We start from the raw sequence: 113,704 nt of genomic DNA, 5'->3' as shown, positions 1-113,704 counted from the left end.
CCCCAGGAGACCCGCGCCACCGAAGAGCTGGTCTTCGCCATCCGCGACAAGGGCATCGCCGTCCTCGTCATCGAGCACGACATGCGCTTCATCTTCAACCTGTGCGACCGCGTCGCCTGCCTTGTACAAGGCGAAAAGCTCGTCGAAGGCACCTCCGACGTCGTCCAGGGCGACGAACGCGTCGTCGCCGCCTACCTCGGCACCCCCTTCGAAGGCGCCCCCGGCGCCGAAGAAGCCGCCGAAGTCGAAGCGGCCGAGGCCACCGGAGCGCAGAGCACCACCAGCACGGAAGGAAGCGCCCAGTGACCGCACTCCTGGAGGTCGAAGACCTCAAGGTCGCCTACGGCAAGATCGAAGCCGTCAAGGGCATCTCCTTCACCGTCGAAGCCGGCCAGATCGTCACCCTCATCGGCACCAACGGCGCCGGCAAGACCACCACACTGCGCACCCTCTCGGGGCTCCTCAAGCCCCGCTCCGGCAAGATCATGTTCGACGGCCAACCCCTCAACGGCATAGCCGCCCACAAGATCGTCGCCCTCGGCCTCGCCCACTCCCCAGAAGGCCGACACATCTTCCCGCGCCTGACAATCACAGAAAACCTCCAGCTCGGCGCCTTCCTCCGCAAAGACAAAGAAGGCATCGAAAAGGACATCCAGCGCGCCTACGACCTCTTCCCCATCCTCGGAGAACGCCGCAAGCAAGCCGCAGGCACCCTCTCCGGCGGTGAACAGCAAATGCTGGCAATGGGCCGCGCCCTCATGTCCCAGCCCAAACTGCTCATGCTCGACGAACCTTCCATGGGCCTCTCCCCGATCATGATGCAGAAGATCATGTCCACGATCGTGGAACTGAAGTCCCAGGGCACAACAATTCTCCTCGTCGAACAGAACGCCCAGGCGGCTCTGTCGCTCGCCGACCAGGGACACGTCATGGAGGTCGGCAACATCGTCCTCTCCGGCACCGGCCAGGACCTACTGCACGACGAATCCGTACGCAAGGCATACCTCGGCGAAGACTGAGGCTGACCCTCCCGGCTGTACGACGAGGCCCGCGCCCCTGACTTCCCAGGGACGCGGGCCTCGGTCTGTGTGCGGGTGCCGGAGGTCAGCCCTTCGCGGACTTCTTCTCGTCCGCGTCCTGAATGACCGCCTCCGCAACCTGCTGCATCGACATCCGACGATCCATCGACGTCTTCTGGATCCACCGGAAAGCAGCGGGTTCGGTCAGCCCGTACTCCGTCTGGAGGATGGACTTCGCACGGTCGACGAGCTTGCGGGTCTCCAGGCGGAGGGTGAGGTCGGCGACCTCCTTCTCCAGCTCCTTGAGCTCGGTGAACCGGGAGACGGCCATCTCGATCGCGGGCACGACATCACTCTTGCTGAACGGCTTCACCAGGTACGCCATCGCACCGGCATCGCGAGCCCGCTCCACGAGGTCGCGCTGCGAGAAGGCAGTGAGCATCAGCACGGGTGCAATGCCCTCCTCGGCGATCTTCTCGGCCGCCGAGATACCGTCCAGCTTGGGCATCTTCACGTCGAGGATCACGAGGTCCGGCTGGTGCTCACGGGCGAGCTCGATGGCCTGCTCGCCATCACCGGCCTCACCGACAACGCTGTAGCCCTCCTCCTCCAGCATCTCTTTGAGGTCGAGCCGGATCAGGGCCTCGTCCTCGGCGATGACGACACGGGTCGTCAGCGGAGGCACGTGCGACTTGTCGTCGTCGGGCGCGTCTACGGGCTGGGGCGACTCGGGGGCGGTCACGGGGGGCTCCTCGTTCAGGGGCAGGGGTGCTGCTGACAAGAGCCTACCTAGCTGCGATAAGGTAGGAGCACAGCGGGTGACCGCTGATCTTTGTTTTAGAGGAAGCCCCGGTAGTCCAGCGGAAGAGACACGGTGCTCAAACCACCGACAGCGTGGGTTCGAATCCCACCCGGGGCACTTTTCCTTCGATTCGAAGGCGACACCTGAAAGCGGATGTCCACGTTCTCGCGAACATCCGCTTTTTGCTGCGTGTCGTCGCGATCACTCTCGCAGGGTGATCACATGTACGACATCAGCACGCGCAAGCTGGCGCTGGCATTAGTCGCCCAAGGGCGCAGCCTGAACTCGGTAAGCAAGGAGACGGGTCGCGTGCGCTGACGCGTGGCCCGGCCTCCTCCAAGAGTGCCGCGAGGCCATCCTGAAAGTGGTCCCGGGCGTCGGCGTTTACACGCTCCAGAGGCAGGGCTGCGCAGCGGTGACGAGCTACCACCGGCAGTGGCCCCACCTCTTTCCACAGCACGGCCCCGGCAAGAAGCACGAGCGCACCATCGCGCTCCAGCCCTGGCAACAGGAAATTGTCGACGCCCACCCGTGGGATTTCATCCGCGGCCTCATCCACTCCGACGGCTGTCGCATCACCAACTGGACCACCCGACTCGTACGCGGTGAGCGCAAGCGTTACGAGTACCCCCGGTACTTCTTCACCAATGTCTCCGTCGACATCCGTCGGCTCTACACCGACACCCTCGACAAACTCGGCATCGAGTGGACCCAATGCATGCGCAACGGGATCCCGTTCAACATCTCCGTCGCCAAGAAAGCCTCAGTCGCCCTCCTCGACGCCCACGTGGGCCCCAAGTACTAACCCCTGCCCCCTACTTGGGACTGTCGTCCTCCCCAATGTGATGCACCCGCACCATGTTCGTCGACCCCGACACCCCCGGAGGCGACCCCGCCGTAATCACCACGACGTCACCCTTCTCGCAGCGGCCGTACTTCAACAGCAACTCGTCCACCTGGTCGACCATCGCATCCGTCGAGTCCACGTGCGGGCCCAGGAACGTCTCCGCCCCCCACGTCAGACTCAACTGCGACCGCGTCGCAGGCTCCGGTGTGAACGCCAGCAGCGGGATCGGCGAGCGATAACGCGAAAGCCGGCGGGCCGTGTCTCCCGACTGGGTGAAGGCGACCAGGAACTTCGCGCCCAGGAAGTCGCCCATTTCCGCCGCCGCCCGGGCGACAGCGCCGCCCTGTGTGCGGGGCTTGTTCCGTTCCGTCAGAGGCGGGAGGCCCTTCGCGAGGATGTCCTCCTCCGCCGCTTCGACGATCTTGGCCATCGTACGGACCGTCTCGATGGGGTATTTGCCGACGCTCGTCTCGCCGGACAGCATCACCGCGTCCGTGCCGTCGATGACGGCGTTCGCGACGTCGCTTGCCTCCGCCCTCGTCGGGCGCGAGTTGTCGATCATCGACTCCAGCATCTGCGTTGCCACAATCACCGGCTTGGCGTTGCGCTTCGCCAGTTTGATCGCGCGCTTCTGGACGATCGGGACCTGTTCCAGGGGCATTTCCACGCCGAGGTCTCCGCGGGCGACCATGATGCCGTCGAAGGCGGCGACGATGTCGTCGATCGCGTCCACCGCCTGGGGTTTCTCCACCTTGGCGATGACGGGCAGCCGGCGTGCCTCCTCGTCCATGATGCGGTGGACGTCTTCGATGTCGCGACCGCTGCGGACGAAGGACAGTGCGATGACGTCGAAGCCGGTGCGCAGGGCCCAGCGCAGGTCTGCTTCGTCCTTGTCGGAGAGGGCGGGTACGGAGACCGCGACACCCGGGAGGTTCAGTCCCTTGTGGTCGGAGACCATGCCGCCTTCCACGACTGTGGTGTGGACGCGGGGGCCGTCGACGGAGGTGACTTCGAGGCAGACCTTGCCGTCGTCGACGAGGATGCGTTCGCCGGGGGTGACGTCGGTGGCGAGGCCGGGGTATGTGGTGCCGCAGGTGTGGCCGTCGCCTTGGGCGCCTTCCTCCACGGTGATGGTGAAGGTGTCGCCGCGTTCAAGGAGTACGGGGCCTTCGGTGAAGTGGCCGAGTCGGATCTTCGGGCCTTGAAGGTCGGCGAGGATTCCGACGCTGCGGCCGGTTTCGTCGGAGGCCTTTCGTACGTGCTGGTAGCGCTCCTCGTGTTCGGCGTGGGTGCCGTGGCTGAGGTTGAATCGGGCGACGTCCATTCCGGCTTCGACCAGGGCCTTGATCTGGTCGTACGAGTCGGTGGCGGGGCCCAGAGTGCAGACGATCTTTGCTCGGCGCATGGTTTTGAGCCTAGGCCTTACCGGCGGGTAGAGAATTTGGCGTGCGTGACTACTCAACAACCTTTAGATGAAGGGTCGTTGACAAGTATTGAATTGTGCAGACGCATGCTCCGATGAGCATTCGAACGGCCCCGGACGTGAGTTCTAGAGCTGTGGTGGCGCCATGGTGAATCGGGCGTTGACGGCGGCGTATACGCGTTGCCGTTGGGGTTCGAGGTCGAGTGCTGCGGCGGTGTCCTCGGCGACTGGGGCGCCGTAGGCCATGGAGCGCATGCGGGCGCCGGGGGCCGGGGGGTAGGGCTGTGCGTCTTCTGCTCCGATGTCGGCGAGTTCCACGAGTGCGGCCAGTGTGGTGCCGAGTGCGTCTGCGTATTCCCTCGCTCGTTGGACGGCTTCCTTCACCGCTTGCTGTCGGGCTTTCCGGTACGCCGGTGAATCGGGGCGTAGTGCCCACCAGGGGCCGTCGACTCGTGTGAGTTCCAGGTCGGCGAGGCGGGTGGTGAGTTCGCCGAGGGCGGTGAAGTCGGTGAGTTCGGCGGTGATGTGGACGCGTCCGTGGTAGGCGTGGATGCGTTCGCCGCGGCCTTTGTCCTTGAGTTCGGGGCTGATGGAGAAGGCGCCGGTTTCCAGGTGTTCCACCGCCTCCCCGTAGGTCTTGATCAGGTCGAGGGTTGTGGTGTTGCGGCGGGTGAGGTCGTCGAGGGCGGTGCGGCGGTCTTTGCCGCGGGAGGCGACGGTGACGCCGATGCGGGCGATTTCGGGGTCGACTTCGAGGCGGGCTTCGCCGCGGACGGCGATGCGGGGGGCGTCGGGGGTGCCGTAGGGGACGGCGGGGTGTGGGTCGTCCGGCGTGGGGGTGGTCATACGCCCCACTCTGTCAGGTCTTGGCCGTCCGTAGCTCGGCGGTTGACCGCTTCGGTCATCCAATCGCAACCTGCGGGACCTGTTGCCGTCGGTCATGCGCAGGTCAGAATCTACGCGCGTTGTTGACCATTCCTCTAGGAGATCTGGACATGCCCTTGAATCGCCGGAAGTTCCTGCAGAAGTCCGCCGCGACCGGAGCGGGGGTGGCGGTGGCAAATGCTGTCGCGGCTCCGGCGGCGCAGGCGGCCGAGGTCACGGCGGCGAAGAGGCCCGCCAAGCGGTACGCGCTGACCGTCATGGGCACGACCGACCTGCACGGGCACGTCTTCAACTGGGACTACTTCAAGGACGCGGAGTACACGGACAAGGCGGGCAACGCGCAGGGCCTGTCCCGGATCTCGACGCTGGTGAACCGGCTGCGTGAGGAGAAGGGGCGGTGCAACACGCTGCTCCTCGACGCGGGCGACACGATCCAGGGCACCCCGCTGACGTACTACTACGCGAAGGTCGACCCGATCACCGCCGAGGGTGGTCCGGTGCATCCGATGGCGCAGGCGATGAATGCGATCGGGTATGACGCTGCGGCGCTGGGCAACCACGAGTTCAACTACGGCCTTGAGACGCTGCGGAAGTTCGAGGAGCAGCTGCACTTCCCGCTGCTTGGCACGAACGCGGTGGACGCGAAGACGCAGAGGCCCGCGTTTCCGCCGTACTTCATCAAGAAGTTCCATGTGCCGGGTCTGCCGCCGGTCAGGGTCGCGGTGCTCGGGCTGACGAACCCGGGTATCGCGATCTGGGACAAGGCGTATGTGCAGGGGAAGTTGGAGTTCCCGGGGCTTGAGGAGCAGGCGGCGAAGTGGGTGCCGAAGCTGAAGTCGATGGGTGCGGATGTCGTCATCGTCTCCGCGCACAGCGGTTCCTCGGGCACTTCTTCGTACGGTGACCAGTTGCCGTATGTGGAGAACTCGGCGGCGCTGGTGGCGCAGCAGGTGCCGGACATCGACGCGATCCTGGTCGGTCACGCGCACGTGGAGATCCCGGAGTTGAAGGTCGTCAACGCCAAGACGGGGAAGACGGTGGTGTTGTCGGAGCCGTTGGCGTATGCGGAGCGGCTGTCGGTCTTCGATGTCGAGCTGGTCTTCGTGAAGGGCCGCTGGACGGTGGAGTCGGTGTCGTCGAAGGTGCTGAACTCGAACACGGTCGCCGACGATCCGAAGATCACCAAGCTGCTCTCGGACGAGCATGCGAAGGTCGTGAAGTACGTCAACCAGGTCGTGGGTACGGCGACCGAGACGCTGACGACGGTCGAGGCGCGCTACAAGGACGCCCCGATCATCGACTTGATCACCAAGGTCCAGGAGGATGTGGTCAAGGCGGCCCTGGCGGGGACCTCGTATGCCTCGCTGCCGGTGATCGCACAGGCCTCCCCCTTCTCGCGTACCTCGGAGATCCCGGCCGGCAAGGTGACGATCCGGGATCTGTCGAGCCTGTACGTGTACGACAACACGCTGGTTGCGAAGCTGATGACGGGCGCGCAGCTGCGGGCGTACCTGGAGTACTCGGCGGAGTACTTCGTGCAGACCGCGGCGGACGCCACCGTCGACGTGGAGAAGCTGACGAACGCGAACAACCGCCCGGACTACAACTACGACTATGTGTCGGGGCTGTCGTACGACGTCGACATCGCCCAGGCGGCCGGTTCGCGGATCAAGAACCTCACTTACAACGGGGCTGCGCTGGATGATGCGCAGCAGTTCGTGTTCGCGGTGAACAACTACCGTGCGAACGGTGGTGGTGCGTTCCCGCATGTGGCCTCGGCGACGGAGCTGTGGTCGGAGTCGACGGAGATCCGGACGCGTATTGCGGAGTGGGTGACGGCGAAGGGCGTGCTGGATCCGAAGGAGTTCGCGTCGGTGGACTGGCGGCTGACGCGGGGTGGTGTGCCGGTTTTCCAGAGCTTCTAGAGCTTGAGCAGTGACAGGTCCACGGCGTCGGCGATGGCTTTTGCGCCGGCGTCGTTGACGTGGAGGCCGTCGCCGGCGTTGAACTCGGGGCGGATCCTGTCGGGTTGGGCGGGGTCGGCGACGGCGGCGGCGATGTCGATGACGGCGTCGAAGGGGTGGTCGGTGCCGAGGAGCCAGGCGTTGATGTCCCGGCGTACGGTCTGGCCGGTGTCGGTGTCGTAGCCCTCGTGGACGGTGCCGCGGTAGGGCCGATCGTGGAGCCGATGACGGTGAGTCCGGCGGTGTGCAGTCGGTCGGCGAGGGTGGTCAGGCCTGCGATGAATTCGGCGGCGGTGGGGCCTTCGGCGGGTTCGGGGTGGGCGATGAGGCCGGGGAGTCCGAGGTCGTTGAGGCCGATGTGGATGAGGGCGTGGCTGGCGCCGGGCACGGCGAGGACGTCGTGGTCGATGCGGGAGAGCAGGTGGTCGCCGATCTCGTCGGTGAGGAGGCGGTTGCCGGAGATGCCCTGGTTGACGATCCAGCCGCGGGTGAGTCGGCGGTTGAGTTGTGCGGGGAAGCTGTTGTCGGTGCCGGGGGTGGTGAAGGCGCCTTCGATCCAGGAGTCGCCGAAGGCGACGGCGATGCGGGTGTCGGCGAGGGCGAGGACGTCGACGCCGGTGAGGAAGTGGCCGGTGGGTAGTTCCTCGGTGTTGTGGAGGAGTTCGGCGGAGAGTTGGTTGCCGGGGACGGCGTGTCCGATGTCGTAGGGGACTGCGCTGTAGGTGCTGAGGCCTGTGTCGCCGGGCAGGTAGAGGCTGACGGGGAGTTCTTCGCCGGCGCTGACGGGGAGTTCGACCGGGTCGCTGGTGATGTCCTCGCCGACGGGGATGGTGGCGGTGTCGCTGCCGGAGAAGTGCAGGGGTGTGTCGCTGGTGGGGTCGATGCCGCTGCCGTGGGTGCGTACGGCGAGGTGGGCGCCGCCGATGTCGAGGGGTTCCTTGCCGTAGCGGTTGCTGAGGCGTAGGCGTAGTGCTTCGCCGCCGCCGGCGGGGCGGATGGACTGCCTGATGGTCTGGTCGGAGAAGCTGCGGGGTTCGAAGAGGTGGAAGGCCTCGTGCGGGTTGATGACGGCGATGCGGTGGGCTGCGATCCAGGTCGTGGTCATGGCTTGCTCCAACGTCACCGCCGCCGGAGTTCTTCATGCCTTTTTGTGGCTCATTGCCTGTCGTCGACGAGTGGGGTGAGGACGGGTGCCTGGCGGGCGCGTGGGATGTGCGGGTGCTGTTGCTGGTCGAGTCCGAAGGTGGTGAAGGCGGTTCGGGTGGGGAGGGGGTAAGTCTCCTTGCCCGTGAGGGAGTTGAGGATGGTGGCGGAGCGCCAGGCGGCGAGGCCGAGGTCGGGGGTGCCGACTCCGTGGGTGTGGCGTTCGGCGTTCTGTACGTAGATGTGGCAGTTGGAGGCGCTGATGGAGGGGTCGAGGGCGAGGCGGAAGTGTTCGTCGATGCGGGGGCGGTCGCTGCTGTCGCGGCGCAGGTAGGGGTCGAGGCCGGCGAGGAGGCGGTCGAGGGGGCGTTCGCGGTAGCCGGTGGCGAGGACGACGGCGTCGGTGGTGAGGCGGGAGCGGGTGTCCTGCTGGGTGTGTTCGAGGTGGAGTTCGACTTTGGTGGTGGCGAGGCGGCCTGCGGTGCGGACGCGGACGCCGGGGGTGAGGACGACGTCGGGCCAGCCGCCGTTCAGGGTGCGGTTGTAGAGCTCGTCGTGGATGGCGGCGATGGTGTCGGTGTCGATGCCTTTGTGGAGTTGCCACTGGCTGGTGACGAGGCGGTCGCGGACGGCTTCGGGGAGGGCGTGGAAGTAGCGGGTGTAGTCGGGGGTGAAGTGTTCGAGGCCGAGTTTGGAGTACTCCATGGGGGCGAAGGCCTCGGTGCGGCCGAGCCAGTGGAGTTTTTCGCGGCCGGCGGGGCGGGCGCGGAGCAGGTCGAGGAAGATTTCGGCGCCGGACTGTCCTGATCCGATGACGGTGACGTGGTCGGCGGTGAGGATCGTGTCGCGGTGGGCGAGGTAGTCGGCGGAGTGGACGACGGGTACGCCGGGCGCTTCGACGAGGGTTTTGAGGGGCTCGGGGACGTGGGGTTCGGTGCCGATGCCGAGGGCGATGTTGCGGGTGTGGGTGCGGCCGAGGGCTTCGGCTTCTCCGTCGGGGCCGAGTTGGGTGTAGTCGACTTCGAAGACGTCGCGTTCGGGGTTCCAGCGGACGGCGTCGATCTGGTGGCCGAAGTGGAGTCCGGGCAGGCCCGCTGCGACCCAGCGGCAGTAGGTGTCGTACTCGGCGCGCTGGATGTGGAAGCGCTCGGCGAAGTAGAAGGGGAAGAGGCGGTCGCGGGATTTGAGGTGGTTGAGGAAGGTCCAGGGACTGGTGGGGTCGGCGAGGGTCACCAGGTCGGCGAGGAAGGGGACTTGGATGCGGGAGCCGTCGATGAGGAGGCCGGGGTGCCAGGCGAAGGAGGGGCGCTGGTCGTAGAAGGCGGCGTCGAGTTCGGTGAGGGGGTGGGCGAGGGCGGCGAGGGAGAGGTTGAAGGGGCCGATGCCGATGCCGACGAGGTCGCGGGGCGCGTCGGGCTCGTGGTGTGGGGGGTGTGGGTGGGGGGGCGTGCTCATCGGGGTGGTTCCTTCCACGGGTCTTCGGCGGAGTCTTCTGTGGGTCCTTCGACTTCGCGGGCGGTTCGTCTCGGGGCGGGTCCCTCGCGGGCTGGTCGGTCTTGGGCCGGCCCCTCTCGGGCGGGTCCGTCGCAGGCGGGTCCGTCGCGGGTGGCTTCGCTCAGGCGGGTTCGTCGGCGGCCTTTTCGACGAGGGTGAGGAGGGTGGCGAGGTCGTCGGGGCGGGTGTGGGGGTTGAGCAGGGTGGCTTTGAGCCAGAGGCGGCCGTCGAGGCGGGCGCGGCCGAGGACGGCGCGGCCCTGGTGGAGGAGTTTTCGGCGTACGGCGGCGACGGCGGCGTCGGTGGTGTGTGCGGGCCGGAACAGGACCGTGCTGATGGTGGGGCGGTCGTAGAGCTCGAAGCCCGGGTGGTCGTGGACGAGGGCGGCGAACTCCTGTGCCCGGTCGCAGACTTGGTCGACGAGTGCGCCGAGGCCGGTGCGGCCGAGGGTTTTGAGGGTGACGGCGATCTTGAGGATGTCGGGGCGGCGGGTGGTGCGCAGGGATCGGCCGAGGAGGTCGGGGAGGCCGGCTTCGGTGTCGTCGTCGGCGTTGAGGTAGTCGGCGTGCTGGTTCAGGGCGGTGAGGTCGTGGGGGTCGCGTACGGCGAGGAGGCCGGCTGCGACCGGCTGCCAGCCGAGTTTGTGCAGGTCGAGGGTGACGGTGTGGGCGTGGTTCAGGCCCGTGAGTTTTTCGCGGTGGCGGTCACTGAGGAGGAGGCCTCCGCCGTAGGCGGCGTCGATGTGCAGGCGGGCGTGGTGGGCGCCGCACACGGCTGCGATCTCGGGGAGGGGGTCGATGAGTCCGGCGTCGGTGGTGCCGGCGGTGGCGGCGACGAGGTGGGGGCCGGGGAGGGCGGTGAGGGCCTGGTCGAGGGCGGCGGGGTCGAGGGTGCCGGTGGGGGCGGGGATGGTCACGGGGTCGGGCAGGCCGAGGAGCCAGGCGGCCCGGGGCAGTGAGTGGTGGGCGCCGACGCCGCAGATCAGGCGGAGCCGGGGGCCGTGTGTCTCGCGGGCGAGGAGGAGGGCGAGTTGGTTGGATTCCGTGCCGCCGGTGGTGATCAGGGCGTCGGGCTGGGGTTTTTCGCCGTGGTGTGGTGATGGCCGGTGCGGGCCTGCGGGGGTGGCGGGTTCTGCGTAGACCTCGGCGGCGAGGGCGCGGGCGACGAGTGTCTCCAGCTCGGATGCCGCCGGGGCCTGGTCCCAGGAGTCGAGGGAGGGGTTGAGGACGCTTGCGGCGAGGTCGGCGGCGGTGGCGACGGCGAGGGGCGGGCAGTGCAGGTGGGCGGCGCACAGTGGGTCGGCGGGGTCGGCGGCGCCTTCGGCGAGGGCGTGCACGAGGGTGCGCAGGGCGTCGGGGTCGCCGTGCTCGGGCAGTACGTCGCCGAGGGCGGCCCGTAGGCGTGCGGCGACGGCGGCGGGTCCGCCGGCGGGCAGGGGTCCTCCGCGTGCGTGTGCGCCCTCGTCGAGTGCGTGGAGCACGGTGTCGAGCAACGGCCGCAGGGCGTGAGGGCCTTGGGGGCCGGAGGCGAGGCTCGGTGTGCTCATGGGGTTCCTCCCGGGCGCGCGGCAGAGGGAGTTCCAGCTTGTCGGTGGATGCGTGCGCGTGCCCGGGAGGTTCAACGATCGGAACCCGAAAGGGTGGCCCCCCAGACCCCCGCTTCCGGCCCTGAAGGGGACTCGTCCTCAACCGCCGGACGGGCTGAGAATACCTACGCCTCCCTCACTCGCAACGCCCGTGCCAGGTCGTCGAGTTCGTCGGCCAGGGTGCGGCGCAGGGCGGGGATCGGGTCGGAGGTGTTGAGGCACTCCTCGCCGAGGTGCAGGTTCTCGGTGTCGACGGCGTGGGCGGGGAAGGCCCAGCGGCCGACGGCGGTGGCGATGGCGGGGCCGCGGCGGGCGGCGACGGTGACGGCGTCCTCGTAGTAGCGGGGCACGTACTCGCGTACCAGGTCGGCCTGTTCGGGCTGCCAGAAGCCGCGGGCGGTGGCGGTGAAGAGGTAGTTGGACAGGTCGGTGTGGTCGTCTCTGCCGAACATTGCCTGCCAGGCCCTGGCCTTGGCGTCGGCGTCGGGCAGGGCGGCGCGGCAGCGGGCGGCGCCTTCCTGACCGGTGGCGGAGGGGTCGCGGTCGAGTTCGGCGGCGATGGCCTGCTCGTCGGTGGCGCCGAGGACGGCGAGGCGGGCGAGGACGCGCCAGCGCAGTTCGGGGTCGAGTTCGGGGCCGCCGGGGACGGTGCCGTCGGCGAGCCAGGCGGCGATGGTGTCGGGGTGGGCGGCGACGTCGATGAGGTGGCGTACGGCGATCAGGCGCAGGCCGGGGTTGTCGCCGTCCTCGGTGCGGCGGATGAGGTCGCGGCACAGGGAGGTGAGGGTGGTCAGGGCTGCCGGGCGCTGTTCGGGGGTGAGGTAGCGGTCGGCGACCTTGGTGGTGGCGAAGGCGAGGACGCCCTGGACGAGGGCGAGGTCGGTTTCGTGCGGGAGGTGGGTGCGGGCGGTGTCGAGGTAGGCGGTGGGCGGGAGGGCGCCGTCGCGGACGGCGTCACGCAGGGCGTTCCAGACGACGGCGCGGGTGAGGGGGTCGGGCAGGCCGGAGAGGCTGGTGCGGACGGCGTCGAAGGACTCGGGGTCGAAGCGGATCTTGGCGTAGGTGAGGTCGCCGTCGTTGAGGAGGAGCAGGGTGGGGCGTTTGCCGAGGGGCTCGGATGTGGTGTGCGGGATGTCGAGGTCGAGGCGGTCGCGCAGGATGAGGTGGCGGCTCTCGTCGGCGACGTCCAGGTCGTAGAGGCCGACGGCAATGCGGTGCGGGCGGCTGCCGGTGTGGTCGACGGTGAGGGTGCAGGTGCCGTCCTCGCCGGGGGTCACCACGGGGGTGAGGGTGTCGACGCCGGTGGTGCGCAGCCAGGCGTCGGCCCAGGCGTGGACGTCGCGTTCGGTGGCGGAGGCGAGGGAGTCGATGAAGTCGGCGAGGGTGGCGTTGGCGAACTTGTGGCGGGTGAAGTGGGTGTTGATGCCGGCGAGGAAGTCCTTCTCGCCGAGCCAGGCGACGAGCTGTCGTAGTGCGGAGGCGCCCTTGGCGTAGGAGATGCCGTCGAAGTTGAGGAGGGCGGAGGCCGTGTCGTTGACGTTTTCGGGGGCTACGGGGTGGGTGGACGGGCGTTGATCGGCGTCGTAGCCCCAGGCCTTGCGGGCGACTCCGAAGTCGGTCCAGGTGTCGGTGAAGCGGGTCGCTTCGGTGAGGGTCTGGTAGCCCATGTACTCGGCGAAGGACTCGTTCAGCCAGATGTCGTCCCACCAGCGGAGGGTGACGAGGTCGCCGAACCACATGTGGGCCATTTCGTGGGCGATGACCATGGCGCGGGTCTGGCGCTCGGTGTCGGTGACCGCGGAGCGGTAGACGAATTCGTCACGGAAGGTGACCAGTCCGGGGTTCTCCATCGCGCCGGCGTTGAACTCGGGGACGAACGCCTGGTCGTAGGAGTCGAAGGGGTAGGGCTCTTCGAACTTCTCGTGGTAGCGGTCGTAGCACTGCTTGGTGATCTGGAACAGTTCCTCGGCGTCCGCGTCCAGGTACGGGGCGAGGGAGCGGCGGCAGTGCAGGCCGAAGGGCAGGTCGCGGTGTTCGGTGCGCACGGAGTGCCAGGGGCCGGCAGCGACGGCGACGAGGTAGGTGGAGATCAGGGGGGTGGTGGCGGCCTGCCAGCGGCCGTGGCCGAGGTGTTCGGTGATGCCGTTGGCGAGGACGCTCCAGCCGTCGGGGGCGGTGACGGTCAGGTCGAAGACGGCCTTGAGGTCGGGCTGGTCGAAGGCGGCGAAGACGCGCTGGACGTCCTCCATGAACAGCTGGGTGTAGAGGTAGGTCTCGCCGTCGGTGGGGTCGGTGAAGCGGTGCATGCCCTCGCCGGTGCGGGAGTAGCGCATGCTCGCGTCGAGGTGCAGTTCGTGGTCGCCGGCGGTGAGGTTCTTCAGGGGCAGGCGGTTGCCGTCGAGGGTTTCCGGGTCGAGGGGCCGGCCGTCGAGGGTGGCGGAGCGCAGTTGGGCGGGCTTGAGCTCGACGAAGGTGTCAGCGTCCGTGCGCGCGGTGAAGCGGATGACGGTGCGGGAGTCGAAGGTCTCGTCGCCGGTGGTCAGATCGAGGTCGATCGTGTAGCGGTGGACGTCGAGGAGCTTGGCACGGGTCTGCGCTTCGTCGCGCGTCAGAACGGACATGCAGGTAATGCTGCCCGATGGCACTGACAAGGCACAGAGGCGGACCGGTACGCGGTCTATGTCCGCTCCCCTTCGAGCTCCCCGTTGTGCGCCTGGCCGATGCGCTGGGTGGGGAGGCGGGCGTCGGGGTGGGGCAGGGCGTCCGGGCGGTGGGCGGCGTCGTCGGCGTCGGTGTGGTCCTTGACGAGGGCGCGCAGTTCGCGGACCTCCTGCTCCAGGGCGAGCTGGCGGCGGTGGGCGTCGTAGAGGTAGCGGACCTTGGTCCGCAGCGACCAGGGGTCTATGGGTTTCATGACGAGGTCGGCGACGCCGAGGGCGAAGGCGGTGGAGGTCAGTAACTGGTCGGGGCCGAAGCCGGTGAGGAGGATGACCGGGATGTGCTGGGTCTGTTCCACGCGGCGCATGTAGCGGACCACGTCCAGGCCGCTGACGCCGGGCATGCGGACGTCGAGCAGGAGGAGGCCGACCTGTCCGCGGAGGACCTGCTTGAGGGCCTCGTCGCCGTTGGTGGCGCGGCCCAGCTGATAGCCCAGCGGGGCCAGGGCGCTCTCCAGGGCGTACAGGGTGTCCTCGTGGTCGTCCACGATGAGGATCTTGGCTTCCGGCATGGCCCGTCGTCCCTCCCGCGAGACAACCAGCTTATGTCCGAGGTACTGACGGGCCGTGGCCGTCAGCTGACAAGGAGTGCACAGCGCAGCATGCCCCGTGCGGGCCCTTCTGTCACGTCCTCTGCGGCATCGACCGAGGTCAATTCGCCGTTTTTGCAGAGCCGTTCACGGCGTCGTCCGCGATGCGTTCGTGGTGGCGGATCACTTCGGCGATGATGAAATTCAGGAACTTCTCAGCGAAGGCCGGGTCCAGTTTGGCGCTTTCGGCGAGGGCGCGCAGGCGCTCGATCTGGCGGGCCTCGCGGGCCGGGTCGGCGGGCGGCAGCTTGTGTGCGGCCTTGAGGTGGCCGACCTGCTGGGTTGCCTTGAAGCGTTCGGCGAGCATGTGGATGACGGCTGCGTCGATGTTGTCGATGCTGTCGCGCAGCCGGGCGAGTTCCTCGCGGACGGCGGGGTCGACGTCGCGGGTGCCGGTGTTGCTGGTGGTCATGGGCGCCCAGCCTACGTGGCGTGCGTGGGTTCGATCATCGGTGGATCGTCGGGGTCGGGGATGCGGTTGCTCCAGCCGCCGGGGACGGCGCGGTACTGCTGGGCGCGGAAGCGGACGGGCGGCATGCCGACGCGGCGGGTGAACAGGCGGGAGAAGTAGGCGGGATCGTCGTAGCCGACGCGGCGGGCGACGGCAGCGACGGGGAGTTCGGTGGCGGCGAGGAGTTCCTTGGCGCGGCCGAGGCGGATGCCGAGCAGGTAGTCCTTGGGGCTGCAGCCGGCGCCGCGGCGTACGGCGGTGCGCAGTTCGGCGGGGGTCATGCCGTGCCGGGCGGCGTGGTCGGCGACGGACAGGGGCAGGCAGGCGTCGCGGGCGAGGGCCTTGAGGACGAGGTCGCCGTCGGGGGCGAGGTCGGCTCGGGCGCGGCGCAGGGCGACGAGGAGTTCGTGGACGGCGGCGCCGGTCTCCACCTCCAGGAGAGGGTTGCCGTGGCGGGCGGCGCGGGAGATGCGGCCGATGACGGCGCGCGGGCCGGTGGCGTCGGAGAGGGGGACGACGGGGCGGCCGGGTTCGATGTAGCCGAGTTCGGTGTACGTGGTGGTGGCGGGCCCGGTGAAGACGGCGAAGCCCTCGTCCCAGCCGGTGTCGGGGTCGGGTCCGTAGTGGTGCGGTGTGCCGGGGGTGAGCCACAGCAGGGCGGGGGCGGTGACGGTGGTGCGGCGGCCGTCGGGGTGCCGGTACCAGCCGCTGCCGGTGTTGATGACGACGGCGACGTGGTGGTCGAGGGTGCGGGGGCCGACGGTGGGCAGGGCGCCGTACTGCAGGCCGACGCCGAGGCAGACCAGGCCGAGGCGGTGGTGGGCCGGTCCGGGCGTGAAGAACCGCATCCAGGTGTGGTACATCGCCTGCGCTCCTCCCGGCGTCGTTCGGACCGGTGCCCGGGACCTGTTCGGGCCGTCTCCCGGCGGTCGTGTTTTCGTCCAAGCAGCGCTGATCTTTGTCCATGGACGGCGATCGATGCCAGGGGTGAGGCTGGGGTGCATGAGCGAGTTCACGGTGGGCGAGGCGGACTTCCTGCTGGACGGGCGGCCGGTGCGGCTGCTGTCCGGTGCGCTGCACTATTTCCGGGTGCACGAGGAGCACTGGGGGCACCGGCTGGCGATGCTGCGGGCGATGGGCCTGAACTGCGTGGAGACGTATGTGCCGTGGAACCTGCACGAGCCGCGGCCGGGGCGCTTCGAGGACGTGCAGGCGCTGGGCCGTTTCCTGGACGCGGCCCAGGAGGCGGGGCTGTGGGCGATCGTGCGGCCGGGGCCGTACATCTGCGCCGAGTGGGAGAACGGCGGGCTGCCGCAGTGGCTGACGGGCGAGCTGGGCACGCGCGTGCGTACCCGTGACGAGCGGTTCCTGGAACACCTGGAGCGCTGGTTCGGTGTGCTGCTGCCCCAGATCGTGGAGCGGCAGATCGACCGCGGCGGCCCGGTGATCATGGTGCAGGTGGAGAACGAGTACGGCAGCTACGGCTCGGACGCCGTGTATCTGCGCCGCCTGGCCGACGTGCTGCGGGATGCGGGGGTCACGGTGCCGCTGTGCACGTCGGACGGCCCGGAGGACCACATGCTCAGCGGCGGCTGCATCCCGGGGGTGCTCGCCACGGTGAATTTCGGCTCCCGCGCGCATGAGGGTTTCGAGACGCTGCGCCGGCACCATCCCGAAGGGCCGCTGATGTGCATGGAGTTCTGGTGCGGCTGGTTCGACCACTGGGGCGGCGAGCACATCACCCGTGGCGCCGACGACGCCGCGGCCGCCCTGCGGGAGATCCTGGAGTGCGGGGCCTCGGTCAACCTGTACATGGCGCACGGCGGGACCAGCTTCGCCGGCTGGGCGGGCGCCAACAGGGGCGGCGGCGCGCTGCACGAGGGGCCGCTGGAGCCGGATGTGACGTCGTACGACTACGACGCCCCGATCGACGAGTTCGGCCGTCCGACGGAGAAGTTCTGGCGGCTGCGTGAGGTCCTCGCCGAGTACGCCGACGGGCCGCTGCCCGAACTGCCGCCCGCGCCCGCGCGGTTGGGGGCGCCGGCCGAGGTGCGCCTGGACGGGTGGGCGCCGCTCGACGTCGTACTGGAGGCGCGGGGAGGACCGGAGACCTCGGCTCCCGTGCCGCCGACCTTCGAGGAACTGGACGTGGACCGGGGGCTCGTACGGTACGCGGTAACGGTGCCCGGGCCGCGGCAGCCGTATCCGCTGACCGCGCGCGGTCTGCGGGATCTGGCCGTGGTGTACGTCGACGGTGAGCGGGCCGGTGTGCTCGCCGAGGGCGACGAGCAGCTCAAGGAGCCCGTCGCCGGGCACGCGCGCGTGGAGCTGTGGGTGGAGTCCCTGGGGCGCGTCAACTACGGGCCGCGCAGCGGTGAGCCCAAGGGGATCACCGGGGGTCTGCTGCACGAGCGGCAGTTTCTGCACGGGGTACGCGCGCGTGGGCTGCGTCTGGACGCGCTGGACGACATCGGGGACGTCCCCTTCCAGCCGCTTGCCGGGGATGGTGCCCCGGGGCTGTACCGGGGGACCGTCACGGTGCAGGGCGCCGGGGACGCGCGGCTGGAACTGCCGGGCTGGACCCGTGGATTCGCCTGGGTCAACGGGTTCAACCTGGGCCGCTACTGGTCGGCGGGCCCCCAGCGCTCCCTGTACGTGCCCGGACCGGTGCTGCGCGAGGGCGAAAACGAGGTGTGGCTGCTGGAGTTCGAGGAGGCGGCAGCGGGGGGTGCGCTCCTGCAGGCCCTCTAGAGAGCGGCGGCGATCTTCAGGGGCCGGGTCGACGGGGCGGGCGAGCGGCCCACAGCAGGAAGATCAGGTGGCGGGCATGACAAGGGCGAGGGGTCATGCCCGCGCCCTGGAACCCGGCCAGGGAAATTCCGCCCACCTCCCCGTAGAGTGGAATCGGGTTCAGGGCGTCTTGGGGGTTCAGGCGTGGCGAACGGCGGACCGGTCGAGCACGGCTACCCACACCTGGAGACGGTGCGGGCCGCCATCACCGCGCTCTACAAACGGTTGTCGTACGACACCATCCAGACCTTCCCCAGCAGCGTCCTGCCCGCCGATGTGGCCTTCTGCGACACCGACGACCTCTATCTGGGCGCTCAGCGGGTGGCCCGCGAGCTGGTGCGCCACTACCGGCTGCCGGACGCCCGGCTGATCGTCAGCTTCCGCGAGATGCAGCACGCGGCGAACGTCGAACTCGCCGCGGGCCCCGAGTACTTCGTCGAGCTGAACGACCGCTTCCGCACCCACCGCCGCGACATCGGCGCCGCCCTGGCCCACGAGATCATGCATGTGTATCTGCACCGCCTGGACCTGTCCTTCCCCGGCACCCGCGACAACGAGATCCTCACGGACACGGCGACGACCTACCTGGGCGCGGGCTGGCTGCTGCTGGACGCCTACCGGGAGGACTCGGCCTCCTCCCAGAAGCTCGGCTATCTGACCCCCGAGGAGTTCGGCTACGTCCTGGCGAAACGCGCACTGGTCTTCCACGAGGACCCGTCGATCTGGTTCACCAGCCCCCAGGCCTACGAGGCGTACACCAGGGGCATGGCGCAGGCCCGTCACGACGAGCAGCAGCCCCCGCTGACGGCCGCCGGCTGGGCGGGCCGCCGCCGCTACGCCCGCGACCGCCGCCACGCCCCCGGGCCCCAGCTCGGTGTGCCGTACACCTTCACCCCCGACGGCGGCGGTCGCCTGCGTGTCTCGTTCCCCTGCCCGACCTGCCACCAGAAGATCCGGGTGCCGGTACGGGGGCGCGTCCGCGCGCGGTGTGCGCTGTGCCGGACGGTGCTGGAATGTGACACCTAGGGGTGCTGTTCTGCTCCCGGCGCTGCAGCGAGGTCTGGGGGCTGCCGCCCCCCAGACCCCCGCTTTCGGCCTGAACGGCCTCGTCCTCAAACGCCGGACGGGCTGAGAGTGCCTGCTCGGCGTGGGAGTGCGGCGCACAGGGCCGCGCATGCCACGAAGGTCACGGTCACCCACGGCATTGCCGCCGTCAGTGCGTCCGTCAGACCGTTGCCTGCGTGGTTGAAGAAGACCGTGCCGACCGTGGCCGCCCCCAGCGCGCCCCCGAACTGCTGCGCCGTGGAGAAGATCCCGGACGCCCCGCCCGCCAGCTCCGCAGGCACCGCGGACAGCACCACGTTGACCAGCGGTACCACCAGGAAGCCCAGCCCCGCCCCCGCGATGACCAGCCCCGGCACGAGCGGCCAGGCGCCGGTGTGTGCGGCGGACGCTCCGGTGACCGCCGCCCACACCCAGCCGACACCGGCCGCCATCAGCAGCGCACCGGCCCCGAGCACCAGGCGCCCGAACCGCGTCGCGAGTGCGTCCGCGGCAGGCGCCGTAAGGAAGCTGCCGACCGAGAAGGCCACGCTCACCACTCCGGCCTGCATCGGCGTGTACCGCTCGCTCCCCTGCAGCCAGAGCGCGAAGACCAGGAAGAACCCCTGCATGCCGACCGAGAACAGCAGCTGCACCAGCACGCCCACCGAGAACGCGGGCAGCCGGAACGCCCGCGCCGGCAGCAGCGGCACCGTCGCTGCACCACGTCGGCGCGCCTCGAACACCCCGAGCCCGGCGACGGCGCAGACACCCGCGGCCATGCAGACCCAGCCCCACACCGGCCATCCGTTCTCCCGGCCCTGCACCAGCGGCAGCACGATCGCCACCAGTCCGGCCGCCAGCACCGCGCTCCCGAGCAGATCCGGCCGCCGGGCCGACCGCTCCTTCGTGGACGGCACCAGCACCAGCCCGGCGACCAGCGTTCCCACCGCGACCGGCACGTTCACCAGGAACACCGAGCGCCAGCCCCAGCCGAACAGATCGGCATCGGTCAGCAGGCCGCCGAGCAGCAGCCCCACCGCCGAGGCGAACCCGGCGACGGCCCCGTACATCCCGAACGCGGCCCCGCGCTCCTTGCCCGCGAACAGTGTGCGGAACGAGCCGAGCACCTGCGGTATCAGCACCGCCGCGAGCACGCCCTGGACGGCTCGCGCGGCGATCAGCTGTCCGGGCGTCTGTGCGAGGCCGCAGCCGAGGCTCGCCAGGCCGAAGCCGGCGGTGCCGGCGAGGAACAGTCTGCGGCGCCCGAAGCGGTCCCCGAGGTGCCCGGAGACGATCAGTGTGGCGGCGAAGCCCAGCAAATAGGCGGAGACCAGCCACTGCAGGTCGCTCTGCGAGGCGTGCAGGTCACGGCCGATGGACGGGATCGCCACGTTCACGATCGTCACGTCCAGCAGGTCCATCAGCGCCGCGATCATCATCACTGCGGCGGCGGCCCAGCGGCGCGGATACGGATCCGCCTCGGTGGGCGGGGACATGGCGAGGGTTGTGGTCATGGCGTCTCCCGTTGGGTCCGGATGTCGTCGAGTCCGCAGATTTATTTCGTTCGGACGAACGAAATACTTGCACCGACACTTCCGTGATCGCAAGTACTTAGTTCGGACGAACGAAATATTTGCTAGGCTGACGCCATGAGCGGCAGCGAGACGGGACCCGAACGGCGCCTGGTGCCGAACCTGGAGGCGGCCGTCCCCACGGACGACAAGCGGCGGGCCGAGACACTGTTGCGGCTGTTCGCCGTGGGCCGGGAGAACAGTGGGGCCACCGTGATGTTCCATTCCGCGGTGTCCGCCAGGCAAGGCCTGATCCCGAGCGAGGAGAAGGCCCTCGACCTCCTGGAGCGGCACGGCCCGCTCACCGCGAAGGAGCTCGCCGAGCGCACCGGCCTGGCTCCCGCATCCGTCACCGGTCTGGTCGACCGCCTCGAAGCCAAGGGATTCGTACGCCGGGTCAAGCATCCGACGGACAAGCGGCGGGTGCTCGTCGAGCTGAACCGGGAGAAGGTCGCCCATCTCTTCGCGTTCTTCGAGGACTGGGCGCGCGACATCGCCGCGGCGTGCGAGGAGTTCAGCACGGACGAGCTGGACACCGTGATCCGCTTCCTGCAGGTGATGACGGAGGAGCAGCGCAAGGCCGCCGCCCGTCTCACCGGCTGAGCCCGCTCAGGCCCCGTACACCGCGCCCGGCTCCGCCGCCTCCGCCAGCAGCTTCAGCGCCGCCTCGCCGGCCTCGCCGGGACTCCAGCGCGCACCCTTGTCGGCGCTCGGACCCGGCCGCCAGCCCTCCATGACCGTGATCCGGCCACCCTCCGCCTCGAACACGCGCCCGCTCACACCGGCGCTCGCGGCGGAGCCGAGCCAGACGACGAGCGGGGAGACGTTCTCGGGGGCCATCGCGTCGAAGCCGTCGGCGGGCGCCGTCATCGTCTCGGCGAAGGTGCGTTCCGTCATCCGCGTGCGGGCAGCGGGCGCGACGGCGTTGACCTGGACGCCGTAGCGGCGCAGTTCGGCCGCCGCGACCAGCGTCAGGCCGACGATTCCGGCCTTCGCGGCGCTGTAGTTGCCCTGCCCGACCGACCCCAACAGCCCGGCACCGCTGCTGGTGTTGACGATCCGGGCCACCGGCATACGGCCCGCCTTGGCCTCGGCCCGCCAGTGCGCGGCGGCGTGCTTCAGCGGCAGGAAGTGGCCCTTGAGGTGGACGCGCAGGACGGCGTCCCAGTCGTCCTCGTCGAGGTTGACGAGCATCCGGTCGCGCAGGAAGCCTGCGTTGTTGACGAGGGTGTCGAGCCGGCCGTATGTCTCCAGGGCCGTCGCGACCAGGGAGGCCGCTCCTTCGGTGGTGGCGATGTCGCCGCCGTGGGCGATCGCCTGGCCGCCCGCCGCGCGGATCTCGTCCGCCACCCGCCCGGCGGGACTGCCGGGGTCAGGCCTCCCGTCCAGGCCGACCCCCAGGTCGTTGACGACCAGCCGGGCGCCCTCCGCCGCGTACGCGCGCGCGTGCGCTCGCCCCAGTCCGCGGCCGGCGCCGGTGACGACCACGACCCGCCCGTCGCAGATTCCGCTCATCTCACGTCTCCGCCCATCTCACGTGTCCGGCCATCTCGCTTGTCCTTGTTGGCAGTTGCCGCATCCAAGAACGCCGGCCGCTCCCCTCCCCCGTGCACCAGCAGGCTCGCCCCGCTGATGTAGGCGGCCGCGTCGGAGGCCAGGAACACCGCGGCCGCGCCCACGTCGGCGGGTGTGGCCAGGCGGCCGAGCGGAACCGTGCGGGCGACCCCCTCGATGCCGTCCTCGCCGCCGTAGTGGAGGTGGGCCAGCTCGGTGCGGACCATGCCGACGACGAGGGTGTTGACCCGGACCTCGGGCGCCCACTCCACGGCCATCGAGCGGGCGAGGCTCTCCAGGCCCGCCTTGGCCGCCCCGTATGCTGCCGAACCTGGTGAGGGGCGGCTGCCGCTGACGCTGCCGATCATCACGACGGCGCCCTGCGCCCGCCTGAGGTGTTCGTACGCGGCGAGGGAGGCCGTCAGCGGCGCGAGGAGGTTCAGCTCCAGTACGCGCGCGTGCCGCTCGGCTTCCGCGTCGGCCAGCAGGCGGTAGGGCCCGCCGCCCGCGTTGTTGACCAGGACGTCGAGCCGCGGGAGTCCGGCGAAGAAGGCACGTACGGCGGGCGGATCACGCAGGTCGAGGGGCGCGAACTCGACGCCCTCGACCGGAACTTCGGGCGGTCGGCGCGCACAGGCGAGGACCTCGGCACCGGCCTCGGCGAAGGCCTGCGCGATCCCTGCTCCGACGCCGCGGGTGCCGCCGGTGACGACGACGGTCCTGCCGCTCAGCTGCGGCCGGCGCAACTTATCCACAGGCCTCCCGCTCCGATCCGACGGCTGCTAGCTTCGAAGCCTCGCACCTAACAAATGTTTGGTGGAAAGGCGTTGGTTGGAAAGGTAGCTGATGTGCCCATGGGTGTCTCCACCTCGACCCCGGAAAAGGGGCCCGAAAAAAATGGCATCGCCGTCGTGACGGTCGACTTCCCGCCGGTGAACGCGCTGCCGGTGGACGGCTGGTTCGCCCTGGCCGACGCGGTGCGCACGGCGGGCCGCGACCCGCAGGTGCGGTGCGTGGTGCTGGCCGCGCGGGGGCGGGGGTTCAACGCGGGCGTGGACATCAAGGAGATACAGGCGCAAGGGCCCAGCGCACTGACCGGCGCCAACCGCGGCTGCTTCGAGGCGTTCGCAGCGGTGTACGAGTGCGCGGTGCCCGTGGTGGCGGCGGTGCAGGGCTTCTGCCTGGGCGGCGGGATCGGGCTGGTGGGGAACGCGGACGCGATCGTGGCGAGCGAGGACGCCACCTTCGGGCTGCCCGAGCTGGACCGGGGCGCCCTGGGCGCGGCCACGCACCTGTCCCGGCTGGTCCCGCAGCACCTGATGCGCGCGCTGTACTACACCTCCCGCACCGCGACCGCCGCCGAGCTGCACGCGCACGGCTCGGTGTGGCGGGTTGTACCACGGGAGGAACTGCACGCCGCTGCCCTGGAGTTGGCGGGCGAGATAGCCGCCAAGGACGGGGAGCTGCTGCGTCTGGCCAAGGCCGCCATCAACGGCATCGACCCGGTCGACGTGCGCCGCAGCTACCGCTTCGAGCAGGGCTTCACCTACGAGGCGAACGCGGTCGGGGTGGGTGACCGGGTGCGTGACGCCTTCGGCAAGGAGAGGGATGAGAGGGATGGTGCACAGGCGTGAGTGACAAGACGATGACCGCCGAGCAGGTCGTCTCCCGTCTGCAGAGCGGCATGACCCTCGGCATCGGCGGCTGGGGTTCACGACGCAAACCCATGGCCCTGGTCAGGGCGCTGCTGCGGTCCGGTATCGACGACCTCACCGTCATCTCGTACGGCGGCCCGGACGTCGGCATGCTCGCGGCCGCCGGACGGATCCGGAAACTGGTGGCACCCTTCGTCACCCTCGACTCGATCCCCCTCGAACCGCACTACCGCGCAGCCCGCGAGAGCGGTGCCCTGGAACTGATGGAGATCGACGAGGCGATGTTCATGTGGGGGCTGCACGCGGCGGCGAACCGGCTGCCGTTCCTGCCGGTGCGGGCCGGGATCGGCTCGGACGTGATGCGGGTCAACCCCGGGCTGCGGACGGTGACTTCGCCCTACGACGACGGGGAGACGTTCGTGGCGATGCCCGCCCTGAGGATGGACGCGGCCCTGGTCCACGTGGGCCGCGCCGACCGGCTGGGCAACGGGCAGTATCTGGGCCCCGACCCGTACTTCGACGACCTGTTCTGCGAAGCGGCGGACGCGGCCTACTTGTCGTGCGAACGGATCGTCGACACCGCCGAGTTGACGAAGGAGGCCGCACCGCAGACCTTGCTCGTCAAGCGCCATACGGTGACCGGGGTCGTCGAGGCCCCGAACGGCGCCCATTTCACCTCCTGCGCGCCCGACTACGGGCGGGACGAGGCCTTCCAGAAGACGTATGCGACTACGCCGTGGCCGGAATTCGCGGCGCGGTTCCTGGGCGGGGACGAGCAGGCGTATCAGTCAGCGGTCGGGGAGGCGACATGAGCGAGGTGAGCCGCGCCGAGTACTGCGTGATCGCCTGCGCCGAGGCCTGGCGGGGCAACGGTGAGGTGCTCGCCAGCCCCATGGGACTGATCCCGTCCATCGGAGCCCGTCTCGCCCGGCTCACCTTCTCCCCGGACCTGCTGCTGACCGACGGCGAGGCGATGCTGGTCCGCCCGGACGGGACGCCGGAGGGCTGGCTGCCGTACCGGCAGCATCTTGCCCTGGTGTCCAGTGGCTGCCGGCACGTGATGATGGGCGCGAGCCAGATCGACCGGTTCGGCAACCAGAACATCTCCTGCATCGGCGATTGGGAACGGCCCGCACGCCAGTTGCTCGGAGTGCGGGGCGCACCGGTCAACACCCTGAACAATCCGACGAGTTACTGGGTGCCGAGGCATTCGCGGCGGGTGTTCGTCGAGAAGGTCGACATGGTCTGCGGTGTCGGATACGACCGTGCGGCCGGTGCGCGCTATCACCGCATCCCGTGTGTCGTCTCCGATCTGGGCGTCTTCGACTTCACCACCCCCGACCACTCGATGCGGCTCGCTTCACTGCACCCCGGTGTCACGGTGGAGCAGGTCACAGAGGCGACGGGCTTCGATCTGGTCGTCCCGTACGACGTGCCGCCGACGCGTGAGCCGACCGCCGAGGAGCTGCGGCTCATCCGTGAAGTGATCGACCCGGCCGGCAGCCGCGCCAGGGAGGTCGGCTCGTGAGGGAGACGGCTCTCACCCGGCTGGTCGGGGTCCGGCATCCGATCGTGCAGACGGGCATGGGGTGGGTGGCGGGCCCGCGTCTGGTCTCCGCTTCGGCGAACGCGGGCGCGCTGGGCATCCTGGCCTCCGCGACCATGACCGTCGACCGGCTGCGCGAGGCGGTGCGTGAGGTCAAGTCCCGTACGGACGCGCCGTTCGGGGTCAATCTGCGGGCGGACGCCTCCGATGCCGGCGACCGGGTGCGGATCCTGATCGAGGAGGGCGTGCGGGTGGCTTCCTTCGCCCTCGCGCCCTCCGCCGAGCTGATCGCGGAGCTGAAGAAGGCGGGCGTGGTCGTCATCCCCTCCATAGGCGCGCGCCGGCATGCCGAGAAGGTCGCGGCCTGGGGCGCGGACGCCGTGATCGTGCAGGGCGGCGAGGGCGGCGGGCACACCGGCGAGGTCGCGACGACGGTGCTGCTGCCGCAGGTGGTGGACGCGGTGCGGATACCGGTGGTGGCGGCGGGCGGTTTCTTCGACGGACGGGGACTGGTCGCGGCGCTGGCGTACGGGGCGGCGGGGATCGCGATGGGCACCCGGTTCCTGCTGACGGCGGACTCGACGGTGCCGGACACGGTGAAGGCGAGGTACCTGGCGGCGACCGTGCGGGACGTCACGGTGACCAGGGCGGTGGACGGCCTGCCCCACCGGATGCTCCGCACGGACCTGGTGGACTCCCTGGAGAACTCCGGCCGCGCGAAGGCCCTCTTCCACGCGGTCCGCCGGGCGGCGGGCTTCCGTCGGCTGTCGGGGCTGACCTGGCGGCAGATGGTGCGCGACGGGCTCGCCATGAAGCATGGCAAGGACCTCACCTGGAGTCAGATCCTGCTCGCTGCGAACACCCCCATGCTGCTGAAGGCGGCCATGGTGGACGGCCGTACGGACCTCGGGGTGATGGCGTCGGGGCAGGTCGCCGGGGTGATCGGGGATCTGCCGTCGTGTGCGGAGCTGGTGGCGGGGGTGATGGCCCAAGCGGAGGAAATCATCGGCGAGTTGGCCAAGGGCAGTGCTTCAATGCGCGCATGACGGAGACGATCGGCGAGCCCTGGGGGCTCAGCGTCTTCGGTGCCGGCAGTGTGCGGGTCGAGCCGCAACTGGTCCGGGTGAAGCTGTCCGTGGATGTGCTGGAACCCTTGCCGGACAAGGCGTTCCAGGAGGCGGGCGCCGCGGTGGCGCGGCTGCGTGAGGTGCTGCGCGGGCTTGGGATACCGGACGCGTCGGTGTCGGGCTCCCGGGCACCCGCGCCCGGCGCGGTGGCCGCCGCCCGCCGCCCCCTCACAGCCTCTCGATGACCGTCACGTTCGCCTGGCCGCCGCCCTCGCACATCGTCTGCAGGCCGAAACGGCCCCCCGTGCGCTCCAGTTCGTGCAGGAGGGTCGTCATCAGCTTGACGCCCGTCGCGCCCAGGGGATGGCCGAGGGCGATCGCGCCGCCGTTGACGTTGACCTTGTCCGGGTCGGCGGCGATCTCCTTCAGCCAGGCGAGGACGACCGGCGCGAAGGCCTCGTTGATCTCGACGAGGTCGATGTCGTCGATCGAGAGGCCGGTCTTCTTCAGGGCATGGGCGGTGGCCGGTATCGGAGCGGAGAGCATGCGGATCGGGTCCTCACCGCGCACGGAGATGTGGTGCACGCGCGCGCGTGGCGTCAGTCCGTGCTCGCGTACCGCCCGCTCCGAGGCGAGCAGCATCGCCGCCGCCCCGTCGGACACCTGCGAGGAGCAGGCGGCGGTGATGGTGCCGCCGTCGAGGACCGGCTTGAGCGCGGCCATCTTCTCCAGGGAGGTGTCCCGGCGCGGGCCCTCGTCGACGGCGACCGGGCCGTAGCCGACGGTCTCGCGGTCGAAGCGGCCCTCGTCGATGGCCCGCAGCGCCCGCTGATGGGACCTGAGCGCGAACTCCTCCTGGTCCCCACGGCTGATCCCCCACTTCGCGGCGATCATCTCGGCGCCGACGAACTGGTTCACCGGCTGGTCCCCGTACCGTGCGCGCCAGCCCTCGCTGCCCGCGAAGGGGCCTTCGGTGAACCCCAGGGGCTCGGCGGCCCGGCGGGTCGCGAAGGCGATCGGGATCTGCGACATGTTCTGCACGCCGCCGGCGACCACCAGGTCCTGCGTGCCCGACAGCACGGCCTGCGCCGCGAAGTGCACGGCCTGCTGCGAGGAACCGCACTGCCGGTCGATCGTCACGCCCGGTACCTCCTCGGGCAACCCCGCCGCCAGCCAGCAGGTCCGCGCGATGTCCCCGGCCTGCGGCCCCACCGCGTCCAGACAGCCGAACACGACGTCCTCGACGGCGGCCGGATCCACCCCGGAGCGGGTCATCAGTTCCTTCAGCACATGGGCACCGAGGTCGGCAGGATGGACGCCGCTCAGTCCGCCCCCGCGCCGCCCCACAGGCGTACGGACCGCTTCGACGATGTAGGCCTCGGCCATGTCAACTCCCTCAGCAGAAAGGGCTATTCGCGTACCGCGATCCCGTCCAGCACCATCGACAGATACTGCCGGGCGATCTCCTCCGGGCTGTGCTGCCCGCCGGGCCGGTACCAGGACGCGGCCACCCACACGGTGTCGCGCACGAACCGGTAGGTGAGCCGGACGTCCAGGTCCGCCCGGAAGACCTGGGCGGCGACCCCGCGCTCCAGCGTGGACAGCCACGCCTTCTCGAACTTGCGCTGCGACTCCGCGAGAAACGCGAACCGCTCCTGTGCGAGCAGCTGCTTGCTCTCCTTCTGGTAGATCGCGACGGCGGCGCGGTGCCGGTCGATCTCCCGGAACGACTCGGTGACCAGGGCCTCCAGCGTCTCCCGCGGTCCGAGCTCGGCGTCCAGGACGGTGTCGTAGCCGCCCCAGAGCTCGTCGAGGAAGGTCCGCAGGATCTCCTCCAGCATCGATTCCTTGGAGTCGAAGTGGTAGTAGAGGCTGCCCGCGAGCATGCCCGCGTGGTCCGCGATCTTGCGTACGGTGGTGGCGTTGTAGCCCTGCTCGGCGAAGACCTCGGCGGCGGTGTCGAGGAGTTCGCGGCGCCGGGCGGGTGCGGCGGTCACCTGGGGCTTCTTCTTGGTCGGCACGGGTCCATTGTCGTCCGCTCCGGTCCTCAGGCGTGCTGGCTGCTGACGGAGACGACTTCTCCGGTCATGTACGAGGAGTAGCCGGACGCCAGGAACACGATCACGTTGGCCACCTCCCAGGGCTCGGCGTACCGGCCGAAGGCCTCGCGTGCGGTCAGTTCCTCCAGCAGTCCGGGCGTCGTCACCTTCACCAGGTGCGGGTGCATGGCGAGGCTCGGTGAGACGGCGTTGACCCGCACCCCGTACTCGGCTGCCTCGATCGCCGCGCAACGGGTCAGCGCCATCACCCCCGCCTTCGCCGCGGCGTAGTGGGCCTGGCCGGCCTGGGCGCGCCAGCCGACCACCGACGCGTTGTTGACGATCACGCCGCCGCGTCCGTCCGCCCGCATCAGCCGCAACGCCGCCCGTGTGCACCGGAAGGTGCCGTTCAACGTCACGTCGAGGACGCGGGCCCACTGCTCGTCGCTCATGTCGACCAGGTCCGAAGTGCCGCCCAGACCGGCGTTGTTGACCACGACGTCCAGCCGCCCGTGCTCCCGCAGGGCGGCCTCGAACAGCGCCTGCACCTGGCCCTCGTCGGTGACGTCGCACGGCAGGGCTGCGACCGAAGAGGCCCCGAACTCGCCGGCCAGCTCCGCCTCGCACTCCTTGAGGCGCCGCACATGCGCGTCGCCGATCAGCACGCGCGCACCCTCCTCCAGGAAGCGCCGTGCGGTCGCGCCGCCGATGCCCGCTCCGGCCGCCGCGGTGATGACGGCGGTGCGTCCCTTCAGCAGCCCGTGCCCCGGCTCGTACACGGGACTCTCGACGACTGTCATAGCCCCACGCTAACCTACCAAACACTTGTTAGGGAAGGATGGCAGCCGATGGATCTCGCCTTCACGCAGGAAGAGGAGGCCTTCCGCGCCGAGGCCCGGGCCTGGCTCGCGGACCGGGTGCCGCGCGCTCCTCTGCCGTCCCTGGAGACCGCGGAGGGCTTCGCGGCCCACCGCGCGTGGGAGGCGGAGCTGGCCGCGGACCGCTGGTCGGTCGTCAACTGGCCGACGGCGTACGGCGGAAGGGACTCCGGCCTGATCCGGTGGCTGATCTTCGAGGAGGAGTACTGGGCGGCGGGAGCCCCGGGCCGGGTCGGTCAGAACGGGATCAGTCTGCTCGCGCCGACCCTGTTCGACCACGGCAGCGAGGAGCAGAGAGCGCGCGTGCTGCCGCCCATGGCCACGGGCGAGGTGGTGTGGGCGCAGGCCTGGTCGGAGCCGGAGGCGGGCTCGGACCTGGCGTCCCTGCGGTCGAAGGCGGTGCGTACGGACGGCGGCTGGCTGCTGAGCGGGCACAAGACGTGGTCGTCGCGTGCCGCCTTCGCGGACCGTGCCTTCGGCCTGTTCCGCAGCGACCCGCAGGCCCCGAAGCCCCACCAGGGGCTGACCTATCTGATGTTCGACCTGCGCGCACCCGGTGTCACGGTCCGTCCGATCGGCCGCCTCGACGGGAAACCGGCGTTCGCCGAGCTCTTCCTCGACGAGGTGTTCGTGCCGGACGAGGACGTGATCGGCGCGCCCGGCGAGGGCTGGCGGATCGCGATGTCGACGGCGGGCAACGAACGAGGGCTGATGCTCCGCTCCCCCGGCCGTTTCCTGGCAGCGGCAGAACGGCTGCGCCGTCTGTGGCAACAGCAGGGATGCCCGCCCTCCGCCCAGGCCCGGGTGGCGGACGCCCTGATCGGCGCGCGGGCCTACCGGCTCTTCACCTTCGCCGCCGCCTCCCGCTTCCTGGAGGGCGGCTCCATCGGCCCGGAGTCCAGCCTGAACAAGGTCTTCTGGTCCGAGTACGACCTCGCGCTGCACGAGACGGCTCTCGATCTGCTGGGCGAGCAGGGCGAGGCGGCGGACTCGGAGTGGGCCGAGGGCTATGTCTTCTCCCTCGCCGGCCCGATCTACGCGGGCACGAACGAGATCCAGCGCGACATCATCGCCGAGCGGCTGCTCGGCCTGCCTAAGGGGCGCCGCTGATGCGCGGTGCGCTGACTGTGCCGATCTGCGGCTCCGCCGCGGGGTCGCGATATGCCGTCGATCGTGTGCGGCGCCATCGTGGCTGGTCGCGCCCGCGCGGCGGTAGCCGCATGTTCAACACAGCCCCGCGCCCCTTCGGGGCGCGGCGGAACCGCAGCGGACATCGCCCGACCGAAGTTGTGCCGAGAGTTCCGAAGGGACGCCGCTGATGCGCTTTCTCCTTGACGCAGAGCAGCGCGCGTTCGCGGCCTCCCTCGACGCCATGCTGACGGCCGCCGACACGCCGTCAGTCGTACGGGACTGGAGCCGCGGCGAGCACACGCGCGGCCGCGCGCTGTGGTCCCGTCTCGCGGACGCGGACGTCTTCGCACTGGCGGTCCCCGAGGAGTACGGCGGCCTGGGGCCCCGTCCCGTCGAACTCGCCGTCGCGTTCGTCGAGTTGGGGCGGCATGCGGTGCCGGGCCCGCTGGTGGAGACGGTCGCGGCGGCGGCCCTGCTCGCCGCGCTGGACGACACGGGTCCGGCCAAACGCCTGCTGCCCGCGCTGGCCTCCGGCGAGTCGGCGGCGACGCTCGCGACGGGACCGTATGCGCTGGACGCGGACATGGCGGACGTACGGCTGACCGTGGCGGCAAGGGACGCCGAACTGCGCCTCGCTCCCCCGCCCGGCCGCCCCCACCCCTCCCTCGACCCCGCCCGCCGCCTCTTCGCGCCGGCGCACGGAGGGGAACTGCTCGCTGCCGGTCCGCAGGTCGCCGAGGCCGTCGCCCATGGCCTGACCTGGGGTCGCCTCGCCGCTGCCGCCCAGTGCCTCGGTGTCGGCCTGGCGCTCCTGGACAGAACCGTCGCCTACGTCGGGCAGCGCACCCAGTTCGGCGTCCCCATAGGCTCCTTCCAGGCCGTCAAGCATCACCTGGCCGACGCGAAGATCGCGTTGGAGTTCGCCCGTCCCCTGTTGTTCGGGGCCGCGCTCACCATGGCCCCCGCCGATGTCGCCGCCGCCAAGGTCACCGCATCCGAGGCGGCGTACGCCACCGCGCGTACGGCGCTGCAGCTGCACGGCGCGATCGGCTACACCGCGGAGTACGACCTGTCCCTGTGGCTGACCAAGGCCCGCGCCCTGCACACCGCGTGGGGCGGGCCGCAGGAGTGCCGGGCCCTGGTCCTCAGTGGTGGTGATCGCCGCTGGTGAGTTCCCGGTACTCCTCCACCGTCGGCTTCGGGATGTGCGACTCCGAGCCGAACATCACCCGGGCCAGCCGGGCGCGCATCCGCTGCCCCGGCTTCACCGGCCGCCGTACGCCGTTCGCGTCGACGAGCGGGCCGATCTCGTAGGGCGGGTTCTGCTCGTGCTGGGTGAGGGTGAACAGCTGGTCCTGCGTGAGGGGCTCATGGACCTCGACGAACTCGCCGTGCGGCAGCCGTTTGATGGTGCCGCTCTCCCTGCCGTGCAGCACCTTGTCCCGGTCCCTGCGCTGCAGGCCCATGCAGACCCGTTTGGTGACGAGGAACGTGACGACCGGCGCCACGAAGAAGGAGACCCGCACGAACCAGGTGATCGAGTTGATGGACAGATGCAGATGGGTGGCCACGATGTCGTTGCCGCCGCCGATCAGCAGCACGGCGTACAGGGCCAGCCAGGCCGCGCCCAGGCCGGTGCGGACGGGCATGTTGCGGGGCCGGTCCAGGATGTGGTGCTCGCGTTTGTCGCCGGTGATCCATGCCTCGAGGAAGGGATACAGACCGAGGGCGAGCAGCAGCAGCGGGAAGAGCGAGAAGGGGATGAAGACGCCGAGCTCCAGGGTGTGGCCCCAGAAGTTGAGCTCCCATCCCGGCATCACCCGGATCAGGCCCTCGGAGAAGCCGAGATACCAGTCGGGCTGGGCCCCCGTGGTCACCAGGTCCGGGCGATAGGGGCCGAAGGCCCACACGGGGTTGATGCTGGCGAGGCCGCCCATGAGGGCCAGCACGCCGAAGACGAGGAAGAAGAAGCCGCCCGCCTTGGCCATGTAGACCGGCAGGAAGGGCATGCCGACGACCGTCTTCTGGTCGCGTCCGGGCCCCGGGTACTGGGTGTGCTTGTGGTAGAAGACCAGGATCAGATGGGCGACGACCAGACCCAGCATGATCCCCGGCAGCAGCAGGACATGGACCGGGAAGAGCCGCGAGATGATGTCGTGCCCCGGGAACTCCCCGCCGAAGAGGAAGAACGACAGGTACGTGCCGACGATCGGGACGGACAGGATCGCGCCGTCGGCGAAGCGGATGCCGGTGCCGGACAGCAGGTCGTCGGGGAGCGAGTAGCCGGTCAGGCCGGTGATGATGCCGAGGAACAGCAGGGTCCAGCCGAACAGCCAGTTGAGCTCGCGCGGCTTGCGGAACGCCCCGGTGAAGAACACCCGCATCATGTGCACGAGCATGCCGGTGACGAAGACCAGCGCCGCCCAGTGGTGGATCTGCCGGATCAGCAGCCCGCCGCGCACATCGAAGCTGATGTCGAGCGTGGACTCGTAGGCCCGGGTCATCGGGACGCCGTTGAGCGGGACGTACGAGCCGTGGTAGATCACCTCGACGCCGCTCGGCTCGAAGAACAGGGTGAGATAGATGCCGGTGAGGATCAGGATGAGGAAGCTGTAGAGGCAGATCTCCCCCAGCATGAAGGACCAGTGGTCCGGGAAGACCTTGCGCATATTGGCCTTGGCCAGCCCGTACAGGCCCAGCCGCCCGTCGGCCCAGTTCGCCAGCTTCTCACCCGTGCCCGCCGGCTCCCTGCGCGTGGAGCCGGCCGCCTGGTTCCCCGATCGTGCGCCGTCCATAGGTTCGTCGCCTCCCCGTCGGATCATCCTCAGGGTGGCACGGCGTCCCGGGTAAGCCAACGGTGAGAGCAGCCGTACGAGTGACTCGCGCCCCTCCCGGGCTCTCAGACCGACCGCACGATCCCCTTGGCCCGCGCGGCGGCCAGCCAAGTCGGGAACTCCCCGACCAGCCGGTCGTACAGTTCCGCGTCGGTCAGCTGCCCCGGATCCGATCCGGCGTGGAAGAACCCTGCGTTGTCGACGACCCGCTTGTGCGGCACCGCCAGCTCGTCGAGCTTGCGCAGGAAGTCGAACTGCTTGCTGCCCGGATCCCCGAAGCCCACGAACTGCCAGAACAGCGGCAGTCTGGCCGCCTTGCACAGATAGCGCTCCGCGGCGAGCTTGTTGATCGGGCCGCCGTCGGTCTGGAAGACGACGAGGGCGGGGGCGGTCGAACCGCTGTCGAGGTAGTGGTCGATGACCGCGTCCATCGCCAGGTGATAGCTGGTCTTGCCCATGTGCCCGAGCCCGGCCACGATCTTCTCGATCCGGCCCTCGTGACCGGCGAGCGCGATGTCGGTCTCGGCGTCGACGTCCGTCGAGAAGAAGACCACCGGCACGCGCCCGTCGTCGTCGAGATGCGCGGACAGCCCCAGCACCCGGTCGGCGAGGGCCTGCACACTGCCGTCCTTGTAGTACGGCTTCATCGAGCCGGAGTAGTCGACGACGAGGTACACCGCCGCCCGCAGGCCGTCCAGCCCGTGCTTCCGGAGCGACACCCCGGCGCTCTTGTACAGGCTGACCAGCGCGGGCGCGGTCTCCTCGATCTTGCGGAGACTGATCGCGGCCATGCTCCCCCCTTCGTTCGTGCCGAGGTTACGTCACGCCGACCCCACCCCTCCCACCACCCACAGCCGTTCGCTATTTTGTTCGCCGCCGTCCCCACCGGCTCGCCGTCCGTCCCACCCCCTTCCGAGGAGCCGGCTGTGGAATCCGAGTCCACCGTCACCACCTGCTACCGCCATCCCAAGGTGGAGTCCCACGTCCGCTGCACCCGCTGCGACCGGTACATCTGCCCGGACTGCATGCGGGAGGCGGCCGTCGGCCACCAGTGCGTGGAGTGCGTGAAGGAGGGCGCGCGATCGGTACGGCAGGCGCGGACGGCCTTCGGCGGCCGGATCACGTCGGCGCCCGTGGTGACGTACGTCCTGATCGGGCTCAATGTGCTCGCGTACCTGGGCGAGTTGGTGCGGTCGTCGATCGTGGACCGGTTCGAGATGCTGGGCCGCGGGCTGGTCGGGCCGGACGGCGGCCACTACGTGTGGGTGGCCGACCACCCCGCCGACTACCACCTCGAAGGGGTGGTCGGCGGTGAGTGGTACCGCATGCTCACCGGGGCGTTCCTGCATCTGCCGCCCACCGGGGGGACGTTCGGGATCGCGCACATCGTGATGAACATGGTCGCGCTGTGGAACATCGGCCGAGTGGTCGAGTCCCAGCTCGGCCGGATCCGCTACATCGCCCTGTACGTCCTGTCGGCGCTGGGCGGCTCCGTGCTGGTCCTGCTGATCGCCCCCGACCAGGCCACGGTCGGCGCCTCCGGCGCGATCTTCGGGCTCGGGGCCGCGTACTACGTCATGGCCCGGCGCCTGGGCGCCGACATGCGGTCCGTCAACCAGTTCATGGGCGGCCTGCTGCTGTGGCTGGTGATCTCCGCGTTGGTCACGTCCTGGCAGGGCCACCTCGGCGGGCTGCTGGCCGGCGCTGTGGTGACCCTCGCCTACGCGTACGCACCCCGCGACCAGCGCCGCAACCTCGTCCACGCAGGCGCCTGCGTCGCCCTGCTGGCGCTCCTTGTGGTCCTGACGGTCGCGAAGGTGACGGAACTGGCGGCCTGACCTGGATCATCCGGGAATCAACCGGCCGTACCCTCTCGCTATGCTGCGTTTTTCTGGGGGACGGCCCCCAGGCCCCCGACGTGCCGGTTGCCTCCTGTTCGCGACCCTCCCCCTGGTCGTCACGGGCGTCGTCTACATCCTCTCGCCCGCCGACTCCTCCGACGGGAGCAGGAACAGGACGCAGGCCACCGCCGCGCAGAAGGCCCGCCAGAGCGCCAAGAGCCGGGCCGAGCAGGAGAGGCCGGAGGACGAGGAGGTGATCGCCGACCTGCCGGCCGGCCTCGCCGCCCCCGCCAAGAAGGAACTGGCCCAGGAGCTCGTGGCCGGCGCCGAGAACTCGACGCTGGACTGGCGCAGTGCCTACGGCTACATCGAGGACATCGACGACGGCCAGGGCTACACCGCGGGCACCGTCGGCTTCTGCACGGGTACCCACGACCTGCTCACGCTCGTCGAGCGCTACACCGAGGACCATCCCGACAACGGCCTCGCCGACTACCTGCCCGCCCTGCGCGAGGTCGACGGCACGGACTCCCACGAGGGCCTGGACCCGGGCTTCACCGCCGCCTGGAAGGCCGAGGCGGAGCTGCCCGCCTTCCGGAAGGCCCAGGACGAGGAACGCGACCGCGTCTACTTCGACCCGGCCGTCCGCCTCGCCAAGCTGGACGGCCTCGGCACACTCGGCCAGTTCGTCTACTACGACGCCATGGTCCAGCACGGCCCCGGCACCGGCCCGAACAGCTTCTACGGCCTGCGCGAACAAGCGATGGACGAGGCGGACCTCCCCTCACAGGGCGGCTCCGAGAAGACCTACCTGGACGTCTTCCTCGACATCCGCGTCGAGGCCATGCGGACCGTGCGTCCCGACCTCGACACCAGCCGCGTCGACACGGCCCAGCGGCAGTTCCTGTACGACGGGAACCTGGACCTGAGGACGCCGCTGACGTGGAAGGTGTACGGGGAGACGTACAAGGTGCCGTAGCCCGCCCCGGCCGGCGGCCGGCCGCAGACATGCGACGGCGCCTGCCGTCGTCCGGTCGGGGACAGGGCAAGCGCCGTTGCGGTGTTCCGTACGCCTTTGTACGGGACGTATATGAGGGACCGTCAGGCCATCAGGGACCGGTCCGTGGGGCGGATCGGGGCCGGCAGGTCGCTGGCGCCCGTCAGGAAGCGGTCGGTGCCGCGGGCGGCCGAGCGGCCCTCCGCGATCGCCCACACGATGAGGGACTGGCCGCGGCCCGCGTCACCGGCGACGAACACACCGGGGATGTTGGTCTGGAAGTCGGCGTCGCGGGCGATGTTGCCGCGCTCGTCGAGCTCCAGGCCGAACTGCTCGACCAGGCCGTTCTCCCGGTCGGTGCCCGTGAAGCCCATCGCCAGCGTCACCAGCTGGGCGGGGATCTTGCGCTCCGTGCCCGGCTTCGGGGTCAGCTTGCCCTCGACGAACTCCACCTCGGTCAGGTGCAGCCACTGGACGTTGCCGTCCTCGTCGCCCTCGAAGTGGGTGGTGGAGACGGAGTAGACCCGCTCGCCGCCCTCCTCGTGCGCGGACGTGACCTTGTAGAGCATCGGGAACGTCGGCCACGGCTGGGTGACGTTGTTCCGCTCGTCGTTCGGGCGGGGCATGATCTCCAGCTGCGTGACGGAGGCTGCGCCCTGGCGGTGGGCGGTGCCCACGCAGTCCGCGCCGGTGTCGCCGCCGCCGATGACCACGACGTGCTTGCCCTCGGCCGAGATCGGGGAGGTGACGTAGTCGCCCTCCTGGACCTTGTTCGACAGGGGCAGGTACTCCATCGCCTGGTAGATGCCCTTGAGCTCGCGGCCGGGGACCGGGAGGTCACGGGCGGTCGTCGCACCGGCGGCGATGACGACCGCGTCATACCGCTTCTTGAGGTCGGTCGCCTTGAGGTCGCGGCCGATCTCGATACCGGTACGGAAGCGGGTGCCCTCCGCGCGCATCTGCTCGATACGGCGGTTGATGTGCCGCTTCTCCATCTTGAACTCGGGGATGCCGTACCGGAGAAGGCCTCCGATGCGGTCCGCGCGCTCGTAGACGGCGACGGTGTGGCCCGCCCGGGTCAGCTGCTGGGCGGCGGCCAGGCCGGCCGGGCCCGAGCCGATGACCGCGACCGTCTTGCCGGAGAGACGCTCGGGGATCTGCGGGGCGACGTCACCGGTGTCCCACGCCTTGTCGATGATCGAGACCTCGACGTTCTTGATGGTCACCGGCGGCTGGTTGATGCCCAGCACACACGCCGACTCGCACGGAGCGGGGCAGAGCCGGCCCGTGAACTCCGGGAAGTTGTTCGTCGCGTGCAGGCGCTCCGACGCGGCCGACCAGTCCTCGCGGTAGGCGTAGTCGTTCCACTCGGGGATGAGGTTGCCCAGCGGACAGCCGTTGTGGCAGAACGGGATGCCGCAGTCCATGCACCGGCTGGCCTGCTTGCTGATGATCGGCAGCAGGGAGCCGGGGACGTAGACCTCGTTCCAGTCCTTCAGACGCACGTCGACCGGGCGGGACTTGGCGACCTCACGGCCGTGGTTCAGGAAGCCCTTCGGGTCAGCCATTGATCGCCGCCTCCATCATCTTCTCGGTGATCTCGGACTCGGAGAGTCCCGCCTGCTCGGCGGCGTCCTTGGCGGCGAGCACTGCCTTGTACGTGCTGGGGATGATCTTGCTGAAGCGCTCGACCGCGGTGTCCCACTCGGCCAGGAGCTTCTCGGCGACCGTGGAGCCGGTCTCCTCCTGGTGGCGGCGCACCACGTCGTGCAGCCACTGCTTGTCGGTGTCGTCGAGGGCCTCCACAGCGCCGACGTTGCCGACGTTGACGTTGTCGGTGTTCAGGTCGACGACGTAGGCGATACCGCCCGACATACCGGCCGCGAAGTTGCGGCCCGTCTCACCGAGGACCACCGCGCGACCGCCGGTCATGTACTCGCAGCCGTGGTCGCCCACGCCCTCGGAGACGACCGTCGCACCGGAGTTGCGGACACAGAACCGCTCGCCCGTACGACCTCGCAGGAACAGCTCGCCGCCGGTCGCGCCGTAGGCGATGGTGTTGCCCGCGATGGTCGAGTACTCGGCGAGGTGGTCGGCGCCCCGGTCCGGGCGGACGATCACACGGCCGCCGGAGAGGCCCTTGCCGACGTAGTCGTTGGCGTCGCCCTCCAGGCGCAGCGTGACACCGCGCGGCAGGAAGGCGCCGAAGGACTGGCCCGCGGAGCCGGTGAAGGTGATGTCGATGGTGTCGTCGGGCAGGCCGGCGCCACCGAACTTCTTCGTCACCTCGTGGCCGAGCATCGTGCCGACCGTGCGGTTGATGTTGCGGATCGCGACCTGCGCGCGCACCGGCTGGGCGTCGGTCGCGGAGTCCGCGGCCAGGGCGTCGGCGGCGAGCTTGATCAGCTCGTTGTCGAGCGCCTTCTCCAGGCCGTGGTCCTGCGCGATGACCTGGTGGCGCACCGCGCCCTCGGGCAGCGAGGGCACGTGGAACAGCGGCTCCAGGTTCAGGCCCTGTGCCTTCCAGTGGTCGACGGCGCGCGTGACGTCGAGCGCCTCGGCGTGGCCGACGGCCTCCTCGATGGTGCGGAAGCCCAGCTCGGCGAGGATCTCGCGGACCTCTTCGGCGATGTACTGGAAGAAGTTGACGATGTACTCGGCCTTGCCGGAGAACCGGTCCCTGAGGGTCGGGTTCTGGGTGGCGATGCCGACCGGGCAGGTGTCCAGGTGGCAGACGCGCATCATGACGCAGCCGGAGACGACGAGCGGAGCGGTCGCGAAACCGAACTCCTCGGCGCCGAGCAGTGCGGCGATGACGACGTCACGGCCGGTCTTCAGCTGACCGTCGGTCTGGACGACGATGCGGTCGCGCAGGCCGTTGAGCAGCAGCGTCTGCTGGGTCTCGGCGAGGCCGAGCTCCCAGGGACCGCCCGCGTGCTTGAGGGAGGTCAGCGGGGAGGCACCCGTACCACCGTCGTGGCCGGAGATGAGCACCACGTCCGCGTGCGCCTTGGAGACACCCGCGGCGACCGTGCCGACACCGACCTCGGAGACCAGCTTGACGTGAATCCGCGCCTGCGGGTTCGCGTTCTTCAGGTCGTGGATCAGCTGGGCCAGGTCCTCGATGGAGTAGATGTCGTGGTGCGGCGGCGGGGAGATGAGACCCACGCCCGGCGTCGAGTGACGCGTCTTCGCGACCCACGGGTAGACCTTGTGGCCGGGCAGCTGACCGCCCTCGCCGGGCTTGGCGCCCTGCGCCATCTTGATCTGGATGTCGTCGGCGTTGACCAGGTACTCGGAGGTCACACCGAAGCGGCCGGAGGCCACCTGCTTGATGGCGCTGCGCCGGGCCGGGTCGTAGAGACGGTCCGGGTCCTCGCCGCCCTCACCGGTGTTGGACTTGCCGCCCAGCTGGTTCATGGCGATGGCGAGCGTCTCGTGCGCCTCGCGCGAGATGGAGCCGTACGACATGGCGCCGGTGGAGAAGCGCTTGACGATCTCCGAGACCGGCTCGACCTCGTCGATGGAGATCGACGGGCGGTCCGACTTGAAGCCGAACAGGCCGCGGAGCGTCATCAGCCGCTCGGACTGCTCGTTGACGCGCTCGGTGTACTTCTTGAAGACGTCGTAGCGGCCGGTGCGCGTGGAGTGCTGGAGGCGGAACACCGTCTCCGGGTCGAACAGGTGCGGCTCGCCCTCGCGGCGCCACTGGTACTCGCCGCCTATGTCGAGGGCGCGATGGGCGGGCGCGATGCCGCTCGCCGGGTACGCCTTCGCGTGGCGGGCGGCGACCTCCTTGGCGATGACGTCGATGCCGACGCCGCCGATCTTGGTGGCCGTGCCGTTGAAGTACTTCTCGACGAAGGCCTCGTCGAGACCGACGGCCTCGAAGACCTGGGCGCCGCGGTAGGAGGCGACCGTCGAGATGCCCATCTTGGACATGACCTTCAGAACACCCTTGCCGAGGGCGTAGATCAGGTTGCGGATGGCCTGCTCGGCCTCTATGCCCGAGAGGAAGGTGCCCGCGCGGACCAGGTCCTCGACGGACTCCATCGCCAGGTACGGGTTGACGGCCGCGGCGCCGAAGCCGATGAGCAGCGCGACGTGGTGGACCTCGCGGACGTCACCGGCCTCGACCAGCAGACCCACCTGGGTGCGCTGCTTGGTGCGGATGAGGTGGTGGTGGACGGCCGCGGTGAGCAGCAGCGAGGGGATCGGCGCGTGCTCGGCGTCCGAGTGGCGGTCCGACAGGACGATCAGCCGGGCGCCGTTGTCGATGGCGGCGTCGGCCTCGGCGCAGATCTCCTCGATGCGCGCGGCGAGGGAGTCGCCGCCGCCGGAGACCCGGTAAAGGCCGGAGAGGGTCGCGGCCTTGAAGCCGGGCATGTCGCCGTCGGCGTTGATGTGGATGAGCTTGGCCAGCTCGTCGTTGTCGATCACCGGGAAGGGCAGGACGACGCTGCGACAGGAGGCGGCCGTCGGGTCGAGCAGGTTGCCCTGCGGACCCAGCGAGCTGCGCAGCGAGGTGACGAGCTCCTCGCGGATCGCGTCCAGCGGCGGGTTGGTGACCTGCGCGAACAGCTGGGTGAAGTAGTCGAAGAGCAGCCGCGGACGCTCGGAGAGAGCGGCGATCGGGCTGTCCGTACCCATCGAACCGATCGGCTCGGCACCGGCCTTGGCCATCGGCGCGAGGATGACGCGCAGCTCCTCCTCGGTGTAACCGAAGGTCTGCTGGCGGCGGGTGACCGAGGCGTGGGTGTGGACGATGTGCTCGCGCTCGGGCAGGTCGCCCAGCTCGATCTCACCGGCCTCGATCCACTCGGCGTACGGCAGCTCGGCGGCGAGGGTCGCCTTGATCTCGTCGTCCTCGATGATGCGGTGCTCGACCGTGTCGACGAGGAACATCTTGCCGGGCTGCAGGCGGCCCTTGCGGACGACCTTGGAGGGGTCGATGTCGAGGACGCCGACCTCGGAGCCGAGGACGACCAGGCCGTCGTCGGTGACCCAGTAGCGGCCGGGGCGAAGGCCGTTGCGGTCGAGGACCGCGCCGACCTGCTTGCCGTCGGTGAAGGTGACGCAGGCCGGCCCGTCCCAGGGCTCCATCATCGTGGAGTGGAAGTTGTAGAAGGCGCGGCGGGCCGGGTCCATGGAGTCGTGGTTCTCCCACGCCTCCGGGATCATCATCAGCACGGAGTGCGGCAGCGAACGCCCGCCCAGGTGCAGGAGTTCGAGCACCTCGTCGAAGGACGCGGAGTCGGAGGCGTCCGGCGTGCAGATCGGGAAGATCCGCTCCAGGCCCTGGTCTCCGAACAGGTCCGAGACCAGCTGCGACTCGCGGGCGACCATCCAGTTGCGGTTGCCCTTGACGGTGTTGATCTCACCGTTGTGCGCGACGAAGCGGTACGGGTGCGCGAGGGGCCACGACGGGAAGGTGTTCGTGGAGAAGCGCGAGTGGACCAGGGCGACGGCCGAGCCGAAGCGGCGGTCGGAGAGGTCCGGGAAGAAGGGCTCCAGCTGACCGGTGGTCAGCATGCCCTTGTAGACGATGGTGCGAGCGGAGAGCGACGGGAAGTAGACACCGGCCTCACGCTCGGCGCGCTTGCGCAGCACAAAGGCCTTGCGGTCGAGGGCGATGCCCTCCGAGGCATTGTCCGTGACGAAGATCTGCCGGAAGGCCGGCATCGTCGAACGGGCGGTGGCACCGAGCAGTTCGGGCGCGACCGGAACCTCGCGCCAGCCGAGGACGGTGAGGCCCTCGTCGGCGGCGATCGTCTCGATCTGCGAGACGGCGTCCTCGGTGGAGTCCTCCGGGAGGAAGGCGATACCGACGGCGTAGCCGCCCGCCGCGGGCAGCTCGAATCCGGCCACCTCACGGAAGAAGGTGTCGGGCACCTGGGAGAGGATGCCGGCGCCGTCACCCGAGTCGGGCTCGGAGCCGGTGGCGCCGCGGTGCTCGAGGTTGCGCAGCACCGTCAGGGCCTGCTCGACCAGGGTGTGGGACGCCTCGCCGGTGAGGGTCGCCACGAAGCCGACGCCGCACGCGTCGCGTTCGTTGCGGGGGTCGTACATACCCTGCGCAGCAGGGCGAGCATCCATGAAGGACCAGTTCTGGCCATTCGCGGAGTGCTGGGACGGCTGGCGCGGCGTACGCATCGGCTCTCCCGTCGTCGTCTCAAGTGGCATATGCATATTGCCGAGGGACGACGTTGGCCCTCTGCTGAGTGCAAAATTTCGTGCAGGTTACATGATGGAGCGGTTCTCGGGAACCGGGATATTCCGTTCCAGCATGCGGACACCGCGCGGCTGCAGTGCGGGTACCGCGCCTGCGGTGGAAGCTATGGGGACCGAGTGGGACAGATCGATGTCCGTCGGCCCGAAAGACGGGGAGGGCTACGTCGCCCTTCCCGCGGGTGCGCGGCAGGCCTCATTGCTCACAGCGCTTACGGCTCATGCCCGGTGGTTAAGCATTCGAAACCAGCGAGTAACGGCTACTTATGCGGCCCAACGCATAACTTGCAGCCGCCCTATCCTACGGCCGTTCCGAACACGATGCCCAGGGCGTACGTCACACCGGCCGCCGCAGCACCGAGTGCGAGCTGCCTGAACCCGCTGAACCACCAGGTCCGCGCCGTCACCTTGGCCACCACGGCACCGCATGCGAACAGCCCGAAGAACGCGAGCAGCAGGGCCGGCCACAGCGCGGTCGCGCCGAGCAGATACGGCAGCACGGGCAGCAGGGCGCCCAGCGCGAAGGAACCGAACGACGACACGGCGGCGACGAGCGGCGAGGGCAGGTCCCCGGGGTCGATGCCGAGCTCCTCGCGGGCGTGTATCTCCAGGGCCTGCTCGGGGTCCTTCGACAGCTGCCGGGCCACTTCCCGCGCCAGCTCCGGCTCGACACCGCGGGCCTCGTAGAGCGCCGCGAGCTCGGCCTCCTCGTCCTGCGGATGCTTCCTCAGCTCCCTGCGCTCCACGTCCAGCTCGGCCTCGACGAGCTCACGTTGCGAGGCGACGGACGTGTACTCCCCGGCCGCCATCGAGAAGGCGCCGGCGGCGAGCCCCGCAAGCCCGGTCAGCACGATGGTCTGCTGACCCACGGCCCCACCCGCGACGCCGGTCATCAGCGCGAGGTTGGAGACCAGCCCGTCCATCGCACCGAAGACCGCAGGCCGCAGCCAGCCGCCGTTCACATCCCGGTGCGTGTGGTTGTCGCGGTGCGCCACGTGCAGCGCGGCCTCGGTCTCGATGATCGCCATTGCGGAAGTCCCCCAGGGAAGCTAAGCCAAAGCTAACTTTGGACAAGTTCTACTCTTCGACAACCGCAAACTTACGCCCCGAATTCCCCTCCCGCCAGCAAGGAAAGGCTCGGCTAACCTGCGGCTTTACCTCTTCGTGCTCACTCGTGCGCCGCTCCGCACAGATGTCGACCGGGTGACATGGCTCCGTCCGAGGCGCAGGTCAACCGCCGACGGTGGGACACATGGGCAAAGGGTTCGCGCCCTGTGCGAGCCCCCTCCCGGAGAGGCCGCGTATGGCATCGATCGCCTGCACTCCCTCGGTTCCGTCGCCCGGGAACGCCACCGACCTCCGCGAGCGGGCCCGCGGCGCACTGCTGGGCCTGGCCGTCGGCGACGCCCTCGGGGCCCCGGCGGAGAACCTGAAGCCGTCGGAGATCCGCGCCCGCTGGGGCCGCATCACGAGTTACGTGACCGACAAGCCGGCGGGCACGGACGACACCGAGTACGCGATCTTCTCCGGCCTGCTGCTGGCCCGGCACGGCTCGGCACTCACCCCCTCACACGTGGAGGCGGCCTGGCACGAGTGGATCGCGGACCGCGACGAAGGACCCTTCCGCGGCGCGGGATTCAGCGAACGCGGCACCCTGGAGAACCTCCGCCGCGGCCTCGCGGCCCCCATCTCGGCGCAGCACCGCCACGCCTGGAGCGACGGCCTGGCCATGCGCGCGGCCCCCTTCGGCGTCTTCGCCGCGGGCCGCCCCGCCGAGGCGGCCCGGCTGGCGGCGATCGACGGCTCGGTGAGCCACGACGGCGAGGGCATCTACGGCGGCCAGGCGGTCGCGGCGGGCGTGGCCGCGGCGATGGCGGGCGCACCGACGTTCGCCGTCGTGGCCTCCGCCCTGGCCGTCGTCCCGGACGACTCCTGGACGGCCCGCTCGCTGCGCCGGGCCGTCGCGGTGGCCCACCGCGGCGAACGGGCGGTCCGCTCGGCGGTCGTCATCGGCGGCTACCCCTGGACCGACCTGGCCCCCGAGGCGGTCGCCCTGGCCTTCGGCGCCTACGCGGCGGCGGACGGCGACTTCCGTGACGCGGTCCTCACGGCGGTCAACATGGGCCGGGACGCGGACACGACGGCAGCGGTGGCGGGCGCACTGGCCGGGGCCACGCAGGGGATCTCGGCCATCCCACCGGACTGGGCAACGGCAATCGGCCCGGCACGGGGCAGCTGCCTGCCGGCCATGGCGGGCCACCACGTGCTGGAGGTGGCGGACCTGCTGGTACCGGGCGAGGGCGTGGCCGTACGGGAACCCGCACCGGACGTACTCGCGCGCGCGGCCTTCGCACTGCCGGATCCGACGGACTTCACCCTGGCCGCGAACGACGAGACGGAGACATCCCGATGAGCCCGCCCGCTCCCTGGGACGAGGGAACGGCAGAGCCGACCGAATCTGCGGCCGCCAACGCCGGAAACCTCCCGGAGGACCCACCCACACCCGACAACGAACCCGCAGCCGCCAACGGCGGGAACCTCCCACAGGGGCCACCCGCTCCTGACAACGAATGCTGCTCGGGTGGTGCGAGTGGGAACGAACCCGCCGTAGGCGAAGCCGAGGCGGTCGGCGACACCCCGCTCCCGCAGGGGCCCGCCCAGGCGGCGGACGCCAGGCTCCCGCAGGGCCCCGCCCGGGCCGGGAGAACCGTCGGGCTCCTGCTCGGCCTGGCCGCAGGCGACGCCGCCGGCTGGCCGGCCGCCCGCCACCGAGCAGCCCGTATGCCCGAGTGGACACGACGCCTCACCCGCGAACTCGACACCTTCGCCGAACAGAACGCCACCACCACCCTCCCCGTGCCCATCGCCCTGAACCAACCCCCCGAACCCCTCCGCCTGGGCCCCTCCGACGACGCCGAGTGGGCGGCCTTCGCCGCAGAGGCACTCCTGCGCGCCGGCGACGACACCGCCCTCGGCGACCTCCCCCGCGAACGCCGCACCCGCGCCGCCATCGACCTGACCTGGAACGCCGTCGCCGCCGAAGTCGCCGCAGCAGCGAACCGCGCACCGGAGGTGGAGTCCGCCGTCCTCCCCCTGCGCGCCCGCATCTCCGTCCGCGCCGGCCTCGGCAACCTCGCCACCGGCCTGCGCCCGCCCGCCACCGGCCACGACAATCCCCACTACTTCGACGACGCGGCCTGCGTACGGGCCTGCGTACTCGCCGTGGCCCACCCCGGCGCCCCCCGACTCGCCGCCGACCTGGCCGAGTTCGACGCCCGCTACACCCAGGACGGCGACGGCGTGCACGGCGCCCGGGCCATGGCGGCGGCACTCGCGCTGGCACTGGCCGGCGCGGACGTCGAGTCCTGCGTCAACGCTGCCCTTGCCGAACTCCCCGAGACCACGGAGATCGGCCGCAACGCCCGCCACGCACTCAAGCTGGCCGCCGACGCCGAGACCGCCTTCACCCTGATCCCCCTCCTGGAACACCAGATCGTCGACCACGTCTACAGCTACGGCATCGCGGCAGCCGAAACGGTCCCGGTGGCCCTCGCCCTGGCCGTCGCATCGAACGGCCGTATCGCCGAAGCCGTCCCGGCCGCGGCCTGCCTCTCCCGGGTCGCCGACTCGGCCCCCGCCCTGGCAGGCGCCCTCACCGGAGCGCTGGGCGGCAGCGCGGCGATCCCGCCGACCTGGCGGGAGGCCTGCCGCACCCTCTCCGGCTGCGCCCTCCCCCGCCTCACCGGCACCGACCTGGTGGAACTCGCCGAACTCCTGGAAGCCACACAACCGGCCCCACCAGGAGGATGATTCGGGCCATGAGGCCCAAAAACCCCAAAACCAGCCTCGAGGACCGGATCACCGGGGCCCTCGTGGGCGCGGCGGTGGGCGACGCTCTCGGCGGCCCCGTCGAGGGCTACTCCCCCGACCAGATCCTCGAACGCCACAGCGGCCGCGTCCACGGCATCGTCGGCCCCTGGAACGGCGAGGCCTGGCGCACGGCCCGCCCCCTCGCGCCGTACCACAAGGGCGACGGCCACGTCACCGACGACACCTTGATGACACACGCCCTGATCCGGGTCTACGCCCAGGTCCGCGACCACCTCGACGCCTACGCGATCGCGGAACACCTGGTCCCCGACCTGATGACGACCCCACGCTGGATCCCGGAACTGGAGCGGGAAGCCCTCCCCCTGCACCGCATCTTCCTCGCGGAGAAATGGCTGGTGGCCCGCCTCCACTACGGCCATGTCGACCCCCGCGAGGCCGGCGTCGGCAACATCGTCAACTGCGGTGCGGCGATGTACATGGCCCCGGTGGGCCTGGTGAACGCGGCCAACCCGACGGCCGCCTACACCGAGGCGATCGACATCGCGGGCGCCCACCAGTCGTCGTACGGCCGCGAGGCGGCAGGCGTCTTCGCGGCGGCGGCGGCCGCGGCGACCACCCCCGGGGCAACCCCGGAGTCGATCGTCACCACGGCCCTCTCCCTCGCGAAGGACGGCACCCGCACGGCGATCGAGAAGGTCTGCGAAGCGGCGTCCCACCACACGGACTTCGAATCGGCCCTGATCCCGCTACGGGAAGCAGTCGCCCCCTACGACACGGTGGGCCCGGACTACCGCTCCCCGTCCCTCGGGGCCCGTCGCCCGTCCCGCCTCCATTCGATCGAGGAACTCCCCGTCGCCCTGGGCATGTTGCTGGTGTCCCGCGGCGAATACCGCCACGCGGTCCTGGGCGCGGTGAACTACGGCCGCGACTGCGACTCGATCGCGACGATGACCGGCGCGCTCGCCGGGGCCCTGGGTTCCCCGGTCCCGGAGGACTGGTCGAAGCAGGTGGCAGAGGCAAGCCGCCTGGACCTGTGGCAACCGGCGACGACCCTCACCGCCGTAACCCGCGAGATCTTCGAACGGGACGTACACCGCCGAAGGACCCACGAGTCGGCCTTCATGGACATCGGAGGCCCAAGTTGCTCCGACTGACCTGGGTCCAGCCGGAGGACCTGATCGGCCACGAACTGCGCCAGGCGGCCCTGGACGGCCGCGAGCCGTCGGCGATCGCAGCAAGATGGAAAGCGGCGGGCGGCCCGGAGGCACCACTGCACGCAGGCGCATCATCGCAACCGGCGTCACGTTATCTACGACTGCTGGCAAAGGACTTGCTGGACGAACTGGCGGACCTGCCAAGCAAGTTGACGGACGCCGAACCGACGGACCTGGCAAGGATCAAGTCCCTGTGCCCAGACTGGCCGAGCGCTGAAGACCCCCGTAGCTGCGGGCAGTCGTGCCGCTGGGGCGGAACCCGTCCCACCCCAAGCGGCACCCCGGCGGCGCCGGCGAGCGCCCCCACCCCCACAGCGCCCCCCACACACGCCCACCTGGAAGCCGCCTGGCTGGGCCGAGCAGTCGGCTGCCTCCTCGGCAAACCCGTAGAAAAACTCCCCCTGCAAGCCATCCGCGCACTGGCGCAGTCCACCGGCAACTGGCCCCTGAACACCTACTTCACAGCCCGCGGCGTCCCCGAAGCCCTCCTCTCGGAACACCCCTGGAACCGCCGCTCGGCAACAACCTCCCTCGCCGAGAACATCGACGGCATGCCCGAGGACGACGACCTCAACTACCCCCTCCTCAACCTCCTCCTGCTCAGGCGCCACGGCAAACACTTCACCCCCACCGACGTAGCCGAGCTCTGGCTCACAGAACTCCCGGCCGGCCGCACCTTCACCGCCGAACGCATCGCCTACCGCAACCTCCTCCTCGGCCTGGAGCCACCCCACACGGCCCGCCACCGCAACCCCTTCCGCGAATGGATCGGCGCCCTCATCCGAGCCGACGTGCACGGCTGGACCAACCCCGGCAACCCGGCCGCCGCAGCGGAACAGGCCCACCGCGACGCCACCCTCACCCACACCGCCAACGGCGTCTACGCGGCGATGTTCACGGCCGCCACCATCGCGCAGGCAGCCGCCGCCACCCACGACGTCCACGCCTGCCTCCGCACCGGCCTCACGGTCGTCCCAGCCCACTCCCGCCTGGCCCGGGCCGTCCGCCACGCCATCCAACTCGCCCAGAAACACACCGACTTCGACACCGTCGTGGACGAGCTGCACGCCACCCATGCCGCCACCCACCACTGGGTCCACGCCGTCCCCAACACGGCCCTGATCGCCGCCGCCCTCACCCATGCGAACGGCGACTTCACCGGCTCCATCTGCCGTGCCGTATCGGGCGGTTGGGACACCGACTCCAACGGCGCCACAGCAGGCAGCATCGCCGCCCTCCTCACCGGCACCCCCTTTGCCCTCCCCGACCGCTGGACCACCCCCCTCAAGAACCGACTGGCCACCTCCGTCGGCGACTTCAACGGCATCGGCTTCGACACCCTGGCCCACCTCACCCACCGGGAGGCATCCCGCCCATGACCCACATCGTCGTACTGGGCAGCACGAACATGGACCTCGTCACCTACGTCGAGAAGGCCCCGCAGCGCGGAGAGACCGTGACGGGACGGGAGTTCCGTACGATCCCCGGCGGCAAGGGCGCCAACCAGGCGATCGCCGCGGCCCGCGCGGGCGCCACCGTCTCGATGATCGGCGCGGTCGGAGACGACGCCTTCGGCACCCGCCTCCGCGCTACCCTCGAACACTCCGGCGTCGACACCGACCTGCTCCGCACGGTCGAAGGCCCCTCCGGCACCGCCCACATCGTCGTCGACGACAAAGGCGGCAACTCGATCGTCGTGATCCCCGGCGCCAACGGCACCGTCGACCACCTCGTGCCCGGCGACGACGGCCTCATCGCCTCCGCCGACGCCCTGCTCCTCCAACTGGAGATCCCGCTCGCTGCCGTACTGGCGGGCGCGCGGGCCGCCCGCGCCCACGGCATCCGTACGATCCTCACCCCGGCCCCCGCCCAGCCGCTCCCGCCCGAACTGCTCGCCGCCACCGATCTGTTGGTCCCCAACGAGCACGAGGCAACCACCCTCACCGGCCGCACCGACCCGGCCGACGCAGCCACGGCCCTGCTCGACCAGGTGACGGAGGTGGTCGTCACCCTCGGCTCGGCGGGCAGTCTGTACGCGGCCCGCGGCGCCGACCCGCTCGTCGTGCCCGCGCCGCAGGTGACCGCGGTCGACTCGACGGGCGCGGGCGACACGTTCGTCGGCGCCCTCGCCGTGGCCCTGACCGAGGGGAGGCCGATGCGGTCCGCGCTGGCCTGGGCGGGAGCGGCCGCGGCGCTCTCCGTCCAGCGCCCCGGCGCGTCGGCGTCGATGCCCTGCCGCCCGGAGATCGAAGCGCAGTTCGCGTCATGAACGAAGCCCCGCTCACCGGCCTGCGCGTCCTCGACCTCGCCACCCTCTTCGCCGGCCCGCTCGCCGCCACGATGCTCGGCGACTTCGGCGCGGAGGTCATCAAGGTGGAGCACCCCACGAAGCCGGACCCCTCCCGCGGCCACGGCCCCTCCAAGGACGGCGTCGGCCTCTGGTGGAAGCTCCTCGGCCGCAACAAGCAGACCATCACCCTCGACCTGTCGAAGCCGGGCGGCCGCTCCACCCTGCTGCGTCTCGTCGCCACCGCCGACGTCGTCATCGAGAACTTCCGTCCCGGCACGCTGGAGAAGTGGGACCTGGGCTGGGCGGAGCTGTCCGCCGCCAACCCCCGTCTGATCCTCACCAGGGTCACCGCCTTCGGCCAGTTCGGCCCCTATGCGCACCGCCCCGGCTTCGGCACCCTCGCCGAGGCCATGAGCGGCTTCGCCGCGATCACCGGCGAACCGGACGCACCCCCGACGCTGCCGCCCTTCGGCCTCGCCGACTCCATCGCGGGCCTCGCCACCGCCTACGCCGTCATGACCGCGCTCTCCGCCCGCGACCGCACCGGCGAGGGCCAGGTCGTCGACATGGCGATCATCGAGCCGATCCTGACCGTCCTCGGCCCCCAGCCGACTTGGTACGACCAGCTGGGGTACGTACAGCAGCGCACCGGCAACCGGTCCGCCAACAACGCCCCGCGCGGCACGTACCTCACCGCCGACGGCACCTGGGTCGCCGTCTCGACCTCCGCCCAGTCGATCGCGGAACGCGTCATGTGCCTGGTGGGCCGCCCGGAGCTGATCGACGAGCCGTGGTTCGCGACGGGCGCCGACCGCGCCCGGCATGCCGACGTCCTGGACGAGGCGGTCGGCACCTGGATCGCCGAGCGCACCCGCGACGAGGTCCTCGCAGCCTTCGAGAAGGCCGAGGCCGCGGTCGCGCCGATCCAGGACGTACGGGACGTGATGACCGACCCGCAGTACGCGGCCCTGGACACGATCACCACCCTCGACGACCCCGACTTGGGCCCTCTGCGCATGCAGAACGTCCTCTTCCGCCTCTCGGCCACCCCCGGCGCGATCCGCTGGGCCGGCCGCCCGCACGGCGCCGACACGGAAGCGGTCCTGACCGGCCTCGGCCTGACCCCCGCCGAGCTGACGACCCTACGCAAGGAGGGCGCCGTATGACACAGAACACCACCCTCCACCCCCCGGCCACCCCCGGCACGCTCCACCGGACAAGCCCCCCGCACAGCACCGACACGAAAGCAGTACTGACCAGCCTCGGCCTGACCCCCACCGAGCCGACGACCCTGCACGAAGAGGGCGCCGTATGACCGCGCCCCCGCTCACCTGGCTCTACGCCCCGGGGGATCGTCCGCACGTGGTCGCCAAGGCCCTGACCGCCGGCGCCGACGTCGTCGTCATCGATCTGGAGGACGCGGTCGCCCCGGACCGCAAGGAGTACGCCCGCGCGGCCACCGCCGAACTCCTCTCCGCCCCCCAGCCGGTCCCGGTCCACGTCCGCGTGAACGCCCTGGACGGTCCGCTTGCGCCCCGCGACCTGGAGGCGGTGGCCGACCGGCCCGGCCTCTCGGGTCTGCGCCTGCCGAAGGTCACCTCTCCCGGGCAGATCATCCGCACCGCGGAACGCTCCGCACCCGCCGCTCGCGCGCCCGCTCTGTACGCCCTCCTGGAATCCGCCCTGGCCGTCGAGCACGCCCACGCCATCGCCTCCGCCCACCCCGCCCTGCGCGGCATCGCCCTCGGCGAAGCGGATCTACGGGCCGACCTGGGGGTACGCGAGGATGCCGGCCTCGACTGGTGCCGCTCCCGGATCGTCGTCGCCGCCCGGGCGGCGGGCCTGCCCCCGTCGCCGCAGTCGGTCCACCCGGACATCCGCGACCTGGAGGGCCTGGCGGCCTCCTGCGCCCACGGCCGCACCCTCGGCTTCCTGGGCCGCGCGGCCATCCATCCCCGCCAACTCCCCATCATCGAACGGGCCTACCTCCCCACCGAGCGGGAGGTCGAGGAGGCCGAGACGATCGTCAAGGCGGCGATGACCCAGCAGGGCGCCCAGGCCCTGCCGGACGGAAGGTTCATCGACGCGGCGGTGGTGGCGGCAGCGCACCGCACGCTGTCCCTCGCACGCCGCAACTGAAGACGAGGGCGCCCGGACCTCGTGGCCCGGGCGCCCTCGTCGACGTATTACCGAACAGTCAGCTCTTCTTGGCCGACTCGGCGCTGTCCTTCGCGCTGTCCTCCGCCTCGTTCTCGGCGTCCCCGGGTTCTTCGGGTTCCGCCGCGGAGCCCTCCGCGTCCGGCTTCGCCGCCGAGGAGTCCGCCTCGTCCTTGTCGAGGGACACGGCGGCCTCGCTGTCGGCCTCGGCCGCTTCCTCCGCGGCACCCGGCTCGACCACTTCTTCCCTGCCGGGCCGCTTCTTCGCCGACACCACGATGTAGGTCACCGCGAGCAGGAACACGATCAGCGCGGTCCAGTCGTTGAGCCGCAGGCCCAGGATGTGGTGGGCGTCGTCGACACGCATGTACTCGATCCACGCCCGGCCCACGCAGTACGCGGCGACATACAGCGCGAACGCCCGCCCGTGTCCCAGCTTGAAGCGGCGGTCCGCCCAGATCACGAGCAGCGCGACGCCGATGCACCACAGGGACTCGTAGAGGAACGTCGGGTGGTAGTACCCGGGCACACGGCCGTCCGCCGAGGACGTGATGTGCAGCGCCCAGGGAAGGTGGGTCTCCTTGCCGTACAACTCCTGGTTGAACCAGTTGCCCCAGCGGCCGATGGCCTGCGCGAAGGCGATACCGGGGGCGATGGCGTCGGCATAGGCGGGCAGCGGGATGCCCCGGCGCCGACAGCCGATCCACGCGCCGACCGCGCCGAGCGCGATCGCGCCCCAGATGCCGAGGCCGCCCTCCCACACCTTGAAGGCGTCCACCCAGTCACGGCCCTTGCTGAAGTACAGCTCGTAGTCCGTGATCACGTGGTACAGGCGACCGCCGACCAGGCCGAAGGGCACCGCCCAGACAGCGATGTCGGCCACCGTGCCGGCCCGCCCGCCGCGGGCGATCCAGCGCCTGTTGCCGAGCCAGACCGCGACGAAGACGCCGATGATGATGCAGAACGCGTAGCCGCGCAGCGGGATGGGGCCGAGGTACAGCACCCCGCGCGACGGGCTCGGAATGTAGGCAAGTTCTTCCATGGCAGGGTCGACGCTACCGTGCCCGGCCCGGCCGACGGCAGGCAGCCCGGCTACGGGTCCATAACGGGCGGGCGTGAAACTCTTACCCCTTGTTGGCCGCCAGCACCATCTGTTTCAGCTTCGCGGGCGTCATCGTCTGGTCCTGGTAGATGTTCTTGCCGTCGAGCAGCACGGTCGGTGTCCCGCTGAAACGGCCGGCCTTGAAGGCGGCGTTCGACTTGTCGACCCAGCTGTCGTGCTTGCCGTCGTTGACGCACTTGCGGAAGGCCGCCGTGTCCAGGCCGCCCACTTTGCCCGCCAGGTCGATCAGCTTGGCGTTGTTCGCGAAGGTGTCGACGGTCTCCTTGGGCTGGTTCTCGTAGAGCACGTCGTGGTAGTCGCGGAACTTCCCGGCGTTCTGCGCACAGGCGGCAGCGTTGCCCGCGCGCAGCGAGCCGGTGCCGCCGAGGTTGCCGTCGATGAGCCGGACCAGGTGGTATTCGATTCTGAGCTTGCCGGAGTCGGTCAGCTCATGGAGCGTCGGGCGGTACACCGTCTCGAAGGACTGGCAGGCCGGACAGCGGAAGTCCTCCCAGATCGTGAGCGTCGGCCTGGCGCCGTCCTTGCCCACGGCAATCGCGAGGCCGTCCTTGCCCTGCGCCCCGGAAGGCGCCACGACCGGGCCCGAGCTCTTGTCCTTGTCCTTGCCCGCATTGGCGGCGACCACCCCGATCACCGCCGCGAGGCCCAGGACGCAGACGACGCTCGCACCCACGATCAGCGTTCGCCGTCGCTTCTCCGCGGCCTTCTGCTTCTCACGCTCGACCGCCAGCCGCTCCCGGGCGGTGCGCTTTCCGTCACGGTTCTTCTCGCTCACACCCCCAGAACGAAGCCGGGGAGGCGCAATGCGCCTCCCCGGTCCCAGATCCACCCGTTCGGAGGATCCCCGCGAAATGAGCGGACCCACATGAGATGAACTGCTCGGTTACGCCTGTCCGCGCACGCCCTTGGCGAGCTCACCGGCGAGTGAGCGGACGGCCTCGACGCCGGCCGCGTCGTCCGGCGCGTCCAGCATCCGCTTGACGAAGGCCGAGCCGACGATCACGCCGTCCGCGAAACCGGCCACCTCGGCGGCCTGCTGCGCGTTGGAGACACCGAGCCCGACGCAGACGGGCAGGTCGGAGCCGGTGGCCCGGGTGCGCTCCACCAGATCCTGGGCCTGTGCGCCCACCGACTCCCGAGTGCCGGTGACGCCCATCAGTGAAGCTGCGTACACGAACCCGCTGCCCGCCGCGGTGATCTGCGCGAGCCGGGCGTCCTTGCTGCTGGGCGCGACCACGAAGACCGTGGCGAGCCCGTGCTTCTCGGCGTGCTCCCTCCACAGGGCCGACTCCTGCACCGGCAGGTCGGGCAGGATGCAGCCCGCGCCGCCGGCCTCGGCGAGCTCGGCGGTGAAGCGCTCGACGCCGTAGCGGTCGATCGGGTTCCAGTACGTCATCACGAGCACCGGCTTCCCGGTGGCGGTGTGCGCCTCGCGGACCGTACGCATGACGTCGGCGATCTTGACTCCGCCGCGCAGGGCGATGTCGTCCGCGGTCTGGATGACGGGGCCGTCGAGGACGGGGTCGCTGTGCGGCAGCCCGACCTCGACGATGTCCGCACCGCCGTCGAAGACGGCCTTGATCGCCTCGATGCCGCCGTCCACGGTCGGGAACCCGGCCGGGAGGTAGGCGATGAGCGCGGAACGGCCCTCGGCCTTGGCGGCGGCGAGGGTGTCCGTCAACAGCTGGATGTTGCCGCTCACTTGGCGTCCCCCTCGATCTCCGCGATGTCGGCTTCGTTGGCCGCGACCTCGGCGTCGGTGTCGTACAGGCCGAAGTAACGGGCTGCCGTGTCCATGTCCTTGTCGCCGCGGCCGGACAGGTTGACGACGATCAGGCCGTCCTTGCCCAGCTCCCTGCCGACCTCCAGGGCGCCGGCCAGCGCGTGGGCGCTCTCGATGGCCGGGATGATGCCCTCGGTGCGCGAGAGCAGACGCAGTGCCTGCATCGCCGCGTCGTCGGTGACCGCGCGGTACTCGCCGCGGCCGGAGTCCTTGAGGTAGGAGTGCTCGGGCCCGATGCCCGGGTAGTCCAGACCGGCCGAGATCGAGTACGGCTCGGTGATCTGGCCCTCCTCGTCCTGCAGGACGTAGGAGCGGGAGCCGTGCAGGATGCCGGGCTCGCCCGCGGTCAGCGTGGCTGCGTGCTCGCCCGTCTCGACGCCGTGGCCCGCGGGCTCGCAGCCGATGAGGCGGACGCTCGCGTCCGGGATGAAGGCGTGGAAGAGACCGATGGCGTTGGAACCGCCGCCGACGCAGGCGACGGCCGCGTCGGGCAGGCGTCCGGCCTGCTCCAGGAGCTGTCGGCGGGCCTCGACGCCGATCACGCGGTGGAAGTCGCGGACCATGGCCGGGAAGGGGTGCGGGCCGGCCACCGTACCGAAGAGGTAGTGGGTGTGGTCGACGTTGGCCACCCAGTCGCGGAAGGCCTCGTTGATGGCGTCCTTGAGCGTACGGCTGCCGGACTTCACCGCGACGACCTCGGCACCGAGCATGCGCATACGGGCCACGTTCAGGGCCTGGCGCTTGGTGTCGATCTCGCCCATGTAGATGGTGCACTCGAGGCCGAACAGCGCGCAGGCCGTCGCCGTGGCGACGCCGTGCTGGCCGGCGCCGGTCTCGGCGATGACGCGGGTCTTGCCCATGCGCTTGGTGAGCAGGGCCTGGCCCAGCACATTGTTGATCTTGTGGGAGCCGGTGTGGTTGAGGTCCTCGCGCTTGAGGAACACCCGGGCGCCACCGGCTTCCGCGGCGAAACGGGGGACCTCGGTGAGGGAGCTGGGGCGGCCGGTGTAGTTGACCAGCAGGTCGTCGAGTTCGCGGGCGAACTCGGGGTCGTGCTTGGCCTTGTCGTACTCGACGGCCACCTCGTCGACGGCGGCGACGAGGGCCTCCGGGATGAACTTGCCGCCGAAGGCGCCGAAGTAGCCTTCGGCACTCGGGATTTGACCCTCCGGGTCGGGGATGAAGAACTCGCTGGGCATGCGGAAACCTCACGGTGAGTGTTTGAAATGACACTAATCGCCGTGGGGCGGGGGGTTGTCAGTTGGCTGCGCGCCCGTTGGGGCTGATCGCGCAGTTCCCCGCGCCCCTGAGAAGCCGCTGCCATCGACGCCCGTTGACCTGCCCGGGCTCGTCTCCGATGACATATCGCACCCTGCGACCGTGCACGCGCCGTGCCGGTGCGCGGCAACCACGAGGCCGGCAGCCGCGCGCCAGGCGGGCGTGCCGGTCCAGGGTGGTCATGGTGAGAGTCATCGGCGTAAGCCTAGCGGGTGATCAGCTGCGGCCGTGCCGCAGCGCGGGGTGCTCGCCGGCCGCCACCAGGTCCGAGACCGCGGACTTCGGGTCCTTGCCCGTCACCAGGGACTCGCCGACCAGGACCGCGTCGGCGCCTGCGTTGGCGTAGGCGATGAGGTCGTGGGGGCCGCGGACGCCGGACTCGGCGATCCTGACGATGCCCTCGGGGATCTCGGGGGCGACGCGCTCGAAGGTGCCGCGGTCGACCTCGAGGGTCTTGAGGTTGCGGGCGTTGATGCCGATGACCTTGGCGCCCGCGTCGACGGCGCGCTCGACCTCGTCCTCGTCGTGCACCTCGACGATGGGCGTGAGGCCGATGGAGACCGCGCGCTCGATCAGCGACTCCAGGGCCGGCTGGTCGAGGGCCGCCACGATCAGCAGCGCGAGGTCGGCGCCGTACGCGCGGGCCTCCCACAGCTGGTACGAGGTGACGATGAAGTCCTTGCGCAGGACCGGGATGTCCACGCGGGCCCGGACCGCCTCCAGGTCGGCCAGCGAGCCGCCGAAGCGGCGCTCCTCGGTCAGGACGGAGATGACGGCGGCGCCGCCCGCCTCGTAGTCCGCGGCGAGGCCGGCCGGGTCGGCGATCGCGGCCAGGGCGCCCTTGGAGGGGCTGGAGCGCTTGACCTCGCAGATGACCTTCACACCGTCGCCGCGCAGGGCGGCCAGACCGTCCTTGGCCGCGGGAGCCTTCGCCGCGCGCTCCTTGAGCTCGTCGAGGCTGACGCGCGCCTGCCGCTCCGCGAGGTCGGCACGGACTCCGTCGATGATCTCGTCGAGCACACTCACGCGAGCGGCCCCCTTCCAGACGGTTGACTGTTCAAGCTGTTGAGCCAAGCTGACCCGAGGGAAAAACAGATGGTCACTGCGATGGTATCCGCAGGGAGGGGTAGGCCTCACATCCGGTTGACGCCGGTCCCAGTACCTGGACATCCGCCCATTGATCAAGGATGCAGCCAGCCACCGAACGGCAGGTTCCGGACAACCGTGAAGACCAGCGACAACGTCCCCAGCACCCACAGCTGCCGGCTCCCGAGCTCGATGCGCACCGGTCGTCCGCGCACCGCGCGCACCACCCATACGGTCCACAGCACGGCGAAGCCCAGATAGCCGACGACGGCGAGGGCGTTGGACTGGAGCGCCGCGAGGAAGTCCCCGTGGATGAAGGAGTGCGCACTGCGCAGGCCGCCGCAGCCGGGGCAGTAGATGCCGGTGAGCCGGTAGAGGGGGCAGACGGGGTAGTGGCCGGGCTGGTACGGGTCGACTGTTCCCACGTACGCGAAGGCACCGGCGACGGCCGCCATGACCCCGGCGGGGACGGCGAGCCGCGCCGCCACCGTGGATTCGGCGGACGGTGTCGCGGGCCGGCTCTCTGCGTTCACGTCTGGCATTGTCCCCCCGGGTGGGCGCCGCGCACGCCTGAGGGGCGACCCGGTGCCGGATCGCCCCTCAGCGGCAGTCGTAGGTGAGTCAGCTCTTCGCGCTCACGGCCGCCTGGCTCTCCTCGAGCGCGTCCTGGAACGTCTGGTGCGCGTCCTTCGGCTGACCCATGCCCATCGCGCTCATGATCCAGCCGACGATGCCGCCGACGACCACGATCGCCATGCCGGCCCAGAAGCCCACGGGCTGAGCCATCACCATGAAGGCACCCGAGACGCAGAAACCGATGAAGGCGATCGTGACACCGGTCCAGGCGGCCGGGGTGTGACCGTGGCTGCTGCCCGCCATGACTTGCTCCTCGTTGCTGTGTACGTGTCTGAGCCGGACGCTCAACGGACATTGTCCCGCACGCGCACGCGTGCACTGCTCGGGGGTGGCTCCTTGCGCGTGGCGGCGGGAGAGAGCGGATTACGCGCCTGTGGGGTCCTCGCCGCGGTCGAGTGCCTTCCAGAGGTCCTCGGGGCGGTCGGGGTCCACGGTCGGGGCCCTGCGGCGGGGCTTCGGGGCGCCGTCGCGCTCGTAGCGGCCGGACATCGCGGGCCAGTTCCGGCCGTAGCGCAGGGCGAGCAGGCCTGCGAGGAGAAGCAGGGCGCCGCCCACTGCCGCGACGTACGGCCAGGCGGTGTGGGAGAGGCCGTCCACGGTGGCCGAGGTGTCGCCTGCGGCCTGCGCGGCCTTCTCGTCGAGCGCGGAGCTGTCGGAGACGCCCAGCAGGGCCGCGGCGACGGTGCCGGCGCCCGAGAGCGCGAGCAGGGCCGAGACCAGCAGGCGGCCCGCCTTGCGGACGGCGAAGACGGCGACGAGCGCGGCGAGGCCCACTATGGCGAGCGCCGCGGGTACGCCCGTGACGTCGCTGCCCTTGGCGGTCAGGGGGAAGGCGCCGCCGGCCACCGTCGCGGTCCCCTCCGACCAGCGCTGACGGGTGGCCAGCAACGCCACGGCCGCGCCGAGCGCACCGCACAGCAGGGCAAGGGCGAGACTCCGGCGACCGGACCGTGCGGGTCCGTCGGCTTCGGAACGGGGGTGAGGAGCAGCAGTCACGTACTCCACTATCGCCCGAACCCCGGGCGAACCGTCACCCGGGGTTCACGTGAGAAGCACCCCACTTGTCGCCGGAAGGGTCCTACTGGCCCAGCCGGTTGGCCGTGTGGACCGCCCGGAGCACGGCGGCGGCCTTGTTGCGGCACTCCTGGTCCTCGGCGACCGGGTCGGAGTCGGCGACGATTCCGGCGCCCGCCTGGACGTATGCCGTGCCGTCCCGCAGCAGGGCCGTGCGGATGGCGATGGCGGTGTCGGAGTCTCCCGCGAAGTCGAGGTAGCCGACGCAGCCGCCGTACAAGCCGCGCCGGGACGGCTCGAGTTCGTCGATGATCTGCATCGCCCGGGGCTTGGGGGCGCCGGAGAGCGTGCCGGCCGGGAAGCAGGCGGTCAGGACGTCGAAGGCGGTGCGGCCCGCCGCCACCTTGCCGGTGACGGTGGAGACGATGTGCATCACGTGCGAGTACCGCTCGACGGACATGAAGTCGACGACCTCGACCGAGCCGGGCTCGCAGACCCGTCCCAGGTCGTTGCGGCCCAGGTCGACGAGCATGAGGTGCTCGGCGCGCTCCTTGGGGTCGGCGAGCAGCTCGTCGGCGAGGGCCTGGTCCTCCTGCGGGGTGGCCCCGCGGTGCCGCGTCCCGGCGATGGGGTGGACCATCGCATGCCCGTCCTCGACCTTGACCAGGGCTTCGGGGGAAGAGCCGACGACATCGAAGCCGTCGAAGCGGAACAGGTACATGTACGGCGAGGGATTGGTCGCCCGCAGCACGCGGTAGACGTCCAACGCGCTTGCCGTGCACGGCGTTTCGAAGCGCTGCGAGGGGACGACCTGGAAGGCCTCCCCGGCCCGGATGCGCTCCTTGATGTCCTCGACGGCCACCTGGAAGTCGGGGCCGCCCCACAGAGCCGTGTACTCGGGCAGCTCGGAGGGCGGGAGCACGGCGGGCGGCTGCGCGACCGCGCGGGAGAGGTCGGCCTCCATGGCGTCGAGGCGGGCGACGGCGTCCGCGTAGGCCTCGTCGACGCCCGTGTCGAGGTCGTTGTGGTTGATCGCGTTGGCGATCAGCAGGACCGAGCCCTCCCAGTGGTCCATGACGGCGAGGTCGCTGGTGAGCAGCATGGTGAGCTCGGGCAGCCGGAGGTCGTCCCGCTCCCCCGGGCCGATCTTCTCCAGGCGGCGCACGATGTCGTAGCCGAGATAGCCGACCATGCCGCCGGTGAAGGGCGGCAGGCCCTCCTGGTGGGGGGTGTGCAGGGCCTCGATGGTGGCGCGCAGGGCGGCGAGCGGGTCCCCGTCCGTGGGGACGCCGACGGGCGGGGCGCCGAGCCAGTGGGCCTGCCCGTCACGAGCAGTCAGAGTCGCTGCTGATCGCACGCCGACGAAGGAGTAGCGGGACCAGGAGCGGCCGTTCTCCGCGGACTCCAGCAGGAAGGTGCCGGGGCGCTCGGCGGCGAGCTTGCGGTAGAGCGCGACCGGGGTGTCGCCGTCGGCGAGGAGCTTGCGCGTGACCGGGATGACGCGCCGGTCGGTGGCGAGCTTGCGGAAGGTCTCGAGGTCCATGCCGGCAGACCTTACTGATCCGTGGACGGTACGCCGGAACCGGTGCCGTCCTTGAGGAGCACGTCGGCGTCGAAGCAGGTGCGGGCGCCGGTGTGGCAGGCGGCGCCGACCTGGTCGACCTTGACCAGAACGGTGTCGGCGTCGCAGTCGAGGGCGACCGACTTCACCCACTGGAAGTGGCCGGAGGTGTCGCCCTTCACCCAGTACTCCCGGCGGCTGCGCGACCAGTACGTGCAGCGGCCGGTGGTGAGGGTGCGGTGCAGCGCCTCGTCGTCCATCCAGCCGAGCATGAGCACCTCACCGGTGTCGTACTGCTGGGCGATGGCGGGGACGAGCCCGTCGGCGCTGCGCTTGAGGCGCGCAGCGATCTCCGGGTCGAGGCTGCTGGGGGACGGCGTGCTGGTCATGGGTGCCATTGTGCCTGCCGCCACTGACAGTGACGGGGTGGTGTCCACTGGGCGGACCTGTTACGTGGTCGTAGGCTGACTTCATGTCGACTTTCGCCAAGCGTGAACGACTTCTGCTGGCCGACCTGTTGGAGGCCGAGGGCCCGGAGGCCCCGACCCTCTGCGAGGGCTGGCTCACCCGTGACCTCGCCGCGCACGTGGTGGTGCGCGAGCGCCGCCCCGATGCCGCCGGCGGCATCCTGATCAAGCAGCTCGCGCCGCGCCTGGAGCGGGTGATGGCGGAGTTCACCGCGAAGCCGTACGAGGAGCTGATCCAACTCATCCGCACCGGCCCGCCGCGGTTCTCGCCGTTCCAGCTCAAGCAGGTCGACGAGCTGTCGAACACCGTCGAGTTCTATGTCCACACGGAGGACGTCCGCCGCGCGCAGCCGGACTGGACGCCACGCGAGCTGGACCAGGTCTTCCAGGACACCCTGTGGTCCCGCCTGGAACGCTCGGCCCGCCTGATGGGCCGCAGCGCCCCGACGGGCCTGGTACTGCGCCGCCCGGACGGCCAGACGGCGGTCGCCCACCGCGGCACCCCCGTGGTGACGGTGACCGGCGAGCCCTCGGAGCTGCTGCTGTTCTCCTACGGCCGGCAGAACGCCGCCAAGGTGGAACTGGACGGCGACAAGGACGCGGTGGCGAAGCTGCACGAGGCGAAGCAGCTGGGAATCTAGGGACCCGCGTCAGCGGGGCAGTTCGGCGCGGCGCAGGGCGGGGACGCACAGGACGACGACCCCGCCTAGTCCGCACACGGCCGCGCTGACGACGAAGACCGGACCGGTGCCCCAGGCGTCGATCGCTGCGGCGGACAGTGGCATGGTCAGTGGAGCGATGCCGAGGCTGACGATGCTGGAGACCGAGGTGACCCGGCCGAGGTAGGCGGCGTCGGCCTGGGTCTGCAGCAGGGCTCCGCACAGGGTCCCGCTGAGCCCGGCGAGCAGGCCGATGAGGAGAGCCACCCCGACGGCCGCGACGACGTCGGGGACATAGGCCAGCGCCCCGATGGCGACGGAGCCCGCGAGCACCGCGTACCCGGCGACGTGCCCTGCGTGCGGCAGCCGTCCCCGCACGGCCAGCAGCAGCGACGCGGCCCCTGCGCCGGTGCCGAACCCGGCGATCACCAGGCCCATGCCGGAGGCGCCCCAGCCGCGCTCGTCGGCCAGCAGGGTCACGCCGACGTTGAGCGGGCCGACGAAGCCGAGGTCGCCGAGGGCGCAGACCACCGTCAGCGGGGCGAGGACGCGGTGGCGGCGGATGTAACGCAGCCCGTCGCACAGGTCCCGCCAGGCGGTGTTACGTGCCCCGGCCGCGTCGTCCGGGGGCAGTTCCCGTACGCGTACGGAGACCAGGAGCGGCACGGACACCGCGATCAGCAGTCCGGCCAGGCCGAACGCGGCGGCCCCACCCCCGAGCGCCACGCCCAGGCCGCCGAGCGGCGCACCGACGACGTAGCCGAAGCGGATGGCAAGCCCGCGCATGCCCTGGACACGCGCCAACTGGTCCCGGCCGGTGATGCGCGGCGGCAGGGCGCCCACGGCGGGCATGAACACGGCATCGACGGTGCCGAAGACCACGGCGAGCAGGGCAAGGGGCCACAGACCGGGGCTGGTGACGAACAGCAGGGCCGCCACCGCCAGCACGGCCGCGCAGCGCACCGCGTCGCTGCCGATCACGACCTTCCGCGGCCCGAACCGGTCGGCGATCACTCCCCCGCCCAGCATCAGCAGAGTGCGCGGCACAGCGCTCGCCGCCATGACCATGCCCGCCTGTGAGGGCGTTCCCGTCTGCACCGCGGCCCAGGACAGGGCGACGTAGTAGACGCTGTCTCCGATCATCGACGAGGTGTAGGCGGCGAGCCAGCGCAGGACGTTGCCGTCGCGGTGGGCAGGTGCGTCCCGGAGGGGAGCCCGGCGTAAGGCGGTCGTGGACATGGAGAGGGGTCCTCTCGGCTCAGATGCGGAACGGGAATCCGTACATGTGCAGCGCGACGTTCTCGCGCTCTTCGGTGGCACCGGCAGCCTCACGGGCGCGTCCCTGCTCGTCGTACTTCTTGAGCAGGTCCTGCAACTCCGCCTTCAGATCCGCCAGTTCGGCGGTCGTCAGCCGGAGCAGTGACTCGCTGTCGTAGGCCGCCTCGTTCCACTCGGGCCCCCAGTGGGCGCGCTCGTCGAGATAGGTGCGGTACATCTCGGATCGCTGGTCCAGGAAGAGCCGCGAGGCCGCGAGGTGCGCCGCCACCTTCTCCGGCGCGTCCTGGAAGTCCTCGTCGCGCACGGAGACACCGTCCGAGGCCGGCTGCCACCACCGCTCACGCGCGTCCCCACTGCGCGGCTCGGCCTCCTCGATCAGTCCGTGCTCGGCGAGTTTGCGCAGGTGGTAGCTGACCAGGGAGACAGCCTCGTCCACCTGCTCGGCGAGATGCGAGGCGGTGGCCACTTCGGCCACGAACAGCAGCCGGTAGAGCTTCAGGCGGAGCGGGTGGGCGAGGGCCTTGAGGGTGCCGAGGTCGGTGATCCGGCGGTTTTCCTTGCTTGCCATGCCCCCACGCTAGATGCGAAAGAAAAGTTGCACAATATATTTTGCGCAACTTTCCTTTCGCATCGGGATGCAAGTAAGCCCCGGCCGCCAAGGTGACCGGGGCTTACAACGCCTCTACGGGGACGTCACCGCACGGGATGCCCCGCGTCCTTCAGCGCCCGCTTCACTTCGCCGATCCGCAGGTCCCCGAAGTGGAAGACGGAAGCCGCCAGCACCGCATCCGCGCCCGCCCCGATGGCCGGCGGGAAGTGGTCCAGCCTGCCCGCGCCGCCCGAGGCGATCACCGGGACCGTCACGTGCTTGCGGACCGCGGCGATCATCTCCAGGTCGTAGCCGTCCTTCGTGCCGTCCGCGTCCATGGAGTTGAGCAGGATCTCGCCCGCGCCCAGCTCGGCGGCCCGGTGGGCCCACTCGACGGCGTCGATGCCGGTGCCGCGGCGGCCGCCGTGGGTGGTGACCTCGAAGGTGCCCGCCTCGGTGCGGCGGGCGTCGACCGACAGGACCAGGACCTGGCGGCCGAAGCGCTCGGCGATCTCGCGGATCAGGTCCGGGCGGGCGATCGCGGCGGTGTTCACACCGACCTTGTCCGCGCCCGCCCGCAGCAGCTTGTCCACGTCCTCGGCCGTGCGCACACCGCCGCCGACCGTCAACGGAATGAACACCTGCTCGGCCGTACGGCGCACCACGTCGTACGTCGTCTCGCGATTGCCCGACGACGCAGTGATGTCCAGGAAGGTCAGCTCGTCGGCGCCCTCGGCGTCGTACACCTTGGCCATCTCGACGGGGTCGCCCGCGTCGCGCAGGTTCTGGAAGTTGACGCCCTTGACGACCCGGCCGTTGTCCACGTCCAGGCAGGGGATGACTCGGACCGCCAGGGTCATGAATCCACGGCTCCTCTGAATGCTTCTAGTTCCACTTCGACCAGGATGCGCGGGTCCACGAAGCCCTCCACCACGAGCAGGGTCGAGACCGGGCGCACCGTGTCGAACAACTCCTTGTGGGCCCGGCCCACGGCGTCCACGTCCCGCGCATGGGTCAGGTACATACGCGTACGGATCACGGACTCGACGCCGAGCCCGAGCTCACCGATCGCCTCGATCGCGCTGGTGAAGGCCACCTTGGCCTGCTCGTACGGGTCGCCCTCCCCGTACAGCACGCTGCCCTTGAAGGACGTCGTGCCCGCCACCAGCACACGGTCGCCCGCCGCCACGGCGCGTGCGAAACCGAAGGACTCTTCCCAGGGACTTTCGCTCTGCACGCGCCGTACGGCTTCGGATGTCATGACGCCACAGCCTCCAAGGCCTCTTCCAAGGTGAACGCCTTCGCGTACAGGGCCTTCCCGACGATGGAGCCCTCGACACCGAGGGGTACCAGTTCGGCGATGGCGCGGAGGTCGTCCAGGGACGACACGCCGCCGGACGCCACGACCGGGCGGTCGGTCGCCGCGCAGACGTTCTTCAGCAGTTCCAGGTTGGGGCCCTGGAGCGTGCCGTCCTTGGCGATGTCCGTCACCACGTACCGCGCGCAGCCCTCCTTGTTGAGGCGCTCCAGCGTCTCGTAGAGGTCGCCGCCGTCGCGGGTCCAGCCGCGGCCGCGGAGCGTCGTGCCCCGTACGTCCAGACCCACCGCGATCTTGTCGCCGTGCTCGGCGATCACCTTGGCGACCCACTCCGGGGTCTCCAGGGCGGCCGTGCCGAGGTTCACCCGGGTGCAGCCGGTGGCCAGGGCGGCGGCCAGCGAGGCGTCGTCACGGATGCCTCCGGACAGCTCCACCTTGATGTCCATCGCCTTCGCCACCTCGGCGATCAGCTCACGGTTGTCGCCGGTGCCGAACGCGGCGTCCAGGTCGACCAGGTGCAGCCACTCGGCGCCCGACCGCTGCCAGGCGAGGGCGGCCTCCAGGGGCGAGCCGTACGAGGTCTCCGTGCCGGACTCGCCGTGCACGAGACGGACGGCCTGGCCGTCACGGACGTCGACGGCGGGGAGGAGTTCGAGCTTGGCCATGGTCTAAAGGGTTCCGATCCAGTTGGTGAGCAGCTGCGCTCCGGCGTCGCCGGACTTCTCGGGGTGGAACTGGGTGGCCCACAGGGCGCCGTTCTCGACGGCCGCCACGAAGGGCTTGCCGTGCGTCGACCAGGTCACCTTCGGGGCGAGCATCGTCGGGTTGTGCGTCTCCAGCGACCAGTCGTGGACGGCGTAGGAGTGCACGAAGTAGAAGCGCGCGTCGGCGTCCAGGCCGGCGAAGAGCTCGGAGTCGGCGGGCGCCTCGACGGTGTTCCAGCCCATGTGGGGCACGATCTCGGCCTGCAGCGGCTCGACCGAGCCGGGCCACTCGTCGAGGCCCTCGGTCTCCACGCCGTGCTCGATGCCGCGCGCGAAGAGGATCTGCATGCCGACGCAGATGCCCATGACCGGGCGGCCGCCGGACAGCCTGCGGTCGACGATCCAGTCGCCGCGCGCCTCCTTCAGGCCCTGCATACAGGCGGCGAAGGCGCCGACGCCCGGCACCAGCAGGCCGTCCGCGTTCATGGCCCTGTCGAAGTCACGCGTGATCTCGACGTCCGCTCCCGTGCGCGCGAGGGCGCGCTCGGCGGAGCGGACGTTCCCGAAGCCGTAGTCGAAGACCACGACCTTCTTGGAGTTGCTCAATTCCACACCTCCAGCCTCAGGACACCCGCGACCAGACACATCGCGGCGCTGACCGACAGCAGCACTATCAGGCTCTTCGGCATCTGCTGCTTGACGAAGGAGATGATGCCGCCGACCAGGAAGAGGCCGACGACGATCAACACCGTGGAGAGGCCGTTCACAGCGCGCCCTTCGTGGACGGGAGGATGCCGGCCGCGCGCGGGTCGCGCTCGGAGGCGTAGCGCAGGGCCCGCGCGAGCGCCTTGAACTGGCACTCCACGATGTGGTGCGCATTGCGCCCGTACGGCACGTGCACGTGCAGCGCGATCTGGGCCTGGGCGACGAAGGACTCCAGGATGTGCCGGGTCATCGTGGTGTCGTACTCGCCGATCATCGGCGCCATGTTCTCGGGCTCGGTGTGCACGAGGTACGGGCGGCCGGACAGGTCGACGGTCACCTGGGCGAGCGACTCGTCCAGGGGCACCGTGCAGTTGCCGAACCGGTAGATCCCCACCTTGTCGCCGAGCGCCTGCTTGAAGGCGGCGCCGAGCGCGAGGGCGGTGTCCTCGATGGTGTGGTGCGAGTCGATGTGCAGGTCGCCCTCGGTCTTCACGGTCAGGTCGAACAGACCGTGCCGGCCGAGCTGGTCGAGCATGTGGTCGTAGAAGCCGACGCCTGTCGACACATCGACCTTGCCGCTGCCGTCGAGGTCTATCTCGACGAGCACCGACGTCTCCTTGGTGACCCGCTCCACGCGTCCTACGCGGCTCATGCGCTGTGCTCCTTCTTCAAGTCACGTACCGCGTCCAGGAACGCGTCGTTCTCCTCCGGGGTTCCGGCGGACACCCGCAGCCACCCCGGGATGCCGTTGTCCCGTACCAGCACACCCCGGTCGAGGATCTTCTGCCAGGCGGTGTGGGAGTCCTCGAACCGCCCGAACTGCACGAAGTTCGCGTCGGACTCGACGACGTCGTAGCCGAGCGCGCGCAGCTCGCTCACCAGCCGGTCCCGCTCCGACTTCAGCTGCTCGACGTACTTCAGCAGCGTGTCGGTGTGCTCCAGGGCGGCCAGCGCGGTCGCCTGGGTGATCGCCGAGAGGTGGTACGGCAGCCGTACCAGCTGGACGGCGTCCACGACGGCCGGATGGGCGGCGAGATAGCCGAGGCGCAGACCGGCCGCGCCGAAGGCCTTCGACATCGTCCGGGAGACGACGAGATTCGGCCGGCCTTCGATCAGCGGCAGCAGCGAGTCGCCGTGGCTGAACTCGATGTACGCCTCGTCCACGATCACCACGGACGGCTTCGCCGCCTGAGCGGCCTCGTACAGCGCGAGGACCGTCTCCCGCGGAACCGCGTTGCCCGTGGGGTTGTTGGGCGTGGTGATGAAGACGACGTCCGGCTTGTTCTCGGCGATCCACCGCTCGGCGGCCGGCAGGTCGATCGTGAAGTCCGCGTTGCGCGGACCCGAGATCCAGCCCGTGCCGGTGCCGCGCGAGATGAGCGCGTGCATCGAGTACGAGGGCTCGAAGCCGATCGCGGTGCGGCCCGGTCCGCCGAAGGTCTGCAGCAGCTGCTGGATGACCTCGTTGGAGCCGTTGGCGGCCCAGACGTTGGCCAGGCCGACCTCGTGGCCGGAGGTGTCCGTCAGGTACTTGGCGAGCTGGGTGCGCAGCTCGACGGCGTCGCGGTCCGGGTAGCGGTTGAGGTCACGGGCGGCCTCGCGGACGCGCTCCGCGATGCGCTCGACCAGCGGCTCCGGCAGCGGGTAGGGGTTCTCGTTGGTGTTCAGCCGTACGGGGACGTCCAACTGGGGCGCGCCGTAAGGGGACTTGCCGCGCAGCTCGTCCCGTACGGGGAGATCGTCGATCCTCACGTCGTTCACTTGCTCTCGGGCACCTTCCAACCGAACCTCGCCTTGATCGCCGCGCCGTGCGCGGGCAGGTCCTCCGCCTCCGCCAGCGTGACCACGTGGTGCGCGACCTCGGCCAGCGCGTCCTTGGTGTAGTCGACGATGTGGATGCCGCGCAGGAAGGACTGGACCGACAGGCCCGACGAGTGGCAGGCGCAACCGCCGGTCGGGAGCACGTGGTTGGAGCCGGCGGCGTAGTCGCCGAGGGAGACCGGCGCCCAGGGGCCGATGAAGATCGCGCCCGCGTTCTTCACCCGGTCGGCCACGGCGGCGGCGTCCGCCGTCTGGATCTCCAGGTGCTCGGCGCCGTAGGCGTCGACGACCCTGAGGCCCTCGTCGATGCCGTCGACGAGGACGATCGCGGACTGCCGGCCCGCGAGCGCCGGGCGGATCCGGTCCTCGATGTGCCTGGTGGCCGCGACCTGCGGCTCCAGCTCCTTCTCGACCGCGTCGGCGAGCGCCACGGAGTCGGTGACCAGGACGGCGGCGGCCAGCGGGTCGTGCTCGGCCTGGCTGATCAGGTCGGAGGCGACGTGCACCGGGTCGGCCGTGTCGTCGGCGAGGACCGCGATCTCGGTCGGACCGGCCTCGGCGTCGATGCCGATCTTGCCGGTGAAGTAGCGCTTGGCGGCGGCGACCCAGATGTTGCCGGGGCCGGTGACCATGTTGGCGGGCGCGCAGGACTCGGTGCCGTGCGCGAACATCGCGACGGCGGTGGCGCCACCGGCCGCGTACACCTCGTCGACGCCGAGCAGGGCGCAGGCGGCGAGGATCGTCGGGTGGGGAAGGCCCCCGAACTCCGCCTGTGCCGGGGAGGCCAAGGCGATGGACTCGACGCCGGCCTCCTGCGCGGGCACCACGTTCATGACCACGGAGGACGGGTAGACCGAGCGGCCGCCGGGCGCGTACAGCCCGACGCGCTCCACCGGCACCCACTTCTCGGTGACCGAGCCGCCGGGCACGACCTGGGTCGTGTGGGTCGTACGGCGCTGCTCGCGGTGGACGAGACGGGCGCGCCGGATGGACTCCTCCAGGGCCGCACGGACCGCCGGATCGAGCTCTTCCAACGCGCGCGTGAGGGCTTCGGCAGGCACCCGGACCTGGTCCAGCCTGACCCCGTCGAACTTCTCGGCGAAGTCGATCAGCGCCGCGTCGCCCCGATGATGCACGGCTTCGCAGATCGGACGCACCTTCTCGAGGGCGGCCTGAACGTCGAAGTCGGCTCGGGGCAGCAGGTCGCGCAGGGCGGGGCCCTCGGGGAGGGCGTCGCCGCGCAGATCGATTCGGGTGATCACGGACTCAATTCTCTCAGACCGGGGTCCGGCGTCGTCCGCGCGTATCAATGGCTGATACAGAACCCCTCGGGAACCCGGAAGATCGCCTTCACGTCCTGTGCTTCGGGCGTTACCCAGCGGGCATGAACGGTTGTGCGAGCAAAGGGACTGGAGGAGCAGTGACTGAGGGGGCCGGCTTCCGTGCCGGAGACGCCGGAGATCTGCCGGACGATCTGACCGCCGCCGAGGCCGGCATGTGGCAGGCCTTCCGCAACGGCAGTGTGTACGACCTGAGCAGCGGGGACACCGTCGCCGACGATCCGCACGGCGGGCACCCCTGGGGGCCCGAGCGGACCGTGCGGGCGCGCATCGTGTGCTGGCTGTTGCTGGACGGGCCGCCCGCGCTCGCGGGCCGGGTGTCCTCGCTGAAGCTGCGCGGGGTGCAGATCAGCGGCTCCCTGGACCTCGCGGGCGGCACGGTCATGCCGTACGTCGAGATGCGCGGCTGCCGTTTCGAGCGGGACGTGCTGCTGCCGGAGGCCCACTTCACCACCATGCGCATGGTGGACTGCTCGGTGCCCCGCCTGGAGGCCGCGCGCGTGCACACGGAGGGTGACCTGCACCTCCCCCGCTGCCGCTTCCTGGGCGGCATCCGGCTGACCGACGCACACATCGGTACGGATCTGATGCTCAACCAGGCGATCGTGCACCGCGACCGCAGCGGCCGTTCGATCGCCGGCGACGGCATGACGGTGGGCCAGGACCTGCAGGCGGAGCTGCTGGAGTCGCACGGCGAGCTGAGCCTGCGCAGTGCGAAGATCGGCGTGTCGCTGAGCCTGCGCGGCGCCCGGCTGGCCAACCCGTACGGCCGGCTCGCGCTCAACGCGCCCCAGCTGAGCGTCGGACGCACGCTGTACCTGACACCCGCGGGCGTCGGCGCCTCGATGGTGAGCGGTGCGACGCCCGCGCGCGGGACGCGCATCCAGCGGTTCGAGTGCCAGGGCGGGATGCGCCTGGACGACGGGCGGTTCGAGGACGCGGTCGACCTGGAGCGGGCCCGGTTCGCCTTCACCGACGACCAGGAGCTGTCGCTGCGCCGGGTGCAGACGCCCGAGCTGCGCTTCCTCGGGGAGCGTCCGCAGCGCGGCAAGGTCGTCCTGTCGGGCGCGCGGGTGGTCAACCTGGTCGACCGGGCGAGCGCCTGGCCCGGTCCTGGCAATCTGCACATGGGCGGTTTCCAGTACGAGAACCTGGTGCCACAGGGCCCCTTCCCGCTGATCGAGCGGCTGGAGTGGGTGACCGCCGCGACCGCCGAGTACAACCCGGAGCCGTACGAGCGACTCGCCTCCGTGCTGCGGTCCGGCGGCGAGGACGAGGACGCGCGCGAGGTGCTCCTCGCCAAGCAGCGCCGACGCCGCGAGAGCCTGCCGATCGCCGCCAAGCTGTGGGGGTACGCGCAGGACTGGACGGTGGCCTACGGGTACCGGCCGGGCCGGGCCGCCGTGTGGATGGCGGTGCTGTGGGCGGCGGGCTCGCTGGCCTTCGCGCATGCGAGCCATCCGCCGGTGCAGCCCGGGGTCCATCCGCCGTGGAACCCGGCCCTGTTCGCGCTGGACCTGCTGCTCCCCGTCATCGACCTGGGGCAGGTCGGCGTCTGGCAGCTGAGCGGCGGCTGGCAGTGGCTGGCGGCGGCGATGATCCTGCTCGGCTGGATCCTGGCGACGACGGTGGCGGCGGGGGCGACGCGGCTGCTGAGACGGAACTGAAGTCCTGGGAACACCTGGGTTTCGCACACAACAACCCAACAGTTGTCGAACAGTCACCCTTTACCTGTACTTGACCGATCCGCGTACAACTTTCCACGACTTGCCCGTGGGCCCTGGCGCCGGGTTGACCAGCGGCCTTTCAATGGTCAACACCATGGCTCTGCTGCATCCGTTCAGCCGCGCGGCCCGGACCTCCCGGCCCGCTGCGCGCCCCGCCGCCGGACTCCCCGCCGACGACGAGGTGCTGCTCGACGTGCCCGACGACCGCCTCGGATCCGCGCTGGTCGCGGCGGCGGGCGGCGCGCACGGCCCCGTCTCCGCGCTGCTTGCCGACACGCGCACGCGCAGCGACTGGGAGACCCGCGACCGGTACGCGAGACGTCTCGCGGCCTTCGCGCACGCCCGCCCGGAATGGCTGCAGGCGTGGTCCGCCGCCACCCCGCAGGACCCGGACGCGCTGCTGATCAGGGCCCAGCTCGCGGTGGACGACGCCTGGCGCTCCCCGGCCCGTGCGGAGCTGCTGCGCGAGGTGAGCCCCCTGATCACGGCTGCCGCCCGCGGCGACGACCACGACCCCGTGCCGTGGCGGCTCGCGCTGGACCATGCGCGCGGCACCGGCGCGGGCCCCAAGTACTTCGGCGAGCTGTGGGAGGCGGCACTGCGCCGCGCCCCGCACCACTACGGCTGCCATGTGGCGGCCCTGCGCTATCTGGCCGCGTCCTGGCAGGGCTCCCACCGCGAGTGCTTCGACTTCGCCGACCTGGCGGCGCAGGACGCCCCGTCCGGCTCCCTCATCCAGGCACTGCCCTCGCGGGCGGCCTTCGCCTGTCTGACGGAGGGCGTCGGCGCCGAGGTTCCGCGCGCACGGCTGGACGCGGCGGCCGACCGGGCGATCGCGTTCTCCGCCCGCTTCCCGGCTGCCGACCCGTGGCCGGCCGAGATCCGCAACAAGCTGATGTACGTCCTCGTACGCCTGGACCGCTGGCAGGAAGCGCTCACCGAACTGCACCAGATCGGCCCGTACGCCACGTCCTTCCCCTGGGGCCGGTTGTCGGACGACCCGCTGGCCCTCTTCCTGAAGGTGCGCGGCGAGATCCTCGCCCGTACGGCAGGCCTCATGCCCTCGCCCCGGCATCCACGGAGTGAGCGCGCCGGACGCGCCCGCTCCGCCGACCACTAGGCTCTTGCGTCGTGACCACCGTCCGTCTCCCGCTCTTCCCTCTGAACTCGGTGCTGTTCCCGGGGCTGGTACTGCCCCTGAACGTCTTCGAGGAGCGCTATCGCGCCATGATGCGCGACCTGCTCAAGACACCCGAGGACGAACCGCGCCGGTTCGCCGTCGTGGCGATCCGCGACGGCCACGAGGTGGCACAGAGCGCGCCAGGCATGCCGGACCCCACGGCCCTGCCCGAACTCGGGCCCGCGGCCGGCTTCGGCCCCGACCCGGCGAAGTCGTTCCACTCGACGGGCTGCGTCGCGGACGCGGCGACGATCCGAGAACACGAGGACGGCACCTTCGAGGTCCTGGCAACGGGCACGACCCGGGCGCGCCTGGTGTCCGTGGACGCGTCGGGCCCCTTCCTGACGGCGGACCTGGAAGAGCTCCCGGAGGACCCGGGCGACGAGGCGGGCGCGCTGGCCGAAGGCGTTCTGCGAGCATTCCGCCAGTACCAGAAACGCCTGGCAGGCGCCCGGGAACGGTCCCTCTCGACCGGCGCCGACCTCCCGGACGAACCGTCCGTGGTCTCCTACCTGGTGGCGGCGGCGATGATGCTGGACACCCCCACCAAGCAGCGCCTGCTCCAGGCCCCGGACACGGCGTCGAGGCTGCGCGACGAGCTGAAACTCCTTCGCTCCGAGACCGCGATCATCCGTAGCCTGCCGTCACTGCCGGCGTCGGACCTGACGCGCGGCCGCACAAGCCTCAACTGAAGTCACCGCTTTAGTCACTGCGAAGGCCGGGATGGCGAAGAAGCCGAAGAAGAACCAGCAGCAGGGCGGCACCCCCGCAACGGTCGCCCTGACGTCCGCCGGAGTGCCGTACACGATCCACGCCTACGACCACGACCCGTCCCACCCCTCCTACGGCGAGGAGGCGGCGGAGGCGATGGGCGTGTCCCCGGACCGCGTCTTCAAGACCCTGGTCGCGGACGTGGACGGCGCCCTGACGGTGGCCGTGGTCCCCGTGGCGGGCCAGCTGGACCTCAAGGCCCTGGCCTCGGCGGTGGGCGGCAAACGAGCCGCCATGGCAGACCCCGCCCTCGCCGAACGCACCACGGGCTACGTCCGCGGCGGCATCTCCCCCCTGGGCCAGCGCAAGAAACTCCCCACGGTCCTGGACGCCTCGGCCTCCGCCCACCCCACGATCTGCATCTCGGCGGGCCGCCGCGGCCTGGAGGTCGAACTCTCCCCCGAGGACCTGACCAAGCTGACCGAGGCGACAGTGGCCCCCATCGGCCGTGCATGACCCCTCGACGCCTGCCCCTGTCTCGGTTAAGTACAAGGGACATGTCGAAGAAAACCAGGAAGCGCAAATGGCGCCTCAAGAAGGGCCGCTCCAACCACGGCCATCGCCCAGCGTAAGAGAGCTCAGGGTGAGAGCTCAGGGTCCTCAACGCCGGCCGGCATCCTTCAGCCCGTCCGGCGTTTGAGGACGAGGCCATTCAGGCCGACCGGGGTCCGGGGCGGAGCCCCGAGGAGGGGTACAGGGGACGCAGTCCCCGCCCGGGTTCAGGGCCGGAGCCCCGAACAGGGGCGCAGGGGACGCAGTCCCCGCCGGGGTCCCGGGGCGAAGCCTTGGCGGGGTCGAAGGGGCGGCAGCCCCTGGGGATGGGACGGGTAGGGGCGGCGGGGGCGACTGCATCCATCAGCGGCTCCGCCGCGGGCCCGCACCTACGCCATCGGCGCCCCATAAGGATCCTTGGGAAGACCCCCGTGTTCCTGATACGGCTCCGGATCCCGAGGCCCGAACAGCGCCGTCAACCCGAGATGCACCACCAGCGCAGCCAACGACCACGCCAGCAACGCCCCCTTGGCCCCGAGCTTCAGCGGCGCAGAGAACGTAACGCCCTTGCCCACTTGCTCCGCATGGGCGATCACATCCTGCGACGGCCCGAGCCACACCCCGAGCTTCCAGGCCAGCAACGACCCGAGCAGCCCCCCGAACCCCAGCGCCACCGCCAACGGCACACCCCCACGCCGCCGCCACAAGAAGACCCCGAGCGCACTCACCGCACCAAAGGCCACCGCAAGCAGCGTGAACGTTCCGTCCACCCCGATCGCCTGTTCCCCTTCGCTGTCGGAGAGATAGACGACCCAGCTCTTGTCGACCACGTCGCCGACGAGCGGCACATGCGGCGCCAGCCACCACCACAGCACCCCGAGCAGCGCGCCCGCGACCGCCACCACCACCGTGACCACGGCGGCCTCCCGCACTTCGGTCTTCATTCCGGGCCCGTCCTGTCCGTACGTGCCGTCCCACGCGGCGTCGTGCGCCACAGGAGCCACGTACCCGGCAGCCGGGGGCTGCCACGCGTTCTGCGAGGACTGTTCGTGCGGCGGCGGAGGCGGAGTCAATGGTGCGGTCACCCTGCCATCGTGCCAGGCCCGTCTGTGCGGCGCGTCACCGGACGGCCGCCCGACGGTACGCCCAGGTGGCGACGGCCAGCGAGACCACGCCCACCCCGGCGCACACGGCGAGGTCCCCGGCCACGAAGGCCCAGTCGGGATGCGCCCCGAAGGTCCGCGCAAAGGCCTCGACGCCGTACGTCGAGGGCAGCAGATCCCGCGCGAACCGCACGACCTCGGGCATCCGGTCGGCCGGCAGCACCCCGAGCAGCAGCGCCGCGGACATGCCCAACTGGCCGAGCAGAGTGGCCAGTTCGGGCCGCGGCGCGAGCAGTCCCAGCGCCGCGCCCAGCCCGGCCAAGGCCGCCCCCGCCAGCGGAATCACCGCGGCGAGCACCCACAGATGCGACAGCGGCAGCCCGAACAGCACGCATCCGAACACCGCCGTGACCACGGTCCCCGGCACGGTGAAGGAGGCATACGCCCCGGCCGCCCCCAGCACCACGGCCGCCGGCGGCACCGGCAGCGTCGCGTAGTGGTCGAGCCCGCCGCTCGCCCGCAGCTGCCCGAAGTACTGCGCGAGCAGATTCAGCGCGACGAACGCCACCACGAGCACCGACGCCCCGGCCACCACCGACTCGGCCTCGCCGCCGCCGTCCACGACCCCCCGCATCAGGACCATGATCCCGATCGACTGGAAGGTCGCCACGAACAGCAGCGGGATCCGGGCCACCCGCGCGCGCGACAGCTGCGCCCGGTACACGGCGACGAGGGACGGCCACATCCGCGCCCGCGGCCCGAGCTCGGCCGCGCCGCGGCCGGCCTCCTCCACGGCCAGGGCACCGCCCGGCAGGACATCGGCGGGTACGACACTCACGACGCGCTGCTCCCCTTCTCACTCGGGCCCACAGAGCCCGGGCCCACTGGGGCGATCGCCCTCTCCCACAGGGACCATACGGCTGCGGCGGCCCGCGCACTCACGACGGTGCTCCTCACGCTTTCACCAGCCCCTGCTGCGCGGCGCCGCCCAGCGCCAGGTACACGTCCTCCAGGCTGGGCGTGGCCAGGGTGAAGTCGTCGAGCGCGGCGAAGGCGCTGCCGCCGGTGACGGTGGCGACGACCGCGCGGGCCTCCTCGGGGGCCAGCCTGAGCGTCCAGCGGCGCCCGGACTCGGCGGCCCGCTCACGCAGCGCGGCGACCTCCGGGACGTGCAGCGGCGCATTCTCGCGCCACACCAGCTCGACCCGGACCTCCCCGGCGACCTGCTCCTTGAGCCCGGTGGGGGTGTCGCAGGCGATCACCCGCCCCTGGTCGAGGACGGCGACCCGGTCGAGGACCGTCTCGGCCTCGATGACGTTGTGCGTGACGAGCAGCACCGTCGTCCCGCGTTCGGCCCGCCGCCGGTCCACGGCCGCCCACACGGCCCGCCGGGCCACGGGATCCATCCCGGTGGTGGGCTCGTCGAGCACCAGCAGCGGCCGCTCCCCGACCAGCGCGGCGGCGAGGCACGCCAGCCGCCGCTGCCCGCCGGACAGCTTCTTCAGCGGCCGCCCGGCAAGGGGTGTGAGCCCCAGTTCCTCCAGTACGGCGTCCCGCTCGGCCCGCGCTTCACGGGCCTCAAGACCGCGCAGCCGCCCGGTCGTCTCGGCGGCGAGGGACACGGTCAGCTCGTCGAGGGCGCTCGACTCCTGCCCCAGGTAGGCGAGGATCCGCGCGGCCCGCTCGGGGTGCCGCACGATGTCGTGCCCGAGGATCTCGACCCGCCCCGCGTCGGGCCGCATCAGTCCGGTCAGCTGCCGTACGAGGGTGGACTTGCCGGCGCCGTTCGGCCCGAGGAGACCGAAGATCTCACCGCGCCGGATGTCGAGGTGCACGTCGTCGGTGGCCCGCACCGCAGGCGTCCCCGGCGCACCCCGCCGTCCTCGCACCGCCGGATAGGTCTTGGTCAGTCCGCGCACCGCGCACACGACGTCCCCACCGTGCCGAAGTGCCTGTGCCGCGCGCGTACTCACAAAGGACGAGGGTACGGGGTCGAGGGCCCCCGCCCGCTCCCGGGTCGGCCCATAACCGCACAACCACCGGTAAAAAGATGAACCCGGCGCACCGGCGCTCGACCACGACGGCGCCGCCCCCGCGTGCCCGGCTCACCGCACTCGGCTCACTCGCCGGCAGGCGCATGCTCCGCGGCCGTCCGCACGTCGATCTCCCGCCAGAACCCGGCCCGGATCGCATACCGGTCGTGCTCGTCGATCTGGTCGTCCTTGTGGGCGAGCAGCCCGAAACGGGCGGCGTAGCGCAGCAGCTCGCCGTCGATGCGGTGGGGGACGCGCGGGTACATCCCGGACAGCTTCTGCAGATGGCTCTGGTCGCCCAGGCGCTCCATCCACCGCCGTGCGAACACCTGCCCGACCTCGTACGGGTCGCCGCCGACCGTGGTGATGTCCTCCTCACGGTCGGCCCACCGCTGCTCCGCCGTGGTCAGCTGTGCCAGCGTCGGCATGGACGCAGCCTCGGGGGCCTCCGCGACGGGCCGGTCGACCCAGCCCTTGTCGGAGGACCAGCGCAGGGTCGCGTTCGCGGGGGGCTGGGCGGGCTGCACCCCGGGGGCGCGCAGCGCGGCCAGGTCCTTCGGGGTGGGCACGCCCTTGGGCGCGGGCACCCGCTCCTGCGTGCCGTTCTCGGAGCGGGCCGCCGCGGGCGCATGCTCGCCGTCCTCGGCGGCCCGCTCGGCCGCCGAGGCGAGCGCGGACTCCGGCAGCGGCGCGGAGAGGATCGCGGCGATCTCGGGGCGCGGCACGGGCGGCGGCGCACAGATCCCGCCGAGCTCCTTGGCCCGTACGGCCTTGGTGATCCACGTACGGTCCAGGACGCGCCGCTCGTCGGCCTCGGCGACCAGGTCCTCGGACTGGTTGTAGTCCCCGTCGGCGGCCTGCACGGCCCACAGGTGTACGGCGACGCCGTGCTCCTTGGCGGCCATCATGCCCGGCAGCAGGTCGCCGTCGCCGGTGACGAGGACGACGTCGGAGCAGGCGCGGTTGCGGGCGAGCTCGGTGAGCTCGGCGTGCATGGCGGCGTCGACGCCCTTCTGCGCCCAGCGTCCGTCGCTGCGGGTCAGGGCGCCGAGCCGGACGGTGACCCGGGGCATCACACGCAGCCTGCGGTGCTCGGGCTGCGGGACGCGGTCGGGGGCGCCGTCGAACCAGTAGATGCGCAGCAGCGGCCGTTCCGTGTCGGACTCGGCGCGTTCGCGCAGGGCCTGGATGAGGGCGGCGTGATCGACGGTGATGCGGGAGCGTGACGGCTCACCGGCGAGGAGACTGGCGGCGGCCCCCAGCAGATAACCGGCGTCCACCAGGACGATGCAGCGGTCCACGTGGTCCACCCTCTTTCCGGTTTCCGGGAGGTTTGCTTCGGGCTTCCTTCGAGTCTGCCCGACTGCGCGGGGGTTAACGGCCCGAACTCGATCTTCGGCGTGGCGTTTCGGGTCGCGTCCCGGGTCCTCGCACTCCGAGATGCCCTGTCACAGACGGTAATTATCCGAAATGCGCTCGTTGTCAGCCTATGTGAATCTGGTCGCGGCCCTGGCCCCTATTCCACACAGGAGGCAGAACCATGGCCAAGAACAAGAACCGTGAGCGAAAGCAGCCGCAGTCCGAGCGCGGTCAGCAGACGACCCAGCAGTCCTCGACGGAGTCGCACGCCGATCAGCACCTGAGCCAGATGACCCCCGGCGACATGGCCCGCAAGGGCAAGCAGAAACGCTTCGGTCACAACTGACGCGCTCACAACTGACATCTGCATATCGGGTCGTTGAGACCCAGGCACACAGAGGGGCGCACCCGGATCACCGGATGCGCCCCTCGTCTCGGCTGGTTCGCCCGCGCGCGTACGTCGCTCAGCCGGCCAGGCAGGACGGTCCGAGCAGCACCTTCAGGTCGCCGAAGAGCGCCGGGTCCGGCTTGACGCGGTGCCGGTCCAGGCGCAGGACCGTCGTCCTGGTCGGGCCCTGGAGCTTGATGCGGACCTCGCTGTCGCCCTTGTGGTGGCTGAGGATCTCGCCGAGGCGGCTGACCATCGGCGGGGTGACCCTCGTTGCCGGGATGGTGAGGATCACGGGCGCGTTGGTGCCCGCGTTGGACAGGTCCGGGACCTGGAGTTCCATCGCCACCAGCCGCGGCACGTCCTCGCGCTTGTCGAGGCGGCCCTTGACGAACACGACGGCGTCCTCGACGAGTTGGGTCGACACCAGTTGGTAGGTCGCCGGGAAGAACATGCACTCGATGGAGCCGGCGAGGTCCTCGACGGTGGCGATCGCCCAGGCGTTGCCCTGCTTGGTCATCTTGCGCTGCAGGCCCGAGATGATGCCGCCGATGGTGACGACCGCGCCGTCCGCGTGCTCACCGCCGGTGAGCTGGGAGATGCCCGCGTCGGCCTTGTCGGACAGCACGTGCTCCAGGCCGAAGAGCGGGTGGTCGGAGACGTACAGACCGAGCATCTCCCGCTCCTGGGCGAGCAGATAGGTCTTGTCCCACTCCTCGGTGGTGAACTCCACGTCGAGTCCGAAGCCGGGCTCGTTGCTCTCCTCCTCGCCCATGCCGCCGAAGAGGTCGAACTGGCCCTCGGCCTCCTTGCGCTTGACCGCGACCACGTTGTCGATCATCGGCTCGAAGTGCGCGGTCAGACCCTTGCGGGTGTGGCCCAGGGTGTCGAACGCGCCCGCCTTGATCAGCGACTCCGTGGTGCGCTTGTTGCACGCGACCGCCTCGACCTTGTCGAGGTAGTCGGGGAAGGAGGCGTACTTGCCCTTGGCCTGGCGGCTCTTGATGATCGACTCGACCACGTTGGTGCCGACGTTGCGGACGGCCTCGAGACCGAAGAGGATCACGTCGTCGCCCTGGGCGGCGAAGTTGTGCACCGACTCGTTGACGTTCGGCGGGAGCACCTTGATGCCCATGCGCCGGCACTCGTTGAGGTAGACCGCCGACTTGTCCTTGTCGTCCTTCACGGAGGTCAGCAGGGCGGCCATGTACTCGGCCGGGTAGTTGGCCTTGAGATAGGCGGTCCAGTACGAGACCAGTCCGTACGCGGCGGAGTGCGCCTTGTTGAAGGCGTAGCCGGCGAAGGGGACCAGCACGTCCCACAGGGCCTGGATCGCCTCGTCGCTGTAGCCGTTCTTCTGGGCGCCGGCCTGGAAGATGGTGAAGTTCTTCGCCAGCTCGTCGGGCTTCTTCTTGCCCATGACGCGGCGGAGGATGTCGGCCTCGCCGAGCGAGTAGCCGGCGATGATCTGCGCGGCCTTCTGCACCTGCTCCTGGTAGACGATCAGGCCGTAGGTGACGGCCAGGACCTCCTCGAGAGGCTCCTCCAGCTCCTTGTGGATCGGGGTGATCTCCTGGAGCTTGTTCTTGCGCAGCGCGTAGTTGGTGTGCGAGTCCATGCCCATCGGGCCGGGACGGTAGAGCGCCGAGACGGCGGAGATGTCTTCGAAGTTGTCGGGCTTCATCAGACGCAGCAGCGAGCGCATGGGGCCGCCGTCGAACTGGAAGACGCCGAGGGTCTCGCCGCGCTGGAGCAGTTCGAAGGTCTTGGGGTCGTCCAGCGGGAGGCTCAGCAGCTCCAGGTCGATGCCCTTGTTGGACTTCACCATCTTGACGGCGTCGTCCATGATCGTCAGGTTGCGCAGGCCGAGGAAGTCCATCTTCAGCAGGCCGAGCGACTCGCAGCTCGGGTAGTCCCACTGCGTGATGGTCACGCCGTCGGTGTGCCGCACCCAGACGGGCACGTGCTCGGTGATGGTCTCGCTGGACATGATCACGCCGGCGGCGTGCACACCCATCTGCCGGACCAGGCCCTCGACGCCCTTGGCGGTGTCGATGACCTTCTTGACGTCGGGCTCGTTCTCGTACATCCCGCGGACCTCGCCCGCCTCCGAGTAGCGGGGGTGCGAGGGATCGGTGATGCCGTTGAGGTCGATGCCCTTGCCGAGGACGTCGGCGGGCATCGCCTTGGTGATGCGGTCGCCCATCGCGTACGGGTAGCCCAGCACGCGCGCGGAGTCCTTGATCGCGTTCTTGGCCTTGATCTTGCCGTACGTGCCGATCATGGCGACCTTGTCGGCGCCGTACTTCTCGGTCACGTACCTGATCACTTCGACGCGCCGACGCTCGTCGAAGTCGATGTCGACGTCGGGCATGGAGACGCGCTCGGGGTTGAGGAACCGCTCGAAGATCAGGCCGTGCGGGATCGGGTCGAGGTCGGTGATGCCCATGGCGTACGCGACGATCGAGCCGGCCGCGGAGCCTCGGCCGGGGCCGACGGCGATGCCGTTGTTCTTGGCCCACATGATGAAGTCGGCGACGACGAGGAAGTAGCCCGGGAACCCCATCTGGATGATGACGTCCATCTCGTACTCGACCTGCTTCTGGCGGTCCTCGGGGATGCCGCCGGGGAAGCGGCGCTCCATGCCGCGCCGGACTTCCTCCTTGAACCAGGTGACCTCGGTGTAGCCGTCGGGGATGTCGAACTTCGGCATGAGGTTCTTCGCCTCGAACATGCCGGCGGTGTCGACCTGTTCGGCCACCAGGAGCGTGTTGCGGCAGCCCTCCTGCCAGGCGTCCGAGGAGTCGATGGCGTACATCTCGTCCGTGGACTTCAGGTAGTAGCCGGTGCCGTCGAACTTGAAGCGGTCCGGGTCGGAGAGGTTCTTGCCGGTCTGGATGCACAGCAGGGCGTCGTGGGCGGTCGCCTCGTGCGCGTACGTGTAGTGCGAGTCATTGGTGACCAGCGGCGGGATGCCGAGCTTCTTGCCGATGTCGAGGAGGCCGTCGCGGACCCGGCGCTCGATGTCGATGCCGTGGTCCATCAGCTCCAGGAAGTAGCGGTCCTTGCCGAAGATGTCCTGGTACTCGGCGGCCGACTTCAGGGCCTCGTCGTACTGGCCGAGACGCAGCCGGGTCTGGAGCTCGCCGGAGGGGCAGCCGGTGGAGGCGATCAGGCCCTCGGACCACTGGGAGATGGTCTCCTTGTCCATACGGGGCCACTTCTGCAGCCAGCCCTCGGCGTACGCGTCCGAGGAGAGGCGGAAGAGGTTGTGCAGACCCGTCGCGTTCGCCGCCCAGATCGTCTTGTGGGTGTAACCACCGGAACCGGAGACGTCGTCGCGCTTCTGGTGCGGCTGGCCCCACTGGATCTTGCGCTTGTTGCGCCGGGACTCCGGGGCGACATATGCCTCGATCCCGATGATCGGGGTGACCCCGGCCTTCTTCGCGGAATGGAAGAAGTCGTACGCCCCGTGGAGGTTGCCGTGGTCGGACATGGCGATATGGGTCATGCCCATCTCGTTGCACGCGTCGAACATGTCCTTCAGCCGCGCGGCACCGTCCAGCAGCGAGTACTGGGTGTGGACGTGCAGGTGCGTGAACGGCGGCTTTGACACGGTTCGGCCTCCAAAGGAAACGCGCGGCGACGGGCTGGCGGACAGTCCTGGGGTCAGCGTCGAAGTCTATGCCTCGGGACTGACAATCCGGGGGCTGCCCCGCGTACCTTCACTGCGAGGATCGCGGGCACTTCCGCGCACCCTCGACCGTTGGAAAAAACAGAAACGCCGTCGTACACATCCATGCACCAGGAGGCACCCCGCGATGTCGGTTCCCCAGCTCAACGACGAGCAGCGCGGCGAGGAGATCCTCGCCGTCTTCGACACCGCCTTCGGCCGGCTCCTGGCCGCCGACCCGGCCGCGTTCCGCGTGAAATTCCGCAAGATGGCCGCCTCGGCCTTCGCGTTCTACCGGGGTACGGCGTGCCTCTTCTACCACGACCTGGACGCGGAGAAGCGGGGCGGCCCGTACCTGGACGAGCGCACCTCGCGCGTGTGGATCCACGGCGACCTGCACGCGGAGAACTTCGGCACGTACATGGACGCGAACGGCCGCCTGATCTTCAACGTCAACGACTTCGACGAGGCGTACGTCGGCCCCTTCACCTGGGACCTGAAGCGCTTCTCCGCCTCCATCGCCCTCATCGGCTACGCGAAGGCGCTCGCCGACGACCAGATCACCGAGCTGGTCGAGGTGTACGCGGGCGCGTACCGCGAGCGCATCCACGCGCTGGCGACCGGCGCGAAGAGCGACGAGGTGCCTCCGTTCACGCTCGACACCGCGCAGGGGCCGCTCCTGGACGCCCTGCGTGACGCTCGCTCCCTCACCCGCTTCGGGCTGCTGGACTCGATGACGGAGATCCGCGACTTCGAGCGCCGCTTCGCGCCCGGCGGCGGCTCCATCGAGCTGGACGCGGCGACCCGCTACAAGGTCCTCGCCGCCTTCGACGGCTATCTGGAGACGCTGCCGGACGCCTCCCTGGCCCGCCCGGACTCGTACCGGGTGAAGGACGTGGTGGGCCGCCGGGGCATCGGCATCGGATCGGCCGGGCTGCCGTCGTACAACATCCTTCTGGAGGGCCACAGCGACGCCCTGGAGAACGATGTGGTGATCTACATCAAGCAGGCCCAGACCCCGGCCGTCTCCCGGCACATCACCGACCCGGCGATCCGCGACTACTTCCAGCACGAGGGTCACCGCACGGTGATCTCCCAGCGCGCCCTGCAGGCGCACGCCGACCCGTGGCTGGGCTGGACCGAGCTGGACGGCGCGGGCCAACTGGTCGCCGAGGTGTCGCCGTACGCCGTCGACCTGGACTGGGGCGACATCGACGACCCCGAGGAGATCGCGGCCGTCGTCGCCGACCTGGGCCGGGCCACGGCCACCATGCACGCGGCGGCGGACGACACCTCCGGCGAGTCCCTGGTGCCGTTCTCCACCGAGCGCGCCATCGACGCGGCGATCGCCGCCGACGAGGACGGGTTCGCGGGCGTGCTGACCGACTTCGCGCACGGCTACGGCGCACGCGCGCGTGCCGACCACCAGATCTTCGTGGACCTGTTCCGCAACGGCCGGATCCCGGGGCTCTGACAGTCCGTAATCTCACAGGGAGCATTTAGGGGTCCCTTACAGGACCACGTGACAGACTCTCCACGCTATGGACATATCCGGGACCCGCATCAGAGCGCTTCGCGCGGCGCTGTTCACGGCTTTGGTCGTGACGCTCAGCACCGCGTCGCACGTGCTGCTGTCGCGGGTCCCGCTGCCGCTCAACACGGTGGCCGCGGTCGCCGCCACCGTGTTCACGGTCGCCTACGCCCTGGCCGGCCGCGAGCGCGGTTTCGCGCGGATCGCCGCCCTGCTGATCCCGCTGGAGCTGGCCGCCGACACGGTCTTCACCACCGGCCAGCACGTCTGCTACGGCCGCGCGGGCGGCCCCGTCGCCGGCCCCCTGCGCTCGGTCGGCTTCGACGTGCTGTGCGGCAACGGCACCGGCATCGGCACCGGGGCAACCGCCCCACTTGCCCGCGTGACCGGCACCGGCACCGACCGGCTCGCCGCCCTGGTCGCCCACGCCGACCCGGCCACCGCCTGGCTGCTGCTGGCCGCTCACGTCGGCGTCGGCCTGCTGGCCGCCGCCTGGCTGCGCCGCGGCGAGCGGGCGCTGGCCCAGCTGGTCCGCGCGGTGACCGCGACCACCTTCCGTCCGCTGCTGCTGGCGGTCGCCGCGGTGACCGTCCGGCCCGCCGAACCGGTGCGGCGCGTACGGCACACCGGCAGCCGCGCGGCCGGCGCCCGCGAGCGGATCCTCGTGCACTCCCTGGGACGGCGTGGACCGCCGTGCTCGGTCGTCTTCGCCTGAGCGACACCTGGTGCGCTGCACAGCACGCACCGTCATTGCGCACAGCACCTGAGCACGACCAGTCCCCCACACGTATCCCGCGTACGACGTATGCGCGTCCCACATGGAGAACACCGACATGAGCAAGCGGAACAGCCAGGCCTCGAAGACGGCGGCCCGAGAGCGGCTGCGGCAGGAGCGCGAGCGCCAGGCCAAGAGTGCCAAGGTCAAGCGGCAGGCCATCGTGGCCGGTTCGGTCGTGGCCGTACTGGCGGCGGCCGGCGGCATAGGTTACGCCGTCGTCCAGGCCAACAAGCCCAGCTACTGGGAGGGCCAGAAGGACGCCAAGGTCACGGCCCCCGCCCACACCACGGGGACCAAGGGCACCACGGTCATCATCGGCAAGAGCACCGCCAAGAAGACCCTCAAGCTCTACGAGGACCCGCGCTGCCCCGTGTGCGCCCAGTTCGAGCAGGTCGTCGGCCCGACTTTCAAGAAGGACCTCGACGACGGCAAGTTCAAGTTCCAGTACATCGGCGCCACGTTCATCGACAGGAAGGACAACGGCCAGGGCTCCAAGAACGCGCTCAGCGCTCTGGGGGCCGCCCTGAACGTCAGCGACGAGGCGTTCCTCGAGTACAAGACCGCGATGTACTCGACGAAGTGGCACCCGGACGAGACGCAGGACAAGCTCAAGGACGACGCCTACCTCATCAAGATCGCCCAGACCGTCCCCGCGCTGAAGGACAACACGAAGTTCCAGGACGCGGTCAAGAAGGGCACCTACGACGCCTGGGCGATGGCCATGTCGAAGACCTTCGACGACAACAAGGACGGCGTGACCGGCACACCGGGCTTCGTCATGGACGGCAAGCAGCTCTTCGCCGACGGCAAGAGCCTGCCGCTCCTGACGGTGGCCGACTTCAACAGGGTGGTGGGCGCGGCCCTCAAGGGCTGACACCGAAAGGGCTGACGCCTACGGGGAATCCAGCCTCCGCATGAAGAGCGGGCGAACATTCCGGGTTCGCCCGCTCTCACGCATACCGATCAGTAACCTGTTCGGTCGTGACCAGTCGATACAGATCATCCGAGGCATCCCAGGCCCTCAACTCGCTCTCGCCACGCCGCCGTACGGTCGTCAAGGCCGCGGCGGCGACCGCTGTCCTGGCCGGGCCGCTCGCCGCCGCGCTCCCGGCCCGCGCGGCCGCGGACGCTCCCGCCTTCCTGCACGGTGTCGCCTCCGGTGACCCGCTGCCCGACGGCATCCTGCTGTGGACCCGTGTGACGCCCACCGCCGAGGCCATACCCGGCTCGGGGCTCGGCCCGGACACCGAGGTCAGCTGGGTCGTCGCCAAGGACAAGGCGCTGACGAACATCGTCGCCAAGGGCTCGACCACCGCGAGTGCCGCCTCCGACCACACCGTCAAGGCGGACATCCGGGGCCTGGCGCCGGCCACCGACTACTGGTTCCGGTTCTCCGCCGGCCCCACCGACTCCCCGGTCGCCCGCACCCGTACGGCGCCCGCCGCCGACGCCGCGGTGCCGGGCCTGCGCTTCGGCGTGGTCTCCTGCGCCAACTGGGAGGGCGGCTACTTCGCCTCGTACCGCCATCTCGCGGCGCGTAACGACCTGGACGCGTGGCTCCATCTCGGCGACTACATCTACGAGTACAAGTCCGGCGAGTACGCGGCACGCGGCACGGTCGTCCGTCCGCACGCGCCGACGAACGAGATCATCACGCTCGCCGACTACCGCACCCGGCACGGCAAGTACAAGACCGACCCGGATCTGCAGGCCCTGCACCACAAGGCGCCGGTCGTCGCGATCTGGGACGACCACGAGTTCGCCGACAACGCGTGGTCCGGCGGTGCGGTCAACCACACCGAGGGCGCCGAGGGCACCTGGACCGACCGCAAGGCGGCCGCCAAGCAGGCCTACTTCGAGTGGATGCCGGTCCGCCCGGCGATCGCGGGCACCACCTACCGCCGGCTGCGCTTCGGCAAGCTCGCCGACCTGTCGCTGCTGGACCTGCGCTCCTTCCGCTCCCAGCAGGCGTCCACGGCCAGCGGTTCGGTCGACGACCCGGACCGTACGATCACCGGGCGTGCCCAACTCGACTGGCTGAAGGCCGGGTTGAAGGCGTCCGACACCACCTGGCGGCTGGTCGGCAACTCGGTGATGATCTCGCCGTTCGCCATCGGCTCCCTCTCCGCCGACCTGCTCAAGCCGCTCGCCAAGCTGCTCGGGCTGCCGCAGGAGGGCATCGCCCTCAACACCGACCAGTGGGACGGCTACACGGACGACCGGCGCGAGCTGCTGGCCCACCTGCGCTCGAACGCGATCGGCAACACCGTCTTCCTGACCGGCGACATCCACATGGCGTGGGCGAACGACGTGCCGGTGGACGCCGGGACGTACCCGCTGTCGGCCTCGGCCGCCACGGAGTTCGTCGTCACCTCGGTGACCTCCGACAACCTCGACGACATCGTGAAGGTCCCCGAGGGCACCGTCTCCGCGATCGCCTCCCCGATCATCAAGGCGGCCAACCGGCACGTCCACTGGGTCGACACCGACCGCCACGGCTACGGCGTGCTGGACATCACCGCCGAGCGCGCACAGATGGACTACTACGTCCTGTCCGACCGCACGAAGGCCGACGCGACGTCCTCCTGGGCGCGTTCGTACCGCACGCGCACCGGCACCCAGAAGGTCGAGCGGACCTACGACCCCGTATAGAGGGCTCCTAGAGGGTCTCGAGGAAGCCGAGCGCCACCCGCCAGGTGGCCTCGGCGGCCTCCTGGTCGTAGTCCGGCAGCCCGGGGTCGGTGTAGATGTGGCCCGCCCCCGCGTATCTGTAGACCTCGACGTCCGCGCCCGCTCGGCCCATCTGCAGATACCAGGCGCTCAGCCAGTCGTCCGTCTCGAACGGGTCCGGCTCTGCGACATGCAGCTGGACCGGCAGGTCGTCCACGGACACATTGGGCGCGATGTCCGACGTGCCGTGCAGGAGCAGCAGCCCGCGCGCCTTCTCGTCGCCGAGCGCAAGGGTCTGCGCGATGGACGCGCCGAGCGAGAACCCGGCGTACACAAGGCCACGCTCCGAGTAGGGCGCAGCAGCCAGGACGGCTCTCCTGAGCAGTTCGTCCTTGCCGATCTCGTCCTTGAAGGTCATGCCCTCCTCGACCGTCTCGAACGTACGTCCGTCGAAGAGGTCCGGGGTCCACACCTCGTGCCCGGCGCCGCGCAGCCGGTCCGCGGCCTCGCGCACCGCGGGCCGCAGACCGTAGGTCGAGTGAAAGAGCATGATGTTCATGAGGCCATCGTGCCAGCCGGGACTGACAACCCTGTCTCGCGGCCGTACCCCCTACGAGCCCGAACTCACATGTTCATGACCCCCCGGGTCCGGTTAGGTTCGCAGGCATGGAGAACGTACTCCGCCCGCTGATCGTGATCGGTGGCTCGGTCGTGCTCACGCTGCTCATCGGCTGGGCCACCGATCTGCTGCTGCGCAAGGCCGACGAGCGACACGGCGAGACCCCGCTGTGGGGGCTGCTGCGCCGCGGCCGCGTCCCCTACCAACTGGTGCTGTGCTCCGCCATGCTCAGAGGCTCCTACGACGAGGCGCAGCTGCTGCAGGAGCACAAGGTCGGCATCGGCCGGACGCTGACCCTGGTGCTGATCGGGTCGACGGCCTGGCTGGTGATCCGTATCGCGGCGGCCGTCGTGGAGACGTCCTACTCGCGTTACGCCCGCCTCCACCGCGATCCGGCCCGTGTGCGACGCGTACGCACCCAGGTGTCGCTGATCATGCGGGTGGTCGCGGCGATCGTCGGCGTGGTGGCCGCGGCCGCGATGCTGCTGACGTTCCCGGCGATGCGTGCCGCGGGCGCCTCGCTGCTGGCCTCGGCCGGCATCCTCGGCATCGTCGCCGGTGTCGCCGCCCAGTCGACGCTCAGCAACCTGTTCGCGGGCCTGCAGATCGCCTTCGGCGACATGGTGCGGCTCGGCGACACGGTCGTCGTGGACGGCGAGTGGGGCACGGTGGAGGAGATCACACTGACGTTCCTGACCGTGCGGACCTGGGACGAGCGCCGGATCACCATGCCGGTCTCTTACTTCACCTCGAAGCCCTTCGAGAACTGGTCCCGTGGCGGCACCCAGATGACGGGCATCGTCTACTGGCATCTCGACCACTCGGCTCCGGTGGAGCTGATGCGCGAGAAGCTCCGCGACATCCTGCGCGAGTGCTCGGCCTGGGACGGCCGCGACTACGGCCTGGCCGTCACGGACACCACCCCGAACACCATGCAGGTGCGGGCCCTGGTGACGGCCAAGGACGCCGACGACATATGGACGGTACGGGTCACCGTCCGCGAGCAGATGGTCCGCTGGCTGTGCGAACGGCACCCGTACGCCCTACCCCGCGTCAACACCTCGGACGCGGCCCTGCCGGCGAGCCGGCGCTCTCCCGACGGCTCCCCGGACGGCGCGGCACGCCGCACACCCGAGCAGCCGAGGACCGGCCGCGGCTGAACGGCCTCAGTGGCCGCGCTCCGCACCCCCGTTGACCTGGATCACCTGCGAGGTGATGTGCCCGGCCCCCGGGGAGGCGAGCCAGTGCAGGGTCGCGGCCACGTCGCCGGGGGTGCCGGCGCGCTTGTCCAGGGTGTCGTCGACGAGCCGTGCGCGCCGCGCCGGGTCGATCTGCGGCCCGAAGAACTCGGTGTCCTCGATGTACCCGGGCGCGACCACGTTCGCGGTGATCCCGCGCGGCCCGAGCTCCCGGGCCAGGTCATGGGCGTACGGGTGCAACGCGGCCTTGGCGCCCCCGTACGCGCCGCTGCCGGACCCCCGGTAGGCGGCGATGGAGCTGACGAACAGCACCCGTCCGCCCGGCGTGGCCAGCCGGTCCTTCAGTGCCTCCGTGAGCAGGGCCGCGGTGAGGGTGTTGATGCGGAAGTTGACGGTCCAGTTGTGTGCGACACGGTCGAGCGGGTCGTCGCTCTCGGCGGCGGGTTCCAGCTGCCCGGTGCCCCCGGCACCGTGGATCAGTACATCCACGGTCCCGAACTCCCGCTCCACCAAGTCGGCGACCCCACGCACCGCAGCCGGATCGCTCAGATCCGCCGCGTAGGTCGAAGCACCCGGCACCCCGGCCTTCGCCAGCACCTCCGCCCGTCGCCCGAGCAGCAGGACCCGATCCCCGTCCGCCGCGAAGACCTGCGCCGCGACAAGTCCAATTCCCGTTCCACCACCGCTGATCACAACATTGCGAGCCATGATCCGACCCTACGCACCGCAAGCCGCCGACCGCGAACGACCCGTGGGAGTCACCGCAGACTCCGCACGTCGAGATGGCGCAGCACCCGGTCGACGATCTCCGGATCCGCCCCGGGCTCGCTGCGCGCCGCCAGCACCTCGTGCCGCGCCGCGCTGAGCATCTCGCCCTGGATCCGCCGCACCCGCTTCAGCCGGCGCACCCGGTGTTCATGCGCCTCCCGCCGCTCCTCGTCCGCCATGTCCGGGCTGATCCGCACTCCGATGTCGAAGGCCCGCCGCAGCATCTGCTCGGACAGCTCCTCCGGCAGCTCCTCGACCTGCTCGATCTCCTTCAGCCGCCGCTTGGCCGCCTTGGCCGCCCGGACGGCAAGGGACTTCTCGAACTCCTTCTCCCGCTCCGTGTCGGCCTGCACCCCCAGCCGCTTCACCAGCCACGGCAGGGTCAGCCCCTGCAGCACCAGCGTCCCCATGATCACCCCGAAGGCGATGAACACGATCTCGTCCCGGTCGGGAAAGGCCGAACCGTCGTCGGTCTTCAGCGGAATCGCCAGTGCCAACGCCACCGAGGCCACTCCCCGCATCCCCGACCACCACATGACGACGGTCTCCCGCACACTCATCGGGATGTCCTCGTCGTAGTCCCGTTTCGCGTGCAGCCGCTTGGTGAGCCAGGTCGCCGGCAGCAGGTACACCAGACGTACGACGACCACGACGGCCACGATCACGCCCGCCCAGCCGAGCATCTCGGCCCACCGCCCGGACGCCGTCCGGATCGCGTTGTGCAGTTCGAGGCCGATCAGCCCGAAGGCGACGCCCGTGACGAGCGTGTCGACGATGTCCCAGAACGCGTGCCCCGTCAGCCGTGTCAGCACGTCGTCGGCATCAGTGGCGTACTCGGCGAGGAACAGGGCGGTCGTGAGCACGGCGAGCACACCGGAACCGTGCAGCTCCTCCGCGAGGACGTACGAGGCGTACGGCACGAGCAGCGTCATCCCGATCTGCAGGGTCGGGTCACCCAGCAGATCCATGAGCCTGTTGGCGCCCCAGCCGAGTGCGAGCCCCACCGCCACGGCCACCACGGCCGAGAGCACCAGGTCGAGCGCGGCCCGGCCCGGTGTGAAGCTGCCGCTGACGGCGGCGGCGATCGCCACGTGGTAAAGCACGATTGCCGTGACGTCGTTGAACAGGCCCTCGCCCTCCAGGATGGACACGAGCCGGCGCGGCAGCCCGAGCTGTCCGGCGACCGCGGTCGCGGCCACCGGGTCGGGCGGTGCGACGAGCGCGCCGAGCGCCACGGCCGCGGCGACGGGCAGCCCCGGCACGATCGTGTGCGCCACGACGGCCACGCACACTGTGGTGACGAAGACCAGCGCCACCGCCAGCAGGAAGATCGGCCGCCTGTTCGCCGCGAACTGCCGCCAGGACGTGCGCCGCGCCGCCGCGTACAGCAGCGGCGGGAGCAGCAGGGGCAGGATCAGCTCCGGCGGGACATCGACGTTCGGCACGAAGTCGGCCACGGCGAGCACGATCCCGAAGAGGGTCATCAGCACCGGCGCCGGCAGCCCGAACCGGTCCCCGACCGGGACACTCACCAGGGCCCCGAGCAACAGCACGAACAGCAGGGCCAACTGATCCACGGTCAGCACTCCGGGAAGGTCGACGTACGGGCAGCGGCTTTCAAGCCTGCCACGCCGCCGTCCCCGCGAGCGTTTTCGGGCTCTGCTACAGAGCGCGCCGCATGGCCCGGTGCGGGATGCCCGCCTCCGGATACTCCGGCCCGTACGCCTCGTATCCGAGCCTCTCGTAGAACCCCAGCGCATGCGTCTGCGCGTGCAGGTCCACCGCCGCGAGCCCACGCGCGCGTGCCGCGTCCTCGATGGCCCGCACCAGCGCCACCCCGACGCCGAGCCCGCGGGCCTCCTTGGCCACAGCGAGCCGCCCGAGCGACCCCACGGTCAGGTCGCCGTCGATCTTGGCCGCGGCCGCCTCGCCGTACAGCAGCCGCCCGGTGCCGAGCGGCACCCCGTCCTCCCGCACGGCCAGCACATGCACGGCAACGGCGTCGTACGCGTCGTACTCGAGATCCTCCGGGACACCCTGCTCGCCCACGAAGACCTCCTTGCGCACCGCGAAGCACGCCTCCCGGTCGGCGGGGTCCTCGGCGACGCGCACCACGTACGCGTGCGTGCTCATCCGTACGTCTCCTCGCGGACCTGGTCCAGCGCCTTCTGCAGGTCGGCCGGGTAGTCGCTGGCGAACTCCACCCACTGGCCGTCCCCGGGGTGCTCGAAGCCGAGCCGCACGGCGTGCAGCCACTGGCGGGTCAGGTGCAGCCGCTTGGCGAGCGTCGGGTCGGCGCCGTACGTCAGGTCGCCGACGCAGGGGTGGCGGTGGGCGGCCATGTGGACGCGGATCTGGTGGGTGCGCCCGGTCTCGAGCTTGACGTCGAGCAGCGAGGCCGCGCGGAACGCCTCGATGAGGTCGTAGTGCGTGACCGAGGGCTTTCCGTCGGCCGTGACCGCCCACTTGTAGTCGTGGTTGGGGTGGCGGCCGATGGGTGCGTCGATGGTGCCACTGGTCGGGTCGGGGTGGCCCTGGACGAGCGTGTGGTAGCGCTTGTCGACCGTGCGCTCCTTGAACTGGCGCTTGAGCGAGGTGTACGCGCGCTCCGACTTGGCGACCGCCATCAGGCCCGAGGTGCCGACGTCGAGGCGGTGCACGATGCCCTGGCGCTCGGCGGCGCCGGAGGTGGAGATGCGGTAGCCGGCCGCGGCGAGGCCACCGATGACGGTCGTCCCCGTCCAGCCGGGGCTGGGGTGGGCGGCAACGCCGACCGGCTTGACGATCACGACCACGTCGTCGTCGTCGTGGACGATCTCCATGCCCTCGACCGGCTCCGCAACGATCTGCACGGGCGCGGGCGCCTGCGGCATCTCGACCTCGAGCCAGGCGCCCCCGCTCACCCGCTCGGACTTGCCGACCACCGACCCGTCGACCGTGACCTTCCCCGCGGCGGCGAGCTCGGCCGCCTTGGTCCGGGAGAAGCCGAACATCCGGGAGATGGCGGCGTCGACGCGCTCGCCCTCCAGGCCGTCGGGCACGGGCAGGGTACGGATCTCGGGAATCGTGCTCACCCGTCGAGTATGCCGGACACCGCCGACCGCCCCGAACGAGCCTGTGGAAAGCTGGGACTCAGTCCTTGTGGACGGTCCCGTCCGGGTCGAGCCCCTTGAACGACAGCAGCACGATCAGGATGCCGCCGCACACGATCGCCGAGTCCGCCAGGTTGAAGACGGCGAAGCCCTTGGGCGAGATGAAGTCGACGACGCGGCCCTCGAAGACGCTCGGCGAGCGGAAGATCCGGTCGGTGAGGTTGCCGAGCGCACCGCCGAGCAGCAGGCCGAGCGCGACCGCCCAGGGCAGGCTGTAGAGCTTGCGGGCGAGCCGGGCGATCACCACGATCACGGCCGCCGCGATCACCGTGAAGATCACGGTGAAGGCCCCGCCGAAGCCGAAGGCCGCGCCCGCGTTGCGGATCGCCTCGAACTGCAGCCAGTCCCCGATGATCCGGATCGGCGCGTGGTTCTCCAGCTTGGCGACCACGATCATCTTGCTGACCAGGTCGAGGGCGTACGCGAAGGCGGCGACCGCGAACAGCACGGCGATACGGCGCTTGCCCCTGGGGCGTGCGGTCTCGCCCTGCTCCGGCTCGGTCCCCGCCGCCTCTGGGGTGTCCGGCGTACCGATGATGCGCTCCGCCTCTGCCACGTGAGTCCTTCAAGCTAGGTACCTGACTGAGGACGAGGGTACGACACGCGCGCGTACCGCCTCAGTACCGGCGTTCCTGCTTCTGCTTGCACTCCACGCACAGGGTGGCCCGCGGGAACGCCTGCATCCGGGCCTTGCCGATGGGATTGCCGCAGTTCTCGCACAGGCCGTAGGTGCCGGCATCCAGCCGAACCAGGGCCCGCTCGGTCTGCGTGAGCATCTCGCGCGCGTTGGCCGCGAGGGCCAGCTCGTGCTCGCGCGTGATGTTCTTGGTGCCGGTGTCCGCCTGGTCGTCGCCCGCGCCGTCCCCCGAGTCCCGCATCAGACCGGCGACGGCACTCTCGGACGAGCTGATCTCGTCACGCAGCCGCTCCATCTCGGACAGCAGCTCGGCGCGGGCCTCCTCGACCTCCTCCGGGGTCCAGGGGTCCTCACCGGGGCGCACCGCAAGCTCGCCCGGCTCCGCCGCGGCGACGCGTGCCTTGGGTACGGCGGTCTTGGCCGCCGCGGCCGTGCCAGGAGTCTTCTTCGCAACCACCGTCGTGGCTCCCGTCTGCTCCGCGGCCTTGGCCGCGCCCGCATTATTGGCCGTGCTCTTCCTGCCCCCACGCTTCGCGACAGCGGTCTCCCTACCCGTCCGCCGGGCGCCGTCACCCTTCGCAGGCGCGGTCTTCTCGACCGCGCTCTCACGTTTCGTGGCCGTGCTGTTGGCCGCGGCACTCGTCCCGGCCGCGACCTTCCTGCCCGCGCTCTTCTTCGCCGCGGCCTTCTTGCCGACGCCTTCCTGCCCGCCCTTGCCCGGTTCGGCGGTCGCCTCAGGGCCGGCGGCTCTCTTTCCTGCCGCTCTCTTCACAGCCGACTCCTTCGCCCCCGCCTGCCCAGTACCCCGTTCAGCACCTTCACGACCAGCGCTTTCCCCGGCTACGCCTCTGTCCCGGCCCGCCTTCTCCGCAACCGCCTCCCGGACCCCCGCCCCCTCAGGACCGCGCCCCGCGACACCGCTGGGACCGCCGGCCTTCGTAGCAGCCGCCTTGCCACCGGCCCCCGCCCCCTCGGCAACACCCTCGGGAACGTCGGCCCGCTCGACCGCCGCCTTGCCTCCGACCGCCTTCCTCGCGCCGGCCTTCCCGGCCCCCGCCCCCTCAGGACCGCCCCCCTCGGCAACGCCCTTAGGAGCGGCGGTCTTCTTGGCCGCCACTTTCTTCGCAGCGGCCTTTTTCGAAACGGTCCTCTTCGCCGCAGCCTTCTCCGTCGCCGCCTTCTTCGCTGTGCCCTTCTTCGCTGTGCCCTTCCCCGCCGCACGCCTCTCGGCGGCCCCCTCACCCCCCGCCGCCTTCTTTCCGGCGGCCGCCGTCGTGGTGCCCGCAGGTCTCTCGGGTTCTTCCTCCTCGACCGTCTTCCTCGGACGGGACATTTCGGAGGCGGTCGCCGCCTTGGCGGCCTTCTTGCCGGCGGACGGCTTCTTGTCGGCCGCCCGTGTCCCTCCCCCGGCCGCACCCCCCCGCACCGTCTTCACCGGCTTCGCAGCCTTCTCCGCCGTGCCGGCCGCAGTCCCCGTAACCGTCCTGGCCGTCTTCCCCGCACGCGCCGTGGCGCCTCCCCGCGCGCTCTTCTTCCCGCTCACATCCTTGGCCGCACCGCCGGACGCCTGTGTGGACCCGTCGGACGCCGACTGCTGTACGGCGGTCTTCTTCGCCACCATGGCCGCGGCCCCTTCACATATTGTGATCTTGCACGCGAATCGTGCTGGGACGATAAATCGACTTCAGTCCCGCGGCAACGGGGCAACCGCCCGATTCGCCCGGCTCACGCGCGCCGCTCCGCAAGCCTGCCTGCGTTGTGCCCAGCTCCCCGCGGGGTAATCCGCCGGACCGCCCGTCCCAGAATCCGAACACGCGTACCGCTCCATTCGGGTCAGCTCCGTCCCTACCGCGCCCCCGCCCCCGGGGCCGCGAAAACCGGTCGGCCGTTGTCCGCGCGGCGCCGTACACTGGGCGGAGCGAAAAGCGTGGATGGGGACGAGTAGCGACGTACGCAGCCCAGAGCGACCCGGGGACGGTGGAAGCCCGGGGGCCAGCGCGACGTGAAGATCACCCCGGAGCCGCCGGAAGAAAGCCGCAGCCGAAGGACTGCGGCCGGTAGAACCGGCATCGCGACCCCAATGAGGGGGCTCACAGGTGCGCAACCCGCACCGGGGAGCCAAGGAGGGTGGTACCGCGGGAGCGCGCCGAGGTCGGCGTGGACGGCAGACAGAAAGCCGTGACTCTCGTCCCTCCGGACGGAAGGCAGCAAGTCCGCCGGAGGAAGCTCGCTGATGACATCGCCGACGTACCGCCAGGTGCCCGCCCAGGTCGACCTGCCCGCGCTTGAGCACGCCGTGCTCGACTTCTGGCGCGAGCAGAAGATCTTCGCCAAGACCCTGGAACAGTCCGAGGGCCGCCCCGAGTGGGTGTTCTACGAGGGCCCGCCCACCGCCAACGGCATGCCGGGCGCCCACCACATCGAGGCGCGCGTCTTCAAGGACGTCTTCCCCCGCTTCCGCACCATGCGGGGCTATCACGTGGCCCGCAAGGCCGGCTGGGACTGCCACGGCCTCCCGGTGGAGCTGGCGGTGGAGAAGGAGCTCGGCTTCAGCGGCAAGAAGGACATCGAGGCGTACGGCATCGCGGAGTTCAACGCCAAGTGCCGTGATTCCGTGCTCCGCCACACCGACGCCTTCTCCGAGCTGACGACCCGCATGGGCTACTGGGTCGACCTCGAAGAGGCCTACGTCACGATGGACCCCGAGTACATCGAGTCGGTCTGGTGGTCGCTCAAGGAGATCTTCAACAAGGGCCTGCTGGTCCAGGACCACCGCGTCGCCCCCTGGTGCCCCCGCTGCGGCACCGGCCTGTCGGACCACGAGCTGGCGCAGGGCTACGAGACGGTCGTCGACCCGTCCGTGTACGTCCGTTTCCCCCTCACCTCCGGTCCGCTCGCCGGCGAAGCCGCGCTCCTGGTGTGGACGACGACTCCCTGGACGCTGGTCTCCAACACGGCCGTCGCCGCCCACCCCGAGGTCACCTATGTCGTCGCGACCGACGGCGAGGAGAAGCTCGTCGTCGCCGAACCGCTCGTCGGCAAGGCGCTCGGCGAGGGCTGGGAGACCACGGGTCAGACCTTCACCGGCGCCGAAATGGAGCGCTGGACCTATCAACGACCGTTCGAGCTCGTCGAGTTCCCGGCACCGGCGCATTTCGTCGTCAACGCCGAGTACGTCACGACGGAGGACGGTACGGGCCTGGTCCACCAGTCCCCCGCCTTCGGTGAGGACGACCTCAAGGTCTGCCGCGCCTACGGCCTGCCCGTGGTGAACCCGGTGCGCCCCGACGGCACCTTCGAGGAGGACGTCCCCCTGGTCGGCGGCGTCTTCTTCAAGAAGGCGGACGAAAAGCTCACCGAGGACCTCCAGCAGCGCGGCCTCCTCTTCAGGCACATCCCGTACGAGCACAGCTACCCGCACTGCTGGCGCTGCCACACCGCGCTCCTCTACTACGCGCAGCCTTCCTGGTACATCCGCACCACGGCCGTCAAGGACCGCCTGCTGCAGGAGAACGAGAACACCAACTGGTTCCCGGACACGGTCAAGCACGGCCGGTACGGCGACTGGCTGAACAACAACATCGACTGGGCGCTGTCCCGCAACCGCTACTGGGGCACCCCCCTGCCGATCTGGCGCTGCGAGGACGACCACCTCACCGTGGTCGGCTCCCGCGCGGAGCTCACCGAGCTGACGGGCACCGACCAGTCGGACCTCGACCCGCACCGCCCGTTCATCGACGAGGTCACCTTCGCCTGCCCCAAGGACGCCTGCGGCAAGACGGCCACGCGCGTGCCGGAGGTCATCGACGCCTGGTACGACTCGGGTTCGATGCCCTTCGCGCAGTGGGGCTACCCGTACAAGAACAAGGAACTGTTCGAGAGCCGCTACCCGGCGCAGTTCATCTCCGAGGCCATCGACCAGACCCGCGGCTGGTTCTACACGCTGATGGCCGTCGGCACGCTGGTCTTCGACAAGTCCTCGTACGAGAACGTGGTCTGCCTCGGCCACATCCTCGCCGAGGACGGCCGCAAGATGTCCAAGCACCTGGGCAACATCCTGCAGCCGATCCCGCTGATGGACCAGCACGGCGCGGACGCGGTGCGCTGGTTCATGGCGGCCGGCGGCTCCCCGTGGGCGGCACGCCGCGTGGGCCACGGCACCATCCAGGAGGTCGTCCGCAAGACGCTCCTCACGTACTGGAACACGGTCGCCTTCCAGGCCCTGTACGCCCGCACCTCCAACTGGGCGCCCAGTGAGGCGGATCCGGCGCCGGCCGACCGCCCCGTCCTGGACCGCTGGCTGCTGTCCGAACTCCACGCGCTCACCGACCAGGTGACCCAGTCCCTGGAGGCGTACGACACCCAGCGCGCCGGCAAGCTCCTGTCGGCGTTCGTGGACGACCTCTCCAACTGGTACGTCCGCCGCTCGCGCCGCCGCTTCTGGCAGGGCGACAAGGCGGCGCTGCGCACCCTGCACGAGGTCGTCGAGACGGTGACCAGGCTGATGGCCCCGCTGACCCCGTTCATCACCGAGCGGGTCTGGCAGGACCTGATCGTGCCGGTCACCCCGGGCGCCCCGGAGTCGGTGCACCTGGCCTCCTGGCCGGAGGCCGACCTGTCCGCGATCGACCCCGAGCTGTCGAAGCAGATGGTGCTGGTGCGCCGGCTCGTCGAGTTGGGCCGGGCCACGCGCGCGGAGTCGGGCGTGAAGACCCGCCAGCCGCTCTCCCGCGCGCTCATCGCCGCCACCGGCTTCGACGCCCTCGACCGGGAGCTGCACACGCAGATCACGGAGGAGTTGAACGTCACATCCCTGGCGTCGCTGAGCGAGGTCGGCGGCAGCCTGGTCGACACGACCGCGAAGGCCAATTTCCGCGCCCTGGGCAAGCGCTTCGGCAAGCGCGTCCAGGAGGTGGCCAAGGCCGTCGCGAACGCGGACGCGGCCGCGCTGTCCCTGGCCCTGCGCGAGGGTACGGCGTCGGTCCAGGTCGACGGTGAGACGATCACCCTGGGCCCGGACGAGGTGATCATCACGGAGACCCCGCGCGAGGGCTGGTCGGTGGCCTCCGACTCGGGTGCCACGGTCGCCCTCGACCTGGAAATCACGGAGGAGCTGCGTCAGGCGGGCCTGGCCCGTGACGCGATCCGTCTGATCCAGGAGGCCCGCAAGAACAGCGGCCTCGACGTGGCCGACCGTATCGCCCTGCGCTGGACGTCCACGGACCCGGCGGCCATCGCGGCCCTCACCGAGCACGCGGCCTTGATCGCCGACGAGGTCCTGGCCGCCGACTTCGGCCAGGGCGAGGCGGACGACACCTACGGTGAGCCGTTCACCGACGAGGGCCTGTCCCTCACGTTCCGTCTGCGCAAGGTGTAAGGGCGCGCTCCGGCGCGAGCACCGACGAGGGCCCGGCTTCCCACTCGAGGAGGCCGGGCCCTCCAGCGTGTCCGGCGGGGAGGGCTCGAACATTGGTCAACGCGCATAAAAGGGCGGGGCCCCGGATCAAGATCCGGGGCCCCGCCCTTTTGAACGCTGCCGACGCCTACGGCGTACTAATGGCCGTGGCGGCCGTCAGTTGTCGTCCTCGTCGATGAGGAACCCACGCATCGGCGAGGGAGCCTGACCCATCGGCGACGGGCCCTGCGGCCGCACCGGTGCCATCGGCTGGGTCATCGCCGGGGACATCTGCTGCTGGCCGCCGTAGGACGGAGCAGCGGGGGCCGGGGCGCCACCCATGGTCGGGTTGCCGCCGTACGACGGGGCGCTCGCGCCGGCCGGTGCCATGGAGGGCGCCGGGGACGGCGGAAGCGACGCGGTCGCCGGGGTACGCGGCGGGGCCAGCGAGTCGTCGGACTGGGTCTCCAGCTGACGCAGCTGGGACTCGAGGTACGACTTCAGGCGCGTACGGTACTCGCGCTCGAAGCCGCGCAGGTCCTCGACCTTGCGCTCCAGCGTGGCGCGGGCGGACTCCAGGGAGCCCATCGCGACGCGGTGCTTCTCCTGCGCGTCCCGCTCGAGCGCGTCGGCCTTGGCACGGGCGTCACGCTCAAGGCCCTCGGCGCGGCTGCGGGCCTCACCGACGATCTTGTTGGCTTCGGAGCGGGCCTCGGCGATCGCCTGGTCGGCGGTCTGCTGGGCCAGCGAGAGGACACGGGCGGCGCTGTCACCACCAGGGCCCTGACCGGGGCCGCCCATCGGACCGCCCATGGGGCCGCCCATCGGGCCACCCATCTGCTGCTGCATGGGGGGCTGGCCACCCATGGGGCCCTGCCCCATCTGTCCCTGACCCATGGGGCCTTGCCCCATCGGACCCTGGCCCATCGGACCGGGACCCTGGGGACCACCCTGACCGCCGCCGGGACCAGCGGGCAGCTGCGGGGCACCGCTCGGCAGCTGGGGCGGACCACCCATGGGGCCACCCATCTGCTGCTGCGGCGGGCCCGATATGCCGGCGGGTACGGGAGCACCCGGACCGCGCATCCCCTGCGGAGGCATACCCTGCTGCTGATCCTGCGGACCGGGACCGCCGGGACCCTCCGGGGGCTTGCGCATGTTCTGCTGGTTCTGGGCAGCAGCGCGCGTGGCCGCGGCCAGTTTGGCCCGCAGGTCCTCGTTCTCGCGGAGCAGGCGGGTCAGTTCGGCTTCGACCTCATCGAGGAAGGCATCGACCTCGTCCTCGTCATAGCCTTCTCGGAGGCGGACGGTCGTGAACTGCTTGTTCCGCACGTCCTCGGGGGTCAACGGCATCTCTTCACCTCAACGTAGTCGTCGGCATTCGGCAAGACGGTAGGTCACATCGCTCATCACAGCCGGCTCACGATCGAGATCAGGATGTAGACGATGATCATCAGTACGAAGAAGGACAGGTCGAGCGCCACGCCCCCGAGGCGCAGCGGCGGGATGAACCGCCGCAGAAGCTTGAGCGGTGGGTCGGTGACAGTGTAGGTGGCCTCCAGAACGACCACCATCGCCTTGCCGGGTTGCCATGAGCGGGCGAACTGGAAGACGTAGTCCATGACCAACCGGAAGATGAGCACGATGAGGAAGCACATCAGCGCGATGTAGACGACATCCAGGACCACGCTCATTGCTGGTGCTTCCCTCTCCCCTGTTTCCGTGCTGCTGGGTACTACTTCTACTGCTTTTTCCGGTCGTGCGTCTCAGCTCTGGTTGAAGAACCCGCCCTCTGCAATGCGGGCCTTGTCCTCCGCCGTGACATCGACGTTAGCAGGCGACAACAGGAACACCTTCTGCGTCACCCGCTCGATGCTGCCGTGAAGACCAAACACCAAACCGGCCGCAAAGTCGACAAGTCGCTTCGCGTCTGTGTCATCCATCTCAGTCAGATTCATGATCACCGGGGTGCCCTCACGGAAGTGTTCCCCGATGGTACGGGCCTCGTTGTAGGTCCGCGGGTGAAGCGTGGTGATCCGGTAAGGCTCTCGTTCCGACACGACCTTGGGCATGATCACCGGTGCGTTCTTCTCCAGATTTGCGCGTTCTTGTGTGATGGACGCCACGGGCGCGATACGCGCCGGACGGCCGGATTCCGCGGGGAGCGAAGCGGAACGAGCAACCGGTTCGCGTGCCGCGGGCGGTTGTACGATTCGCACCTCTTCATCCCTTTGGGACTGATGTGCTACGTGGGACTGGTGGGACGGCTCGTGCCTCCGGTGGTCCCGTTCGGGTTCGGGGTCCAGTTCGGGCTCGAAGTCGTCATCGGGGTCGAATCCCCGGCCGTCGTACCCATCGTCCTCCACGAGGCCGAGGTAGACCGCCATCTTGCGCATCGCGCCGGCCATGCTCTGAGTCCTCCGCTCTGTGGTGGATCGGCTGACGACTGCCAAGTGCCCGCGATCCACGAGGTCGTTGCGCCCGCCTTCGGTGGCACTGACCATATTTTCTGCTGTGGTCCGACTTCCTGGCGACGTTACCCGAGCCTGGGGCGGACTCCGAGTACCGCGGTACCGACGCGTACATGTGTCGCTCCGGCGGCCACGGCCTGTTCGAGGTCCGCACTCATTCCTGCCGAGACCATGTTCGCAGCCGGATGAGCTCGCCGCAGGTCCGTCGACAAATCCATCAACCGCTCGAACGCCGCGAGTTCGCGCCCTGCGTAGGGGCCGGTGAGCGGCGCGACGGTCATCAGACCGTCCAGCCGCAGACCCGGCGCCCGGGCGACCAGCTCACCCAACTCTTCGATTCCGCCGGGTCCGACACCCCCGCGCTCCCCGCGTCCGCTCTCGTCCGCGTCGAGCGCGACCTGGACCAGACAGCCGAGTTCGCGCTCCTGCCGCACCGCCTCCTTCGAGAGCGCGGTGACGAGCCGGGCGCGGTCGACGGACTGCACCACTCCGGCATAACCGACTACGGAACGCACCTTGTTGGTCTGCAATTGACCCACAAAATGCCAAGTCAAGGGCAGATCCGAGCAGGCCGCAGCCTTGGGTGCCGCGTCCTGGTCGCGGTTCTCGGCCACGTGCCGCACACCGAGTTCCGACAGAATCCGCACATCGCTCGCCGGGTACGTCTTGGTGACCACGATCAGGGTCACCTCCTCGCGCTTGCGGCCGGCGGCCGCACAGGCGGCGGCGATGCGACGCTCCACCTTCGCCAGGTTTTCGGCGAGTTCGTCCTTACGGTCCCTCATGCCCCTCAGTCCAGCCAGACATATCCCGCGAGTCGCCCCGTGGTTCGATCGCGACGGTACGAGAAGTGGTCGCCCGACTCGATCGTGCACACCGGCGACTGCACCCGGTCGTGCACCCCGAGCCGCTCGAGCTGCGCGTGCACTCCGGCGGTCACGTCCACCGCCGGCGTGCCCCAACTCGTCTCGGAGTAAGCCGCCGGTTCGACGGCGGCCACCTCGGCGCGCATCGCGTCCGGCACTTCGTAGCAGCGGCCGCAGACGGCGGGTCCGGTGCGGGCCACGATCCGGCCCGGCTCGGCGCCGAGTTCCGTCATGGCCCGTACGGCGGCCGGGACCACCCCGGCGACCATGCCGGGCCGCCCCGCGTGGACCGCGGCGACGATCCCGGCGACCGGGTCGGCGAGCAGAACGGGCGTGCAGTCCGCGGTGAGCACGGCGAGGGCGAGACCCCGCTGCGAGGTGACGACGGCGTCCACCTCGGGCACCGGACGATCACCCCACGGGGCGTCGACCTCCGCCACCGCCGCCCCGTGCACCTGGTTCATCCAGACCACCCGAGCGGGTTCCAGGCCAAGGGACTTGGCCGCCAGCTCGCGGTTGGTCCGTACGGCCTCGGGGTCGTCGCCGACGGCTCCGCCGAGGTTGAGCTCCTCGTACGGAACGGCGCTCACCCCGCCCCACCGGTCGGTGAAGGCGAAGTGCGCGCCGTTCACTGTGCTCGTTCCGGAGCGCCGTCCTATCACTTCAGGAAGTCCGGCACGTCCAGCTCCTCGGCCGCGCTGTCCGCGTAGGAGCGCGACGGCGGGACCGGCGGGGCTGCCGTGATGTCGCTCGCCGGCTCCGGCGTGGGCTCCGGGTCCTCCTTCGGCGTGACGCTGCCGAGCGAACCGAAGGACGGGCGGCTCTCGGGCTGCCGTACCGGAGTGGGCTCGTCGCGGCGGGCCGTGGACGAGGACGAGCCCATGACGGTCTCCCGGCGGGCGGGAGGCTGGCCCCCGTCGAAGCCGGCCGCGATCACGGTGACCCGGACCTCGTCGCCGAGGGCGTCGTCAATGACCGCACCGAAGATGATGTTGGCCTCGGGGTGGGCGGCCTCGCTGACCAGCTGGGCCGCCTCGTTGATCTCGAACAGGCCGAGGTCGGAGCCGCCGGAGATGGAGAGCAGCACACCACGGGCGCCGTCGATGGAGGCCTCGAGCAGCGGCGAGGAGATCGCCATCTCGGCCGCGGCCACCGCGCGGTCGTCGCCGCGGGCCGAGCCGATGCCCATGAGGGCCGAACCGGCCTCGGACATGACGGACTTGACGTCGGCGAAGTCGAGGTTGATCAGACCCGGCGTGGTGATCAGGTCGGTGATGCCCTGCACACCTGAGAGCAGGACCTGGTCGGCCGACTTGAAGGCGTCGAGCACCGAGACCTGGCGGTCCGAGATGGACAGCAGCCGGTCGTTGGGGATGACGATGAGGGTGTCGACCTCTTCGCGGAGTTCGGCGATGCCGTCCTCGGCCTGGTTGGCGCGGCGCCGTCCCTCGAAGGTGAACGGGCGGGTGACCACGCCGATGGTGAGGGCGCCGAGCGAGCGGGCGATGTTGGCCACGACGGGCGCGCCGCCGGTGCCGGTGCCGCCGCCTTCACCGGCCGTCACGAAGACCATGTCGGCCCCCTTGAGGACCTCTTCGATCTCCTCGCGGTGATCCTCGGCGGCCTTGCGGCCGACGGCCGGGTTGGCTCCGGCGCCGAGTCCGCGGGTGAGTTCGCGGCCGACGTCGAGCTTGACGTCGGCGTCGCTCATCAACAGCGCCTGCGCGTCGGTGTTGATGGCGATGAACTCGACGCCCTTGAGACCGACCTCGATCATCCGGTTGATGGCATTGACACCACCGCCGCCGACACCGATGACTTTGATGACTGCGAGGTAGTTCTGCGGTGCTGCCACGTCGAAGGCCTCTCGCCTCGAGTTACGTGTCGCCGCTTCGCAGAGGATGCGATCCGGCGACTGATGCCGAATGGGACGGTCCGTTACGCCGACCCGAACCCTAACGTTGAAGTTTAGGGTTACCAGTGTGACTGTTCGCTGGAGTCTTCCGAACAGGACACTAAGTCGACAAGTGGCGCACGTTCAACGAACACGCCGAACCTCCCGTTTTTCTTTTCACCCTATGTGATCAGCCATAGCAGTGCCCAACCAGGGTGCTGGCCTGCGCGGATGTGCGTCAACTCCCCGATGACGCAGGGGCCGTGGGAACCGAGACGTCGAAGTGCCGCGCATCCGGCGCCGCTTTCATGAGTGCGGTGAGCGTACGGGCCTTCGCGGCACTCTTCTCGCTGCTCCCCCACAGGACGTTCCGGCCGTCGCCCAACTCCAGTGAGATGTCGTCGTACGAACGGACCTTGACGGTCTCGGTGGCGCGCGCAACGGCGGCCGGAATGGCGCGGGCGACGAGCGCCGCCTCCGCCACCAACCTGTCCTCGCCGAAGCGCCGCAGGCTCGCGGCGGACGACTGCGAGGAGGAGGTGCTCAATTCCAGTGCGGGAATGCCTTTCGGAGGTTCGGAAACCGTGGCGAAACGGACACCCTTGCGGTCCACTTCGACGAACTTTCCACCCTTTTGCACAATGAGAACCGGAGTACGCTCGCTCACTTTCAGCCCGATTCCGTGGGGCCAGGAACGGACCACGTCAACCGTGTCAATTCGGGGCAGTTTCCGGCGCAGTCGCGCCTCAATCGCATCGGTGTCGACGGAAATCATCGGCGCCCCGACCGGAACCTGGGCGGCCTCACGCACCTGCGCGGGCGTCAACACCCGGGTCCCGGAGATCGATACGCGCTGCACGCGCACCCATGACGAGCCGTACAACAGCCAGACCGCACTCGCCCCGAGAAGGACGAGCACCACGACAAGAATGATGATCGTACGAAGGCGGCGCAGTCTCAACCGCCGTGCCGGAGGCGGGCCGGACGACTCCTGCTGGCGTTCACCGCGCTCGGCGGTGGTCGGTCCGGCCACGCTTCCTGCCCTTCGTTCACACGGTCCTAGTGGCGTGCACGGTTGGCGGCGATCGCCTCGTACACCATGCCGACGAGCAGGTCGTCGGCATCCCGGCGGCCGAACTCGGCGGCAGCGCGGGACATCTCGTACAGCCGGTGCGGGTCGGCGAGCACGGGCAGGACGTTGCCCCGCACCCAGTCGGGCGTCAGTTCCGCGTCGTCGACCAGCAGGCCGCCGCCGGCCTTGACCACCGGCTGGGCGTTCAGCCGCTGTTCGCCGTTGCCGATGGGCAGCGGGACGTATGCGGCCGGGAGTCCGACGGCGGAGAGTTCGGCGACGGTCATCGCGCCCGCGCGGCAGAGCATCATGTCGGCCGCGGCGTACGCGAGGTCCATCCGATCCAGGTAACTTACCGGGATGTAGGGGGGCATTCCCGGCATCTGCTGTACGTGCGGCAGTTCGTTCTTCGGGCCGACCGCGTGCAGGATCTGGATGCCTGCCTGCTGAAGCCAGGGCGCGACCTGCTGGACGACCTCGTTGAGGCGGCGGGCGCCCTGCGAGCCGCCGGAGACCAGCAGCGTGGGCAGGTTGGGGTCGAGGCCGAACGCCGCGCGGGCCTCGGGGCGGGCGGCGGCCCGGTCGAGGGTGGCGATGGTGCGGCGCAGCGGGATGCCGATGTAGCGGGCATCGCGCAGTTTGCTGTCCGGGGTGGAGACGGCGACCCGGGCGGCGTAGCGCGAGCCGATCTTGTTGGCGAGGCCGGGGCGGGCGTTGGCCTCGTGGATGACGATCGGCACACCGAGGCGCTTGGCGGCGAGGTAGCCGGGCAGCGCGACATAGCCGCCGAAGCCGACGACCGCGTCCGCCTTGGTGCGCTCCAGGATCTGCTCGGTCGCCTTGATGGTGCCGCGCAGCCGGCCCGGGACGGTGATCAGCTCGGGGGTCGGCTTGCGCGGCAGCGGTACCGCCGGGATCAGCGCGAGCTCGTAACCCCGTTGCGGAACGAGCGTGGTCTCAAGGCCCCGCTCCGTGCCCAGGGCCGTGATCCCCACGGTCGGGTCCTGCCTGCGCAGGGCGTCCGCGAGGGCGAGCGCGGGCTCGATGTGGCCGGCGGTCCCCCCACCGGCGAGTACGACATGCACCGAAATTCACCGCTCTCCGGACGAGCGCGCCGCCGAGGCACGCCGTCGCATCGTGTTCCATCTCCGAGGCCCCCTGTCCCGCACGGCGCCTCCCGCCCGCTTTCTACCAAAGCGGGGTTGCCGCATGGAAAGCGCCGCCCGCGCAGCGGGCTCGTCACGCGCGAACGCGATCATCAGCCCGATGGCGAACATGGTCGGCAGCAGGGCGGATCCTCCGTAGGAGAACAGCGGGAGGGGGACGCCGGCGATCGGCAACAGGCCGAGCACCGCACCGATGTTGATCACGGCCTGGGCCGTGATCCAGGTGGTCACGCCTCCCGCGGCATACCTGACGAAGGGGTCCTCCGTACGTCCGGCCACGCGGATACCCGCATAGCCTAGAGCCGCGAAGAGGGCGAGCACCGACAGCGTCCCCGCCAGGCCCAGTTCCTCACCGGTGACGGCGAAGATGAAGTCCGTGTGTGCTTCCGGGAGTTGCCCCCATTTTTCCACACTCGCGCCGAGCCCGGATCCGAAGATTCCGCCTGATGCGAGCGCGTAGATACCGTGCACGGCCTGCCAGCAGTCGGCGACCCCGGACTTCGGCTCGGTGGCGCCGATGCAGGCGAGCCGGGCCATGCGGTTCGGGCTGGTCTTGATGAGGATCACACCGATCGCGGCCGCAACCGACAGCACACCGACGAACAGCCGGGTGGGCGCCCCGGCCAGCCACAGCAGGCCGAAAAGGATCGCCGTGAGGATGATCGCCGTACCCATGTCGCCGCCGAGCATGATCAGCCCGAGCAGCATGAAGGCGACCGGAACGAGCGGCACCAGCATGTGCTTCCACTGGTTGAGCAGCTTCTTGTCCTGCTTGCGGGCCAGCAGGTCCGCGCCCCACAGCACCAGCGCCAGCTTGCCGAACTCGCTGGGCTGGATCTGGAAGGAGCCGCCGAGCGAGATCCAGTTCTGGTTGCCGTTGACCGACATCCCTATCCCCGGCACCTGCACCAGCGCCATCAGGAAGACCGCACCCGCGAGAATCGGGTAGGCCAGCGCCCGGTGCAGCTTCACCGGCATCAGCGACGCGATCAGCAGCAGCACACCGCCGATGACGGCGGCGAGGAGCTGCTTGCGGAAGAAGTACGAGCCCGGCAGGGACATCTGCAGCGCCGTGATCTGGGAGGCCGAGTAGACCATCACCAGACCGAGCACGGTGATCAGCACACTTCCGCCCATGATCAGGTAGTAGGCGGTCAGCGGCCGGTCCCAGGCGCGCTTGGCGTTGAGGTAGAAGCGCCGCAGCGGGTTCTCACGGGCCGGCCCGGATGCGGCGGGCCGCCTGACAACCCCCTGCACGGGCGGACGTCCGGTCCGGCTACCGGGCATCGGGGCCTCCGCTGTCCGTGGTCCTGGACGATCCCACGCGTCCCTCCCAAGGTCGCCCGGCTGCAGGCGGCCGGGTCAGGCGCCGAGTTCGCGGACCGCTTCTGCGAACGCGTCACCGCGCTTGTTGTAGTTGGCGAACATGTCCATCGAGGCGCAGGCCGGGGCCAGCAGCACCGTGTCGCCTGCGGCCGCGAGCCGCTGGGCCTCCCGGACAGCCGCGAGCATCGCCCCAGTGTCGGTCCGGTCGAGGTCGACGACCGGTACTTCGGGCGCGTGTCGCGCGAGGGCTTCACGGATGAGGGCGCGGTCCTTGCCGATGAGGACGACTGCGCGAAGTCGCTTTGCCGACTTGGCGACCAGTTCGTCGAAGGTCGCGCCCTTGGCGAGCCCGCCCGCGATCCACACGATGGACTCGTACGCCGCCAACGAGGCCTCGGCCGCATGCGTGTTGGTGGCCTTGGAGTCGTCGATGTACGCGACCCCGGCCACGTCGGCCACGTGCGCGATGCGGTGCGCGTCCGGGGTGAAGTTCCTGAGGCCGTCGCGCACGGCCGCGGCGGGCACCCCGAAGGCGCGCGCGAGGGCCGCCGCCGCAAGGGCGTTGGCGATGTTGTGCGGGGCCGACGGGTTGACGTCGGAGACCTCGGCGAGCTCCTGGGCGTTCTTCTGCCGGTTCTCCACGAAGGCGCGGTCGACCAGGATGCCGTCCACGACGCCGAGTTGGGACGGGCCGGGCGTGCCCAGGGTGAAGCCGATGGCCCGGCAGCCCTCCTCGACGTCGGCCTCGCGCACCAGGTCCTCGGTGGCCTTGTCGGCCACGTTGTAGACGCAGGCGACGCGATTGCCCTCGTAGATACGGCCTTTGTCGGCGGCGTACGCCTCCATGGAGCCGTGCCAGTCGAGGTGGTCGGGGGCCAGGTTCAGGACGGCGGCGGAGTGAGCGCGCAGGGAGGGCGCCCAGTGCAGCTGGTAGCTGGACAACTCCACGGCGAGGACGTCGTACTGCTCCTCGCCGAGCACCACGTCGAGGAGCGAGACGCCGATGTTGCCGACGGCCGCGGTGCACAGCCCGGCGGCCTTCAGGATGGAGGCCAGCATCTGGACGGTGGTGGTCTTGCCGTTGGTGCCGGTGACGGCGAGCCAGGGGGCCGCGTCGGGGCCCCGCAGGCGCCAGGCGAGTTCGACGTCGCCCCAGATGTCGACGCCGGCCTCGCGGGCCGCGGCGAACAGCGGCTTGTCCGGCTTCCAGCCGGGCGTGGTGACGATCAGCTCGGTGCCCTCGGGCAGGGTCGCGCCGTCACCGAGGCGCACCGTGATGCCCAGTGCCTCCAGCTCGGCGGCCTGCTCACGCGCGCGTGCGTCGTCGCCGTCGTTGACGACCGTGACGATCGCCCCGCGCGCGTGCAGCACCTTGGCCGCCGGGATACCGGAGACGCCGAGCCCGGCGACGGTGACGTGCTTGCCCTGCCAGTCGGTCACTTGTCCGCTGCCCATCCCGCGTAGAAGAGGCCCAGTCCGACAATCACACAGATGCCTTGGATGATCCAGAAGCGGACCACCACTAGGACTTCGGACCAGCCCTTGAGTTCGAAGTGGTGCTGGAGTGGCGCCATTCGGAAGACCCGCCTGCCGGTGAGGCGGAAGGAACCGACCTGGATGACCACCGACATGGTGATGAGGACGAACAGACCGCCCATGATGGCCACCAGCAGCTCCGTGCGGGAGAGGATGGCCAGGCCCGTGAGGACACCGCCGAGCGCGAGCGAACCGGTGTCGCCCATGAAGATCTTGGCCGGCGAGGTGTTCCACCACAGGAAGCCCAGGCAGGCACCCATCAGCGCGGAGGCGATGACCGCGAGGTCGAGCGGGTCGCGCACTTCGTAGCAGGCGACAGGGTTGGTGAGGGTCTGGTCGTTGGCGCAGGACTCCTGGAACTGCCAGACGCCGATGAACGTGTACGCGCCGAAGACCAGCACCGAGGCGCCGGTGGCGAGACCGTCCAGACCGTCGGTGAGGTTCACGCCGTTCGACATCGCGAGGATCATGAACAGCGCCCAGACGACGAACAGCACCGGGCCGATCGACCAGCCGAAGTCCGTGATGAACGACAGCTTCGTCGAGGCCGGGGTGTTGCCGCGGGCGTCCTGGAACTGCAGCGCGAGCACCGCGAAGCTGATGCCGACGATCAGCTGGCCGGCCATCTTCGCCTTGGCCCTCAGGCCCAGCGAGCGCCGCTTGACGATCTTGATGTAGTCGTCGAGGAAGCCGACCAGACCCATGCCGACCATCAGGCCGAGCACCAGCAGACCCGAGTAGCTCGGGGCGTAGCCGGTGATGATCTTGGAAAGGAAGTAGGCGGCCACCGTCGCGAAGATGAAGGCGATGCCGCCCATCGTCGGCGTACCGCGCTTGCTGGCGTGCTCGCGCGGGCCGTCGTCCCGGATGTACTGGCCGTAGCCCTTGCGGGCCAGCAGCTTGATCAGCAGCGGAGTGCCGACCAGCGTCAGAAAGAGGCCGATGACTCCCGAGAACAGGATCTGCTTCATCATCGGGCGGCAACCTCACCCTCGGCACCGGTCTCGAGGAGCGCCTGCGCGACGCTCTCGAGGCCGACCGAACGGGACGCCTTCACGAGGACGACGTCTCCCGGGCGCAACTCGCTGCGCAACAGGTCGACCGCCGCCTGTGCGTCGGACACGTGCACCGACTCCTCACCCCACGAACCCTCGTTATATGCGCCCAGTTGCAGCCAGGACGCTTCCCTGCCCCCGACCGCGACGAGCTTGCCGACATTGAGCCGGACGGCGAGCCGTCCGACCGCGTCGTGCTCGGCGAGCGCCTCGTCCCCGAGCTCGGCCATCTTGCCGAGCACCGCCCAGGTCCGCCGCCCGTTGCCCATGGCCGCGAGCGCGCGCAGGGCGGCTCGCATGGACTCGGGGTTCGCGTTGTAGGCGTCGTTGACGATGGTCACGCCGTCCGGTCGCTCGGTGACCTCCATACGCCAGCGGGAGAGGGAGCCCGCCTCGGAGAGCGCGGTGGCGATCTCTTCCGCGGACATGCCCAGCTCATGGGCGACGGCGGCCGCGGCGAGCGCGTTCGACACGTGGTGCTCACCGTACAGGCGCATGGTCACATCGCTTGCACCGGAGGGTGTGTGGAGCCTGAACGCAGGCTGCCCGGTGTCCGTGAGTCGCACGTTCTCGGCGCGTACGTCCGCTTCGTCGGCCTCTCCGAAGAAGAGCACCTTCGCCTTCGTACGGGATGCCATGGCCCGTACGAGGGGGTCGTCCGCGTTGAGGATCGCGGCGCCGTCTTCCGGAAGGGACTCCACCAGTTCGCCCTTGGCCTGCGCGATCTGCTCGCGGCCGCCGAACTCGCCGATGTGGGCGGTGCCGACGTTGAGGACGAGGCCGATCTTCGGGGGCGTCAGGTCGGCGAGGTAGCGGATGTGGCCGATGCCGCGGGCACCCATCTCCAGGACGAGGAACCTGGTCTCCTCGGTGGCGGACAGGGCGGTGAGGGGCAGCCCGATCTCGTTGTTGAGCGAGCCGGGCGTGAACACCGTCGGTGCCTTGCGCTGCAGGACCTGGGCGATCAGGTCCTTGGTGCTGGTCTTGCCCGCGGAGCCGGTGAGGGCCACGAGGGTCGCGCCGAGGCGTCGTACGACATGACGTGCGAGGGCGCCGAGGGCGCTCTGGACGTCCTCGACGACGATCGCGGGCACGCCGACGGGGCGCGACGCCAGTACGGCGACCGCGCCCGCTTCGACGACCTGGGCTGCGAAGTCGTGGCCGTCGACCCGTTCGCCGACGAAGGCGGCGAAGAGGCTGCCGGGCTGCACCTCACGGGAGTCCCGGACGACCGGAGCCGTGACCTGGACGGACGGATCCGGTATGTCGTGCGTCTGCCCGCCGACGACTTCTGCGATCTCGGCGAGAGAGAGGGCGATCACAAGTTCATCCCTGGGTCTTCTGGATGGCTTCTCGAAGCACCTGGCGGTCGTCGAACGGACGGACCACCCCGGCGATGTCCTGGCCCTGCTCGTGGCCCTTGCCCGCGACGAGCACGGTGTCCCCGGGCTGCGCGCGGGCGACGGCTGCGGCGATCGCGGCTGCCCGGTCCTCGAAGACCTGGACCTCGCCGCGCTCGTGTGCTGGTACGGACGCCGCGCCCTCGAGCATGGTTGCAAGGATCGCGAGGGGGTCCTCGGAGCGGGGGTTGTCGGAGGTCAGTACGGCGGTGTCGGCGAGGCGGGCTGCGGCGGCGCCCATCGGCGCGCGCTTGGTCCTGTCGCGGTCGCCGCCGCAGCCGAGCACGACGTGCAGCCTGCCCTCGGTGACCTTGCGCAGGGCGCGCAGGACCGATTCGACGGCGTCGGTCTTGTGGGCGTAGTCGACCACCGCGAGATACGGCTGCCCGGCGTCCACGCGCTCCAGGCGGCCCGGCACGCCGGGCACGGCGGCGATGCCGTCGGCGGCGGTCTGCGGGTCGAGGCCCGCGGCGGCGAGGGCGACGACGGCGGCGAGGGTGTTCGACACGTTGAAGCCGCCCGGCAGCGGCGCCTTCGCCTCGATCCGCTCGCCCTCGGGGCCGATCACGGTGAACGTCGAGTCCATCGGGCCGACTTGGACATCCTCGGCGCGCCAGTCGGCGTCGGGATGGCCCTCGGCCGAGAAGGTCACAACCGGGACGGTGGCCTCGTCGACCAGCCTGCGGCCGTACTCGTCGTCGAAGTTGACGACGCCCAGTTTGCTGCGTTCCGGCGTGAACAGCTGTGCCTTGGCCCGGAAGTAGTCCTCCATGTCGGAGTGGAACTCCATGTGTTCCGGGCTGAGGTTGGTGAAGACCCCGATGTCGAAGACGCAGCCGTCGACCCGGCCGAGGACCAGCGCATGGCTGGAGACCTCCATCGCGACCGCCTCGACCCCGCGCTCGCGCATGACCGCGAACAGGGCCTGCAGGTCGGTGGCTTCGGGGGTGGTGCGCTCGGACTTGATGCGCTCGTCGCCGATGCGCATCTCGACCGTGCCGATGAGACCGGTGTTGCTCTTGGTCTTCAGGCCGCCCTCGACGAGGTAGGCGGTGGTGGTCTTGCCGGAGGTGCCGGTGATGCCGATCTGGAGCAGATCGCGGCCCGGATGGCCGTAGATCGTGGCCGCCAGTTCGCCCATCCGCCCGCGCGGGTCGTCCACCACCAGGACCGGCAGGCCGGTCGCGGCGGCGCGCTCGGCGCCGGTCGGGTCGGTCAGCACGGCGACCGCACCGAGGCCGGCGGCCTGGGTGACGAAGTCGGCGCCGTGCAGGCGGGCGCCCGGGAGGGCGGCGTACAGGTCGCCGGGGCGGACGGCGCGCGAGTCATGGGTGATGCCCGTGACCTCGGCGGCGCTCTCCGGCGCGGTGGCACCCAGCTGATCGGCGAGTTCCGCGAGGGGTGTGGCGGAGACCTGCACCGGCCTGGGCGGCCCCGGGTATGTCACGGATGCGCCCTTCTGGGTGGTTTGAGACTGATCAGCGTGTGGCACGGCGGTGAGCGTACCGGGCGCACCCGCTTGCGAGCTAAATAGGGGTCCGCGCGCAGCGCGGTCCGGCAAGGGTGGTGGTGGGTGACGGGCGGGCGAGGGGCTGGGGGCGCCCGGGTTGCCCGAGTCGGGAGTGATCATGGTCACGGAGCGTTCCTGGCTGGTTGCACTGATCAGAAGGTGACGGGCAGATTCGCGGCCCGGGCCCCCGTGGGCGGGACCTGGAGGGTCTTCAGTGCGAACTCCATCACCTCCTTGTAGATGGGTCCGCAGATCTGGCCGCCGAAGTAACTCCCGCTCGTGGCGTTCTGGATGGCGCAGTACACGGTGATGCGCGGGTTGTCCGCAGGTGCGAATCCGGCGAACGAGGAGGTGTAGCCGCGATACTGGCCGGTGGCCGGATCCACGCGGTTGGCCGTACCCGTCTTGCCCGCGACCCGGTAGCCGGGGATGCGCGCCTTGTTGCCGGTTCCCTCCCGGTCGTCGACCACCGACTCCAGCATCTGGGCGAGGGTCTTCGCCGTCTTCGCGCTGACGACCCTTGTCTTCTTGGGCTGCGCGGTCGGGGTGAAGCGCCCGTCGGGTCCCTTCGTGCCGCGCACGAGCGTGGGCTGGATACGTACGCCGCCGTTGGCGATGGTCGAGTAGACGGACGCCGCCTGCAGCGCGGTGACGGACACGCCCTGGCCGAAAGGAATCGTGTACTGCTGCGAGGTCGACCACTTCTCGGGCGGCGCGAGGATGCCCCTGGTCTCGCCGGGGAGACCGAGTCCGGTGTAGCTGCCGATGCCGAACTTGCGCAGGTACGAGTAGAGGACCTTGTTGGCCTGCGCCTGCGTGCTGCCCAGCTGGCCGGTGGCCAGGATGGTGCCGATGTTGCTGGACTTGGCGAGCACGCCGTTGAGCGTGAGGTTCCAGGTGTCGTGGTCGACGTCGTCCTTGAAGAGCCGGTCGCCGCGGTGCAGCCGGTTCGGCACGACGACATGCGTCAGCGGCGTGGCGACG

General features: G+C 70.3%; 103 protein-coding genes, 1 tRNA gene and 2 pseudogenes (2 of these 106 cut by a window edge). 38 read left to right on the top strand and 68 right to left on the bottom strand.

Annotated features, from left to right (window positions below):
• Positions 1 to 306: the 3' portion of an ABC transporter ATP-binding protein gene (locus IH68_RS0112485; protein WP_030933079.1), read on the top strand. 567 nt of this gene lie to the left of the window's left edge; only the last 306 of its 873 coding nucleotides appear in the window; the start codon falls outside the window, past its left edge; its stop codon occupies positions 304 to 306.
• Positions 303 to 1,019, top strand: a complete 717-nt coding sequence (locus IH68_RS0112480) for an ABC transporter ATP-binding protein (protein ID WP_030933076.1) — start codon at positions 303 to 305, stop codon at positions 1,017 to 1,019. The genes IH68_RS0112485 and IH68_RS0112480 overlap by 4 nt, the downstream gene beginning before the upstream one ends.
• Before the next feature lie 85 nt (positions 1,020 to 1,104).
• Here the strand turns inward: IH68_RS0112480 and IH68_RS0112475 are convergent, their stop codons facing one another.
• Positions 1,105 to 1,761: an ANTAR domain-containing response regulator gene (locus tag IH68_RS0112475; protein ID WP_030933073.1), complete on the bottom strand. Its 657-nt coding sequence runs from the start codon at positions 1,759 to 1,761 to the stop codon at positions 1,105 to 1,107.
• 104 nt (positions 1,762 to 1,865) lie between these two features.
• Between IH68_RS0112475 and IH68_RS0112470 the strand changes: the two genes are divergently transcribed.
• Both IH68_RS0112470 and IH68_RS49755 read left to right on the top strand, forming a co-directional pair.
• Positions 1,866 to 1,938: transfer RNA gene (locus IH68_RS0112470), tRNA-Leu, on the top strand.
• A 105-nt stretch (positions 1,939 to 2,043) separates the two neighbouring features.
• Positions 2,044 to 2,626 (top strand): annotated as a pseudogene (locus IH68_RS49755) (helix-turn-helix domain-containing protein).
• 10 nt (positions 2,627 to 2,636) lie between these two features.
• Here IH68_RS49755 and pyk read toward each other — a convergent pair.
• Both pyk and IH68_RS0112455 read right to left on the bottom strand, forming a co-directional pair.
• Positions 2,637 to 4,073, bottom strand: coding sequence for a pyruvate kinase (gene pyk, locus IH68_RS0112460; RefSeq protein WP_030933070.1), 1,437 nt, complete (start codon positions 4,071 to 4,073; stop codon positions 2,637 to 2,639).
• Between the two features lie 144 nt (positions 4,074 to 4,217).
• A complete protein-coding gene (locus IH68_RS0112455; protein ID WP_030933066.1) occupies positions 4,218 to 4,937 on the bottom strand; it encodes an SIMPL domain-containing protein in 720 nt (239 codons plus the stop codon).
• 149 nt (positions 4,938 to 5,086) lie between these two features.
• On the opposite strand from IH68_RS0112455, the gene IH68_RS0112450 reads away from it, so the two are divergent.
• Positions 5,087 to 6,901, top strand: coding sequence for a bifunctional metallophosphatase/5'-nucleotidase (locus IH68_RS0112450; RefSeq protein ID WP_030933063.1), 1,815 nt, complete (start codon positions 5,087 to 5,089; stop codon positions 6,899 to 6,901).
• Between the two features lie 292 nt (positions 6,902 to 7,193).
• Here the strand turns inward: IH68_RS0112450 and IH68_RS57960 are convergent.
• Positions 7,194 to 7,496, bottom strand: a pseudogene (locus tag IH68_RS57960) (SGNH/GDSL hydrolase family protein); the annotation flags it as partial.
• A 96-nt stretch (positions 7,497 to 7,592) separates the two neighbouring features.
• On the opposite strand from IH68_RS57960, the gene IH68_RS57955 reads away from it, so the two are divergent.
• Complete coding sequence (locus tag IH68_RS57955; RefSeq protein ID WP_030933053.1) at positions 7,593 to 7,904, top strand: hypothetical protein; 312 nt, start codon at positions 7,593 to 7,595, stop codon at positions 7,902 to 7,904.
• A 191-nt stretch (positions 7,905 to 8,095) separates the two neighbouring features.
• On the opposite strand, the gene IH68_RS0112430 is transcribed toward IH68_RS57955, so the two are convergent.
• From IH68_RS0112430 to IH68_RS0112405, 6 genes are all read right to left on the bottom strand, one after another.
• The gene (locus IH68_RS0112430) at positions 8,096 to 9,538 is read right to left on the bottom strand and encodes a lysine N(6)-hydroxylase/L-ornithine N(5)-oxygenase family protein (RefSeq protein ID WP_030933050.1); all 1,443 of its coding nucleotides are present in this window, start codon (positions 9,536 to 9,538) and stop codon (positions 8,096 to 8,098) included.
• Positions 9,539 to 9,698: 160 nt separating this feature from the next.
• Positions 9,699 to 11,123, bottom strand: a complete 1,425-nt coding sequence (locus tag IH68_RS0112425; RefSeq protein WP_030933047.1) for a pyridoxal phosphate-dependent decarboxylase family protein — start codon at positions 11,121 to 11,123, stop codon at positions 9,699 to 9,701.
• A 164-nt stretch (positions 11,124 to 11,287) separates the two neighbouring features.
• Positions 11,288 to 13,783: an aminopeptidase N gene (gene pepN, locus IH68_RS0112420; protein WP_030933044.1), complete on the bottom strand. Its 2,496-nt coding sequence runs from the start codon at positions 13,781 to 13,783 to the stop codon at positions 11,288 to 11,290.
• 56 nt (positions 13,784 to 13,839) lie between these two features.
• Positions 13,840 to 14,391 (bottom strand): response regulator, encoded by a 552-nt coding sequence (locus tag IH68_RS0112415; protein WP_030933041.1) that lies wholly within the window; start codon positions 14,389 to 14,391, stop codon positions 13,840 to 13,842.
• 139 nt (positions 14,392 to 14,530) lie between these two features.
• The gene (locus tag IH68_RS0112410; RefSeq protein WP_030933038.1) at positions 14,531 to 14,881 is read right to left on the bottom strand and encodes a chorismate mutase; all 351 of its coding nucleotides are present in this window, start codon (positions 14,879 to 14,881) and stop codon (positions 14,531 to 14,533) included.
• 11 nt (positions 14,882 to 14,892) lie between these two features.
• Positions 14,893 to 15,783 carry a helix-turn-helix domain-containing protein gene (locus tag IH68_RS0112405; RefSeq protein ID WP_030933035.1) on the bottom strand — a complete coding sequence of 297 codons (891 nt, stop codon included), beginning with the start codon at positions 15,781 to 15,783 and terminating at the stop codon, positions 14,893 to 14,895.
• A gap of 139 nt (positions 15,784 to 15,922) precedes the next feature.
• On the opposite strand from IH68_RS0112405, the gene IH68_RS0112400 reads away from it, so the two are divergent.
• Positions 15,923 to 17,671 (top strand): glycoside hydrolase family 35 protein, encoded by a 1,749-nt coding sequence (locus IH68_RS0112400; protein ID WP_030933031.1) that lies wholly within the window; start codon positions 15,923 to 15,925, stop codon positions 17,669 to 17,671.
• A gap of 183 nt (positions 17,672 to 17,854) precedes the next feature.
• Entirely contained in the window at positions 17,855 to 18,736 is an 882-nt protein-coding gene (locus IH68_RS0112395) for a hypothetical protein (RefSeq protein ID WP_030933028.1), read from the top strand.
• Positions 18,737 to 18,822: 86 nt separating this feature from the next.
• Here IH68_RS0112395 and IH68_RS0112390 read toward each other — a convergent pair whose 3' ends face one another.
• The gene (locus tag IH68_RS0112390; protein WP_030933025.1) at positions 18,823 to 20,268 is read right to left on the bottom strand and encodes an MFS transporter; all 1,446 of its coding nucleotides are present in this window, start codon (positions 20,266 to 20,268) and stop codon (positions 18,823 to 18,825) included.
• A 135-nt stretch (positions 20,269 to 20,403) separates the two neighbouring features.
• Between IH68_RS0112390 and IH68_RS0112385 the strand changes: the two genes are divergently transcribed.
• Positions 20,404 to 20,928, top strand: a complete 525-nt coding sequence (locus IH68_RS0112385) for a MarR family winged helix-turn-helix transcriptional regulator (RefSeq protein WP_078912425.1) — start codon at positions 20,404 to 20,406, stop codon at positions 20,926 to 20,928.
• Between the two features lie 6 nt (positions 20,929 to 20,934).
• Here the strand turns inward: IH68_RS0112385 and IH68_RS0112380 are convergent, their stop codons facing one another.
• A complete protein-coding gene (locus IH68_RS0112380) occupies positions 20,935 to 21,840 on the bottom strand; it encodes an SDR family oxidoreductase (RefSeq protein WP_030933019.1) in 906 nt (301 codons plus the stop codon).
• Positions 21,837 to 22,634, bottom strand: coding sequence for an SDR family oxidoreductase (locus IH68_RS0112375; RefSeq protein ID WP_234341320.1), 798 nt, complete (start codon positions 22,632 to 22,634; stop codon positions 21,837 to 21,839). The genes IH68_RS0112380 and IH68_RS0112375 overlap by 4 nt, the downstream gene beginning before the upstream one ends.
• A gap of 99 nt (positions 22,635 to 22,733) precedes the next feature.
• Here IH68_RS0112375 and IH68_RS0112370 point away from each other — a divergent pair, with 99 nt between their 5' ends.
• From IH68_RS0112370 to IH68_RS0112350, 5 genes are read left to right on the top strand one after another with little or no spacing between them, the layout of a single operon-like run.
• Positions 22,734 to 23,513 (top strand): enoyl-CoA hydratase family protein, encoded by a 780-nt coding sequence (locus IH68_RS0112370; protein ID WP_030933014.1) that lies wholly within the window; start codon positions 22,734 to 22,736, stop codon positions 23,511 to 23,513.
• The gene (locus IH68_RS0112365) at positions 23,510 to 24,346 is read left to right on the top strand and encodes a CoA transferase subunit A (protein WP_030933011.1); all 837 of its coding nucleotides are present in this window, start codon (positions 23,510 to 23,512) and stop codon (positions 24,344 to 24,346) included. Before IH68_RS0112370 ends, IH68_RS0112365 begins: the two co-directional genes overlap by 4 nt.
• Positions 24,343 to 25,062 (top strand): CoA-transferase subunit beta, encoded by a 720-nt coding sequence (locus IH68_RS0112360; RefSeq protein ID WP_030933008.1) that lies wholly within the window; start codon positions 24,343 to 24,345, stop codon positions 25,060 to 25,062. Before IH68_RS0112365 ends, IH68_RS0112360 begins: the two co-directional genes overlap by 4 nt.
• Positions 25,059 to 26,126: an NAD(P)H-dependent flavin oxidoreductase gene (locus IH68_RS0112355; RefSeq protein ID WP_030933007.1), complete on the top strand. Its 1,068-nt coding sequence runs from the start codon at positions 25,059 to 25,061 to the stop codon at positions 26,124 to 26,126. Before IH68_RS0112360 ends, IH68_RS0112355 begins: the two co-directional genes overlap by 4 nt.
• On the top strand, positions 26,123 to 26,392 hold the full coding sequence (locus tag IH68_RS0112350) for an SIMPL domain-containing protein (RefSeq protein WP_030933005.1): 270 nt from the start codon (positions 26,123 to 26,125) through the stop codon (positions 26,390 to 26,392). The genes IH68_RS0112355 and IH68_RS0112350 overlap by 4 nt, the downstream gene beginning before the upstream one ends.
• Here IH68_RS0112350 and IH68_RS0112345 read toward each other — a convergent pair.
• From IH68_RS0112345 to IH68_RS0112335, 3 genes are read right to left on the bottom strand one after another with little or no spacing between them, the layout of a single operon-like run.
• Positions 26,376 to 27,533 (bottom strand): acetyl-CoA C-acetyltransferase, encoded by a 1,158-nt coding sequence (locus IH68_RS0112345; RefSeq protein ID WP_030933003.1) that lies wholly within the window; start codon positions 27,531 to 27,533, stop codon positions 26,376 to 26,378. The genes IH68_RS0112350 and IH68_RS0112345 overlap by 17 nt on opposite strands.
• A 23-nt stretch (positions 27,534 to 27,556) precedes the next feature.
• Positions 27,557 to 28,168 (bottom strand): TetR/AcrR family transcriptional regulator, encoded by a 612-nt coding sequence (locus IH68_RS0112340; RefSeq protein WP_030933001.1) that lies wholly within the window; start codon positions 28,166 to 28,168, stop codon positions 27,557 to 27,559.
• Between the two features lie 26 nt (positions 28,169 to 28,194).
• Entirely contained in the window at positions 28,195 to 28,986 is a 792-nt protein-coding gene (locus tag IH68_RS0112335) for an SDR family oxidoreductase (protein ID WP_030932998.1), read from the bottom strand.
• A gap of 48 nt (positions 28,987 to 29,034) precedes the next feature.
• Here IH68_RS0112335 and IH68_RS0112330 point away from each other — a divergent pair, with 48 nt between their 5' ends.
• Together IH68_RS0112330 and IH68_RS0112325 are read left to right on the top strand one after the other, a co-directional pair.
• Complete coding sequence (locus tag IH68_RS0112330) at positions 29,035 to 30,174, top strand: acyl-CoA dehydrogenase family protein (RefSeq protein ID WP_030932994.1); 1,140 nt, start codon at positions 29,035 to 29,037, stop codon at positions 30,172 to 30,174.
• Positions 30,175 to 30,382: 208 nt separating this feature from the next.
• Positions 30,383 to 31,366, top strand: a complete 984-nt coding sequence (locus tag IH68_RS0112325) for an acyl-CoA dehydrogenase family protein (RefSeq protein WP_030932991.1) — start codon at positions 30,383 to 30,385, stop codon at positions 31,364 to 31,366.
• Here the strand turns inward: IH68_RS0112325 and IH68_RS0112320 are convergent.
• Together IH68_RS0112320 and IH68_RS0112315 are read right to left on the bottom strand one after the other, a co-directional pair.
• Positions 31,341 to 32,990 (bottom strand): cytochrome b, encoded by a 1,650-nt coding sequence (locus IH68_RS0112320; protein WP_030932988.1) that lies wholly within the window; start codon positions 32,988 to 32,990, stop codon positions 31,341 to 31,343. The genes IH68_RS0112325 and IH68_RS0112320 overlap by 26 nt on opposite strands.
• Positions 32,991 to 33,094: 104 nt before the next feature.
• Entirely contained in the window at positions 33,095 to 33,820 is a 726-nt protein-coding gene (locus IH68_RS0112315) for a vWA domain-containing protein (RefSeq protein ID WP_030932985.1), read from the bottom strand.
• A 135-nt stretch (positions 33,821 to 33,955) separates the two neighbouring features.
• Here IH68_RS0112315 and IH68_RS0112310 point away from each other — a divergent pair, with 135 nt between their 5' ends.
• Together IH68_RS0112310 and IH68_RS0112305 are read left to right on the top strand one after the other, a co-directional pair.
• Entirely contained in the window at positions 33,956 to 34,867 is a 912-nt protein-coding gene (locus IH68_RS0112310; protein WP_030932982.1) for a rhomboid family intramembrane serine protease, read from the top strand.
• Between the two features lie 40 nt (positions 34,868 to 34,907).
• Positions 34,908 to 35,849 (top strand): chitosanase, encoded by a 942-nt coding sequence (locus IH68_RS0112305; protein ID WP_051833383.1) that lies wholly within the window; start codon positions 34,908 to 34,910, stop codon positions 35,847 to 35,849.
• Positions 35,850 to 35,971: 122 nt separating this feature from the next.
• Here IH68_RS0112305 and IH68_RS0112300 read toward each other — a convergent pair whose 3' ends face one another.
• The 3 genes from IH68_RS0112300 to IH68_RS0112290 form a co-directional block, all read right to left on the bottom strand.
• Entirely contained in the window at positions 35,972 to 37,435 is a 1,464-nt protein-coding gene (locus IH68_RS0112300; RefSeq protein ID WP_030932975.1) for a glutamate synthase subunit beta, read from the bottom strand.
• A complete protein-coding gene (gene gltB, locus IH68_RS0112295) occupies positions 37,428 to 42,020 on the bottom strand; it encodes a glutamate synthase large subunit (protein WP_078912424.1) in 4,593 nt (1,530 codons plus the stop codon). Before gltB ends, IH68_RS0112300 begins: the two co-directional genes overlap by 8 nt.
• 371 nt (positions 42,021 to 42,391) lie before the next feature.
• Complete coding sequence (locus tag IH68_RS0112290) at positions 42,392 to 43,123, bottom strand: VIT1/CCC1 transporter family protein (protein ID WP_030932969.1); 732 nt, start codon at positions 43,121 to 43,123, stop codon at positions 42,392 to 42,394.
• A gap of 275 nt (positions 43,124 to 43,398) precedes the next feature.
• Here IH68_RS0112290 and IH68_RS0112285 point away from each other — a divergent pair, with 275 nt between their 5' ends.
• From IH68_RS0112285 to IH68_RS0112250, 8 genes are read left to right on the top strand one after another with little or no spacing between them, the layout of a single operon-like run.
• Positions 43,399 to 44,508 carry an ADP-ribosylglycohydrolase family protein gene (locus IH68_RS0112285; RefSeq protein WP_030932966.1) on the top strand — a complete coding sequence of 370 codons (1,110 nt, stop codon included), beginning with the start codon at positions 43,399 to 43,401 and terminating at the stop codon, positions 44,506 to 44,508.
• Positions 44,505 to 45,905, top strand: coding sequence for an ADP-ribosylglycohydrolase family protein (locus IH68_RS0112280; protein ID WP_078912423.1), 1,401 nt, complete (start codon positions 44,505 to 44,507; stop codon positions 45,903 to 45,905). The genes IH68_RS0112285 and IH68_RS0112280 overlap by 4 nt, the downstream gene beginning before the upstream one ends.
• 8 nt (positions 45,906 to 45,913) lie before the next feature.
• On the top strand, positions 45,914 to 47,080 hold the full coding sequence (locus tag IH68_RS0112275) for an ADP-ribosylglycohydrolase family protein (RefSeq protein WP_030932960.1): 1,167 nt from the start codon (positions 45,914 to 45,916) through the stop codon (positions 47,078 to 47,080).
• Positions 47,068 to 48,519, top strand: a complete 1,452-nt coding sequence (locus tag IH68_RS0112270) for an ADP-ribosylglycohydrolase family protein (protein ID WP_030932957.1) — start codon at positions 47,068 to 47,070, stop codon at positions 48,517 to 48,519. Before IH68_RS0112275 ends, IH68_RS0112270 begins: the two co-directional genes overlap by 13 nt.
• The gene (gene rbsK / locus IH68_RS0112265) at positions 48,516 to 49,409 is read left to right on the top strand and encodes a ribokinase (RefSeq protein ID WP_030932954.1); all 894 of its coding nucleotides are present in this window, start codon (positions 48,516 to 48,518) and stop codon (positions 49,407 to 49,409) included. The genes IH68_RS0112270 and rbsK overlap by 4 nt, the downstream gene beginning before the upstream one ends.
• Positions 49,406 to 50,596, top strand: coding sequence for a CaiB/BaiF CoA transferase family protein (locus IH68_RS0112260; RefSeq protein WP_030932950.1), 1,191 nt, complete (start codon positions 49,406 to 49,408; stop codon positions 50,594 to 50,596). Before rbsK ends, IH68_RS0112260 begins: the two co-directional genes overlap by 4 nt.
• On the top strand, positions 50,593 to 50,745 hold the full coding sequence (locus IH68_RS56350) for a hypothetical protein (RefSeq protein ID WP_159403669.1): 153 nt from the start codon (positions 50,593 to 50,595) through the stop codon (positions 50,743 to 50,745). The genes IH68_RS0112260 and IH68_RS56350 overlap by 4 nt, the downstream gene beginning before the upstream one ends.
• Complete coding sequence (locus IH68_RS0112250) at positions 50,742 to 51,569, top strand: HpcH/HpaI aldolase/citrate lyase family protein (RefSeq protein ID WP_030932947.1); 828 nt, start codon at positions 50,742 to 50,744, stop codon at positions 51,567 to 51,569. The genes IH68_RS56350 and IH68_RS0112250 overlap by 4 nt, the downstream gene beginning before the upstream one ends.
• Positions 51,570 to 51,627: 58 nt before the next feature.
• Here the strand turns inward: IH68_RS0112250 and lgt are convergent, their stop codons facing one another.
• From lgt to hisI, 11 genes are all read right to left on the bottom strand, one after another.
• Positions 51,628 to 52,629 (bottom strand): prolipoprotein diacylglyceryl transferase, encoded by a 1,002-nt coding sequence (gene lgt / locus IH68_RS0112245; RefSeq protein ID WP_030932944.1) that lies wholly within the window; start codon positions 52,627 to 52,629, stop codon positions 51,628 to 51,630.
• 82 nt (positions 52,630 to 52,711) lie between these two features.
• Positions 52,712 to 53,485: a DsbA family protein gene (locus IH68_RS0112240; protein WP_030932941.1), complete on the bottom strand. Its 774-nt coding sequence runs from the start codon at positions 53,483 to 53,485 to the stop codon at positions 52,712 to 52,714.
• 108 nt (positions 53,486 to 53,593) lie between these two features.
• Positions 53,594 to 54,412, bottom strand: a complete 819-nt coding sequence (gene trpA / locus IH68_RS0112235; protein WP_030932938.1) for a tryptophan synthase subunit alpha — start codon at positions 54,410 to 54,412, stop codon at positions 53,594 to 53,596.
• Positions 54,409 to 55,692 carry a tryptophan synthase subunit beta gene (gene trpB, locus IH68_RS0112230; RefSeq protein WP_030932935.1) on the bottom strand — a complete coding sequence of 428 codons (1,284 nt, stop codon included), beginning with the start codon at positions 55,690 to 55,692 and terminating at the stop codon, positions 54,409 to 54,411. The genes trpA and trpB overlap by 4 nt, the downstream gene beginning before the upstream one ends.
• A 58-nt stretch (positions 55,693 to 55,750) precedes the next feature.
• Positions 55,751 to 55,966 (bottom strand): tryptophan biosynthesis modulator TrpM, encoded by a 216-nt coding sequence (trpM, locus tag IH68_RS59750; protein WP_078912422.1) that lies wholly within the window; start codon positions 55,964 to 55,966, stop codon positions 55,751 to 55,753.
• A gap of 21 nt (positions 55,967 to 55,987) precedes the next feature.
• Positions 55,988 to 56,797, bottom strand: a complete 810-nt coding sequence (trpC, locus tag IH68_RS0112225; protein WP_030932932.1) for an indole-3-glycerol phosphate synthase TrpC — start codon at positions 56,795 to 56,797, stop codon at positions 55,988 to 55,990.
• A gap of 155 nt (positions 56,798 to 56,952) precedes the next feature.
• Complete coding sequence (locus tag IH68_RS0112220) at positions 56,953 to 57,399, bottom strand: DUF2752 domain-containing protein (RefSeq protein WP_030932929.1); 447 nt, start codon at positions 57,397 to 57,399, stop codon at positions 56,953 to 56,955.
• A 79-nt stretch (positions 57,400 to 57,478) separates the two neighbouring features.
• Positions 57,479 to 57,736 carry an HGxxPAAW family protein gene (locus IH68_RS0112215; protein WP_030932925.1) on the bottom strand — a complete coding sequence of 86 codons (258 nt, stop codon included), beginning with the start codon at positions 57,734 to 57,736 and terminating at the stop codon, positions 57,479 to 57,481.
• A gap of 120 nt (positions 57,737 to 57,856) precedes the next feature.
• Positions 57,857 to 58,498 (bottom strand): TIGR02234 family membrane protein, encoded by a 642-nt coding sequence (locus IH68_RS0112210; protein WP_030932921.1) that lies wholly within the window; start codon positions 58,496 to 58,498, stop codon positions 57,857 to 57,859.
• 73 nt (positions 58,499 to 58,571) lie between these two features.
• Positions 58,572 to 60,050: an anthranilate synthase component I gene (locus tag IH68_RS0112205; protein WP_030932918.1), complete on the bottom strand. Its 1,479-nt coding sequence runs from the start codon at positions 60,048 to 60,050 to the stop codon at positions 58,572 to 58,574.
• Between the two features lie 11 nt (positions 60,051 to 60,061).
• On the bottom strand, positions 60,062 to 60,457 hold the full coding sequence (hisI, locus tag IH68_RS0112200) for a phosphoribosyl-AMP cyclohydrolase (RefSeq protein WP_030932915.1): 396 nt from the start codon (positions 60,455 to 60,457) through the stop codon (positions 60,062 to 60,064).
• Positions 60,458 to 60,540: 83 nt separating this feature from the next.
• On the opposite strand from hisI, the gene IH68_RS0112195 reads away from it, so the two are divergent.
• Positions 60,541 to 61,176 (top strand): TIGR03085 family metal-binding protein, encoded by a 636-nt coding sequence (locus IH68_RS0112195; protein WP_030932911.1) that lies wholly within the window; start codon positions 60,541 to 60,543, stop codon positions 61,174 to 61,176.
• 9 nt (positions 61,177 to 61,185) lie between these two features.
• On the opposite strand, the gene IH68_RS0112190 is transcribed toward IH68_RS0112195, so the two are convergent.
• From IH68_RS0112190 to hisD, 10 genes are all read right to left on the bottom strand, one after another.
• Complete coding sequence (locus tag IH68_RS0112190; RefSeq protein ID WP_030932908.1) at positions 61,186 to 62,433, bottom strand: MFS transporter; 1,248 nt, start codon at positions 62,431 to 62,433, stop codon at positions 61,186 to 61,188.
• A 19-nt stretch (positions 62,434 to 62,452) separates the two neighbouring features.
• Positions 62,453 to 63,040 carry an ArsR/SmtB family transcription factor gene (locus tag IH68_RS0112185; RefSeq protein WP_030932905.1) on the bottom strand — a complete coding sequence of 196 codons (588 nt, stop codon included), beginning with the start codon at positions 63,038 to 63,040 and terminating at the stop codon, positions 62,453 to 62,455.
• 125 nt (positions 63,041 to 63,165) lie between these two features.
• Complete coding sequence (gene hisF, locus IH68_RS0112180) at positions 63,166 to 63,921, bottom strand: imidazole glycerol phosphate synthase subunit HisF (protein WP_030932902.1); 756 nt, start codon at positions 63,919 to 63,921, stop codon at positions 63,166 to 63,168.
• The gene (locus IH68_RS0112175; RefSeq protein ID WP_030932899.1) at positions 63,918 to 64,322 is read right to left on the bottom strand and encodes a RidA family protein; all 405 of its coding nucleotides are present in this window, start codon (positions 64,320 to 64,322) and stop codon (positions 63,918 to 63,920) included. Before IH68_RS0112175 ends, hisF begins: the two co-directional genes overlap by 4 nt.
• Positions 64,319 to 65,044 carry a bifunctional 1-(5-phosphoribosyl)-5-((5-phosphoribosylamino)methylideneamino)imidazole-4-carboxamide isomerase/phosphoribosylanthranilate isomerase PriA gene (gene priA / locus IH68_RS0112170; protein WP_030932896.1) on the bottom strand — a complete coding sequence of 242 codons (726 nt, stop codon included), beginning with the start codon at positions 65,042 to 65,044 and terminating at the stop codon, positions 64,319 to 64,321. The genes IH68_RS0112175 and priA overlap by 4 nt, the downstream gene beginning before the upstream one ends.
• A gap of 3 nt (positions 65,045 to 65,047) precedes the next feature.
• Positions 65,048 to 65,689, bottom strand: coding sequence for an imidazole glycerol phosphate synthase subunit HisH (hisH, locus tag IH68_RS0112165; RefSeq protein ID WP_030932893.1), 642 nt, complete (start codon positions 65,687 to 65,689; stop codon positions 65,048 to 65,050).
• Positions 65,686 to 65,850, bottom strand: coding sequence for a hypothetical protein (locus IH68_RS57070; RefSeq protein WP_030932891.1), 165 nt, complete (start codon positions 65,848 to 65,850; stop codon positions 65,686 to 65,688). Before IH68_RS57070 ends, hisH begins: the two co-directional genes overlap by 4 nt.
• Positions 65,847 to 66,440, bottom strand: a complete 594-nt coding sequence (gene hisB / locus IH68_RS0112155; RefSeq protein WP_030932889.1) for an imidazoleglycerol-phosphate dehydratase HisB — start codon at positions 66,438 to 66,440, stop codon at positions 65,847 to 65,849. The genes IH68_RS57070 and hisB overlap by 4 nt, the downstream gene beginning before the upstream one ends.
• Positions 66,437 to 67,549: a histidinol-phosphate transaminase gene (locus tag IH68_RS0112150; RefSeq protein WP_030932888.1), complete on the bottom strand. Its 1,113-nt coding sequence runs from the start codon at positions 67,547 to 67,549 to the stop codon at positions 66,437 to 66,439. The genes hisB and IH68_RS0112150 overlap by 4 nt, the downstream gene beginning before the upstream one ends.
• The gene (hisD, locus tag IH68_RS0112145) at positions 67,546 to 68,871 is read right to left on the bottom strand and encodes a histidinol dehydrogenase (protein ID WP_030932885.1); all 1,326 of its coding nucleotides are present in this window, start codon (positions 68,869 to 68,871) and stop codon (positions 67,546 to 67,548) included. The genes IH68_RS0112150 and hisD overlap by 4 nt, the downstream gene beginning before the upstream one ends.
• 158 nt (positions 68,872 to 69,029) lie before the next feature.
• Between hisD and IH68_RS0112140 the strand changes: the two genes are divergently transcribed.
• From IH68_RS0112140 to ybaK, 4 genes are all read left to right on the top strand, one after another.
• Positions 69,030 to 70,616, top strand: coding sequence for an oxidoreductase (locus IH68_RS0112140; RefSeq protein WP_030932883.1), 1,587 nt, complete (start codon positions 69,030 to 69,032; stop codon positions 70,614 to 70,616).
• A 142-nt stretch (positions 70,617 to 70,758) separates the two neighbouring features.
• Positions 70,759 to 71,796 carry a hypothetical protein gene (locus IH68_RS0112135; RefSeq protein ID WP_030932881.1) on the top strand — a complete coding sequence of 346 codons (1,038 nt, stop codon included), beginning with the start codon at positions 70,759 to 70,761 and terminating at the stop codon, positions 71,794 to 71,796.
• Between the two features lie 11 nt (positions 71,797 to 71,807).
• Entirely contained in the window at positions 71,808 to 72,548 is a 741-nt protein-coding gene (locus tag IH68_RS0112130) for an LON peptidase substrate-binding domain-containing protein (RefSeq protein ID WP_030932877.1), read from the top strand.
• A 31-nt stretch (positions 72,549 to 72,579) separates the two neighbouring features.
• The gene (gene ybaK, locus IH68_RS0112125; protein ID WP_030932874.1) at positions 72,580 to 73,083 is read left to right on the top strand and encodes a Cys-tRNA(Pro) deacylase; all 504 of its coding nucleotides are present in this window, start codon (positions 72,580 to 72,582) and stop codon (positions 73,081 to 73,083) included.
• A 425-nt stretch (positions 73,084 to 73,508) separates the two neighbouring features.
• On the opposite strand, the gene IH68_RS0112120 is transcribed toward ybaK, so the two are convergent.
• The 4 genes from IH68_RS0112120 to IH68_RS0112105 form a co-directional block, all read right to left on the bottom strand.
• The gene (locus IH68_RS0112120; RefSeq protein WP_063763509.1) at positions 73,509 to 74,204 is read right to left on the bottom strand and encodes a hypothetical protein; all 696 of its coding nucleotides are present in this window, start codon (positions 74,202 to 74,204) and stop codon (positions 73,509 to 73,511) included.
• A gap of 34 nt (positions 74,205 to 74,238) precedes the next feature.
• Entirely contained in the window at positions 74,239 to 75,060 is an 822-nt protein-coding gene (locus tag IH68_RS0112115) for an ABC transporter permease (protein WP_030932868.1), read from the bottom strand.
• 115 nt (positions 75,061 to 75,175) lie between these two features.
• On the bottom strand, positions 75,176 to 76,150 hold the full coding sequence (locus tag IH68_RS0112110; protein ID WP_030932865.1) for an ABC transporter ATP-binding protein: 975 nt from the start codon (positions 76,148 to 76,150) through the stop codon (positions 75,176 to 75,178).
• 191 nt (positions 76,151 to 76,341) lie between these two features.
• Positions 76,342 to 77,556 (bottom strand): NYN domain-containing protein, encoded by a 1,215-nt coding sequence (locus IH68_RS0112105; RefSeq protein WP_030932862.1) that lies wholly within the window; start codon positions 77,554 to 77,556, stop codon positions 76,342 to 76,344.
• A gap of 239 nt (positions 77,557 to 77,795) precedes the next feature.
• Between IH68_RS0112105 and IH68_RS57065 the strand changes: the two genes are divergently transcribed.
• Positions 77,796 to 77,960: a hypothetical protein gene (locus IH68_RS57065; RefSeq protein ID WP_199931870.1), complete on the top strand. Its 165-nt coding sequence runs from the start codon at positions 77,796 to 77,798 to the stop codon at positions 77,958 to 77,960.
• Between the two features lie 118 nt (positions 77,961 to 78,078).
• Here IH68_RS57065 and dnaE read toward each other — a convergent pair whose 3' ends face one another.
• A complete protein-coding gene (gene dnaE, locus IH68_RS0112095; RefSeq protein WP_030932860.1) occupies positions 78,079 to 81,618 on the bottom strand; it encodes a DNA polymerase III subunit alpha in 3,540 nt (1,179 codons plus the stop codon).
• A 205-nt stretch (positions 81,619 to 81,823) separates the two neighbouring features.
• On the opposite strand from dnaE, the gene IH68_RS0112090 reads away from it, so the two are divergent.
• The 4 genes from IH68_RS0112090 (at position 81,824) to IH68_RS0112075 (ending at position 86,636) form a co-directional block, all read left to right on the top strand.
• A complete protein-coding gene (locus IH68_RS0112090; RefSeq protein ID WP_030932857.1) occupies positions 81,824 to 83,149 on the top strand; it encodes a DUF2252 domain-containing protein in 1,326 nt (441 codons plus the stop codon).
• 67 nt (positions 83,150 to 83,216) lie between these two features.
• Positions 83,217 to 83,921, top strand: a complete 705-nt coding sequence (locus IH68_RS0112085) for a hypothetical protein (RefSeq protein WP_030932854.1) — start codon at positions 83,217 to 83,219, stop codon at positions 83,919 to 83,921.
• Between the two features lie 118 nt (positions 83,922 to 84,039).
• Complete coding sequence (locus IH68_RS0112080; RefSeq protein ID WP_030932851.1) at positions 84,040 to 84,858, top strand: thioredoxin domain-containing protein; 819 nt, start codon at positions 84,040 to 84,042, stop codon at positions 84,856 to 84,858.
• Between the two features lie 107 nt (positions 84,859 to 84,965).
• Entirely contained in the window at positions 84,966 to 86,636 is a 1,671-nt protein-coding gene (locus IH68_RS0112075; protein ID WP_030932849.1) for an alkaline phosphatase D family protein, read from the top strand.
• A 7-nt stretch (positions 86,637 to 86,643) separates the two neighbouring features.
• Here IH68_RS0112075 and IH68_RS0112070 read toward each other — a convergent pair whose 3' ends face one another.
• Positions 86,644 to 87,213 (bottom strand): dienelactone hydrolase family protein, encoded by a 570-nt coding sequence (locus IH68_RS0112070; protein ID WP_030932846.1) that lies wholly within the window; start codon positions 87,211 to 87,213, stop codon positions 86,644 to 86,646.
• Between the two features lie 107 nt (positions 87,214 to 87,320).
• Here IH68_RS0112070 and IH68_RS0112065 point away from each other — a divergent pair, with 107 nt between their 5' ends.
• Positions 87,321 to 88,433, top strand: coding sequence for a mechanosensitive ion channel family protein (locus tag IH68_RS0112065; protein WP_030932843.1), 1,113 nt, complete (start codon positions 87,321 to 87,323; stop codon positions 88,431 to 88,433).
• A 6-nt stretch (positions 88,434 to 88,439) separates the two neighbouring features.
• Here IH68_RS0112065 and IH68_RS0112060 read toward each other — a convergent pair whose 3' ends face one another.
• The 6 genes from IH68_RS0112060 to IH68_RS59115 all read right to left on the bottom strand — a co-directional run bounded on the left by IH68_RS0112060 (position 88,440) and on the right by IH68_RS59115 (position 94,146).
• Complete coding sequence (locus tag IH68_RS0112060; RefSeq protein WP_030932840.1) at positions 88,440 to 89,180, bottom strand: SDR family NAD(P)-dependent oxidoreductase; 741 nt, start codon at positions 89,178 to 89,180, stop codon at positions 88,440 to 88,442.
• Between the two features lie 50 nt (positions 89,181 to 89,230).
• Positions 89,231 to 90,817: a Na+/H+ antiporter gene (locus tag IH68_RS0112055; protein WP_030932837.1), complete on the bottom strand. Its 1,587-nt coding sequence runs from the start codon at positions 90,815 to 90,817 to the stop codon at positions 89,231 to 89,233.
• An 85-nt stretch (positions 90,818 to 90,902) separates the two neighbouring features.
• Positions 90,903 to 91,373, bottom strand: coding sequence for a GNAT family N-acetyltransferase (locus IH68_RS0112050; RefSeq protein ID WP_030932835.1), 471 nt, complete (start codon positions 91,371 to 91,373; stop codon positions 90,903 to 90,905).
• On the bottom strand, positions 91,370 to 92,314 hold the full coding sequence (locus IH68_RS0112045) for an RluA family pseudouridine synthase (RefSeq protein WP_030932833.1): 945 nt from the start codon (positions 92,312 to 92,314) through the stop codon (positions 91,370 to 91,372). Before IH68_RS0112045 ends, IH68_RS0112050 begins: the two co-directional genes overlap by 4 nt.
• Before the next feature lie 58 nt (positions 92,315 to 92,372).
• The gene (gene lspA / locus IH68_RS0112040) at positions 92,373 to 92,948 is read right to left on the bottom strand and encodes a signal peptidase II (RefSeq protein ID WP_030932830.1); all 576 of its coding nucleotides are present in this window, start codon (positions 92,946 to 92,948) and stop codon (positions 92,373 to 92,375) included.
• Positions 92,949 to 93,009: 61 nt separating this feature from the next.
• Entirely contained in the window at positions 93,010 to 94,146 is a 1,137-nt protein-coding gene (locus tag IH68_RS59115) for a TraR/DksA C4-type zinc finger protein (RefSeq protein ID WP_063763514.1), read from the bottom strand.
• Positions 94,147 to 95,262: 1,116 nt separating this feature from the next.
• Between IH68_RS59115 and ileS the strand changes: the two genes are divergently transcribed.
• The gene (gene ileS, locus IH68_RS0112025) at positions 95,263 to 98,406 is read left to right on the top strand and encodes an isoleucine--tRNA ligase (RefSeq protein ID WP_030932826.1); all 3,144 of its coding nucleotides are present in this window, start codon (positions 95,263 to 95,265) and stop codon (positions 98,404 to 98,406) included.
• 195 nt (positions 98,407 to 98,601) lie between these two features.
• On the opposite strand, the gene IH68_RS0112020 is transcribed toward ileS, so the two are convergent.
• The 14 genes from IH68_RS0112020 to IH68_RS0111955 all read right to left on the bottom strand — a co-directional run.
• Positions 98,602 to 99,777 carry a DivIVA domain-containing protein gene (locus IH68_RS0112020; protein WP_030932825.1) on the bottom strand — a complete coding sequence of 392 codons (1,176 nt, stop codon included), beginning with the start codon at positions 99,775 to 99,777 and terminating at the stop codon, positions 98,602 to 98,604.
• Between the two features lie 56 nt (positions 99,778 to 99,833).
• Positions 99,834 to 100,118, bottom strand: coding sequence for a YggT family protein (locus IH68_RS0112015; RefSeq protein WP_007448661.1), 285 nt, complete (start codon positions 100,116 to 100,118; stop codon positions 99,834 to 99,836).
• Positions 100,119 to 100,190: 72 nt separating this feature from the next.
• Positions 100,191 to 100,832, bottom strand: a complete 642-nt coding sequence (locus IH68_RS0112010; RefSeq protein ID WP_030932823.1) for a cell division protein SepF — start codon at positions 100,830 to 100,832, stop codon at positions 100,191 to 100,193.
• 128 nt (positions 100,833 to 100,960) lie between these two features.
• The gene (locus IH68_RS0112005) at positions 100,961 to 101,680 is read right to left on the bottom strand and encodes a YggS family pyridoxal phosphate-dependent enzyme (protein WP_030932820.1); all 720 of its coding nucleotides are present in this window, start codon (positions 101,678 to 101,680) and stop codon (positions 100,961 to 100,963) included.
• A 5-nt stretch (positions 101,681 to 101,685) separates the two neighbouring features.
• Entirely contained in the window at positions 101,686 to 102,393 is a 708-nt protein-coding gene (pgeF, locus tag IH68_RS0112000; RefSeq protein ID WP_420718983.1) for a peptidoglycan editing factor PgeF, read from the bottom strand.
• Positions 102,394 to 102,419: 26 nt separating this feature from the next.
• The gene (gene ftsZ, locus IH68_RS0111995; protein ID WP_030932816.1) at positions 102,420 to 103,616 is read right to left on the bottom strand and encodes a cell division protein FtsZ; all 1,197 of its coding nucleotides are present in this window, start codon (positions 103,614 to 103,616) and stop codon (positions 102,420 to 102,422) included.
• Between the two features lie 277 nt (positions 103,617 to 103,893).
• Positions 103,894 to 104,688: a cell division protein FtsQ/DivIB gene (locus IH68_RS0111990; protein ID WP_030932814.1), complete on the bottom strand. Its 795-nt coding sequence runs from the start codon at positions 104,686 to 104,688 to the stop codon at positions 103,894 to 103,896.
• 26 nt (positions 104,689 to 104,714) lie between these two features.
• The gene (gene murG, locus IH68_RS0111985; protein ID WP_030932812.1) at positions 104,715 to 105,812 is read right to left on the bottom strand and encodes an undecaprenyldiphospho-muramoylpentapeptide beta-N-acetylglucosaminyltransferase; all 1,098 of its coding nucleotides are present in this window, start codon (positions 105,810 to 105,812) and stop codon (positions 104,715 to 104,717) included.
• A 6-nt stretch (positions 105,813 to 105,818) separates the two neighbouring features.
• Positions 105,819 to 107,180 (bottom strand): putative lipid II flippase FtsW, encoded by a 1,362-nt coding sequence (ftsW, locus tag IH68_RS0111980; RefSeq protein ID WP_030932810.1) that lies wholly within the window; start codon positions 107,178 to 107,180, stop codon positions 105,819 to 105,821.
• 75 nt (positions 107,181 to 107,255) lie between these two features.
• Entirely contained in the window at positions 107,256 to 108,674 is a 1,419-nt protein-coding gene (murD, locus tag IH68_RS0111975; RefSeq protein WP_030932807.1) for a UDP-N-acetylmuramoyl-L-alanine--D-glutamate ligase, read from the bottom strand.
• Entirely contained in the window at positions 108,656 to 109,729 is a 1,074-nt protein-coding gene (mraY, locus tag IH68_RS0111970; protein ID WP_030932805.1) for a phospho-N-acetylmuramoyl-pentapeptide-transferase, read from the bottom strand. Before mraY ends, murD begins: the two co-directional genes overlap by 19 nt.
• Entirely contained in the window at positions 109,726 to 111,132 is a 1,407-nt protein-coding gene (locus IH68_RS0111965) for a UDP-N-acetylmuramoyl-tripeptide--D-alanyl-D-alanine ligase (protein WP_030932802.1), read from the bottom strand. The genes mraY and IH68_RS0111965 overlap by 4 nt, the downstream gene beginning before the upstream one ends.
• 4 nt (positions 111,133 to 111,136) lie before the next feature.
• A complete protein-coding gene (locus IH68_RS0111960) occupies positions 111,137 to 112,657 on the bottom strand; it encodes a UDP-N-acetylmuramoyl-L-alanyl-D-glutamate--2,6-diaminopimelate ligase (RefSeq protein WP_030932799.1) in 1,521 nt (506 codons plus the stop codon).
• Between the two features lie 215 nt (positions 112,658 to 112,872).
• On the bottom strand, positions 112,873 to 113,704 hold the end of the coding sequence (locus IH68_RS0111955; RefSeq protein ID WP_030932796.1) for a penicillin-binding transpeptidase domain-containing protein. The gene runs 1,124 nt beyond the window's last position; 832 of the gene's 1,956 nt are visible here — the last part of the coding sequence; its start codon lies beyond the right edge, outside the window — the gene reads right to left on this strand; its stop codon occupies positions 112,873 to 112,875.

It is taken from the genome of Streptomyces sp. NRRL S-646 (assembly GCF_000720765.1).
GTDB lineage: Bacteria > Actinomycetota > Actinomycetes > Streptomycetales > Streptomycetaceae > Streptomyces.
The sequence above is the reverse complement of the archived record's forward strand: the minus strand, read 5'-3'. Positions and strand labels throughout refer to the sequence as shown.

Excerpts from the sequence above, each read along its gene's own strand:
- IH68_RS0112050 (WP_030932835.1), bottom strand. The coding sequence starts at position 91,373 with ATGAGCACGCACGCGTACGTGGTGCGCGTCGCCGAGGACCCCGCCGAC.
- IH68_RS0112275 (WP_030932960.1), top strand. The coding sequence starts at position 45,914 with ATGAGGCCCAAAAACCCCAAAACCAGCCTCGAGGACCGGATCACCGGG.
- IH68_RS0112300 (WP_030932975.1), bottom strand. The coding sequence starts at position 37,435 with ATGGCTGACCCGAAGGGCTTCCTGAACCACGGCCGTGAGGTCGCCAAG.
- IH68_RS0112175 (WP_030932899.1), bottom strand. The coding sequence starts at position 64,322 with ATGACATCCGAAGCCGTACGGCGCGTGCAGAGCGAAAGTCCCTGGGAA.
- IH68_RS0112385 (WP_078912425.1), top strand. The coding sequence starts at position 20,404 with ATGAGCGGCAGCGAGACGGGACCCGAACGGCGCCTGGTGCCGAACCTG.
- IH68_RS0112190 (WP_030932908.1), bottom strand. The coding sequence starts at position 62,433 with ATGTCCACGACCGCCTTACGCCGGGCTCCCCTCCGGGACGCACCTGCC.
- pepN (WP_030933044.1), bottom strand. The coding sequence starts at position 13,783 with ATGTCCGTTCTGACGCGCGACGAAGCGCAGACCCGTGCCAAGCTCCTC.
- IH68_RS0112135 (WP_030932881.1), top strand. The coding sequence starts at position 70,759 with ATGGTCAACACCATGGCTCTGCTGCATCCGTTCAGCCGCGCGGCCCGG.
- IH68_RS0112285 (WP_030932966.1), top strand. The coding sequence starts at position 43,399 with ATGGCATCGATCGCCTGCACTCCCTCGGTTCCGTCGCCCGGGAACGCC.
- IH68_RS56350 (WP_159403669.1), top strand. The coding sequence starts at position 50,593 with ATGACACAGAACACCACCCTCCACCCCCCGGCCACCCCCGGCACGCTC.
- hisI (WP_030932915.1), bottom strand. The coding sequence starts at position 60,457 with ATGACCAGCACGCCGTCCCCCAGCAGCCTCGACCCGGAGATCGCTGCG.
- trpM (WP_078912422.1), bottom strand. The coding sequence starts at position 55,966 with ATGACTCTCACCATGACCACCCTGGACCGGCACGCCCGCCTGGCGCGC.
- IH68_RS0112455 (WP_030933066.1), bottom strand. The coding sequence starts at position 4,937 with ATGACCACCCCCACGCCGGACGACCCACACCCCGCCGTCCCCTACGGC.
- IH68_RS0112400 (WP_030933031.1), top strand. The coding sequence starts at position 15,923 with ATGAGCGAGTTCACGGTGGGCGAGGCGGACTTCCTGCTGGACGGGCGG.
- ftsW (WP_030932810.1), bottom strand. The coding sequence starts at position 107,180 with ATGCCCGGTAGCCGGACCGGACGTCCGCCCGTGCAGGGGGTTGTCAGG.
- IH68_RS0112185 (WP_030932905.1), bottom strand. The coding sequence starts at position 63,040 with ATGGCAAGCAAGGAAAACCGCCGGATCACCGACCTCGGCACCCTCAAG.
- ybaK (WP_030932874.1), top strand. The coding sequence starts at position 72,580 with ATGGCGAAGAAGCCGAAGAAGAACCAGCAGCAGGGCGGCACCCCCGCA.
- IH68_RS0112360 (WP_030933008.1), top strand. The coding sequence starts at position 24,343 with ATGAGCGAGGTGAGCCGCGCCGAGTACTGCGTGATCGCCTGCGCCGAG.
- IH68_RS0112070 (WP_030932846.1), bottom strand. The coding sequence starts at position 87,213 with ATGAACATCATGCTCTTTCACTCGACCTACGGTCTGCGGCCCGCGGTG.
- pyk (WP_030933070.1), bottom strand. The coding sequence starts at position 4,073 with ATGCGCCGAGCAAAGATCGTCTGCACTCTGGGCCCCGCCACCGACTCG.
- ileS (WP_030932826.1), top strand. The coding sequence starts at position 95,263 with ATGACATCGCCGACGTACCGCCAGGTGCCCGCCCAGGTCGACCTGCCC.
- IH68_RS0112065 (WP_030932843.1), top strand. The coding sequence starts at position 87,321 with ATGGAGAACGTACTCCGCCCGCTGATCGTGATCGGTGGCTCGGTCGTG.
- hisB (WP_030932889.1), bottom strand. The coding sequence starts at position 66,440 with ATGAGCCGCGTAGGACGCGTGGAGCGGGTCACCAAGGAGACGTCGGTG.
- IH68_RS0112370 (WP_030933014.1), top strand. The coding sequence starts at position 22,734 with ATGGGTGTCTCCACCTCGACCCCGGAAAAGGGGCCCGAAAAAAATGGC.
- IH68_RS0112405 (WP_030933035.1), bottom strand. The coding sequence starts at position 15,783 with ATGTACCACACCTGGATGCGGTTCTTCACGCCCGGACCGGCCCACCAC.
- gltB (WP_078912424.1), bottom strand. The coding sequence starts at position 42,020 with ATGCGTACGCCGCGCCAGCCGTCCCAGCACTCCGCGAATGGCCAGAAC.
- IH68_RS0112415 (WP_030933041.1), bottom strand. The coding sequence starts at position 14,391 with ATGCCGGAAGCCAAGATCCTCATCGTGGACGACCACGAGGACACCCTG.
- IH68_RS0112380 (WP_030933019.1), bottom strand. The coding sequence starts at position 21,840 with ATGAGCGGAATCTGCGACGGGCGGGTCGTGGTCGTCACCGGCGCCGGC.
- IH68_RS0112220 (WP_030932929.1), bottom strand. The coding sequence starts at position 57,399 with ATGCCAGACGTGAACGCAGAGAGCCGGCCCGCGACACCGTCCGCCGAA.
- IH68_RS0112020 (WP_030932825.1), bottom strand. The coding sequence starts at position 99,777 with ATGCCGTTGACCCCCGAGGACGTGCGGAACAAGCAGTTCACGACCGTC.
- IH68_RS0112085 (WP_030932854.1), top strand. The coding sequence starts at position 83,217 with ATGGACATATCCGGGACCCGCATCAGAGCGCTTCGCGCGGCGCTGTTC.
- IH68_RS0112390 (WP_030933025.1), bottom strand. The coding sequence starts at position 20,268 with ATGACCACAACCCTCGCCATGTCCCCGCCCACCGAGGCGGATCCGTAT.
- IH68_RS0112080 (WP_030932851.1), top strand. The coding sequence starts at position 84,040 with ATGAGCAAGCGGAACAGCCAGGCCTCGAAGACGGCGGCCCGAGAGCGG.
- priA (WP_030932896.1), bottom strand. The coding sequence starts at position 65,044 with ATGGCCAAGCTCGAACTCCTCCCCGCCGTCGACGTCCGTGACGGCCAG.
- IH68_RS0112330 (WP_030932994.1), top strand. The coding sequence starts at position 29,035 with ATGGATCTCGCCTTCACGCAGGAAGAGGAGGCCTTCCGCGCCGAGGCC.
- lgt (WP_030932944.1), bottom strand. The coding sequence starts at position 52,629 with ATGGAAGAACTTGCCTACATTCCGAGCCCGTCGCGCGGGGTGCTGTAC.
- IH68_RS0112325 (WP_030932991.1), top strand. The coding sequence starts at position 30,383 with ATGCGCTTTCTCCTTGACGCAGAGCAGCGCGCGTTCGCGGCCTCCCTC.
- IH68_RS0112410 (WP_030933038.1), bottom strand. The coding sequence starts at position 14,881 with ATGACCACCAGCAACACCGGCACCCGCGACGTCGACCCCGCCGTCCGC.
- IH68_RS0112450 (WP_030933063.1), top strand. The coding sequence starts at position 5,087 with ATGCCCTTGAATCGCCGGAAGTTCCTGCAGAAGTCCGCCGCGACCGGA.
- IH68_RS0112060 (WP_030932840.1), bottom strand. The coding sequence starts at position 89,180 with ATGGCTCGCAATGTTGTGATCAGCGGTGGTGGAACGGGAATTGGACTT.
- IH68_RS0112335 (WP_030932998.1), bottom strand. The coding sequence starts at position 28,986 with ATGACAGTCGTCGAGAGTCCCGTGTACGAGCCGGGGCACGGGCTGCTG.
- IH68_RS0112205 (WP_030932918.1), bottom strand. The coding sequence starts at position 60,050 with ATGGACCTCGAGACCTTCCGCAAGCTCGCCACCGACCGGCGCGTCATC.
- IH68_RS0112090 (WP_030932857.1), top strand. The coding sequence starts at position 81,824 with ATGTCGGTTCCCCAGCTCAACGACGAGCAGCGCGGCGAGGAGATCCTC.
- IH68_RS0112320 (WP_030932988.1), bottom strand. The coding sequence starts at position 32,990 with ATGGACGGCGCACGATCGGGGAACCAGGCGGCCGGCTCCACGCGCAGG.
- IH68_RS0112260 (WP_030932950.1), top strand. The coding sequence starts at position 49,406 with ATGAACGAAGCCCCGCTCACCGGCCTGCGCGTCCTCGACCTCGCCACC.
- IH68_RS0112280 (WP_078912423.1), top strand. The coding sequence starts at position 44,505 with ATGAGCCCGCCCGCTCCCTGGGACGAGGGAACGGCAGAGCCGACCGAA.
- rbsK (WP_030932954.1), top strand. The coding sequence starts at position 48,516 with ATGACCCACATCGTCGTACTGGGCAGCACGAACATGGACCTCGTCACC.
- mraY (WP_030932805.1), bottom strand. The coding sequence starts at position 109,729 with ATGATGAAGCAGATCCTGTTCTCGGGAGTCATCGGCCTCTTTCTGACG.
- IH68_RS0112195 (WP_030932911.1), top strand. The coding sequence starts at position 60,541 with ATGTCGACTTTCGCCAAGCGTGAACGACTTCTGCTGGCCGACCTGTTG.
- IH68_RS57065 (WP_199931870.1), top strand. The coding sequence starts at position 77,796 with ATGGCCAAGAACAAGAACCGTGAGCGAAAGCAGCCGCAGTCCGAGCGC.
- IH68_RS0112250 (WP_030932947.1), top strand. The coding sequence starts at position 50,742 with ATGACCGCGCCCCCGCTCACCTGGCTCTACGCCCCGGGGGATCGTCCG.
- IH68_RS0112345 (WP_030933003.1), bottom strand. The coding sequence starts at position 27,533 with ATGGCCGAGGCCTACATCGTCGAAGCGGTCCGTACGCCTGTGGGGCGG.
- IH68_RS0112350 (WP_030933005.1), top strand. The coding sequence starts at position 26,123 with ATGACGGAGACGATCGGCGAGCCCTGGGGGCTCAGCGTCTTCGGTGCC.
- IH68_RS0112305 (WP_051833383.1), top strand. The coding sequence starts at position 34,908 with ATGCTGCGTTTTTCTGGGGGACGGCCCCCAGGCCCCCGACGTGCCGGT.
- IH68_RS0112015 (WP_007448661.1), bottom strand. The coding sequence starts at position 100,118 with ATGAGCGTGGTCCTGGATGTCGTCTACATCGCGCTGATGTGCTTCCTC.
- IH68_RS0112290 (WP_030932969.1), bottom strand. The coding sequence starts at position 43,123 with ATGGCGATCATCGAGACCGAGGCCGCGCTGCACGTGGCGCACCGCGAC.
- IH68_RS0112315 (WP_030932985.1), bottom strand. The coding sequence starts at position 33,820 with ATGGCCGCGATCAGTCTCCGCAAGATCGAGGAGACCGCGCCCGCGCTG.
- IH68_RS0112010 (WP_030932823.1), bottom strand. The coding sequence starts at position 100,832 with ATGGCCGGCGCGATGCGCAAGATGGCGGTCTACCTCGGCCTCGTGGAG.
- IH68_RS0112430 (WP_030933050.1), bottom strand. The coding sequence starts at position 9,538 with ATGAGCACGCCCCCCCACCCACACCCCCCACACCACGAGCCCGACGCG.
- hisF (WP_030932902.1), bottom strand. The coding sequence starts at position 63,921 with ATGACCCTGGCGGTCCGAGTCATCCCCTGCCTGGACGTGGACAACGGC.
- IH68_RS0112005 (WP_030932820.1), bottom strand. The coding sequence starts at position 101,680 with ATGAGGGACCGTAAGGACGAACTCGCCGAAAACCTGGCGAAGGTGGAG.
- murD (WP_030932807.1), bottom strand. The coding sequence starts at position 108,674 with ATGGGCAGCGGACAAGTGACCGACTGGCAGGGCAAGCACGTCACCGTC.
- IH68_RS0112215 (WP_030932925.1), bottom strand. The coding sequence starts at position 57,736 with ATGGCGGGCAGCAGCCACGGTCACACCCCGGCCGCCTGGACCGGTGTC.
- trpB (WP_030932935.1), bottom strand. The coding sequence starts at position 55,692 with ATGCCCAGCGAGTTCTTCATCCCCGACCCGGAGGGTCAAATCCCGAGT.
- IH68_RS0112425 (WP_030933047.1), bottom strand. The coding sequence starts at position 11,123 with ATGAGCACACCGAGCCTCGCCTCCGGCCCCCAAGGCCCTCACGCCCTG.